This is a genomic window from Sphingomonas gilva (genome assembly GCF_003515075.1).
Taxonomy (GTDB): domain Bacteria; phylum Pseudomonadota; class Alphaproteobacteria; order Sphingomonadales; family Sphingomonadaceae; genus Sphingomonas; species Sphingomonas gilva.
The window spans coordinates 224,369-309,773 of record NZ_QWLV01000003.1; the positions used below are offsets into that span (position 1 = coordinate 224,369).

General features: G+C 69.0%; 86 protein-coding genes, 1 tRNA gene and 1 pseudogene (1 of these 88 only partly in view). 53 read left to right on the forward strand and 35 right to left on the reverse strand.

The genetic code is table 11. The annotated features are described in order from the left end of the window. The 3 genes in view from D1610_RS09685 to D1610_RS17055 are tightly spaced (at most 35 nt apart) and all read left to right on the forward strand, a layout consistent with a single transcriptional unit that may run on beyond the window. On the forward strand, positions 1 to 55 hold the end of the coding sequence (locus D1610_RS09685; RefSeq protein ID WP_425453210.1) for an SPFH domain-containing protein. It extends 866 nt beyond the left edge of the window; the window shows 55 of its 921 coding nt (coding positions 867-921); its start codon lies off the left edge, out of view; it ends in the stop codon at positions 53 to 55. 10 nt (positions 56 to 65) lie between these two features. After that, entirely contained in the window at positions 66 to 284 is a 219-nt protein-coding gene (locus D1610_RS09690) for a type II toxin-antitoxin system antitoxin (RefSeq protein WP_118863965.1), read from the forward strand. A 35-nt stretch (positions 285 to 319) separates the two neighbouring features. Beyond that, entirely contained in the window at positions 320 to 496 is a 177-nt protein-coding gene (locus tag D1610_RS17055) for a hypothetical protein (protein ID WP_182466772.1), read from the forward strand. On the opposite strand, the gene D1610_RS09695 is transcribed toward D1610_RS17055, so the two are convergent. From D1610_RS09695 to D1610_RS09715, 5 genes are read right to left on the reverse strand one after another with little or no spacing between them, the layout of a single operon-like run. Beyond that, positions 493 to 1,332 (reverse strand): S1/P1 nuclease, encoded by an 840-nt coding sequence (locus tag D1610_RS09695; protein WP_118863966.1) that lies wholly within the window; start codon positions 1,330 to 1,332, stop codon positions 493 to 495. The two genes, D1610_RS17055 and D1610_RS09695, sit on opposite strands and share 4 nt — an antisense overlap. 7 nt (positions 1,333 to 1,339) lie before the next feature. After that, positions 1,340 to 2,374: a DUF6624 domain-containing protein gene (locus tag D1610_RS09700; RefSeq protein WP_222926985.1), complete on the reverse strand. Its 1,035-nt coding sequence runs from the start codon at positions 2,372 to 2,374 to the stop codon at positions 1,340 to 1,342. Positions 2,375 to 2,415: 41 nt separating this feature from the next. Beyond that, on the reverse strand, positions 2,416 to 3,366 hold the full coding sequence (locus D1610_RS09705; protein ID WP_245942128.1) for an isoaspartyl peptidase/L-asparaginase family protein: 951 nt from the start codon (positions 3,364 to 3,366) through the stop codon (positions 2,416 to 2,418). Positions 3,367 to 3,403: 37 nt separating this feature from the next. Beyond that, a complete protein-coding gene (locus D1610_RS09710) occupies positions 3,404 to 4,579 on the reverse strand; it encodes an acyltransferase family protein (protein ID WP_118863969.1) in 1,176 nt (391 codons plus the stop codon). Positions 4,580 to 4,623: 44 nt separating this feature from the next. After that, positions 4,624 to 5,796, reverse strand: coding sequence for an acyltransferase family protein (locus D1610_RS09715; protein WP_182466773.1), 1,173 nt, complete (start codon positions 5,794 to 5,796; stop codon positions 4,624 to 4,626). An 85-nt stretch (positions 5,797 to 5,881) separates the two neighbouring features. Between D1610_RS09715 and ispG the strand changes: the two genes are divergently transcribed. Genes ispG through D1610_RS09730 form a run of 3 tightly spaced genes read left to right on the forward strand, consistent with a single transcriptional unit; the run spans position 5,882 to position 7,817 of the window. Continuing rightward, entirely contained in the window at positions 5,882 to 7,009 is a 1,128-nt protein-coding gene (ispG, locus tag D1610_RS09720; protein ID WP_118864061.1) for a flavodoxin-dependent (E)-4-hydroxy-3-methylbut-2-enyl-diphosphate synthase, read from the forward strand. Next, positions 7,006 to 7,341 carry a TfoX/Sxy family protein gene (locus D1610_RS09725; protein ID WP_118863971.1) on the forward strand — a complete coding sequence of 112 codons (336 nt, stop codon included), beginning with the start codon at positions 7,006 to 7,008 and terminating at the stop codon, positions 7,339 to 7,341. Before ispG ends, D1610_RS09725 begins: the two co-directional genes overlap by 4 nt. Further along, the gene (locus D1610_RS09730; protein WP_118863972.1) at positions 7,338 to 7,817 is read left to right on the forward strand and encodes a GNAT family N-acetyltransferase; all 480 of its coding nucleotides are present in this window, start codon (positions 7,338 to 7,340) and stop codon (positions 7,815 to 7,817) included. The genes D1610_RS09725 and D1610_RS09730 overlap by 4 nt, the downstream gene beginning before the upstream one ends. Positions 7,818 to 7,927: 110 nt before the next feature. On the opposite strand, the gene D1610_RS09735 is transcribed toward D1610_RS09730, so the two are convergent. From D1610_RS09735 to argH, 5 genes are read right to left on the reverse strand one after another with little or no spacing between them, the layout of a single operon-like run. After that, positions 7,928 to 8,881, reverse strand: coding sequence for a zinc transporter ZntB (locus D1610_RS09735; RefSeq protein ID WP_118863973.1), 954 nt, complete (start codon positions 8,879 to 8,881; stop codon positions 7,928 to 7,930). After that, positions 8,878 to 9,642, reverse strand: coding sequence for a precorrin-2 dehydrogenase/sirohydrochlorin ferrochelatase family protein (locus tag D1610_RS09740; RefSeq protein ID WP_118864062.1), 765 nt, complete (start codon positions 9,640 to 9,642; stop codon positions 8,878 to 8,880). The genes D1610_RS09735 and D1610_RS09740 overlap by 4 nt, the downstream gene beginning before the upstream one ends. After that, on the reverse strand, positions 9,642 to 10,904 hold the full coding sequence (lysA, locus tag D1610_RS09745) for a diaminopimelate decarboxylase (protein WP_118863974.1): 1,263 nt from the start codon (positions 10,902 to 10,904) through the stop codon (positions 9,642 to 9,644). Before lysA ends, D1610_RS09740 begins: the two co-directional genes overlap by 1 nt. Further along, positions 10,904 to 11,137: a hypothetical protein gene (locus tag D1610_RS09750; protein WP_118863975.1), complete on the reverse strand. Its 234-nt coding sequence runs from the start codon at positions 11,135 to 11,137 to the stop codon at positions 10,904 to 10,906. Before D1610_RS09750 ends, lysA begins: the two co-directional genes overlap by 1 nt. Continuing rightward, positions 11,134 to 12,510, reverse strand: a complete 1,377-nt coding sequence (gene argH / locus D1610_RS09755; RefSeq protein ID WP_118863976.1) for an argininosuccinate lyase — start codon at positions 12,508 to 12,510, stop codon at positions 11,134 to 11,136. Before argH ends, D1610_RS09750 begins: the two co-directional genes overlap by 4 nt. 88 nt (positions 12,511 to 12,598) lie before the next feature. Here argH and D1610_RS09760 point away from each other — a divergent pair, with 88 nt between their 5' ends. From D1610_RS09760 to D1610_RS09785, 6 genes are read left to right on the forward strand one after another with little or no spacing between them, the layout of a single operon-like run. Continuing rightward, the gene (locus D1610_RS09760) at positions 12,599 to 13,093 is read left to right on the forward strand and encodes a TlpA family protein disulfide reductase (protein ID WP_245942098.1); all 495 of its coding nucleotides are present in this window, start codon (positions 12,599 to 12,601) and stop codon (positions 13,091 to 13,093) included. A gap of 10 nt (positions 13,094 to 13,103) precedes the next feature. After that, the gene (locus D1610_RS09765) at positions 13,104 to 14,036 is read left to right on the forward strand and encodes a DUF808 domain-containing protein (protein WP_118863978.1); all 933 of its coding nucleotides are present in this window, start codon (positions 13,104 to 13,106) and stop codon (positions 14,034 to 14,036) included. A gap of 42 nt (positions 14,037 to 14,078) precedes the next feature. Next, a complete protein-coding gene (locus D1610_RS09770) occupies positions 14,079 to 14,768 on the forward strand; it encodes an endonuclease III domain-containing protein (RefSeq protein ID WP_118864063.1) in 690 nt (229 codons plus the stop codon). 32 nt (positions 14,769 to 14,800) lie between these two features. Beyond that, positions 14,801 to 15,508 carry a uracil-DNA glycosylase gene (gene ung, locus D1610_RS09775; protein WP_118863979.1) on the forward strand — a complete coding sequence of 236 codons (708 nt, stop codon included), beginning with the start codon at positions 14,801 to 14,803 and terminating at the stop codon, positions 15,506 to 15,508. A gap of 1 nt (position 15,509) precedes the next feature. Continuing rightward, positions 15,510 to 16,220, forward strand: a complete 711-nt coding sequence (locus D1610_RS09780) for an SIMPL domain-containing protein (RefSeq protein WP_245942103.1) — start codon at positions 15,510 to 15,512, stop codon at positions 16,218 to 16,220. A gap of 11 nt (positions 16,221 to 16,231) precedes the next feature. Next, positions 16,232 to 16,660, forward strand: a complete 429-nt coding sequence (locus D1610_RS09785) for a VOC family protein (RefSeq protein ID WP_118863980.1) — start codon at positions 16,232 to 16,234, stop codon at positions 16,658 to 16,660. On the opposite strand, the gene D1610_RS09790 is transcribed toward D1610_RS09785, so the two are convergent. Both D1610_RS09790 and D1610_RS09795 read right to left on the reverse strand, forming a co-directional pair. Then, complete coding sequence (locus tag D1610_RS09790) at positions 16,657 to 16,872, reverse strand: KTSC domain-containing protein (protein ID WP_245942105.1); 216 nt, start codon at positions 16,870 to 16,872, stop codon at positions 16,657 to 16,659. The genes D1610_RS09785 and D1610_RS09790 overlap by 4 nt on opposite strands. A gap of 34 nt (positions 16,873 to 16,906) precedes the next feature. Beyond that, entirely contained in the window at positions 16,907 to 17,359 is a 453-nt protein-coding gene (locus tag D1610_RS09795) for a hypothetical protein (RefSeq protein ID WP_118863981.1), read from the reverse strand. Between the two features lie 251 nt (positions 17,360 to 17,610). On the opposite strand from D1610_RS09795, the gene D1610_RS09800 reads away from it, so the two are divergent. The 3 genes from D1610_RS09800 to D1610_RS09810 all read left to right on the forward strand — a co-directional run bounded on the left by D1610_RS09800 (position 17,611) and on the right by D1610_RS09810 (position 20,689). Further along, on the forward strand, positions 17,611 to 18,144 hold the full coding sequence (locus D1610_RS09800; RefSeq protein ID WP_222926986.1) for a PepSY domain-containing protein: 534 nt from the start codon (positions 17,611 to 17,613) through the stop codon (positions 18,142 to 18,144). An 88-nt stretch (positions 18,145 to 18,232) separates the two neighbouring features. Then, on the forward strand, positions 18,233 to 19,381 hold the full coding sequence (locus D1610_RS09805; RefSeq protein ID WP_182466774.1) for a GGDEF domain-containing protein: 1,149 nt from the start codon (positions 18,233 to 18,235) through the stop codon (positions 19,379 to 19,381). A 231-nt stretch (positions 19,382 to 19,612) separates the two neighbouring features. Further along, positions 19,613 to 20,689, forward strand: a complete 1,077-nt coding sequence (locus D1610_RS09810; RefSeq protein ID WP_118863983.1) for a hypothetical protein — start codon at positions 19,613 to 19,615, stop codon at positions 20,687 to 20,689. Positions 20,690 to 20,774: 85 nt separating this feature from the next. Here D1610_RS09810 and D1610_RS09815 read toward each other — a convergent pair. Both D1610_RS09815 and folK read right to left on the reverse strand, forming a co-directional pair. Further along, positions 20,775 to 20,850 (reverse strand) — tRNA-Lys (locus D1610_RS09815). Positions 20,851 to 20,853: 3 nt separating this feature from the next. Beyond that, complete coding sequence (gene folK / locus D1610_RS09820) at positions 20,854 to 21,336, reverse strand: 2-amino-4-hydroxy-6-hydroxymethyldihydropteridine diphosphokinase (protein WP_425453211.1); 483 nt, start codon at positions 21,334 to 21,336, stop codon at positions 20,854 to 20,856. A gap of 163 nt (positions 21,337 to 21,499) precedes the next feature. Here folK and D1610_RS09825 point away from each other — a divergent pair, with 163 nt between their 5' ends. The 11 genes and pseudogenes from D1610_RS09825 to D1610_RS09875 all read left to right on the forward strand — a co-directional run bounded on the left by D1610_RS09825 (position 21,500) and on the right by D1610_RS09875 (position 27,723). Continuing rightward, complete coding sequence (locus tag D1610_RS09825; RefSeq protein ID WP_118863985.1) at positions 21,500 to 22,168, forward strand: uracil-DNA glycosylase; 669 nt, start codon at positions 21,500 to 21,502, stop codon at positions 22,166 to 22,168. A 35-nt stretch (positions 22,169 to 22,203) separates the two neighbouring features. Further along, complete coding sequence (locus D1610_RS09830) at positions 22,204 to 22,332, forward strand: aa3-type cytochrome c oxidase subunit IV (RefSeq protein WP_118863986.1); 129 nt, start codon at positions 22,204 to 22,206, stop codon at positions 22,330 to 22,332. Positions 22,333 to 22,343: 11 nt separating this feature from the next. Beyond that, positions 22,344 to 23,471 (forward strand): NAD(P) transhydrogenase subunit alpha, encoded by a 1,128-nt coding sequence (locus tag D1610_RS09835; RefSeq protein WP_118863987.1) that lies wholly within the window; start codon positions 22,344 to 22,346, stop codon positions 23,469 to 23,471. Between the two features lie 74 nt (positions 23,472 to 23,545). Further along, positions 23,546 to 23,935, forward strand: a complete 390-nt coding sequence (locus D1610_RS09840; protein WP_118863988.1) for an endonuclease domain-containing protein — start codon at positions 23,546 to 23,548, stop codon at positions 23,933 to 23,935. Positions 23,936 to 23,944: 9 nt separating this feature from the next. After that, positions 23,945 to 24,028: pseudogene (locus tag D1610_RS09845) on the forward strand (NAD(P) transhydrogenase subunit alpha); the annotation flags it as partial. 87 nt (positions 24,029 to 24,115) lie between these two features. Next, positions 24,116 to 24,364 carry a type II toxin-antitoxin system HicA family toxin gene (locus D1610_RS09850; protein WP_118863989.1) on the forward strand — a complete coding sequence of 83 codons (249 nt, stop codon included), beginning with the start codon at positions 24,116 to 24,118 and terminating at the stop codon, positions 24,362 to 24,364. Next, positions 24,361 to 24,576: a type II toxin-antitoxin system HicB family antitoxin gene (locus tag D1610_RS09855; RefSeq protein ID WP_118863990.1), complete on the forward strand. Its 216-nt coding sequence runs from the start codon at positions 24,361 to 24,363 to the stop codon at positions 24,574 to 24,576. Before D1610_RS09850 ends, D1610_RS09855 begins: the two co-directional genes overlap by 4 nt. A 21-nt stretch (positions 24,577 to 24,597) precedes the next feature. Then, positions 24,598 to 24,879, forward strand: coding sequence for an NAD(P) transhydrogenase subunit alpha part 2 (locus D1610_RS09860; RefSeq protein WP_118863991.1), 282 nt, complete (start codon positions 24,598 to 24,600; stop codon positions 24,877 to 24,879). 4 nt (positions 24,880 to 24,883) lie between these two features. Further along, on the forward strand, positions 24,884 to 26,302 hold the full coding sequence (locus D1610_RS09865) for an NAD(P)(+) transhydrogenase (Re/Si-specific) subunit beta (protein ID WP_118863992.1): 1,419 nt from the start codon (positions 24,884 to 24,886) through the stop codon (positions 26,300 to 26,302). Positions 26,303 to 26,371: 69 nt separating this feature from the next. Next, positions 26,372 to 27,244, forward strand: coding sequence for a UTP--glucose-1-phosphate uridylyltransferase GalU (gene galU / locus D1610_RS09870; protein WP_118863993.1), 873 nt, complete (start codon positions 26,372 to 26,374; stop codon positions 27,242 to 27,244). Between the two features lie 41 nt (positions 27,245 to 27,285). Then, entirely contained in the window at positions 27,286 to 27,723 is a 438-nt protein-coding gene (locus D1610_RS09875) for a GNAT family N-acetyltransferase (RefSeq protein WP_245942109.1), read from the forward strand. Between the two features lie 101 nt (positions 27,724 to 27,824). On the opposite strand, the gene D1610_RS09880 is transcribed toward D1610_RS09875, so the two are convergent. Continuing rightward, complete coding sequence (locus D1610_RS09880; RefSeq protein WP_118863994.1) at positions 27,825 to 28,763, reverse strand: L-threonylcarbamoyladenylate synthase; 939 nt, start codon at positions 28,761 to 28,763, stop codon at positions 27,825 to 27,827. A 45-nt stretch (positions 28,764 to 28,808) separates the two neighbouring features. Between D1610_RS09880 and D1610_RS09885 the strand changes: the two genes are divergently transcribed. Beyond that, complete coding sequence (locus D1610_RS09885; protein WP_118863995.1) at positions 28,809 to 30,524, forward strand: acyl-CoA dehydrogenase; 1,716 nt, start codon at positions 28,809 to 28,811, stop codon at positions 30,522 to 30,524. Between the two features lie 141 nt (positions 30,525 to 30,665). Here D1610_RS09885 and D1610_RS09890 read toward each other — a convergent pair whose 3' ends face one another. Beyond that, positions 30,666 to 31,022 (reverse strand): GntR family transcriptional regulator, encoded by a 357-nt coding sequence (locus tag D1610_RS09890; RefSeq protein WP_118863996.1) that lies wholly within the window; start codon positions 31,020 to 31,022, stop codon positions 30,666 to 30,668. Between the two features lie 34 nt (positions 31,023 to 31,056). Beyond that, the gene (locus D1610_RS09895; RefSeq protein WP_118864068.1) at positions 31,057 to 31,644 is read right to left on the reverse strand and encodes a nitroreductase family protein; all 588 of its coding nucleotides are present in this window, start codon (positions 31,642 to 31,644) and stop codon (positions 31,057 to 31,059) included. Positions 31,645 to 31,773: 129 nt separating this feature from the next. Here D1610_RS09895 and D1610_RS09900 point away from each other — a divergent pair, with 129 nt between their 5' ends. The 4 genes from D1610_RS09900 (at position 31,774) to D1610_RS09915 (ending at position 37,922) form a co-directional block, all read left to right on the forward strand. Then, a complete protein-coding gene (locus D1610_RS09900; protein ID WP_118863997.1) occupies positions 31,774 to 33,408 on the forward strand; it encodes a peptide MFS transporter in 1,635 nt (544 codons plus the stop codon). Then, the gene (locus tag D1610_RS09905; RefSeq protein WP_118863998.1) at positions 33,408 to 34,811 is read left to right on the forward strand and encodes an amidohydrolase; all 1,404 of its coding nucleotides are present in this window, start codon (positions 33,408 to 33,410) and stop codon (positions 34,809 to 34,811) included. Before D1610_RS09900 ends, D1610_RS09905 begins: the two co-directional genes overlap by 1 nt. A gap of 119 nt (positions 34,812 to 34,930) precedes the next feature. Next, a complete protein-coding gene (locus D1610_RS09910; protein WP_245942111.1) occupies positions 34,931 to 36,202 on the forward strand; it encodes an amidohydrolase family protein in 1,272 nt (423 codons plus the stop codon). 202 nt (positions 36,203 to 36,404) lie between these two features. Then, positions 36,405 to 37,922 (forward strand): M23 family metallopeptidase, encoded by a 1,518-nt coding sequence (locus D1610_RS09915; RefSeq protein WP_118863999.1) that lies wholly within the window; start codon positions 36,405 to 36,407, stop codon positions 37,920 to 37,922. Between the two features lie 176 nt (positions 37,923 to 38,098). Here the strand turns inward: D1610_RS09915 and D1610_RS09920 are convergent, their stop codons facing one another. The 5 genes from D1610_RS09920 to D1610_RS09940 form a co-directional block, all read right to left on the reverse strand. Beyond that, complete coding sequence (locus tag D1610_RS09920; RefSeq protein WP_118864070.1) at positions 38,099 to 39,754, reverse strand: ATP-binding protein; 1,656 nt, start codon at positions 39,752 to 39,754, stop codon at positions 38,099 to 38,101. Between the two features lie 79 nt (positions 39,755 to 39,833). Beyond that, entirely contained in the window at positions 39,834 to 40,592 is a 759-nt protein-coding gene (locus D1610_RS09925) for a TIGR02186 family protein (protein ID WP_118864000.1), read from the reverse strand. Further along, the gene (locus tag D1610_RS09930) at positions 40,589 to 41,503 is read right to left on the reverse strand and encodes a sulfite exporter TauE/SafE family protein (RefSeq protein WP_118864001.1); all 915 of its coding nucleotides are present in this window, start codon (positions 41,501 to 41,503) and stop codon (positions 40,589 to 40,591) included. Before D1610_RS09930 ends, D1610_RS09925 begins: the two co-directional genes overlap by 4 nt. A 44-nt stretch (positions 41,504 to 41,547) precedes the next feature. Beyond that, on the reverse strand, positions 41,548 to 42,570 hold the full coding sequence (locus D1610_RS09935) for a hypothetical protein (RefSeq protein ID WP_118864002.1): 1,023 nt from the start codon (positions 42,568 to 42,570) through the stop codon (positions 41,548 to 41,550). Beyond that, positions 42,567 to 43,955: a glycosyl transferase family protein gene (locus D1610_RS09940; RefSeq protein ID WP_245942113.1), complete on the reverse strand. Its 1,389-nt coding sequence runs from the start codon at positions 43,953 to 43,955 to the stop codon at positions 42,567 to 42,569. The genes D1610_RS09935 and D1610_RS09940 overlap by 4 nt, the downstream gene beginning before the upstream one ends. A 127-nt stretch (positions 43,956 to 44,082) precedes the next feature. Between D1610_RS09940 and D1610_RS09945 the strand changes: the two genes are divergently transcribed. Both D1610_RS09945 and D1610_RS17385 read left to right on the forward strand, forming a co-directional pair. Further along, entirely contained in the window at positions 44,083 to 49,791 is a 5,709-nt protein-coding gene (locus tag D1610_RS09945) for an alpha-2-macroglobulin family protein (RefSeq protein ID WP_182466775.1), read from the forward strand. 110 nt (positions 49,792 to 49,901) lie between these two features. Next, a complete protein-coding gene (locus D1610_RS17385; RefSeq protein WP_245942115.1) occupies positions 49,902 to 52,121 on the forward strand; it encodes a transglycosylase domain-containing protein in 2,220 nt (739 codons plus the stop codon). 224 nt (positions 52,122 to 52,345) lie between these two features. On the opposite strand, the gene D1610_RS09960 is transcribed toward D1610_RS17385, so the two are convergent. Next, positions 52,346 to 52,837, reverse strand: a complete 492-nt coding sequence (locus tag D1610_RS09960) for an RcnB family protein (protein ID WP_118864073.1) — start codon at positions 52,835 to 52,837, stop codon at positions 52,346 to 52,348. Between the two features lie 127 nt (positions 52,838 to 52,964). Then, a complete protein-coding gene (locus D1610_RS09965) occupies positions 52,965 to 53,450 on the reverse strand; it encodes an outer membrane protein assembly factor BamE (protein WP_118864004.1) in 486 nt (161 codons plus the stop codon). 138 nt (positions 53,451 to 53,588) lie between these two features. Here D1610_RS09965 and D1610_RS09970 point away from each other — a divergent pair, with 138 nt between their 5' ends. Both D1610_RS09970 and D1610_RS09975 read left to right on the forward strand, forming a co-directional pair. After that, positions 53,589 to 54,104: a ubiquinol-cytochrome C chaperone family protein gene (locus tag D1610_RS09970; RefSeq protein WP_118864005.1), complete on the forward strand. Its 516-nt coding sequence runs from the start codon at positions 53,589 to 53,591 to the stop codon at positions 54,102 to 54,104. After that, the gene (locus tag D1610_RS09975) at positions 54,101 to 54,640 is read left to right on the forward strand and encodes a YceD family protein (protein WP_118864006.1); all 540 of its coding nucleotides are present in this window, start codon (positions 54,101 to 54,103) and stop codon (positions 54,638 to 54,640) included. Before D1610_RS09970 ends, D1610_RS09975 begins: the two co-directional genes overlap by 4 nt. A 104-nt stretch (positions 54,641 to 54,744) precedes the next feature. On the opposite strand, the gene D1610_RS09980 is transcribed toward D1610_RS09975, so the two are convergent. Next, a complete protein-coding gene (locus tag D1610_RS09980; RefSeq protein WP_118864007.1) occupies positions 54,745 to 55,386 on the reverse strand; it encodes a TetR/AcrR family transcriptional regulator in 642 nt (213 codons plus the stop codon). Between the two features lie 109 nt (positions 55,387 to 55,495). On the opposite strand from D1610_RS09980, the gene D1610_RS09985 reads away from it, so the two are divergent. Further along, a complete protein-coding gene (locus tag D1610_RS09985) occupies positions 55,496 to 57,916 on the forward strand; it encodes a TonB-dependent receptor (protein WP_245942118.1) in 2,421 nt (806 codons plus the stop codon). A gap of 80 nt (positions 57,917 to 57,996) precedes the next feature. Then, the gene (locus tag D1610_RS09990; protein WP_118864009.1) at positions 57,997 to 59,259 is read left to right on the forward strand and encodes a spinster family MFS transporter; all 1,263 of its coding nucleotides are present in this window, start codon (positions 57,997 to 57,999) and stop codon (positions 59,257 to 59,259) included. Between the two features lie 116 nt (positions 59,260 to 59,375). On the opposite strand, the gene D1610_RS09995 is transcribed toward D1610_RS09990, so the two are convergent. The 7 genes from D1610_RS09995 to rpmI all read right to left on the reverse strand — a co-directional run bounded on the left by D1610_RS09995 (position 59,376) and on the right by rpmI (position 66,378). Further along, the gene (locus D1610_RS09995; protein WP_118864010.1) at positions 59,376 to 60,941 is read right to left on the reverse strand and encodes a peptide chain release factor 3; all 1,566 of its coding nucleotides are present in this window, start codon (positions 60,939 to 60,941) and stop codon (positions 59,376 to 59,378) included. Next, a complete protein-coding gene (locus tag D1610_RS10000; protein ID WP_118864011.1) occupies positions 60,938 to 61,843 on the reverse strand; it encodes an aldose 1-epimerase family protein in 906 nt (301 codons plus the stop codon). Before D1610_RS10000 ends, D1610_RS09995 begins: the two co-directional genes overlap by 4 nt. Positions 61,844 to 61,846: 3 nt before the next feature. After that, positions 61,847 to 62,260 carry a hypothetical protein gene (locus D1610_RS10005; RefSeq protein ID WP_118864012.1) on the reverse strand — a complete coding sequence of 138 codons (414 nt, stop codon included), beginning with the start codon at positions 62,258 to 62,260 and terminating at the stop codon, positions 61,847 to 61,849. Next, positions 62,253 to 64,625, reverse strand: coding sequence for a phenylalanine--tRNA ligase subunit beta (pheT, locus tag D1610_RS10010; protein ID WP_118864013.1), 2,373 nt, complete (start codon positions 64,623 to 64,625; stop codon positions 62,253 to 62,255). The genes D1610_RS10005 and pheT overlap by 8 nt, the downstream gene beginning before the upstream one ends. Further along, positions 64,622 to 65,698: a phenylalanine--tRNA ligase subunit alpha gene (gene pheS / locus D1610_RS10015; protein ID WP_118864014.1), complete on the reverse strand. Its 1,077-nt coding sequence runs from the start codon at positions 65,696 to 65,698 to the stop codon at positions 64,622 to 64,624. The genes pheT and pheS overlap by 4 nt, the downstream gene beginning before the upstream one ends. A 93-nt stretch (positions 65,699 to 65,791) precedes the next feature. Then, positions 65,792 to 66,157, reverse strand: a complete 366-nt coding sequence (gene rplT / locus D1610_RS10020; RefSeq protein ID WP_118864015.1) for a 50S ribosomal protein L20 — start codon at positions 66,155 to 66,157, stop codon at positions 65,792 to 65,794. A gap of 17 nt (positions 66,158 to 66,174) precedes the next feature. Further along, entirely contained in the window at positions 66,175 to 66,378 is a 204-nt protein-coding gene (gene rpmI, locus D1610_RS10025) for a 50S ribosomal protein L35 (protein WP_118864016.1), read from the reverse strand. 167 nt (positions 66,379 to 66,545) lie between these two features. Between rpmI and D1610_RS10030 the strand changes: the two genes are divergently transcribed. Together D1610_RS10030 and D1610_RS10035 are read left to right on the forward strand one after the other, a co-directional pair. Continuing rightward, positions 66,546 to 68,681, forward strand: a complete 2,136-nt coding sequence (locus tag D1610_RS10030; RefSeq protein WP_118864017.1) for an AsmA family protein — start codon at positions 66,546 to 66,548, stop codon at positions 68,679 to 68,681. A gap of 121 nt (positions 68,682 to 68,802) precedes the next feature. Continuing rightward, positions 68,803 to 69,219, forward strand: coding sequence for a VOC family protein (locus tag D1610_RS10035; protein WP_118864018.1), 417 nt, complete (start codon positions 68,803 to 68,805; stop codon positions 69,217 to 69,219). A gap of 244 nt (positions 69,220 to 69,463) precedes the next feature. On the opposite strand, the gene hisN is transcribed toward D1610_RS10035, so the two are convergent. Continuing rightward, a complete protein-coding gene (hisN, locus tag D1610_RS10040; protein ID WP_118864019.1) occupies positions 69,464 to 70,246 on the reverse strand; it encodes a histidinol-phosphatase in 783 nt (260 codons plus the stop codon). Between the two features lie 45 nt (positions 70,247 to 70,291). Between hisN and D1610_RS10045 the strand changes: the two genes are divergently transcribed. Next, positions 70,292 to 71,152: a helix-turn-helix domain-containing protein gene (locus tag D1610_RS10045; RefSeq protein WP_118864020.1), complete on the forward strand. Its 861-nt coding sequence runs from the start codon at positions 70,292 to 70,294 to the stop codon at positions 71,150 to 71,152. Between the two features lie 65 nt (positions 71,153 to 71,217). Continuing rightward, complete coding sequence (locus D1610_RS10050; RefSeq protein ID WP_118864021.1) at positions 71,218 to 71,634, forward strand: VOC family protein; 417 nt, start codon at positions 71,218 to 71,220, stop codon at positions 71,632 to 71,634. Between the two features lie 306 nt (positions 71,635 to 71,940). Here D1610_RS10050 and D1610_RS10055 read toward each other — a convergent pair whose 3' ends face one another. Next, positions 71,941 to 72,876 carry a ribose-phosphate pyrophosphokinase gene (locus D1610_RS10055; RefSeq protein ID WP_118864022.1) on the reverse strand — a complete coding sequence of 312 codons (936 nt, stop codon included), beginning with the start codon at positions 72,874 to 72,876 and terminating at the stop codon, positions 71,941 to 71,943. Positions 72,877 to 73,253: 377 nt separating this feature from the next. Between D1610_RS10055 and D1610_RS10060 the strand changes: the two genes are divergently transcribed. The 10 genes from D1610_RS10060 to ribH all read left to right on the forward strand — a co-directional run bounded on the left by D1610_RS10060 (position 73,254) and on the right by ribH (position 81,861). Further along, a complete protein-coding gene (locus D1610_RS10060) occupies positions 73,254 to 74,909 on the forward strand; it encodes an NAD+ synthase (protein ID WP_118864023.1) in 1,656 nt (551 codons plus the stop codon). 54 nt (positions 74,910 to 74,963) lie between these two features. Continuing rightward, on the forward strand, positions 74,964 to 75,224 hold the full coding sequence (locus D1610_RS10065; protein WP_118864024.1) for a type II toxin-antitoxin system Phd/YefM family antitoxin: 261 nt from the start codon (positions 74,964 to 74,966) through the stop codon (positions 75,222 to 75,224). A gap of 8 nt (positions 75,225 to 75,232) precedes the next feature. Beyond that, positions 75,233 to 75,646 carry a type II toxin-antitoxin system VapC family toxin gene (locus tag D1610_RS10070; RefSeq protein ID WP_182466776.1) on the forward strand — a complete coding sequence of 138 codons (414 nt, stop codon included), beginning with the start codon at positions 75,233 to 75,235 and terminating at the stop codon, positions 75,644 to 75,646. Continuing rightward, positions 75,643 to 76,968 carry a glutamate--tRNA ligase gene (gene gltX / locus D1610_RS10075; RefSeq protein WP_118864026.1) on the forward strand — a complete coding sequence of 442 codons (1,326 nt, stop codon included), beginning with the start codon at positions 75,643 to 75,645 and terminating at the stop codon, positions 76,966 to 76,968. Before D1610_RS10070 ends, gltX begins: the two co-directional genes overlap by 4 nt. A 97-nt stretch (positions 76,969 to 77,065) precedes the next feature. Next, a complete protein-coding gene (locus tag D1610_RS10080; protein ID WP_118864027.1) occupies positions 77,066 to 77,713 on the forward strand; it encodes an energy transducer TonB in 648 nt (215 codons plus the stop codon). 59 nt (positions 77,714 to 77,772) lie between these two features. Beyond that, complete coding sequence (locus D1610_RS10085) at positions 77,773 to 78,120, forward strand: hypothetical protein (RefSeq protein WP_118864028.1); 348 nt, start codon at positions 77,773 to 77,775, stop codon at positions 78,118 to 78,120. Continuing rightward, the gene (gene ribD, locus D1610_RS10090) at positions 78,108 to 79,121 is read left to right on the forward strand and encodes a bifunctional diaminohydroxyphosphoribosylaminopyrimidine deaminase/5-amino-6-(5-phosphoribosylamino)uracil reductase RibD (protein WP_425453212.1); all 1,014 of its coding nucleotides are present in this window, start codon (positions 78,108 to 78,110) and stop codon (positions 79,119 to 79,121) included. The genes D1610_RS10085 and ribD overlap by 13 nt, the downstream gene beginning before the upstream one ends. Before the next feature lie 16 nt (positions 79,122 to 79,137). After that, positions 79,138 to 79,743: a riboflavin synthase gene (locus D1610_RS10095; protein ID WP_118864030.1), complete on the forward strand. Its 606-nt coding sequence runs from the start codon at positions 79,138 to 79,140 to the stop codon at positions 79,741 to 79,743. A 222-nt stretch (positions 79,744 to 79,965) separates the two neighbouring features. Beyond that, positions 79,966 to 81,249 (forward strand): 3,4-dihydroxy-2-butanone-4-phosphate synthase, encoded by a 1,284-nt coding sequence (gene ribB / locus D1610_RS10100; RefSeq protein WP_118864031.1) that lies wholly within the window; start codon positions 79,966 to 79,968, stop codon positions 81,247 to 81,249. Between the two features lie 192 nt (positions 81,250 to 81,441). Further along, on the forward strand, positions 81,442 to 81,861 hold the full coding sequence (gene ribH, locus D1610_RS10105) for a 6,7-dimethyl-8-ribityllumazine synthase (protein WP_118864032.1): 420 nt from the start codon (positions 81,442 to 81,444) through the stop codon (positions 81,859 to 81,861). 675 nt (positions 81,862 to 82,536) lie between these two features. On the opposite strand, the gene D1610_RS10110 is transcribed toward ribH, so the two are convergent. Continuing rightward, positions 82,537 to 83,625: an alkene reductase gene (locus D1610_RS10110; RefSeq protein WP_118864074.1), complete on the reverse strand. Its 1,089-nt coding sequence runs from the start codon at positions 83,623 to 83,625 to the stop codon at positions 82,537 to 82,539. 60 nt (positions 83,626 to 83,685) lie between these two features. Here D1610_RS10110 and D1610_RS10115 point away from each other — a divergent pair, with 60 nt between their 5' ends. Both D1610_RS10115 and D1610_RS10120 read left to right on the forward strand, forming a co-directional pair. Further along, a complete protein-coding gene (locus tag D1610_RS10115; RefSeq protein ID WP_118864033.1) occupies positions 83,686 to 84,624 on the forward strand; it encodes a DMT family transporter in 939 nt (312 codons plus the stop codon). Further along, a complete protein-coding gene (locus tag D1610_RS10120; protein ID WP_118864034.1) occupies positions 84,621 to 85,283 on the forward strand; it encodes a COQ9 family protein in 663 nt (220 codons plus the stop codon). Before D1610_RS10115 ends, D1610_RS10120 begins: the two co-directional genes overlap by 4 nt. Positions 85,284 to 85,405: the final 122 nt, after the last annotated feature.

Genomic DNA, 85,405 nt, shown 5'->3' on the forward strand with positions numbered 1-85,405 from the left:
GTGCGGCGAACGCGACACCCAGCCGATCGTCAATGCGGGCTCGCTCTATCAGTAGGGCGGGCGAGATGGCGGCTCCTCCCAAGAAGGCGTTCGCGCTGCGCCTCGATCCCGCGCTGTTCGCGGCGATCGAGCGCTGCGCGGCGAGCGACCTCAGGAGCGTCAATGCCGAGCTCGAATGCCTGCTGCGCGAAGCGCTCGCGCGGCGCGGGGTGAAGCTGAAGGACCCGGTCCGCGCCCGGCGCGGCCGCCCGCCCAAGGATGGTGGAGAGGAAGGAGAAATATGAGAGCCTCTGGCAGATGCCCCAAATGCGATGGCCGCATGGCGACCGGCTTCGTCGTGGATCAGGGCTATGGCACGGCGCATGTCAGCACCTGGCAGGCGGGCGAGCCGAAGGTGAGCTATTGGTTCGGGGCCAAGCAGATCAAGGAGCAGCAGAAACCGGTCGCGACGTTCAGATGCGAGCGCTGCGGCTTTCTTGAAAGCTATGCCAATTAGCCCAGCGCCTCGTCGAGCAGACGGGCGAGGCGGAGGCCGCCCTTGACGATCTGCTGGCGCGCGGGCTCGACCTGGCCGGCGATGGCGGGCTCGTCGAAGCGGCCGTCGCGCGGGGGGCCGCACGGATCGCCGCCCAGCGCCGCGGCATAGGCGGCCCTCGCCACCTCCCAGCTGTCGCGGCTCCAGTCCTCGGTGGTGCCGGTGGCGAGCGGCGCGGCTTCCTCGGCGCCGTAGCGGCGGACGAGGCTGGGCGGGGTGGAGATGGCGCGCTCGGCCAGATAGCCGTCCCACACCGAATGCAGGTTGGTCCGCTTGCCCTGGAACAGCCCGTAATTGGTCCGCTGGCGGTTGCCGCCGAGATCGCCCTTGTCGCCGGCGTGGAGCGGCATCGCCAGGTCGCCGACGAAGTGCGTCAGGAAGGCGAGCGCCATCACCCGCTCGCGCACCGGCACGTCCCTGTCGGCGAGCAGCTTCAGGTTGCGGTCGATCTGGGCGGAGACGCAATTGCCGTCCTTGCAGGCCGATTTCAGATCGAAGGCCTCACAGATGTCGACATTCTGATAGTGCCACGAATAGGCGTAGCTGAAGCGTTCGCCCAAGGGCTTGATGCAGTCCGCCCAGACGCTCGCCTGCGGCAGCGTGCGCGCCGGGCAGCTCGGCGTCTCGAGCAGCGCCTGGCGGGCAAGCAGCCGGTCTATCGCCGCGCGGGTCGAAGGCTTGACGTTGGCGAGAGCGATCCGCGCCACCGTCTCATGGCCATATTCCCAATAGGCCGACGCCGGCGCGGCGAGGAGTGCGGCGAGGAGCGCGGCAGCGGTGGCAATGAAACGAAGCATTCGGATCTCAATTGGTCGGGCAAGGTGCGAAGCCCTCATCCATCATCTTCTGATAGTCGGCAATCGGATTGAGCCCCATTTCGGCACGCGCGGCGTCCACCTCCACGCCTGCTTCGAGCGGTTCCGGCACAAGCTCGCCGTCCTTGCACGTCATCTGCGTGCCGTAACGCTGCGTTCCCGCGATCTTGAGCATCACGCGATCATAGAGATAGGCATAATCGGACTTGCTCACCTCGCCTTTCGACACCAGCGGCTCCATCAGCCGCAGCGCCTTGAGCTGGAAGGCGGGATCGAGATCGGCATGCTGCACGAGCAGCCAGGCCGCGCCGCTCGCGCGCTGGCCGACACGGGAAATTGTCGGCCAGCCATGCTCCGCGACATATGTTTCGAGCATCGCCGTGTTCTTCGCATCCTCCTGCGTCACCGCAAGCGTGAGCCGCCGCCGGAATGCCTGCCAAACCGCCGGTTCGAGCTTCGGGCCGTCAACCGGCCACGACATCGCCTTGCGATACACCTGCTCGCGCACGGTCGCATGCATCAGCATCCGCGCATCTTCATTCGCCCATGCCGGATCGAACGGCGCCGATTCGAAGCCCAGCTTCGCGCCGTGGAAGAATATGGCGAAAGCCCGGCCGGCTTCCTGATGCGCAGTCAGATAGGCATTCCAGTCCTTGGCCATGCCCTTCGGCGGTGGGAGGTCGGCTACCGCGGCGCACAGCGGCGGCGGATAGGTGCGATCGCCAAGCGACGGCGCGCCTTGCCCCATCGCGATGATCTCGGCGCGGACACGAGCGGTGCCGGTGTCGGTGCAAGCCTTCACCCAATCCTGGATGGCGTTCCACTCGGCCCGTTCCTTATCGGTTGCACCCGGAAACAGCCCGCGCATCCAGCCGATATCGTCGGGATCAGGAAAGCCGTCTTTCAGATGCTCCGCGAGCGCCGCCGGCGGCACATCGTCCTGGGCCGCGACGGGCCGTACGGGAGCAAACGCTATGAAGACCGCCAGCAGGATGCGCCACGCTATTCGCCGATTATCCCACAATTTCCGCAAACTGAAAATTGTGGGATAATTCCGCAATCTCCTCATTCTTCATCCCCGTAAATCGCCACCTCGCGTTCGCCGTCCGCAACCCATTTGCCGCGGTACATGCCCGGCGTGTTGAAGCGCCATTCGGTCTCGCCGCCGGGGCCGGTGAGGATCACGCCGCCCGAGCCGCCGATCTCCCCCAGTTCGGCGATCACCGCCTCGGCCGCTTGCCCAAGCGTCTCGCCCTTCATCCGCACGCGCGCGCAAATCTCGTGCGCCACGCCGACGCGGATGAAATACTCGCCCGATCCGGTGGCGGAGACGGCGCAGGCGCGGCCGTCGGCATAGGTGCCCGCGCCGATGACGGGCGAATCGCCGATGCGCCCCCAGCGCTTGCCGGTGATGCCGCCGGTCGAGGTGGCGGCGGCGACATGGCCGCTCGCGTCGCGCGCGACCGCGCCGACAGTGCCGTATTTCATGTCGACGTCGAACCAGCTGGTCTTCCTCGCCTTCAATTCTTCCAGCTGGCGCTTGCGTTCGGGCGTGGCGAAATAGCTCGGCTCCACCTGCTCCAGCCCCTGTTCGATCGAGAACCGGTCCGCGCCCTCGCGGCTGAGGAACACGTGCGGGCTGTCCTCCATCACCTTGCGGGCAAGGCTGACCGGGTTCCTGGTGCGGGTGACGCCGGTGACCGCGCCGGCCTTGCGCCCCGTTCCCTCCATGATTGACGCGTCGAGCTCGTTGGTCCCCTGATAGGTGAAGACCGCGCCGCGCCCGGCGTTGAAGTTGGGATCGTCCTCCAGCACCTTGACCGCCGCCTCGACCGCGTCGAGCGCCGGACCGTCCTTGTCGAGCACCGCGCCGCCCGCCTGCAGCGCGCGGTCGAGCGCGGCGCGGATCTCCGCCTCCTGCTCGGGCTTCAGCTTGCCGCGCTCGATGACGCCGGCGCCGCCGTGGATGACGAGCGTCCAGCGGGGCGTCTGCTGGGCGGCGGCGGGTAGGGACATCAACAGGGCTCCAAGCACGATCATGAGGCGGGTCATGTCAGGCCTCCTTCGGCACCGCGCTATCGGCGCTGGCCGCGCGCGGCGCAACCCGCTTGAGCCCGATCAGCGGGCGCAGCCAGTTCACCGACCGGCCGATCAGGTAGAAGGCCCAGCAGCCGGCGACGGTCGCGGCGAGGATGATGAGGAACTCGACTCCCGGCGGCAGCGCGAAGCGCAGCAGCCACCAGCCCACCACGACGATGATCGTCTGATGGATGATGTAGAAGGGGAATACGGCTTCGGTCAGCATCGGCCGCCAGCGGTGATCATGGTTCCAGTAGCGGCCGGCGATGCCTATCGCCGCGACGATCATCGCCCAGCCCATCGTCGCGCGCGCGGCGTGGAAGGCATCGGCATAGCCGTCGGGGATCGGCGTATTGCCCGGCCATTGCCGTTCGACCGCGACGATGACGGCAAAGGCGAGCGCCGAAAGCGCCAGCGCCGGCTTCCACAGCCGCGCGGCGGCGGCGAGCGCAGCGTGCGATCGGCCGAGACCGACGCCGAACAGGAAGGCCGGCAAATAGGTGATGTGTCCCAGCCAATCGTCGAACAGCGCGTGCGTGCTCTCCGCCCCGCGCCCCAGCCACAGCGCGACGATCAGCGCCCAGGCGAGCGGGATGGCGAGCAGCCCGATCCCGCCGAACAGCCGATCAAACACGCGCTGCATCCGGTCGATTCCGGCGAGCGAGAGCAGCGCGAGGCCAAGCGTGTAGGCCCACAGATAGACGACGAACCAGAGATGCTGCCAGGTCGGCACGACGATGCCCGACATCGTCTTGAAGCCGAAATAGTCATTGAGCCAGAACCAGCCGAGATCCTGCGCATAGCCGTGCTGGGTGACGAGCTCGATCCAGGGCTGAGGCGGGATGATCAGGATCATCGCCGCGACGACGGGGATCATCAGCCGCGCGCTCCGCTCGCGCGCGAAGCGGCCCGCGCCCGGCAGCTTCTCGATCAGCACGCGGCTGGCGTACCCCGAGACGACGAACAGCAAGGCGAGCCGCCAGCTGTTGGTCGCAAGCATCGGGATCGCCGCCCAGTCGATCGGCTCGGCGGTCTTCACATGCCAGCCCCAAGGCACGAAGAACATGCCGATATGATAGAGGATGAGCAGCCCGAACGCGCCGATGCGCAGCCAGTCGAGCCCGTAATGACGTGCGGTGGTGGTCGTCATGCGCGTTCCCCCAGCCGGGAGACTAGCGCGGCGATCAAGCGGCGTCAGGCTGAAACTGCCGGCGACGCGACAGGCTTGGCGGTTGCCTTCCGCGCCGCCAGCCCGATCAGCGGGCGCAGCGGGGCGATGCGGCTGCCGACAAGGTAGAATGCGGCGCAGGTCGCGAGCGTACCGCCGAGGATCAGGGCATATTCGCCCAACCAGGCCGTACCGCCCGCGGGCCGCATCCACCAGGCGATCGCGACGATCGCCACCTGGTGGACGATATAGGCCGGGAACACCGCCTCGGCGAGCGTCGCGCGCCAGGGATGGTCGCGATTGAAGCGCGTGTTGGCGGCGTGGAACAGCAGCACGATCATGCTCCACGCCATCGCCATCCGCGCGGCGCGGTCGAGCGCGGTCCAGAAATGCGAGGGCATCTCGCTCGCGCTCCAGGTCAGGTCGGTATGAACGACGATCGCGGCGCAGACGCAAGCGGCCAGCGCCGCCTGCCGCCACAGCCGCGCGATGTCGCCCCAGGCGTGGCGGCCGCCGGCGATGAGGAAGCCGAGGACGAACAGCGGGAAGTTGGTCGCATGCGCGTTCCAGTCGGTCAGCACGCCGCCATGTTCGGGCAGCACGAAGGTGACCGCGAGCTTGGCGAGGACGAGCCCGGCGATCGGCAGCCAGAGCAGGCCGATGCCCGCGGTCAGATCGTCGAACCAGCGCTGCAGTCGCGGCAGCAGGCCGAGCGCGAGCAGCGCGCCGAGCACCATCGTGTAGAACCACAGATAGGCGACGAACCAGAGATGCTCCCAGCTGGGCATCTCGACGCCCCAATATGTCCCCCAGCGCCAGTAGTCGCGCAGCCAGAAGGCGGCGAGGCCCTGTTGGTAGCCGCCCTGCACGGCGCGGATCCACACCTCGAGCGGCAGCAGCGCGACCATCGCGAAGCCGAGCGGGACGAGCAGCCGTGCGCTTCGCGACGCAAGGAAGGCGCGGATGTCATCCGATTTGCCGAGCAGCTTCCGGCTGGCGAAGCCCGATACGGCGAACAGCAAAGCGAGCCGCCACGGCGTCATCAGCGCCATCGGCACGACCAGCGCATCGACGCCCTCGCGCGCGTTGACCAGCCAGTGCGCCGGCGCGAACACCAGCGCGGCGTGATAAGGAACGAGGAGGGCGAACGCCGCGATGCGCAGCCAGTCCAGCCCGTAGTGGCGTTGCGCGACGTTCAAGCGGGCGGTTCCCGTGCCGGACTCGCGCCTTTCGCGAATCCGCGCAGGCGCGTATAGCGCGGCCAAGTCACCAAAGAGTTGAAGCATGTCCATTCGCCCATGGCGCGACATCGTGCGCCGCAAGAGCCGCCAGATCATGGTCGGCACCGTCCCCGTCGGTGGCGACGCGCCCGTCACGGTGCAGACGATGACCAACACGCCGACCAGCGATCCGGCGGCGACGATCGACCAGATTCGCCGCTGCGAGGAGGCGGGTGTCGACATCATCCGCGTTTCCTGCCCCGACGTTGAATCGACCGCGGCGCTCGGGCAGATCGTCCGCGCCGCGCGCGTGCCGATCGTCGCCGATATCCATTTCCACTATAAGCGCGCGCTCGAGGCGGCGGACGCGGGGGCGGCCTGCCTCAGGATCAATCCGGGCAATATCGGCTCGTCCGAACGGGTGCGCGAGGTGGTCAATGCCGCCAAGGCCAATGGCTGCGCGATCCGCATCGGGGTCAATGCCGGCAGCCTCGAAAAGGACCTGCTCGAGAAATACGGCGAGCCTTGCCCGGAGGCGCTGGTCGAAAGCGCGCTCGACCATATCAAGCTGTTGCAGGACCATGACTTCCACGAATTCAAGGTCGCGGTGAAGGCGAGCGACCTGTTCCTCGCGGTCGCCGCCTATCAGCAGCTCGCCGAGGCGGTCGATTGTCCGCTGCATCTGGGCATCACCGAGGCGGGCGGCTTCGTCGGCGGCACGGTCAAGTCGGCGATCGGCATCGGCTCGCTGCTCTGGTACGGCATCGGCGACACCATCCGCGTGTCCTTGTCGGCGGAGCCGGAGGAGGAGGTGCGAGTCGGCTTCGAGATTCTGAAGGCGCTGGGCATCCGCAACCGCGGGGTGCGTGTGGTTTCCTGCCCCAGCTGCGCGCGGCAGGGCTTCGACGTGATCCGCACCGTCCAGACGCTGGAGGAGCGGCTGCAGCATATCCGCACGCCGATGAGCCTTTCGGTGCTCGGCTGCGTCGTCAACGGCCCTGGCGAGGCGCGCGAGACCGATATCGGTATCACCGGCGGCGGCCAGGGCAAGCATATGGTCTATCTGTCGGGCGTGACCGACCATCATGTCCAGGACGCGGACATGGTCGACCACATCGTCCGCCTGGTCGAGGCCAAGGCCGCCGAGATCGAGGCGCAGGCGACCGACGCGCCGGCGGAAGCCGCCGAGTGAGCCTCGACACCGGGCTGGTCGACTGGGTGGTGGAGGCGATGGCGCCGGTCGGCACGGTCACCTGGCGGCGGATGATGAGCGGCGCCACCTTCTATTGCGACGGAACGGTCTTCGCGATCGTCGCGCGCGACGCGCTCTGGTTCAAGGCCGACAGGCAGAGCGACGCCGAATGGGATGCGGCGGGCGCCGAGCGCTTCAGCATGACCGACAAGAACGGGCAGATCAAAAGCATGAACTACCGGCGCGCGCCCGACGATTGCTATGATGACGCCGATGCGCTCAGGCTGTGGGGAAGCCTCGGGCTGGAGGCGGGCACGAGGGCGCGGGCATGAGTCTCGTCATCCGCCGCGCCGAGCCGCGCGACGTGGCCGACATGCTCCGCCTGATCGTCGCACTCGCGGTTTACGAGCGCGAGCCCGATGCGGTGATGGCGACCGAGGAATCGCTCGCCGAAACGCTGTTCGGGCCGAATGCGCAGGTCTTCGCCCATGTCGCCGAGCTGGACGGGCGGGCCGAGGGGATCGCTCTCTGGTTCCAGACCTATTCGACCTGGACGGGACGGCCGAGCCTCTATCTGGAGGATCTGTTCGTGTCCGAGGCGTTGCGCGGCACCGGCGCCGGGCGGGCGCTGTTCCAGGCATTGGCGCGCGAGGCGAAGGCGCGGGATTGCGCCAGGATCGACTGGGCGGTGCTCGACTGGAACGACACCGCGAAGGCGTTCTACACCCATATCGGCGCACGCAAGGGCGAAGGCTGGGAGCCGTGGCGGATCGAAGGCGCGGCGCTTAAGGCCTTGGCGTCTGACTGAGTAGGACCCTCCCAACCCGTTCGTTTCGAGCGAAGTCGAGAAACGTTTGGCGCAACGCCGGTGGCGCGTTTCTCGACTTCGCTCGAAACGAACGGCCCTTTTTCGGCTCCCTAGTGTGACACCCAATGCTCGCGGATGAAATAGGCGGCGACGCCCAGCGCCAGCGCCAGGCATAGCGCCACCACCCCCCAGAAGGCCCAGGGTTCCTCGGCATAGGGAATGCCCTGCACGTTCATGCCGAGCAGCCCGGTGATGAACGTGAGCGGCAGGAAGATCATCGCGACGATGGCGATGATCAGCGAGCGGCTGTCGATCGTCTCGGCGCGCAGATCGGTCAGCGCCTCGTGGATCAGCGCGGCGCGTTCGCGGATGCTTTCGAGCTCCTCGGTCATCCGCGCGGCGCGGTCGGCCGCCTCGCGCAGATGGCGGCGGTCGGCCTCGTCCAGCCAATCGGCCTCGGTCTCCGCCAGCCGTTCGAGCGCAAGGCGCTGGGGCGCGACGAAGCGGCGATAGCCGATCGCCTGGCTGCGCGCTTTGGCGACGGTGCGGCGCAGCTCGACGGTCTTGTCGCCGTCGATCATCTCCTCGCAATCGTCGAGCCGATCGCCCAGCTCGCCGACCTCGGGATCGAGATCGGCGGTGATCGCGCTCGCCAGCGCCGCGATCAGGTCGCCCGGATCGCGGATGCGTCCGGCCTCGATCGCCGCGCGCACCGCAGGCAGGGCCACCAGCGGCAGCCGCGAGACCGAGATGACGCGGCCCTTCTCCGCCCACAGCCTCAGCGAAGCGAGCGGATCGGATGCGCGCATCTCCTCGCTCGACCGGCCGCGCAGATTGACCAGCGCGCCGCCATTGACGAACTCGGTGCGCGGCCGGCTCTCGGTCGCGACGAGCGCGCCCGCGACGAGCGGATCGAGACGCGCCCGCCCCTGAATCCAGGCGGTCGTCTCGTCGGTGCGGCCGTCGAGATGGATCCAGGCGAAGGCGCAGGACTGGGTGAGCGCGCCGTCCGGTGGCGCGGCATCGACGCGCTCGTCATGGACCAGATAGGCGAAGCCGCTCAAAGGCTCAGGTCCAGCGAAAGCCCCATGCCGGGATCGGCCGGCGGCTTGTCGCAGACGATGCGAACCGCGTCGGCGCGCGCGCGGTCGAGGATCGCGAGCGGCACGTTCGCGCGGTGATAGACGCGATCGGCGCGACCGAGCAGGCGCGCGGCGACGAGCGTGAGATCATCGGGATCGGGCGAGGCGAGACGGATCGTCACCAGCCGGGTTTCCGCCGATTCTTCGGCCGAGGCAAGCCAGCGCGCGACGGCGTGGACATCATGCTCCGTGAGGGGATCAAGCGCGCCGCCTTCGGCCAGCGCCCCATCGATCGCCGCCCTGCGATCGGCGGCATCGGGGAAGCGAGCGCGCAACGCGCCCTTGGCCTGGCCCAGCGCCTCGGCAAGGCGGCCGATGCCGGCGGGCAGCAGCGCCTCGATGCGCTGGCGGATCGCCTTGGCGAGCCCCGCCGACGCGCCGCCGGTCGCGACCGCGATCAGCAGCGGATCGCGGTCGACGATCGCGGGCAGCGTGAAATCGCACAGATCGGGCCGATCGACCGCATTGACCAATATCCCCCGCGCCTGCAGCCGCGCGACGGCGGCCCGCGCCTCGCCTTCATCCTCGATCGCGACGATGGCGAGCGCTGCGGGGCGATCCTCGCCCACCACATTCGCGCCGGCGCGTTCGAGCAGGCGGCGCTTGGCGTCGGCCGCCTCGCCCTCGCCCAGCAGGATCACCGGCCGCCCCGCCATCCTTACGAACAGCGGCAGCGAATGCATCAGGCGGCGAGCCATTCGGGCAGCCGCTCGGCCGCCATGATCGTTTCGGGCGAAATGCGGTCCGCGACGACGGCGAAGCGGTCGCCGTCGACCATCACCTCGGGCACCAGGGCGCGGCTGTTATAGGTCGAAGCCATCGTCGCGCCATAGGCGCCCGCGCTGCGGAAGATCGCGAGATCGCCCGAGGCGACGACGTCGATCTCGCGCGCCATCGCGAAGGTGTCGCCGGTCTCGCACACTGGTCCCGCGATGTTGGCGGTCATGCGCTCGCCCGACGGCCGCACCGCCTCGAAATGGTGATAGGCGTCGTAGAGCGCGGGACGGGTGAGGTCGTTCATCGCCGCATCGACGATGACATAGGGATGGACCACGCCCGGCTTGACCCAGATCACCCTGGTCAACAGCACCCCGGCATTGGCGGCGATGACGCGGCCGGGCTCGAACATCAGATCGACGTCCCAGCCGTTCGTCACGCGCGCCGCCATCGCGCCGAACTGCGCGGGGCTCGGCGGATTGTCGCCGGGGCGATAGGGCACGCCCAGGCCGCCGCCGAGATCGACATGGGTGATCGCGTGGCCCTGCGCGCGCAGCTCGGCGACCAGCCGGCCGATGCGGGTATAGGCGGCCTCCAGCGGGGCGAGATCGGTCAGCTGGCTGCCGATATGGATGGCGATGCCGCGCAAATTGAGGCCGGGCTCGGCGGCGAGGCGGCCGAACATCGCCACCGCCTGGTCGATCGGGATGCCGAACTTGTTCTCCGCCTTGCCGGTCGAGATCTTGGCGTGCGTTCCCGCATCGACATCGGGGTTGACGCGCAGCACCGCGTTGGCGCGCAGGCCTCGCGCGGCGGCGAGCGCGCCGAGCACGCGGCCTTCCTCCTCCAGCTCCAGGTTGAACTGGCCGATGCCCGCTTCCAACCCCTTGATCAGCTCGTCGGGGGTCTTGCCCACGCCCGAAAAGACGATGCCCGATGCGGGAACGCCGCCCGCCATCGCCCGCGCCATCTCGCCGCCCGAGACGACGTCGGCGCCGTAGCCCGCATCCGCCATCACGCGCAGCACCGCGAGATTGGGATTGGCCTTGATCGCATAAGCCAGGTGAAGCCGGGGTATGTCCCTCAGCCCTTCGCGGAACACGTCGGCGTGGCGCGCGAAGGTCGCGCGCGAATAGACATAGACCGGCGTGCCGACCTGATCGGCGATGCGCGCCAGCGGCACATCCTCGGCGAACATCTCGCCGTCACGGAGCTGGAAATGGTCCATTATTGCGGCGGCAGGTCGAAACGGTCGGCGGGGCGGTCCTGCGATTCGGTCAGCACCTCGTCGCTCCGCGCGGGGCGGGCCTGCGCGTCGGGCGCGATCAACTGGTCCGCAGTGCGCGGGGCTTCGGCGCCGAAGGGCGCGGGCGGCAGCGACTGGCCCTGCGCCGGGCGCAGCTCCTTCTGCGATCCGCACGCGGCGAGCGCGAGCGCGGCGATGAGCGCGAGATATCTCATGAATGTTGCTCCAGGGCGGCGCGTGCCGCGGCAATGGCTTCGCGCACCCGCGCGGGCGCGGTGCCGCCCAGGCTGGTGCGGCTGGCGACCGAGGCGTCGACCGACAACACGTCGAACACGCGCTGGTCGATGCGCGCGTCGATCGCGGCGAGCGTGTCGAGCGGCAGATCGGCGAGGCCGGTGCCGGCATCCTCCGCCGCCTTGACGCAGCGGCCGGTGATGTGATGCGCCTCGCGGAACGGCACGCCGCCCGCGCGCACCAGCCAGTCGGCGAGATCGGTGGCGGTGGAGAAGCCGGCCGACGCCACCTCGCGCATGCGTTGGGTGCGGAAGGTCGCGGTCTCCACCATCCCGGTCATCGCCGCGAGCGACAGCGCGAGCAAGTCGTGCGCCTCGAACACCGGCGGCTTGTCGTCCTGCATGTCCTTCGAATAGGCGAGCGGCAGGCCCTTCATCGTCACCGACAGCGCCGTCATGCAGCCCATTATCCGCCCGGCATGGCCGCGCACAAGCTCGGCGGCGTCGGGATTGCGCTTCTGCGGCATGATCGAGCTGCCGGTCGACCATTGGTCGGAGAGGGCGACGAAGCCGAAGGGCTGGCTCGCCCAGATGACGAACTCCTCGGCCAGCCGGCTGAGGTGCAGCGCGCACTGCGTGGCGGCCATCAGATAATCGAGCGCGAAGTCGCGGTCGCTGACCGCGTCGAGCGAGTTGGCGGTGGGCGCATCGAAGCCGAGCGCCTTTGCCGTCATCGCGCGGTCGATCGCGAAGCCGGTGCCGGCCAGTGCCGCCGATCCCAGCGGGCAGCGGTTCATCCGCGCCCGCGCATCGGCGAAGCGCGAGCGGTCGCGCGCGATCATCTCGACATAGGCCAACAGATGATGGCCCAGCGTGACCGGCTGCGCCGCCTGCAAATGGGTGAAGCCGGGCATGACGCTGTCGGCATGCTCTTCGGCGCGGGAGATGAGCGCGCGGGTCAGCGCGACGAGGCCGGCATCGACCTGGTCGATCGCGTCGCGCACCCACAGCCGGAAATCGGTCGCGACCTGGTCGTTGCGGCTGCGCGCGGTGTGCAGCCGCCCGGCGACGGGGCCGATCGCGTCGGCCAACCGCGCCTCGGTCAGCATGTGGATGTCCTCGAGCGCGAGATCGACCGGCACGCCGTTCGCCTCGTAATCCACCGCGACCCGATCGAGCCCGGCGGAAATCGCGTCCGCATCGGTCCGCTCGACGATGCCGCACGCGCCGAGCATCGCGACATGCGCCTTCGATCCGGCGATGTCCTGCCGCCACATCCGCTTGTCGAAGGGGATAGAGGCGTTTATCTCGCGCATCACCGACGCCGGGCCTTCGGCGAAGCGCCCGCCCCACATCGCATTGGAGCTTTCGTTGCGGCCAGGAATGATCTGCATCTCCGTGGCGCTCCTGTGCGCCGCCGCGTGCGATAGGCAATCGCCCCCCGTGGAGCAAGCGCCCGCCGACAATGCGGCGGCGGCCGCGCCTGCGCTCAACGAAGAAGGGTTGCTCGACCGCAGCCACAAGGGCGAGGCGGCGCCGGCGCTGGCGTTCAAGACGCCCGAGGGGACGGACACCACGCTCGCCGCGTTCAAGGGCAAACCGGTGCTGGTCAACCTCTGGGCGACCTGGTGCGCGCCGTGCAAGGCGGAGATGCCGACGCTCGACGCGCTTGCGCTGCGCGAAGCGGGCAAGCTCACCGTGCTGACGATCAGCCAGGACCTGCAGGGGGCGGAGGCCGTCGCGCCCTATTGGAGGGCGCAGGGGTTCAAGGCGCTCAAGCCCTATCTCGATCCCGAGATCGGCTTCAGCATGACCTATGCGGCGACGCTGCCGATGACGATCCTGTACGATGCGCAAGGCCGCGAGCTGTGGCGGATGACGGGCGGGATGGACTGGAGCGGGCCGAAGGCGGCCGCGCTGATCGCCGAAGCGAGCTAGGGGGACAGGAATGCCGGGTGGATTGGTCGCGCTGCTCGACGATGTCGCGGCGCTCACGAAACTGGCGGCGACGTCGCTCGACGATGTCGCCGCCGCCGCGAGCCGTTCGGGCGCGAAGGCGGCGGGGGTGGTGATCGACGACGCCGCGGTGACGCCGCGCTATGTCGTCGGGCTGACGCCGGATCGCGAGCTGCCGATCATCTGGAAGATCGCGAAGGGCTCGCTCAGGAACAAGCTCTTGTTCCTGCTGCCCGCGGCGCTGGCGCTGTCCGCGCTCGCGCCCTGGGCGATCACGCCGATCCTGATGCTGGGCGGCGCCTATCTGTGCTTCGAGGGGACCGAAAAGGTCATCCACGCGCTCTCCGGCAGCCGCCACGCCGAGCAAGTGGTCGAGATAACCGATCCCAAGGAGCTGGAGGATCGCCAGGTCGGCGGCGCGATCCGGACCGATTTCATCCTGTCGGGCGAGATCATGGCGATCGCGCTCGCCGAGCTGCCCGACATGGGCCTGGCGATGCGGGGCGCGGTGCTGGCGGCGGTCGGCGTCGCCATCACCGTCGGCGTCTACGGCGTCGTCGCCGGCATCGTGAAGATGGACGATATCGGCCTGCACATGGCGCAGCGGCGATCGACCAGCGCGCAAAGCTTCGGCCGCGGGCTGGTCAAGGCGATGCCGATCCTGTTGAAGGCGCTCTCGATCATCGGCACCGCGGCGATGGTCTGGGTCGGCGGCGGCATCATCGTCCACGGGATCGAGGAATTCGGCTTTGGCGCCGTGCCGCACCTGATCCATGACACCGCGCACGCGGCCGGTGCGGCCGTGCCTGCGCTGGGCGGCGTGATCGAATGGACCGTCAACGCGATCGGTGCGGGTATCGTCGGACTGATCGTCGGCGGCGCCATCGTCGGCGCGATGCACCTGATCCCGCGCAAGGGCCATTGAACACGCCTTTGACAGGTTCTTGCTTTGTTCTATGATCGAACGATGCAAGGGCAGTTCGCCTTCGTATCGAACGACATCGCACGCTGGCGGTCGCGGCTGACGCCCTTGCTGGTGGGCGTCGAGGCGCTGCCGCGGCGTACGCCGGTCGGGCAACTGGTCAAATCGCTGATCAGCGGCCGCACCCGCGATCCGGTGTCGCTGGCCGCCTATCGAAGGCTTGGCGCGCGCTTCGGATCGGCCGCAGGCATCGCGGCGGCGACGCCGATCGCCGTCGAACGGGTCATCGCCGATGTGACTTTCGCTGCGGCCAAGGCCGAATGGCTGGTGGAGGCATTGCGCTTGATCGGGCGCGAACGGCCCGATTGGCGGCTGGGTTTTCTCGGCGGATTGCCGCTAGGGGAAGCGCTCGGCTGGCTGGAGCGGCTGCCGGGTGTCGGCCGCAAGGTCGCCGCCTCGACGCTCAACGCAAGCACGCTCGCGCGGCCGGTGCTGATCGTCGACAGCCATGTGCTCAGGGTGCTGGGCCGGCTTGGGCTGGTGGCGACCCATGCAGAGGCTGAGATGGCGAGCGAGATCGTCACCGCGGCGATGCCCGGTTGGAACGCGGACGATTTCCTGCGCTTCCACATCGCCTTGAAGCGACTCGGCCAGACCGTCTGCCGCTTCGAGACGCCGGCATGCGCAGCTTGTCCCCTCGCATCCGATTGCCCGTCGAACAAGCCCCTTGGTTGACAGGCCGTCGCGGGGTTTGACATGCCCGCGCCATGGGCGACGTCAAACTGCATCCCACCTGGCTGGAGCCGCTCAGGAGCGAGTTCGAGGCGCCCTACATGCAGGCGCTCAGGGCGTTCCTGGTCGCCGAGAAGGAGGCCGGCAAGCGCATCTTTCCCAAGGGCGGCGAGTGGTTCCGCGCGCTCGACCTGACGCCGCTCGATTCGGTGCGCGTCGTCATCCTGGGGCAGGACCCCTATCACGGCATGGGCCAGGCGCATGGGCTGTGCTTTTCGGTGCAGCCGGGCGTCGCGCCGCCGCCGAGCCTGGTCAACATCTACAAGGAGCTGGCAAGCGACATAGGCATGGCGCGCCCCGATCACGGCCATCTCGAACATTGGGCGCGGCAGGGGGTGCTGCTGCTCAACAGCGTGTTGACGGTGGAAATGGGCCTCGCCGCGTCGCACCGCGATCGCGGCTGGGAGCGTTTCACCGACGCGGTGATCCGGCTGATCAACGCGCGCGCCGAGCCCGTCGTGTTCATGCTGTGGGGCAGCTATGCGCAGAAAAAGGCGGCGTTCGTCGATTCGACCGACAGGGGCGGCCGGCATCTGGTGCTCAAGGCCGCGCACCCCTCCCCGCTCTCCGCGCATAACGGCTTTTTCGGCTGCCGGCACTTCTCCAGGGCCAACGCCTTTCTGGAGGCGCAGGGAGCCGAACCGATCGACTGGGCGTTGCCCCGATGTGCGGAGATGGGCTGACATGCACAAGCTGACGATGACGGTTGCCGCAGCGCTCGCGCTCGCCGGATGCGGCCGGCCCGCGCCCGATCCGCGCGGCGTCGATCGGGATGAGACCTTGCTGCAGGTCAGCGCCGCCGGCCGCGCGGAGACCCGGCCGGACGAAGCGCGCTTCGCCGCCGGCGTATCGAGCATCGCGGCGAGCGCCGCGGCGGCGACCCAAGCCAACAACGAAGCGATGAACAAGGTCTTCGCCGCGCTGGAGGCGCTGGGCATCGGCCGCGACGACATGCAGACGCGGGCGCTCTCCGTCAGCCGGATCGACTATGGCCGCAACCGCGGACAGTTCGAGGCGAACAACATGGTCGAGGTCCGCGTCCGCAAGGTCGACGGCGTCGGCGCGGCGGTCGCGGCGGCGACGCAGGCGGGCGCCAACATCGTGTCCGGGCCCGATCTTCGCATCTCCGATACCGAGGCGGCCAGCCGATCGGCCTATGCCGCGGCATACAAGGCGGCCCGCGCCCGCGCCGAGACCTATGCCGACGCTGCGGGTCTGAAGATCGCGCGCGTTCTCGCCATCCGCGACGGCGGCGATCCAGGCCGGCCGATCCCCTATTATGGCGGCATGGCCGCGCCCGAGGCTGTCGCGCAAGCGGCCGCGCCGCCGGTCAGCGCCGGGACGACCACCAGCGAGGTGCGCGTCAGCGTCGATTTCGCGCTGAGCGCGAAATAGGGAGAGCCCTCATGCCCGACATCGTCCGCGGCGGTTTTCACCATATCGACCTGAATGTCAGCGATCTGGCGGCGGCGAAGGCGGTTTACGGCCCGTTTCTCGAGTTCCTTGGCTATACCTGCGTCAAGGACGACGCCGAGGGCTGCGAATGGGATCTGCGCCAGGACGGTCGCGGCGCCGCGCTCGGCCTCAAGCCGTGCGATCCGGCGCTCTCCGACCATGTCCACAAGCGTTACGCGCCGGGCCTGCACCACCTGGCCTGGCGAGCCGAGAGCCGCGCCGATGTCGACGCGGTCCACGCGCTGCTGGTCGAACACGGGGTCACGATCCTCGACCCGCCCGCGCATTACCCGGAATATTGGGGCGATTATTACGCGGTGTTCTTCGAGGACCCGGACGGCATGAAGCTGGAGGTGGTCCACTCCCCCGGCTGGCTCTAGCCGCCGAGGCGTTCGAAGGCGTAGCGGTCGCGGATGCGGCGGTTGAAGAAGCCGCCCTTCGACGTCGCCCGGCGCATCGCCTCGGCTACCGAAGGCGGAACATCGGCGTAGCTGTAGCGGCGGCCCGTGATGAACTCGATCTCCAGCCGACGCCGATCGGCGTCGTAATCATAACGGCGGATCGCAGTCGAAGGCATGCGGACCAAACGCACGAAGCGCGCGCCTGTTGCCGTGCGGCATGCTTGATCAATCGGTGCAGGCGATGACGAAATCGCGCGCCATCTCCGCGGGCGGCGCCGGATGCGGGCCGTTCGTCTGCGCGCCATAGTTGATCGCGGGCCGCCCGGCGAGGATGGCGGCGAGTTCGGTCGGCACCGGTCCCACGCCGGTGACCCCTCCGCGCAGCGGATCGCCCGCGGGGTCGGCGACCAGCGCGACCACCGCGCCGCCCGCGCCCAGCGACATCCGCTCCTCGCTGCCGACCGGACGGAAGCCCGGCACGTTGACGAGGAGATCGTCATCGCCCGCGGGGCAGAAGAGATGGACCAGCCGCTCGCCGTCGCGGCGGGCGAGGAACAGGCCGCTGCCCTCGCCGCTCGACACCATGTCCCAGGCGCCGGCCAGCGCTTCGATGCCGGGCGCGGCGGCATTGGCCGCCACGATTGCGACGGCCGCGTTCGCGGTATCCGGCGAAGCCATGTCGTCGGCCTCCGCGTCTCCGGTTGACGAAGGAGCGCACGCGGCGAGCAGGGCGGCAAGCAGGCAAGGCGTGAGCGGTCGCATCCTTTCTCCTCCGAAGATTCGCATGGGGAATGCTCCGCACAGCGGCGATGTTCCGCCGGGGCCTCCATATGGCGGAATCGAGCAAGTCATGCCGACGATGGACAGCGCCGGCTTGATGCCGGGCGCGCCGAGGTGCAGGCTGTGATCGAGCGAAGCGGGAGAGGGTGATGCGGGTTGCACTGATCGCGGGCGCGCTGGCGCTGGCCGGCTGCTCGGGCGGTGATGCGAACGAAACGGCGGCGGCGAACGGCGTGCTGCCGCCGGGGCCGGTGACCAACGCCAGCGCGGTCGCGGGCGAGGCCGTGCCGGCGGAGGTGCGTGCGCTCGCCGAGCAGACCGTGCCGGGGATGACCATCGCCGAGGCCGAGCGCAAGGAGCGCGAGGGACGCGTCTATTATGACGTCGAGGGGACGCGGCCCGACGGCAGCGAGGTCGAGCTCGACATGCTGGAGGAGAAGGGCGCCTTCCGCGTGGTCGAGATCCAGCGCGACATCGCCTGGAGCGAGGCGCCCGCCGCCGCCATAGCCGCGGCCAGGGCGGCGGCGGGCGCATTCGCGCCCGAGCGCGTGATCGAGAGCACCCAGACCGACGGCACGGTGATCTACGAGCTGTTCGCCCCCGGCCGCACCGACGAACCGGCGATGGAGGTGCGGATGAAGGACGGCAAGGCCGAACTGCTGGGCGAGCGCTGGGCGCATTGAGGCCGCTCGGCCAATCTGGTTAACCCAATCTTCGTAAGCGCTTGCGATATCGCGGCGGCGGGCTATGGCCGCGTGCAGTCGTGGGGGAATGACGATGCGGAAGGTGGCGCGCGCCGCATTGGCAAGGTGGTTTCCCGCCGTGCCGTCGGCGATCGCGCCCGCGCTTGCCGCCTATCAGTTCGACAGCATCCGCCGCCAGGTGCCGATCCTCCATATGATCGCCATCCTCAACCTGCTGATCGTCGATTTCGTGCTGTGGCGGCAGCACACGCCCGCCGGCTATTACGCCTGGACGTCGGCGATCATCCTGTTCTGCCTGTGGCGGATCGTGACATGGCGGCGGCGCAACCGCGCGGCGCGGCCAGGACCGGCGGAAATGGGCCGTTTCCTCGCCGGCGCGAACCGCGCGGCGATCGGCTCGGTGGCGATCGTCAGCGCCTTCGCCGCCGCGACCTATCTGGCTGGCGGGTTCGATTATCCGCTGCTGATCCCGATCTCGCTCGCCTTCGGCGTGTTCAGCATCGCCCATTGCCTGGCGCCGATGCGCCTCGCCTCGGTCGCCACGCTCGTCGCCGGCATCGCGCCGTGCGGCCTCGCCATGCTGCTCACGGGCAATTTCATGGCGCAGGTGATCGCCGTCAGCATGATGAGCGTCGCCGCGCTCAAGATCGGCTTCCTGCGCGATTATCACGGCCAGATGATCGCGCGGCTGGCGCTGCAGCAGCAGATCCACGATCTCGCCGCGCGCGATCCGCTGACCGGGCTCGCCAATCGGCGCGCGATCCACGACCGGATCGAGGCGGCGATCGCGCGGGGCGAGGATTTCGCCGTGGCGCTGATCGATCTCGACGATTTCAAGGGGCTGAACGACAGCCGCGGTCATCATGCCGGCGATGCGATGCTGCGACTGATCGCCGAGCGGCTGGCGGCGCATGCCGGGCCCGACGGCGTCGCCGGGCGGCTGGGCGGGGACGAGTTCGTCGTGCTGCTGGAGCGCGTCGCGGACGCGGCGGCGATCCGCGCGCGGATGGACGAACTGGTCGCGGCGCTCGCCGGGCCGGCGATGATCGAAGGCGAGACCGTCGCGCCCGCCGCCAGCCTGGGCTTCGCCACCTTCCCCGAGTGCGGGCGCGATCTGGATGCGCTGACCCGCGCCGCCGACGCCGCGCTCTACGCCGCCAAGCGCGAGGGCAAGGGCCGCGCGCGCGGGCGTCGCAGCGTGGCGGAAGCGGCCTGATCGAAGCGCCTTCGCAAAGAAGAGGCAAATACTGGCCAAACAACGGTAAAGTAGCGGCATGCAAGTCGGCGAATCGGCTTCTATACATGCGGATGAACGCCAGATTTACAGATCGGTATCCGGTCTTGACTATGGTCTTTTGGCAACAATTTTGTTCGCTTCGCCGTTTCATCCGCTCGATTCATCCGAAACGCGGCATCCTATTCCCTCGCGCCCGCATTGACGGGAGCCATGATTATCAAGAGTCATCTCATCCGCCCCGGCATGACCGCGATTGCCGCTGTCATCGCCATCTCTTCCACGCCGCTGCTCGCGCAGGATGCGACCGTGCAGCCGCAAACCCAGGCGACGACGCCTGCGCCGGTGACGCCGCCGCCCGTGGTGCGCACCGCGCCGAGCAGCACGGCCCCGAGCATGACCACGACCGTCACGCCGCAACCCGCGACGCCGACCATCCAGTCCGCGCCGGTCGTCCCCGCGCCCGCCGCGACGCCGACCGTCGCCCCGCCGGCGCCCGCGCCCGCGGAGCCCGAACCCGCGCCGGTCACACGCTCGGCAGAGCCCGAACGCGCCGCACCCGCGCGGACAAGCCGGCGCGAAGCGCCTGCGGCCGCCGAGCGGCCCGCGACCGTCCCGGCAGCGCCTGCTCCCGCTGAAGCACAGCCGCTAGCGCCGCCCGTCGCCGTCGAGGCTGTGCCCACCCCCACGCCGCTTGACGCGCAGGCAGCGCCGGCGCCCGTCGCCGGCCCCGCCGGCGCGAGCAACGACATGCTGCCGCTGATCGGCGCCGGGGCGCTTGCCGCGCTCGCGCTCGGCGCGGCGGGATTCGCGCTCAGCCGCCGCCGGCGTCGCCGCGACGAGGAGGCTTGGGACGCCGTGGAGTTCGAACCGGCTCCCGAGGCGGCGGCCGAACGGCCCGTGACGGAAGCGCCGCAGCCGGCGACCGAGGCCCCGACTCCGGGCCCGGCTTTCGCCCGCGATGCCGAGACGGACCCGGCGCCGATCGCCGCAGGCGCCGCGGCGCTGCCCAACGGCTTCGATCTTTCGCGCTACGGCCGTCACGTCCAGGCCGCCTATCGCGGGCCGACGCCGGAGAACCCCTTCGTCTCGCTCAAGAAGCGGCTGACGCGCGCGCATTTCTACGACATGCAGGAAGCGCGCGCGGCCGAGGCGGCAAGGGCCGCCGCTGCCGCGCCGCAACCGGCCGCCGCTCGCCCGGCGGAGCCGGTTCGCGACCGGTTCGAGGTGCGTCGCCCCGGCACGTCGCCCGCGCGGCCCGGCGGATTGCGCCCGGCATTCCAGCGCTGAGCCGGCCGGTCCGGCAAGACGCGGCGTCGCCACCCGGAGCTTCCGGGCGGCGGCGCCGCTCTTCGTTGGTCGATCGGGGAAGGGATGGTGGGTCCGCCGGGACTCGAACCCGGGACCTCTCGATTAAAAGTCGCTTGCTCTACCAACTGAGCTACGGACCCACATCATCCGGCGCGCGAGGTAGGCCTGCGCGCCCCCGCGGTCAACCGCGCGTGGAGCTGGCGCACGGTCAGCCCCGTCAGCGGATCGCGCCAGCCCGGCGCGATCTCGGCGAGCGGCTCCAGCACGAAAACGCGCTCGCGAAAGCGCGGATGCGGCACCGTAAGCGCGGAACCGGCGAAGCAGCCGCCCGACCACAGCACGATATCGAGATCGAGCACGCGCCCCCCCCAGCGCCGCCCGGCGCGGCGGCCCGCGGCGCGCTCCATCGCCTTGAGCGCCTCGAGCAGCGCATCGGGCGCGAGTTCGCTTTCGATCAGCGCCGCCGCGTTGGCGTAACGCCGCAGTGACGGGCCGAGGGGCGCGGTCTCGATGATCCGCGACGCGGCGATCACCCCGGGCAGCGCGGCGATCGCCGCCGCCGTCACGCGTCTGGGCGGCCCCGCGCGCCCGGGCCGGTTGCTGCCGATGGCGACAAGATAATGCACCTGAATACCGTTCGGGCTGAGCTTGCCGAAGCCCCGTCCTTCCCTTCCAGCCGTTGCAAGAAGAAGGACGGCCCCCTTCGGCGAAGCTCAGGACAGGCTTCGACAAGCTCAGGGCGAACGGGTCCGGGTAGATAAGATCGAAGGCAACGCCTATCCGCCCGCCATGTTCGCGCCAAGCCCGATTCCCGAAACCGAGCCGCCCCATGATTGCCCGCGCTGCCCGCGCCTCGTCGCCTTCCGCGAGCAATTGCGCGCCGAGCATCCCGATTGGTGGAACGCGCCGGTAAACGCGTTCGGCGATCCAGGCGCTTGGCTCGCCATCGTCGGCCTCGCCCCGGGCAAGCACGGCGCCAACCGCACCGGCCGCCCCTTCACCGGCGATTACGCGGGCGACCTGCTGTTCGCCACGCTCGCCAAATATGGCCTGGCGACGGGCCGCTACGAAGGTCGCCCCGACGATAGCCTGCGCCTGAACGGCGCGATCATCGTCAATTCGGTCAAGTGCCTGCCGCCGCAGAACAAGCCCACGCCCGAGGAGATCCGCACCTGCCGCCCCTTCCTCGAAGGGCAGGCGGCGGTGCTGCCGGGCGCGCGCATCTTTATCGCGCTCGGCCAGATCGCGCATCAGTCGGCGGTGAAGATACTGGGCGGGCGGCTCCCGAAATGCCGCTTCGGCCATCTCGCCGAGCACCGCATGCCGGGCGGGCGCGTGCTGATCGACAGCTATCACTGCTCCAGATACAATCAGAATACCGGCCGGCTGACGGCAGAAATGTTCGAGAGCGTCTTCGCCCGCGCAACCCTGTTGCGCGATATGGGCATTGCTGGCTAAGACGCGCCAAACTTCGTCCGAGACAGGGAAGAACGATGGCCGAGCACGGCGAGATGGACATGAAGGCGCACGTCAAGACCTATGGCGGCGTGATGAGCCTCCTCAAATGGGGAACGATCGTCAGCTTCGTGGCGGCGCTCGCCGTCATCTTCATGATCTCCTGACCGGTTCGCGCGTGAAGATCGCGGTCCTGAAGGAGCTCGCCGCGGGCGAACGCCGCGTCGCCGCCACGCCCGAAACGGTCAAGAAGTTCGCCGCGCTCGGCGCCGAGATGACGGTCGAGCGCGGCGCGGGTGTCGCGGCATCCTATGCCGACGCAGATTACGAGGCGGCCGGCGCGACGCTGGCCGATCGTGCGGGCGCGATCGCGGGCGCCGACATCCTGCTCGGCGTGCAAGGGCCACCGCCCGACAGCCTCTCCGGGGTCAAGCAGGGCGCCTGGCTCGTCGCCGGGCTCAATCCCTTCGGTGAGCGCGCGCGGGTCGACGACTACGCCAAGCTCGGCATAGAGGCGCTGGCGATGGAGTTCATGCCGCGCATCACCCGCGCGCAATCGATGGACATCCTGTCGAGCCAGGCCAATCTCGCCGGCTATAAGGCGGTGCTCGACGCGGCGGCGGAATATGGCCGCGCCTTCCCGATGATGATGACCGCGGCGGGCACGATCTCCGCCGCCAAGGTCTTCGTGATGGGCGTCGGCGTCGCCGGGCTGCAGGCGATCGCCACCGCGCGCCGGCTGGGCGCGCAGGTCTCGGCGACCGACGTGCGCTCGGCGACCAGGGAGCAGATCCAGTCGCTCGGCGCCAAGCCGATCTTCGTCGAGAATGTGAAGGGCATCGAGGGCGAGGGATCGGGCGGCTACGCCACCGAGATGTCCGACGAATACAAGACGGCGCAGGCCGAGCTGGTCTCCTCGCACATCGCCAAGCAGGACATCGTCATCACCACCGCGCTGATCCCCGGGCGTCCGGCTCCAAGGCTGATCAGCGACGCGCAGCTCGCGACGATGCGCCCCGGCAGCGTCATCGTCGACTTGGCGGTGGAGGCCGGCGGCAATGTCGAAGGCGCGGTCGCGGGCGAGGTGGTCGAGAAGCACGGCGTCAAGATCGTCGGCCACCGCAACGTGCCGAGCCGCCTCGCGACCGACGCCTCGGCGCTGTTCGCCCGCAACCTCCACACCTTCCTCTCGACCTTCTGGGACAAGGAAGCGGGCAAACCCGTCCTCCCCGAAGGCGACGAGATCGGCGACGCGATCCGCCTGACGCGCGGCGGCGAAGTGGTGAGCGAGAGGCTGAGGGGGTGAACGAGGCCGCCGCCAATCCTCCCCGCTACGGGGAGGGGGACCGCGCGAAGCGCGGTGGAGGGGGCTCTCCACCCATGCAACGCCCCGTGGTGTACGCAGCCCGTCGCCTGCGGAAGACCATGTCGCTGCCTGAAGTCCTGCTGTGGCAGCGGCTGAGATCGCGCCCTCATGGCCTCAAATTCCGCAAGCAGCATCCGATCGAACCCTATATCGTCGATTTCTTCTGCAGCGAAGCGGCGCTGGTGATCGAAGTCGACGGCATCGCCCATGATATGGGCGGCAGGCCGGATTACGACGAACGTCGCGAGGCTCTGATCAGGACGCGTGGTTTCGACGTGCTGCACATCGCTGCGAAGGACATACTCCGCGATGTGGATGCCGCGGCCGCCTCGATCGTGGCGCGCGCGGCCAACCCCCTCCACCGGCCTGCGGCCGGTCCCCCTCCCCGTTCCGGGGAGGATTGAGGAAGAAACATGGACTTCATCAGCATCCTCTCGATCTTCGTGCTGGCCTGTTTCGTCGGCTATCATGTCGTCTGGTCGTTTGCGCCCGTCCTCCCCGAAGACGATGAGATCGGCGACGCGATCCGCCTGACGAAGGGCGGCGAAGTGGTGAGCGAAAGGCTGAAGGCATGATTCGATAGCATGGCGAGAGCCGACAAGCTGCTCGATGCCATGCGAGCCAACCCGCGCGATTGGCGGATCGAAGATGTCGTGACGGTCTGCGAGGCGGCGGGCATTGCTTGCACCGCGCCGCGCAAGGGGTCACATTATAAGGTGAAGCATGAAAGCATGGGCGAAATCCTGACTATTCCGGCGCGCCGGCCGATCAAGCCGGTATATGTTCGCGCTCTGGTCAGCTTCGTCGACGCCGTTCGAGGAGTGGGCGGATGAACCCGCAAGATTACGAGGTCGACATCCGCCCGCTCTCCGATGCGGACGGCGGCGGATTCATCGCGATCGTGCCGGAGCTGCCGGGCTGCCGGTCGGACGGCGATACGCCGCAAGAAGCCCTCGATAACGCCTATGACGCCATCGCCTGCTGGATCGAGGCGGCACAGGAAATGGGCCGGCCGGTGCCGCAGCCGCGACGCGCCGCGGCCTGAACGACAGACATTGGGGGCAAAATGGACTTCATCAGCATCCTCTCCATCTTCGTGCTGGCCTGTTTCGTCGGCTATTATGTCGTCTGGTCGGTCACGCCCGCGCTGCACACGCCGCTGATGGCCGTGACCAACGCGATCTCGTCGGTGATCATCGTCGGCGCGCTGATCGCCGCCGCGGCGGCCGGATCGCCCCAAGCCAAGTGGCTGGGGCTGCTCACGGTGGTGCTGGCGAGCGTCAACATCTTCGGCGGCTTCGCGGTCACCGAGCGCATGCTCGCGATGTACAAGAAGAAGGAGCGCTGAGGCGATGCACGAGGCCGCTCCCGTCAACCCCTTTGTCGCGCTCGCCTATCTGGTCGCGGGCGTCTGCTTCATCCTCGCGCTGAGGGGCTTGTCCTCGCCCACCACCAGCCGCCGGGGCAACCGGCTCGGCATGATCGGCATGGGGATCGCCATCGTCACCACGCTGGTGACGCACGAGATCGCCAGCCTGGCCGAGATTCTCGTCGCCATCGTCATCGGCGGCGTGATCGGCTTCGTCATCGCGCGCAGGATCGCGATGACGGCGATGCCCCAGCTGGTCGCCGCCTTCCACTCGCTGGTCGGCCTGGCGGCGGTGCTGGTCGCGGCGGCCGCCTTCCTCAACCCCGGCGCCTTCGGCATCGTCGGCGCCGACGGCGAGATCCTCCCCGTCAGCCGGATCGAGATGGGCCTCGGCGTCGCGATCGGCGCGATCACCTTCTCCGGCTCGGTGATCGCCTTCCTCAAGCTCAATGGCAACATGTCGGGCAAGCCGATCCTGCTGCCCGCGCGGCACCTGATCAACCTCGGCACGCTTGCCGCGATCCTCGCCCTGATCGGCCTGTGGACCGCGGCGGCGACGCCCGATGCCTGGATGTTCTGGACGGTCACCGCGCTCGCCTTCGCGATCGGCTTCCTCCTGATCATCCCGATCGGCGGCGCGGACATGCCGGTCGTCGTCTCGATGCTCAACAGCTATTCGGGCTGGGCGGCGGCGGCGATGGGGTTCACCCTCGGCAACACCGCGATGATCGTCACCGGCGCGCTGGTCGGATCGTCGGGCGCGATCCTCTCCTACATCATGTGCCGTGCGATGAACCGCAGCTTCATCTCGGTCATCGCGGGCGGCTTCGGCGCGGCGGGCGGCGGCGATGCGGGCGCGGCGGCGACCGATCGCCCGTGGAAGCGCGGATCGGCCGAGGACGCGGCCTTCCTGATGAAGCAGGCCGATCAGGTGATCATCGTCCCCGGCTACGGCATGGCGGTGGCCCAGGCGCAGCACGCGCTTCGCGAGATGGCGGACATGCTCAAGGAGGAGGGCGTCACGGTCAAATACGCCATCCATCCCGTCGCCGGCCGCATGCCGGGACATATGAACGTGCTGCTCGCGGAGGCGAACGTCCCCTATGACGAGGTGTTCGAGCTCGAAGACATCAATTCGGAGTTCGCCCAGACCGACGTCGCCTTCATCATCGGCGCCAACGATGTGGTGAACCCGGCGGCCAAGACCGACAAGTCATCGCCGATCTACGGCATGCCGGTGTTCGACGTGAACAAGGCGAAGACCGTGCTGTTCATCAAGCGCAGCATGGGCGGCGTCGGCTATGCCGGCGTCGACAACGACGTGTTCTACCAGGACAACACGATGATGCTCCTCGCCGATGCGAAGAAGATGGTCGAGGAGATCGTCAAGAATCTGGGATGACCCGGCGCTTCCCCTCGCTCGAGCGGTCGGCTAATCGCCGCGGCGACCGATAGAGAGGTTCGCATTCCCATGACCATCAAGCCGCTTCGCAAGGCCGTGTTCCCCGTCGCCGGCCTCGGCACGCGCTTCCTGCCCGCCACCAAGGCGATGCCCAAGGAGATGCTGACCGTCGTCGACAAGCCGCTGATCCAATATGCGGTTGAGGAGGCGCAGGAAGCGGGAATCGAGCAGATCATCTTCGTCACCGGGCGCGGCAAGGCGGCGCTCGAGGATCATTTCGACATCTCCTACGAGCTCGAATCGACCATGGCGGAGCGCGGCAAGTCGCTGGAGCCGATCGAGGGCATCCGGATGACGCCGGGCAGCCCGGTCTATATCCGCCAGCAGGAGCCGCTCGGCCTGGGCCATGCCGTGTGGTGCGCGCGCGAGATCGTCGGCGACGAGCCCTTCGCGGTGCTGCTGCCCGACGAGCTGATGGTCGGCGCGCCCGGTTTCCTCAAGCAGATGGTGGGGGCCTACAACCGGCTCGGCGGCAACGTCATCGGCGCGCTCGAGGTCGCGGCGGACGAGACGCACAAATACGGCATCATCACCCCCGGCGCGCAGGACGGGCCGGTGACCGAGGTGACCGGGCTGGTCGAGAAGCCAAGCGCCGGCACCGCGCCATCGAACCTGATGATCCCCGGCCGCTACATCCTGCAGCCGGAGGTGATGCGCATCCTCGACAATCCGGTGACGGGGGCCGGCGGCGAGATCCAGCTGACCGACGCGATGGCGCAGCTGATCGGGAAGCAGCCCTTCCACGGCTATACCTTCGACGGCCGCCGCTTCGATTGCGGCGACAAGGCGGGCTATATCCAGGCCAATCTGGCGCTGGCGCTGGAGCGCGAGGATATCGGCCCCGCCGTGCGCCGCTTCGCCGAAAGGCTGATCGCATCCTGATCCGCCCCGCCTTCCCTGACGATGCCGCCGCGATCCATGCGGTGGTTACGGCGGCGTTTGGCGGAGAGGACGAGGCGCGGCTGATCGCGGCGCTCGACGCCGATGGCGACACGGTGGTCTCGCTCGTCGCGGTCGAGGCGGACGAGATCGTCGGCCATATCCTGCTTTCGGGGCTCGCCGCGCCCTTCCCCTCGCTCGCGCTGGCGCCGCTCGCGGTGCGGCCCGATCATCAGCGCCGCGCGGTGGGCAGCGCGCTCGTCCGCGCCGCCATCCAGGCCGGCCAGGTCGCGGGCGCGCGCGCCATCTTCGTGCTGGGCGATCCCGACTATTACGGCCGCTTCGGCTTCGGCGCGGCGCAGGCGCGCGGTTTCTCCAGTCCCTATGCCGGGCCGCACCTGATGGTGCTGCCGCTGGGCGGCCCGCTGCCCGTCCCCACCGGCCGGATCGACCACGCCCCGGCGTTCGCGGCGCTCGTCTAACCGTCGCCCCTGCGCAGGCAGGGGCCGCTATCGGCATACGCTACGTAGATTGTGCCACAAACCCAGCGGCCCCTGCCTGCGCAGGGGCGACGGATGGTAGATCACCGAACCGCGGCCCGCGCCAGCCGGTCGTTGATCGCCGCGCCCAGGCCATCGGAAGGGATCGGCGCGATTGCGATGGCTTGGCCGTCGCTCGCATCGGCGCGGTGCAGCGCGTCGAACAGCCGTGCAGCAGCTTCGGTCAGATCGCCTGTGACGGACAGCGTGTCATGGCCGGTCACCTGCCCGAATCCGATCAGCCATTCACCCGGCTTGGCATTGACGGCTTCCAGTCGCAGCGGTTTCCCCGGCGCATAATGGCTCGCGAGCTGGCCGGGCGCGGTCACCGCATCGCCCGCATAGGCCGAATAATCCGGCCCCAGCATCTCGGCGGTCACCGGGCCGGGCCGCAGGATCGCGTGCGACGCCGGTGCGACGATGGTCGATTCGAGGCCGGCGCTGGTCGGCCCGTCGTCGATGACCAGGCCGATCCGCCCGCCCAGGCTCGCCAGCACGTGGCTGCAGCGCGTCGGGCTGATCGCGCCGCTGGCGTTGGCCGAGGGCGCGGCGAGCGGCTTGCCGCACGCCTCCAGGAGCGCGCGCATCGCGCGGTGCGCCGGCACCCGCACCGCCACCGTCTCCAGGCCCGCCGTCGCCAGGGCCGCGACCGGGCTTCCCTCGGCGCGCGGCAGCACCATCGTCAGCGGGCCCGGCCAGAAGGCGGCGGCGAGCCGTTCGGCCTCGGCGTCGAACGCGGCGATGCCCCGCGCGGCTTCGAGGCTCGGCGCATGCACGATCAGCGGGTTGAAGCTCGGCCGCCCCTTGGCCGCATAGATGCGCGCCACGGCCGCCGCATCGGTCGCGTCGGCGGCGAGGCCGTAGACCGTCTCGGTCGGCACCGCGACCGGCTCGCCGCGCGCGATTCGCGCGCGCGCTTCGGCGATGGCGGCCTCGCCGTAGGGTAAGGCGATCGTCTCGAACGGCGGATTTGTGGGGCTCATGGCCGCGCGCTATAGCCCGCGCGCATAGCAGAGAGGAAGCCGCCGATGCCCTTCACCCCGCCCGTCGCCGAGCAGCGTTTCGTGCTGGAGCATGTCGCCGGCATCGCCGATCTCGCCGCCAGCGAGCGCTTCGCCGAGGCGACGCCCGACACGATCGACGCGATCCTCGAAGGCGTCGGCCAGTTCGCCGCGGGCGAATGGGAACCGCTCGCACGAAAGGGGGACACGGACGGGCCCAAGCTCACCGCCGACGGCGTCCGGATGCCCCAAGGCTTCGCCCAGGCGTACCGCGACTATGTCGACGGCGGCTGGGGCACGGTCGGCTCGCCGGTCGAATATGGCGGCATGGGGCTGCCCTTCGCGCTCTCCACCGCGGTGCTGGAGACGCTGGGCGTGGCCAATATGGGCTTCGCGCTCGCGCCGACGCTCACCGTCGGCGCGATCGAGGCGCTGGCGCACCACGGCACGCAGCAGCAGCAGGCGCTCTATCTGCCGCACCTCGCCACCGGCGCCTGGACGGGGACGATGAACCTGACGGAGCCGCAGGCCGGTTCCGACGTCGGCGCGCTGCGCACCATGGCCACCCCGCGCGGCGACGGCACATGGAGCGTCAAGGGCACCAAGATCTTCATCTCGTTCGGCGATCACGACATGGCCGACAACATCGTCCATCTCGTCCTCGCCCGCACCCCCGACGCGCCGGCGGGGACGCGCGGCATCTCGCTGTTCCTCGTCCCCAAATACCGGCTCGATGCCGAAGGGCGGCCGGGCGCGCCCAACGATGTCCGCGTGGTCTCGATCGAGCACAAGATGGGCCTCCACGCCTCGCCCACCTGCGTGCTCTCCTTCGGCGACAATGGCGATTGCGTCGGCGAGCTGATCGGGCCCGAGCATGGCGGCATGCGCGCGATGTTCACGATGATGAACAACGCCCGATTGAATGTCGGCCTGCAGGGGGTGCAGGTCGCCGAGGCCGCGACCCAGCGCGCGGTCGCCTATGCGCGCGAGCGTGTCCAGTCGGCGCGCGCCTCCGCCCCCGGCGCGGGGCCGGTCGCGATCGTCGAGCATCCCGACGTCCGCCGCATGCTGGTGCGGATGAAGGCGGAGACGCAGGCGATCCGCGCCCTGGTCTATTACGCCGCCGGCCAGGTCGATCGCGGCAATCTGGGCGACGATGCGGCGCGGAAGCGCGCCGACCTGCTCACCCCGCTCGCCAAGAGCCACGGCACCGATATCGGCTGCGCGGTCGCTTCATTGGGCGTGCAGGTCCATGGCGGCATGGGCTATATCGAGGAGACCGGCGCCGCCCAGCATTTCCGCGACGCGCGCATCACCCCGATCTACGAGGGCACCAACGGCATCCAGGCCGCCGATCTGGTCGGCCGCAAGCTGGGGCTGGACGGCGGCGGCGTGCTCGCCGCGCTCATTGCCGACATGCGCGCCGAGGCGGAGCACGCGGCGCTGCGCGACCTGATCGACGCGATCGAAGCCGCGGCCGCCCACCTCGCCGGAGCCGATCCCGACGATCGCCTGGCGGGAAGCTCGCCCTTCCTGACGATGTGCGCCGTCGCGGTCTGCGGCTGGCTGATGGAGCGCCAGGGAAGGGCGGCGTCCGGCACCGACGATTTCGCACGAATCAAGCGCGCCAGCGCCCGCTTCTACCTCGACCAGCTCGTCCCCGAGGCGCTCGGCCTCAAGCCGGCGGCAATGGCCAGCGCGGATGTGCTGTACGCAGTGAATGCGGAAGCGTTCGCCGCCTAAATCCTCCCCATGCGAAGCAGGGGGAGGGGGACCATGCGCAGCATGGTGGAGGGGGCAAGCCGCAGACGGAGCGCTCGTGACGATCCCCCTCCACCGCTCTTCGAGCGGTCCCTCCCCCGCTTCGCGAGGGAGGATTGAAGGCTAAACCGTCTCGCGCTCCATCAGTTCGTTCAGGTCTAGCCCCAGCAGCGCGGCGTGCTCGCGGATCTTGGGCCAATATTCGCTGACGAAGCGGTCGCGCTCGGCGATGCGCAGCTGCTCGACCGCGCCGGGCAGCACGAACATGCCGACGCCGCGGCGCACCTCCACCAGCCCGTCGTCCTGGAAGCTCTGATAGGCCTTGGCGACGGTCAGCGGGTTGGCGCCCTGCTCGGCGGCGAAGGCGCGGACCGAGGGGAGCTGGTCGCCCGCGCCATATTCGCCGCGCAGGATCGCCGCGGAAATGATCGCGCGCAGGCGGAGATAGACGGGGCTGTCGGCGGATTCGAGCGCTGTCATGCCATCCTAATACACCAAAGCGCGTCCGCGTCCACTATCCTTTTGTCGGCCCGCCCCAGCGCGATACCGCCGCGTCGAAATCGGGCCGCGGCCGTTCCTCCGGTTCGCGTCCGGGCGTACCGATATAGAGGAAGCCGGCGATCCGCTCGTGCGGCCCGCCGAACGCGTCGCGCACCTTGTCCGAATAGGCCGGCCAGCCGGTCAGCCAGCAGCCGACGAAGCCGTGCGCATGCGCCGCAGAGAGCAGGTTCATGCACGCCGCCCCGCACGACAATTGCTGCTCCCACAAGGGGATATGGCTTTCGGGCTGCGGCGAGGACAGCGCCACCACCAGCGCCGGCCCCTGCCGCGCCATATTCTCCATCGCCTCGATCTCGAGCCGCCCGGCATCGGGCTTCTCGGCCAGGTAGGCGTCGACGAACAGCGCCTCCAGCGCGTCCCTGTCCTCGATCACGACGAAGCGCCACGGGGCGAGCTTGCCGTGATCGGGCGTGCGCAGCGCCAGGGCCAGGATCGCGTCCATCTCGGCCGCCGTCGGCCCCGGCGCGATCATGTCGCGCGGCTTGCCCGAACGGCGCGTGGCGATCAGCGAAAGCGGCGAAGAAGTATCATTGAAAACCATATTTTCTCCGAAGGCGGCGGCTTCGCCGTGCAACTATGCGCTTCACACGGCGGATTTCGCCGTTAGTCTCCGCCCCCATAACGCCGGGCCAGGGAGCCGGCACCAACGATTTCGGGGAGCCGACTCATCATGGCCAGCAGCTATCCGGCGGGCAGCGTCGAGGGGAAGACCCTTCTCGGCCAGCCGCGCGGGCTTTTCGTCCTGTTCTTCGCGGAGATGTGGGAGCGCTTTTCCTATTACGGGATGCGCGCGATCCTGATCTTCTACCTGCTGCAGCACTGGCTGTTCGCCGAGGAGAAGGCGTACATCATCTACGGCGCGTACACCGCGCTGGTCTACATCACGCCCGTCATCGGCGGCTATCTGGCGGATCGCTATATCGGCCAGCGCAAGGCGGTGCAGTACGGCGCGGTGCTGCTCGTCATCGGCCACGGGCTAATGGCCTTCGAAGGCCCCGGGCCGGCCCAGATTCCCGGCGCGACCGCGGCGGACATGCAGGGATCGGTCTATTTCAACATCTTCTGGCTGGCGCTCGCCTTCATCATCATGGGCGTCGGCTTCCTGAAGGCGAACATCTCGGCGATCGTCGGCCAGCTCTACGGCCAGGGCGATCCCCGGCGCGATCCCGCCTTCACCATCTTCTACATGGGCATCAACGTCGGCGCGGCGCTGGGCTCGCTGCTCGTCGGCTTCCTCGGCCAGACCTATGGCTGGGCCTGGGGCTTCGGCGCCGCGGGCATCGGCATGCTGCTCGGCCTGATCGTCTTCGTGTGGGGGCGGCCTTGGCTGATGGGGCGCGGCGAGGCGCCCGACGCGGCGGCGCTCTCGCGCCCGGTGATGGGCGTGCCGATGGAATGGATGGTCTATCTTTCGGGCATCGTCGGCGTCGCCATCGTCTGGGTGCTGATCCAGTATCAGGACGTGGTCGGCTGGATGCTCGCCGTCTTCGGCGCGGTGGTCGTCGTCTATCTCCTGGTCACGGCGGTGTTCAAGCTCACCCCGGTCGAGCGCGACCGCATCCTCGCCGCCTTGTTCCTCATCGCGCTGCAGCCGCTGTTCTGGGCGCTGTTCGAACAGGCCGGCTCCTCGCTCAACGTCTATACCGATGAACAGGTCAACCGGAACATGCTGGGCTGGGAGGTGCCCGCCTCGATGTTCCAGTCGATCAACGCGATCTACATCGTGCTCCTGGGCCCGGTCTTCGCCGGCCTGTGGCTGTGGCTCGCCAAGCGCGGGCTGGAGCCTTCCACCCCCGCCAAGTTCGGCCTCGGCCTGGTCCAGCTCGGGCTGGGCTTCCTCGTCCTCGTTGCGGGCGCGATGGCGGCGGGGACGGGCAATCTGACGCCGGTGATCTTCATCTTCCTGATCTACCTGCTGCACACGATGGGAGAGCTGTGCCTGTCGCCGGTCGGCCTCTCCGCCATGACCAAGCTCGCGCCAGCGCGCATGGTGGGCCTGATGATGGGCACCTGGTTCCTGTCGACCGCGGGCGGCAACTTCATCGGCGGGCTGATCGCCCAGGCGACCGGCGGCCACGGCGCCGAGGTCGAAGGCGCGTCGGCGACGCCGGTGATCGACGTCTATTCGACGATCGGCTGGGTGGCGATCGCCGTCGGCGTCGGCGTCATCCTGGTGTCGCCGCTGATCAAGCGGCTGATGCACGAGGATGTGTTCGATCGCGATCCCGACCGCGCGCTCGCCGGCCAGCGCGAGATCGGCGAGCCCGCCGCCGCGGGCGTCCCGACGGACCGCGAACTGAAGTGATGCGGGCGCTGGGGGTGGTCGCCGCGGGCCTCGCGCTCGCGGCGTGCGCGACGACGAACGGCGAACGGGCGACGGCATCGTCCGCCTCGGCCGGGCGCGCGCTGCCGGACAAGAACCCGTTCCCCTCGACCTACCGGGCCTATCCCGGTCGGCCGACGGCGGTGCGCGGGGCGACGGTGTTCGACGGCGAGGGCCGGCGCTACGACGGCGGCGTGGTGGTCTTCTCCGGCGGCGAGATCGTCGCGGTCGGCGGCGCGGACACGCCGATCCCCGAGGGCGTCGAGGTGATCGACGGCGCCGGCAAGTTCGTCACCCCCGGCGTGATCGACATCCACAGCCATCTGGGCGACTATCCATCGCCCGGCGTGCCCGCACATTCGGACGGGAACGAGGCGACCTCGCCCGTCACCCCACAGGTCTGGGCGGAGCATTCGGTCTGGCCGCAGGATCCCGGTTTCGCCCGCGCGCTCGCCAATGGCGGCGTCACCACCCTCCAGATCCTGCCCGGCTCGGCCAATCTCTTCGGCGGCCGGTCGGTCACGCTCAAGAACGTGCCCGCGCGCACCATGCAGGGGATGAAGTTCCCCGGCGCCCCCTACGGCCTCAAGATGGCGTGCGGCGAGAACCCCAAGCGCGTCTACGGCGCGCGCAACACGCTCCCCGCCACGCGCATGGGCAATATCGCGCTCGACCGGCAGACCTGGGCCAAGGCACAGGCCTATCAGCGCAAATGGAGGAAATATGCCGAGGACGGCGGCGATCCGCCCGACCGCGATCTCGCCATGGAAACGCTCGCCGGCGTGCTCGACGGCGAGATACTGATCCAGAACCACTGCTACCGCGCCGACGAGATGGCCAACGTCATCGATATGGCGAAGGAGTTCGGCTACAAGGTCACCGCCTTCCACCACGCGGTCGAAAGCTACAAGATCGCCGATCTGCTGGCGAAGGAGGGCATCTGCTCGGCGATGTGGGCCGACTGGTACGGCTTCAAGATGGAAAGCTATGACGGCGTTCCGGAGAATATCCCGCTGGTCCACAATGCCGGCGCCTGCGCGATCGTCCATTCGGACGACGCCAACGGCATCCAGCGGCTGAACCAGGAGGCGGGCAAGGCGCTCGCCGACGGCCGCCGCATGGGCATCCGGATCCCCGACGAGATCGCCTGGACCTGGCTCGCGATCAACCCGGCCCGCGCCATGGGCATCGCCGATCGGACCGGCAGCCTCGCCCCCGGCAAGATGGCCGATGTCGTGCTGTGGAACGCCAACCCGTTCAGCGTCTATGCCCGGCCCGAACGCGTCTGGATCGACGGCGCGCTGATGTTCGACGCCGCCGATCCCGCCCGCCGCCCGGTCAGCGATTTCGAGCTGGGCCAGCCCGGCGAGGGGGATGTGAAGTGAGCCTCGCGACTCTAGCCCCCCTGTCCCGTTCGCTTCGAGCGAAGTCGAGAAGCGTGGGGCAAGCGCTCCGCAGCGTATCTCGACTACGCTCGATACAAACGGGGTTTGGTGTCGCCGTTTTGGCGGCCTCCACCCCGCTCGCCGCGCAGACCGTCGCCATCACCGGCGGCACCGTCGTGATCGGCGACGGCTCCGCCCCCATCCAGGGCGGCACCGTCGTGATCCGGAACGGCCGCGTGGTGGCCGCCGGATCGGGCGTGGCCGTCCCCGCGGGCGCGCAAACGGTCGACGCCACGGGCAAATGGGTCACCCCCGGCATCGTCGCCGGCTTCACCCGCCTCGGCATCATCGAGGTCGACGGCGTCGCCGCGACCAACGACGCGAGCGGCGCGCAGACGCCCTGGTCGGCGGCGATCGACATCGTCCCCGCGGTCAACCCGCGCGCGACGCCGATCGCGATCAACCGCGCCGGCGGCGTCACGCGTGCGATCGTCGCGCCCGCGGCGGAAGCGACCATATTCGCCGGGCAGGGCGCGGTGATCGATACGGGCGCGGACATGGACGCGGTCACCCGCCGCCAAGCCTTCCAGTTCGTCGAGTTCGGCGAGACCGGGCGCAGCGAGGGCGGCGGCAGCCGTCCCGCGCTGTTCCTCCAGTTCCGCGCCGCATTGGACGCGGCGCAGCGCTACGCGCGCAACCCCGCCGCCTATGACGGCGACAGCAAGGATTCGATCCTTCCGCGCGCCGACGCCGCCGCGCTCGCGCCCGTCGTCTCGGGCGAGCAGCGGCTGCTCGTCCATGTCGAGCGCGCCAGCGACATCCTCAACGTGCTCGCCCTGAAGCGCGAATTTCCCGGCCTGAAGCTGGTGCTGGTCGGCGCCAGCGAGGGCTGGACGGTCGCGCCGCAGATCGTCGCCGCGGGCGTCCCGGTGATCGCCTCGGCCTTGAACGACCTGCCGTCGAGCTTCGAGACGCTCGCCGCCACCCAGTCCAATATCGGCCGCATGCGGGCCGCCGGCGTCGAGGTGTCGATCGGCACGATCGACGACGACGATCCGCGCATGGCGATCCGCAGCCCGCAATATGCCGGCAACCTCGTCGCGCTGACCAGATTGCCCGGCGCGACCGGGCTCGACTGGAACCAGGCCTTCGCCGCGATCAGCTCGGGCCCCGCCGAGGCGATCGGGCTGGGCGGGGAGATCGGCTCGCTCCGCCCCGGCCGGCGCGGCGACGTCGTGCTGTGGTCGGGCGACCCGCTCGAACTGTCGAGCGCCGCCGAAGCCGTGTGGATCGACGGCGTCGCTCAGCCGATGGAAACCCGCCAAACCAAGCTGCGCGACCGCTACGCGACGCCCACGGAAGGCGCGCTGCCCAAGGCATACGAGCGCTAGCTCTATGCCGTCGCCCCTGCGCAGGGGCGACGCCTCCGGGCCAGTTCCCCGCAATTTACGTCTTTCACCGCCCGCACCACACGGTTCACCGCAGGGTTTGTCGCCACTCCAGTAGCTTAGTTTGACATTAACCCTTTCGGCCCACAGTGTCCGCTCCAAGGCCGGGATAGGCCGTTTTCTGCGGGTCGGGGGCTTCGGGGCCTTGTTTCAGCGCCATGAACATGGATTCGGCCAGGCTGGCGGCGCCGCCGCGCTGTCGCTCGACCAGATCTATGTCCCGCACCGTCAGCCCGACACCGCGCTCGAACGTCTCCGCCGCACCCTCGCCGATACCGACTGGACGCCCGATCTCGGCGCGCGCATCGGCAGCCGCGAATGGTGGCGCGGGCTTGTCACCCTCACCGCGCTGTGCGGCGCGACGATCGCGCTCGCGCCCGAGATCGGAGAGCCGCTCGCCGGCCCCACGCTGCCGCAGCTGACCGCGTCCGAGTTCGACGAGGCCCGAGCGCAATCCTTCGCCCCGCTCGCCTGGGGGGGCGACACCGGCCGCCGCATGGGCGCGACCGATGCGGTGGTGCCGCTCGCCGGCACGCCCGAGCGCCCCTCGATCGAGCTCACCGCGACCTTGGGCCAGGGCGACGGCTTCGCCCGCGTGCTCGAACGCGCCGGCGTCGCGAAGGGCGAGGCGCGCCAGGTGGCCGATCTCGTCTCCGCCGCGGTCGCATTGGGCGATATCGCGCCCGGCACGCGCATCGACATCACGCTCGGCCGCCGCGCGCGCCGCAGCGATCCGCGCCCGCTCGATCATCTCGCCTTCCGCGCCAGGTTCGATCTCAACCTCGCCGTCGAACGCGTCGGCGGCAGCCTCCAGCTCAAGCGCCTGCCGATCGCGGTCGATCGCACGCCGCTGCGCATCCAGGGCCGCGTCGGCGCCAGCCTGTACCGCGCCGCTCGCGCCGCCGGCGCGCCCGCCAAGGCGGTCGAGGCCTATCTGCGCGCGATGGCGCAGCATGTCCCGGTCAGCCGGATCGGCTCGGACGACCGCTTCGACATCATCGTCGAGCATGCCCGCGCCGAAACCGGCGAGGTCCAGGTCGGCCAGCTGATCTATGCCGGGCTCGATCGCGGCAGGAAGGACGTTCGCCTGCTGCGTTGGGAGCAGGACGGGCGCAGCCAGTTCTTCGAAGCGTCGGGCGTCGGCGAGACGCGCGGCCAGATGGTCCGCCCGGTCGGCAATGTCCGCGTCTCGTCCAGCTTCGGCCTGCGCCGCCATCCGGTGCTCGGCTATTCGCGGATGCACAAGGGCATGGATTTCGCCGCCGCCTATGGCACGCCGATCCGCGCCGCGACCGACGGCACCGTCAGCTTCGCCGGGCGGCACGGCGGCCACGGCAAATATGTGAAGCTGAAGCACAACGGCTCGATCGCCACCGGCTATGCGCATATGAGCCGCATCGCGGTGAAGTCGGGCCAGCGCGTGCGCCAGGGCCAGGTGATCGGCTATGTCGGCTCGACCGGCCTCTCGACCGGCCCGCACCTTCACTACGAGCTCTACAAGAACGGTGTCGCGGTGAACCCCAAATCGGTGAGCTTCACCACCACCGCCCAGCTGTCCGGCCGCGAGCTGGCCAATTTCAAGTCGAAGCTTTCGAACGTCCTCAACACCCGCGTCGCCGGCGCCGAGGCGCCCGCCGAAAAGGTCGAGATCGCGGCGCGCTGAGCCCCGCCGGCTCCGGCGAAAATCCGCTGTCCTACATCGATCGGCTATGTCATGGTCGCGGCAGCTCGTCCGCTCTTCGACATTTGCCGGCGTCGTTGTCCTGAAATAAAATTTCGCTCTGACGCAACGGAATTGCAGAACAGCCGCGACTCATGCGACGCAAGGCCTGTCGGCGGTTACCGCCCCTGACTCCTCCAGCGGCGAATCACGCGCTCGATGATCGCCTCCTCGCCGCCCTGCTGCTTCCACAGGTCGGAGAAGAGCGGGTCGCTCGAGGCGGGGCGCTTGACCTCGTCGAGCGTGTCGAGCGCGACGCGGATCGGCACCGCGACGCCCTCGCCGCAGATGATGCATTCGCGGTTCCTGAGCGCCGGGATCGAATCGAGGAAGCCGCGCGCGCCCTCGGGCATCGCCGCCTTGACATAGGCCTGGTCGCGGTCGTTGTTGAGGCGCATCGCGATGATCGTGCCGCACTGCGACAGCACGCCTTCGGCCAGGTCGGACGGGCGCTGCGTGATCAGCCCCAGCGACACGCCGTATTTGCGCCCTTCCTTCGCGATCCGCCCCAGGATGCGGCCGACCGACGAACCGTCGGCGTTGCGCTCGTTGGGCACGTAGCGGTGCGCCTCCTCGCAGACCAGCAGGATCGGCCGCTGCGGCTCGTTGCGCGACCAGATGGCATAGTCGAACACCATCCGCGCCAGCACCGCGACCACTGCGGAGGTGATCTCGGACGGCACGCCCGACACGTCGATGATCGAGATCGGCCGCCCATCGCCGGGCAGGCGGAAGATGCGCTGCAGGAATCCGGCCATCGTGTCGGCGACCAGCATGCCGGAGAACATGAAGCTGTAGCGCGGATCGGCCTTGATCTCGTCGATCTTGGTCTTCAGCCGCATATAGGGCGCGCTGTCGCCCGCCTTGTCCATCTTGCCCATTTCCTGGGTGATGATGTTGGTCAGGTCGCTCAGCAGGTAAGGCACCGGCGAATCGACCGTCAGCTTGGCGATCTCCTGCCCCACCCGGCTCTTGCCGCGCGCGGCGAGCAGGCATTTGGCGAGGATGTCCGAATCGAGTTGCTTCTCCGAGCCTTCGGAGGTGACGAACACCTCGACATGCTCCTCGAAGTTCATCAGCCAATAGGGCATCTGCAGGTTGGAGACGTCGTAGATCGCGCCGTTGGTCTTGAACGCCGCGGCATATTCGCCGTGCGGATCGATCATGACGATGTGGCCTTCGGGGGCGAGATCGCAGATCTTGTGCAGGATCAGCGCGGCGGCGGTCGATTTGCCGGTGCCGGTCGAACCCAGCAGCGCGAAATGCTTGCCCAGCATCGCATCGATGTAGAGCGCGCCGCGAACGTCGCGCGTCGGATAGACCGTGCCGACCTCGACATGCGCGCGGTCGTCGGTCGCGTACATCTGCCGCATGTCGGCGTTGCTGACCGGATGGACCACGCAGCCCGGCGCCGGGTAGCGCGTCACGCCGCGGCGGAAATTGTACATCTTGCCGGTCAGGCGCTCCTCGTCGCCTTCGCCCAGGAAGTCGATATAGGCGGTGATGCCTTCGGCGCCGTCCTCCAGCCGCAGCGAACGGATATTGGCGATCAGCCAGACCGATCCGACGCGCATCTTGATCTGGCTGCCGACCTGGCCGCCCATCGCCATCGTCGGGTCGGCGTGATCGGCGAGCGCGTCGAGCGCGGCGGGATCGAGCAGCACGCGGGAGGACGAACCCGCGACCTCCACCACCATGCCGATGCCGCGCGCGGTCGCGCCCTGCGGCGCGCCTTCTTCGGGCGCGTCCCGCGTTTCGATCCGCGCATGGTGCATATCCATCAAACCGCCCCAGAAACCATGGTCCCCAAGCGGGCGATGCTTAGTCCTTGATGGTAAAGATTGCGTTCGCCGCTCAGAAGCGGCGGAACAGCGCCCCCGCCGCCCAGCCGAGCGCGAGGCTGAGCGCCACCGCCGCCAGCCCGTAGGTGACCGACCACTGGTCCGCCGCCGCCGCGACGAAGCGCTCGAAGCCCGATTTGCGGATCTCGATGTCGCGCACCGCCGCCGCCAGCACGCGCCCGTCGCGGATCAGGAAGGTCTCCGCGGTGAAGCGGCCCACCGGCACGCGCGCCGGGATGTCGATGTTGGCGCGGTAGAGCACGTCGTCGGTGATCTCGACCGATCCCGGCTCCTCGACGAACAGGCCGGTGCGCTTGCGCAGATCGACCAGCCCCGCGGCGAAGCGCTGCTGCTGTTCGGGGCTGCCCGACGTGATCGGCGACAGCTGCAGGCTGTCGAGCCCCAGCTCGTAGATCGCGCGGGTGCGCTCGTCGACCAGCTCCCCGATCGGGCGCGAGGAGGCGATGGCGTAGAAGGAGGGGGCGGAGCGGAAGCGCGCGCTTTCGGCGTTCACCCAGATGCCGGCGACCTTCTGCTTCTCGCGCATCAGCACCGATTGGACCGGGCCCTTGACCACCACGACGATGTCCGCGCGGTCGTCGGGCACGCGGCCGCCGGGATAGAGGATCGCGCCGAACAGCAGCAGCTCGGCCCCGGTGAAGCTGTAGATGATCTCGATGTCGCGCTGCGACACGTCGGGGACCAGCACCGGCTTCGCCTGCCCCATCGCCAGCGGGGCGCACAGCAGCAGCAGGATCGCGCGCAGCCTCATTCGGCGATCACCGTGTAGATCTCGTCGGGCCGCCAGCCCAGGCCCAGCGCCAGCCGAAACGCCACCACCAGCACCACCGCGGCGAGCGCCAGGCGGAGATATTCGGGCTTCACCCGCCGCGCCAGTCGCGCGCCGAGCTGCGCGCCGATGACCGATCCGATCAGCAGCAGCGCGGCGAGCACGATGTCGACCGCCTTGGTGGTGGTCGCGTGCACCATCGTCGCCGCCATGGTCACGAACAGGATCTGGAACAGCGAGGTGCCGACCACCACCTGCGTACCCATGCCGAGCAGATAGAGCATCGCCGGCACCATGATGAAGCCGCCGCCCACGCCGAGCAGCATCGTCAATATGCCGGTCAGCACCCCCAGGATCAGCGGCGCGAGCGGCGAGATGTAGAGGCCGGAGCGGTAGAAGCGCCAGCGCAGCGGCAGAGCGGCGACCAGCGGATGGTGCCGGCGCTTCTTCGCCGCGACCGGCGTGCCGCGCCGCACTGCGCCCACCGCCTGCAGCGCTTCCTTGAGCATCAGCCCGCCGACCCCGCCGAGCATCAGCACGTAGAGCACCAGGATCACCGTATCGATCTGGCCCGACGCCTGGAGCAGGCTGAATATGCCCGCGCCGATCAGCGATCCCAGCACGCCTCCCGCGACCATCACTCCGCCCATGTGGAAATCGACGCCCTTGCGCTGCAGATGGGCGAACACGCCCGACACGCTCGCCCCGGTCACCTGCGTCGAGGCCGATGCTGCGGCGACGGTCGGCGGAATCCCGTAGAATATCAAAAGCGGCGTGGTCAGGAAGCCGCCGCCGACGCCGAACATCCCCGACAGCAGCCCGACCAGCCCGCCCAGCCCGATGATGACGAGCGCGTTGACCGACAGATTGGCGATGGGAAGATAGATATCCATGGGGCGCGTGAGGGCTTAGCGCGGGCGACGCCCGTGCGGAAGCGTCAGAAGTCGGTGCCCAGGGTGAGCGCCGGCCCCGAATCCGGTCGCGCATTGCCGGCGACGCGCTGGCGCCATTCGATGCCCAGCCGCACGCGCCGCCGCGCAATGGGAAGTCGCAGCTCGGCGCGTGGACCCACATCCAGCCGCGACAGCCCCGGCTGCGCCGCGCCCCAGACGCCCGCGCCCAGTGCGAGATCGACCTCGCGCCAGGCCGCGACCGGCCGCATCACGCTCGCAGCGCCGTCGGCGAAGCCGATGCGCCGGTGAAGACCGATAATCCCCGCCTGGCCATAGGCGTCCAGGCGAAAACCCGCCGCCAGCGGCACATCGCCGACGCCGCCGACCAGCGACAGCGCCGTCCCCTCGGCCGCGCCGTCCTCGAGCGCGAAACGCTGCTCGAGCGCGGCTCGTACCGGAATGCGCGCGAAGGGTTGCACCTCGACGCCCAGTGCCGCTTCGGCGCCGCGCGTGCGCAACGGCCGGGACATGCGCCAGAAAAGCGCCGCCGGGGCAGAGCGGATCGGGCGCCAGGACGCGCGCAACCCGGCTTGCGATCCGCCTAGCGTCCCGCCCGGCGCGAGCGCCGTGCTGCCCTCTCCCCGCGCGACCAGCCAGGCGCTGACCGTCCAGCGCGAACCCGTCGGCCCCGGCACGCGACCGATCGGGCTTTGCTGCGTCGGGGTTTCCGCTCGCCCTGGGTCGGGTAAGTCGGCGAACAACGATGCGATCGGGCTCCCGGCGGAGGTGTCGACAGAGGCTGCCAATGCGCGGGCATCGTGAGGGGCGGCTTCGGGAATGCGGATCGTCACCCGATGCGATCGCGGGGGCAATGCTATCGAAACCCGCGCCGCCTCCGGCTGGGCGAGCGCGATCACCGCCCTTGCCGTGACCGGCGGGGCCCCGGGCGATCGTATCGCCCCGGCCGTGACCTCCGAAGCATAGGGCCAGAGCAACAGCACGCGGAAGGTTACCCAGCCGCCGAGCAGCATCGCCATGAAGCGCAAGGGACGGCCGGCAAGGATCATTCGGCGGGCAATGTCCCGGGATAGACATGGCTGGTCTTGTCCCACACCAGCTCATCACCGCGCAGCATGCGGACGTAGCGCGCCATCGCGTCGCGCGCCGCGCACATCGCGATCACATTGGCGATCAGCGCCCGCGGGATCGAGCGGACGCCTTCGGCCCAGCCGTAGAATCGCGCGACGATGCCCGCACGGAGCGTCAGCCGCCAGGCCATCAGCGCGCCGTTCGCGGCCAGCAGCCACCACGGGACCGACAGGGCCACGGTCTCGCCCCCGATCCAGCCGAGCAACTCGGCGACCGCCCACAATAGCGCGCCGCCATAGGCCGCCAGCAGCGCGAGCACTGCGATGGGCGCGCGCCGGTCGCGCAGCCGCATCCAATTCTCTATGAGTGGACGGCGACGCCAGCCGGACCAACCGACGCGGTCCCAGCCGGCCAGCGCGATGCCCGTCATCCAGCGCGCCTTCTGCCGCACGGCCTCATCGAGGCTGGCGGGGAAATGCGCGCGCACGGCAACGGGCATGCCGCCGGGCGTCACCGGCACATGCGCCAGCATCGCACGCGCGCCATGCCGCGAAAGGGCGAGGCCGAGCTCGTAGTCTTCGGTCAGGCTTTCCGCATCGAACGGCGCGCCGCCGCGCGCCGCGGCCAGCCGACCGAGCAGCGCCCGATCGATAGCGAAACCGGTGCCGGCAAGCGGCAGCGCCGCGCCCAGCGCCTCGCGCACGACCATCATCTTGCTGTGCGCCTCTGCGAACTCGTCGACATAATGGCCCGAGATCCAGCGCGACCGGTCATCGACCAGCGGCAGCACCGGCAGCTGAACCACCTCGGCGCGCTCCAGCAGATGCGCGAAGACGCGCAATTCCCCCGACGATACGACGTCCTCGGCATCGTGCAGCACCACCGCGTCGAATCGCATCCCCGTCGCCGCTTCGTGCCGCTGGAGCGCGCGCCACATGGCGTTGAGGTTGTCCGCCTTGGTCGTCGGGCCCTGACGGGGATTCAGCGCAAGGACGATGCGCGCATCCTTGTCCGCGACATCGGCGACCGCATCGCAGGTCGCGACGTCGTTCGGATAGCATCCGACGAAGACGACCAGCCGGCCGCAGGTCAGCCGCGAAAGCGTGGTGCTCAGCATCTGCGCGATTACCGCGCCCTCATCCCACGCTGGAACGAACATCGCGAAATGGAGGTCGGCGGGAGGAAAGTCGGAAAGCGCCTTGCGCGCATGGCGGCGATAGACCGTGGCGCGGCGCGTGAGATGGCGGACGATCCAGAACACGTCCACCGCGAGATCGTCGATCCCGCCGATCAGAAACAGGACGGCGGCGAACAGCAAAGCTTCGCTCGCGGCCGCCTCGGCCAGCCAGATTGCCCCCTCCACGGCTCGCCCCCTGTCCCGAGTCGCAAATTGTGTAATTTGCGTAACGAGTTGGGAGCCAAGAGTCGAACTTTGCTGGACTTTATTCGTGGCGGGCATAGCGTGAGCGCAGGAATCGGGGGGATTGTTCATGCGCCGCCTAGCCGCAATCGCGCTTATCCTGGCCGGCCTCGCGCCGCTCGTCGCCTCCGCCGATTCGCGCCCGCAGGTGACGATGGCGACGCCCGGCATCGCCGATGGCGCGATCGAGCGGTTCACCGCACGCTTCTCCGAGGCGATGGCGCCGCTGGGCGATCCGCGCGCGCAGGGGCCGTTCGACGTGCAATGCGCGGTGACGGGCGAGGGGCGCTGGGCCGACCAGCAGACCTATGTCCATGAATTCGCCGATCCGCTGCCCGGCGGCACGACCTGCACCTTCACCCTGCGCGAAGGCCTGCGCAGCCAGCGCGGCGTGGACGTGACGGGGCAGCAGCGCTTCACCGTCGATTCGGGCGGGCCGACTGCGCGCGCGGTGATGCCGGCGCGCTATGACGGAGAGATCGAGGAGGACCAGGTGTTCCTGGTCGCCGCCAATCTCTCCCCCGATCGCGCGTCGGTCGCGGCGAACGCCTATTGCGCGGTCGACGGCATCGGCGAGAAGATCGCGGTCGATGTGCTCGGCGCCGAGGTGCCGGGCAGGCTGCTCGCCGCGCTTGGCCCCGACCGCTGGCAGGTGCAGAATTTCCTGTCCGAAGCCGGGCTGCCAACGGCGCTGCCTGAAAACGAAACGCAGCGCGCCCGCGCGCTAGCCAGCGTCACCGCGCTCAAATGCCGCCGCCCGCTGCCACCGGGGCGCGACGTCGCGCTGGTCTGGTCTGGCCAGATCACCGGCGGCGGGCGTACCGCCGGCGCCGATCAGCGCTTCGACTTCAAGGTGCGCCAGCCCTTCACCGCGCGCTTCGAATGCGGCCGGGTCAACCCGCAGGCGGGCTGCAACCCGGTGCAGGACGCCTGGGTGCGCTTCACCGCCCCAATCCCGACCGCTGAGGCCGAGGCGATCCGCCTCACCGTCGGCGAACGCCAGATCGCCCCGACGCTGACCGACGAGGACAAGCGCAAGGCGACGCAAAGCGAGGTCAAGTTCGCAGCACCTCTCCCCGCCAATGTCGGCGCGCTCTTGAGCCTGCCCGCCGGCATCAAGGACGAAAGCGGCCGCGCGCTCGCCAATGCCGAACGCTTTCCGCTCGCGGTCAAGATCGACGAGGCGCCGCCGCTAGTGAAGTTCGCCGCGCCTTTCGGCATCCTCGAGGCGAGCGAGGGCGGCGTGCTGCCGGTCACCGTCCGCAACGTCGAGCCCGCGCTCCAGGGCCGCAACCTCGCGCTCGGCGGTGAAACGCTGCGCGTCGAGGGGGCGGACGGCGAGATCGCCAAATGGATGCGCGATATCGAGAAGGCCAATCGCAGCGACTATCGCACCGAAAAGCGCGGCGGCGAGGACGTCACGGTCAACTATACCGGCGCGACCCCGCTGCTGGGCGCGGCGCGCGGCGAAGCGATCAAGCTCGGCCTGCCGGGCAAGGGCAAGGATTTCGAAGTCGTCGGTATCCCGCTGGCAAAGTCCGGCTTCTACGTCGTCGAACTCGCCAGCCCGCGGCTCGGCCAGGCGCTGCTCGGACGCAAGGCGACGCGCTACGTCACCGCCGGCGCCCTCGTCACCAACCTCTCGGTCCATTTCAAATGGGGCCGCGACGTGTCGATGGCGTGGGTCACCTCGCTCGATGGCGCGCAGCCGGTCGCGGGCGCGGAGATACGCATCACCGACAGCTGCACCGGCCGCACGCTGGCGCGCGGGCAGAGCGACAGCCGCGGCCGCGCGACGGTGCGCGGCCTGCCCCAGCCCGAAACCTATGGGACGTGCGAGGGCGAGAACCCCAACGCCCCGCTGATGGTCAGCGCGCGCAAGGGCGGCGATTTCAGCTTCACCATGACCGGCTGGGGCGAGGGCATCCGCCCCTACGACTTCGACCTGCCCTATGGCTGGGACGAGCGGCCCGAGATCTTCCACACCGTGTTCGACCGCGCGCTCGTCCGTCAGGGCGAGACGGTCAACATGAAGCATCTCTACCGCCGCCCGGTGGCGACAGGCTTCAGCAGCGAGGGCTTGAGCGGCACGCTCCGGCTCGCGCATCGCGGATCGGGGACGCAGTTCGAGCTGCCGCTCAAGATCGGTGCGGACGGCATCGGCGAGACGACATGGACCGCCCCCGCGGGCGCGCCGCAGGGCGATTACGATCTGTCGATCGAGGCGGGCGAGCGGACGATCTGGCCGAACCAGTCGTTCCGGATCGACGAATATCGCCTGCCGACGATGCGCGCGAGCGTCACCGGCCCCAAGGACGCCCAGGTCCGCCCCAAGTCGGTGCCGGTCGATCTCTATGTCGGCTATCTCGCCGGCGGCGCGGCGTCCAACCTGCCCGTCTCGGTCCGCACCGCCTGGTTCGAGGCGACCGCGCGGCCGGAGAATTATGAGCGCTTCACCTTCGGCGGCAAAGCGGTCGAGGAAGGCGTCAAGCCGCTCGACGGCGACGGCGAGGAAGCGCTCGTCCCGCTGCCGCCTACCCAGACCCTGCCGCTCAGCCTCAACGCGCAAGGGACGGCGCGGCAGGCGATCTCGGTGCCGCAGGCGATCGACACCCGCACCGACATGCTGGTCGAGATGGATTATGAGGACGCCAATGGCGAGGTGCTGACCGCGTCGCGGCGGATCACACTCTACCCGGCGGCCGTCCAGCTCGGCATCCGCACCGACGGCTGGATGATGCGCGACGACGATCTGCGTCTGCAGCTGGTCGCGCTCGACACCGCCGGGATGCCGGTCAGGGGCCAGCGCATCGAGGTCGCGCTCTACAGCCGCGAGATCCTCACCGCGCGCCGCCGGTTGATCGGCGGCTTCTACGCCTATGACAATCGCATGCGCACGACGCGGATCGACGCAGACTGCTCGGCGACGACCGACGCGCAGGGGCTCGCCTCCTGCACGCTCGATCCCGGGGTCTCGGGCGAGGTCTATGCCGTCGCCACCACCCGCGACGCCGATGGCAACGTGGCCCGCGCGGCCACCTCGGTGTGGCTCGCGGGCGAGGACGAATGGTGGTTCGGCGGCGACAATGGCGACAGGATGGACCTGATCCCCGAGCAACCGGCCTACAAGGCGGGCGAGACCGCGCGTTTCCAGGTGCGCATGCCCTTCCGCCAGGCGACCGCGCTGGTGACGATCGAGCGCGAGGGGGTGCTGGGCAGCTTCGTCACCACGCTCGACGGCAGCGATCCGGTGATCGAGGTGCCGATGCCCGCATCCTACGCGCCCGACGTCTATGTATCGGTGCTCGCGGTGCGCGGCCGGGTCGAGCAGGGCTGGTGGGACTGGTTCAAGGAGCTGTTCGGCGCGCGCGAGCATGCGCCAAGGCCGACCGCGCTGGTCGATCTCGCCAAGCCCGCCTACCGGCTCGGCATCGCCAAGGTGAAGGTCGGCTGGGAGGGCCACAAGCTCGGCGTCGAGGTACGCGCCAACAAGGAGAAATTCTCCGCGCGCGACACCGCGACGGTCGATGTCGCGGTCAAGCGGCCAGACGGCGCCGCGGCGCGATCGGCCGAGATCGCCTTCGCCGCGGTCGATGAGGCGCTGCTCCAGCTCGCGCCCAATGACAGCTGGGACGTGCTCGCCGCGATGATGGGCGAGCGGCCGCTTTCGGTCCTCACCGCCACCGCGCAGACCCAAGTGGTCGGCAAGCGCCATTATGGCCGCAAGGCGGTCGAGGCGGGCGGCGGCGGTGGCGACGCCTCCGCGCTCAACCGCGAGAATTTCCAGCCGGTGCTGCTGTGGCGCGGCCGCGTGCCGCTCGACGCCAACGGCCATGCGCGGCTGCAAGTGCCGCTCAGCGACTCGCTCAGCTCGTTCAAGCTGGTCGCCATCGCCACCGACGGCGCCGGGCTGTTCGGCACCGGCGAGGCGACCGTGCGCACCGCGCAGGACCTGTCGCTCTATGCCGGCATCCCGCCCTTGGTGCGCACCGGTGACTGGTTCGCCGCGGGCTTCACGCTGCGCAACGGATCGGACCGGCCGATGACCGTCACCGCCGAGGTCGCGGTCATCCCGCGCGTGGCGCAGGGACGGCCGCTGACCGTCACCATCCCGGCAGGCGGCGCCGCGCCGATCGCCTGGAACCTGACCGCGCCGGCAGGCCTCGACCGGCTGCAATGGCAGGTCAGCGCGAGGAGCGCCGACGGCCGCGCCGCCGACCGTATCACCGTCAGCCAGGAAGTCGCGCCGGCGGTGCCGATCGAGACCTGGGCGGCGGTGCTGACCCGTATCGGCGATACGACCAGCATCCCGATCGCTCCGCCCGCGGGCGCGCTGCCCGGCGGCTTCGTCACGGTCAGCCTCGCCGATACCCTCGCACCCTCGCTCGACGGCGTGCGCGCTTATATGGGCGATTATCCCTATCAGTGCTTCGAACAGCGCACGAGCCGCGCGGTGGCGCTGGGCGACACCGCCGCCTGGAACGCGCTGGCGGGCGAGATCCCCGCCTATCAGGACGGCGACGGCCTGCTGCGCTATTTCCCCAGCGAAAGCCTGCAAGGTTCCGACACGCTCACCGCCTATGTGATGTCGATCACCGCCGAGGCCGGACTGGCCATGCCCCCCGCCTCGCGCACGCGCATGATCGAGGCGCTGACCGCGGTGGTCGAGGGGCGCATCCGCCGTGAGCGCTATGGCGGCGACGATCGGCTGGTGAAGCTCGCCGCGCTTGCCGCGCTCGCCCGCAACGGCGCGGCTTCCCCCGCGATGCTCGGCCAGATCGGCCTGCCGGTGGGCGAGATGCCGACCGGCGCGCTGGCCGATTGGCTGACCGTGCTCGACCGCACCCCCGGCATCGCCAACGCCGCGGCGCAAAAGGCCGAGGCCGAGCGCATCCTGCGCACGCGGATCACCTATGAAGGCACCCGGCTCGACCTGTCGGACGGGGCCGATGCGCCGTGGTGGATGATGACCTCCGATGACGAGATGGCGATCCGCGCCACGCTCGCCGCATTGGGCCGCCCCGGCTGGCAGGACGAGGCGCCGCGGATGATGGCGGGCGTCGGCCTTCGCCAGCGCCGCGGCCATTGGGACACCACCCCGGCCAACGCCTGGGGCGCGGTCGCCGCGCGCAAGTTCGGCCAGCTCTATCCGGCAACAGCGATCGCCGGCACCACCACCGCGCGGATCGGTGGACGGAGCGTCAGCCGCGCCTGGCCGCTGGCGGTCGACCAGCGCTTCCTCCGCCTACCGCTCCCGGCAAGCTCCGCGCCCCTCGCGCTCAACCAGTCGGGCGGGGCGGGGCCATGGGCGACCGTCTCGGTCCGCGCCGCCGTCCCGCTCACGCGGCCGCTGTCCGCCGGCTATCGGATGAGCCGCAAGGTCGATGTCGTCCAGGCGCGTCAGCCGGGCCGCCTCGGCCGCGGCGACGTGGTGCGCGTGACGATCACCGTCGAGGCGGGGACCGACCGCAATTGGGTGGTGATCAGCGATCCGATCCCGCCCGGCGCGACCGTGTTGGGCAATCTCGGCGGCCAGTCCGAGATCCTGCAAGCGGGCGGCGAAAGCGAGGGCATGCAGCCGAGCTATACCGAGCGCGGCCGCGACGCCTGGCGCGCCTATTTCGAATGGCTGCCGCGCGGCCGCGCCACCGTCAGCTACACGATGCGGCTGAACGGCGCGGGCGATTTCGGCCTGCCGCCCAGCCGGGTGGAGGCGATGTACTCGCCCGAAATCCGCGCGGCGCTGCCGAACCGGCGATTGAGGGTGGCGCAGCGGTGAGCGGACGAGACCGTCGCCCCTGCGAAGGCAGGGGCCTCTGGCGGCAAGCGCGACTTCGATGGCGAGCGTTGCGCAAGCGGCCAAAGGCCCCTGCCTTCGCAGGGGCGACGGTGATAACCGCAGCGTTGTTGTTCACCGCCCATCTCCTCACTGCCCCGCCGTCCTTGCCCTCTTACGCCGAGGCGCGCGCCGCCTGGGCGCCCTCCGAAGCCTGGTTGCAGGACCGCGATGGGCGGTTGATCGACTCGGAGCGCGTCGATTTCGCCGCGCGCCGGCTCGCCTGGGTGCCGCTGGACGACGTCGCGCCGGTGGTGCGCCAGACCATCGTCGTCGCGGAGGATAAGCGATTCCTTGGGCATGGCGGCATCGACTGGCTGGCGCTGGCGGGCGTCGCGCGCGACCGATTGCAGGGCGAGCGCGTGCGCGGCGCGAGCACCATCTCGATGCAGCTCGCCGCCTATCTGGCTCCCGATCTCGCCGCGCCCGGCGCGCGCGGCTGGCGCGAGAAGCTGCGCCAGATGCGCGCGGCTAAGGCGCTCGAGGCGCGCTGGACCAAGCCGCAGATCCTTGAGGCCTATCTCAACCTCGCCGGCTTCCGCGGCGAGGCGCAGGGCATCGGCGCCGCCGCGCTGACATTGTTCGGCAAACGCCCCGATGCGCTAAGCCGCCAGGAGGCGCTGCTCCTCGCCGCGCTGCTGCCCGAGCCCCAGGCTCCCGCAGACCGCATTGCGGCGAGGGCTTGCCGCATTGCTTCTCCCCTCCCTGGCCAGGGAGGGGCTGGGGGTGGGTCGACCGCCCCAAGCGCAGTCTCCAGCGGCGGGGAACCCACCCAGCGCGACGGCAGCTCTGTCCCCCGGACAGAGCCAAGAGCCGTCGCGCTCCCCTCCCTTTCAGGGAGGGGAGAATGTGCCAACCTGCGCTCCGCCGCCGCCACGATGCTCGGTCCTGCGCGCCGCCTTGCGCTCGATCCCGGTCTCGCCCCGCACCTTGCCCGCCAGCTGCTGACCAGCCCCGGCCTCACCATCCGCTCGACCCTCGACCGCCGCGCGCAGACCATCGCCGCGCGCGCGCTGCGCCGCCGCCTGAAGGGCCTGGGCGCGGCCCGCGCGCGCGACGGCGCGGTGATCGTGATGGACAATCGAAGCGGCGAGGTGATCGCCTATGTCGGCGGCGTCGGGGGCGCTTCGACCGCCGCGCAGGTCGACGGCGCCGCCGCCTATCGCCAGGCCGGATCGACGCTCAAGCCCTTTCTCTACGCCGCGGCGCTCGAGCGCGGCTATCTCACCCCCGCCTCGATCCTCGACGATTCGCCGGTGCAGCTCGACACCGCGTCGGGGCTTTACGTTCCGCAGAATTACGATCGCGGGTTCAAGGGGCCGGTGTCGGTCCGCGCCGCGCTCGCCGGATCATTGAACGTGCCCGCGGTGCGCGCGCTGCTGCTCGTCGGGGTCGAGCCGTTCCGCGACCGGTTGTGGGACGCGGGCTATCGCGGCCTGGTCGAGGACGGGCAATATTACGGCTTCAGCCTGGCGCTCGGCTCGGCCGAGGTGACGCTGCTCGAACAGGCCAACGCCTACCGCATGCTCGCCAATGGCGGGCGCTGGTCGCCTGCGCGGCTGACCCTCGATGATCCGAACGGCGAAGGGAGGCGGCTGACCTCGCCCCAGGCGGCGTGGCTGGTGGCGGACATCATGGCCGATCCCAATGCGCGCGTCGGCACCTTCGGCGCCGATTCGGCGCTGCGGCTGCCCTTCTGGGCGGCGGTCAAGACCGGCACGTCGAAGGCGATGCGCGACAATTGGTGCGTCGGCTTCTCGGACCGGTTCACCGTCGCGGTGTGGGTCGGCAATCTGGAGGGCGATCCGATGCGCGCGGTGTCGGGCACCAGCGGCGCGGCGCCGGTCTGGCGCGACGTGATGCTTGCCCTCCACGCCGGCGCGCCGGGCAAGCCGCCCGCGATGCCCCGCGGGATCGAGGCGCGCCGCGTGACCTTTGCCGATGCGCGCGAAGCCCCGCGCCGCGAATTCTTCCTCAGCGGCACCGGCCAGGCGCAGCTTGCCGCGGTTCCGGCCACGGCGCGGCGCCCGCGCATCACCCATCCGGTCGCGGGCAGCGTCTATGCGCTCGACCCCGACATCCCGGTAGACCGCCAGCGGCTGGCGATCGACGTGGCGGGCGCGGTCGAGGGGCATGTGCTGCGGCTCGACGGCCGCCTGCTGGGTCCCGCCGACGCCGCGCCGCTGGTGCTCGCGAGCCCGGGAATCCACCGGCTGGCGCTGCTCGATCCGGGCGGGCGGACGGTCGATCAGATTCGTTTCACGATGCGCTGAACGAAAGCCGTTCCGGCGCGTTTGCGCAGATGGTCCTACCCCCTTCGGGACTGATGCCGGGCGCGCGTATCCGCGAGCGACATCGGCCGCGCCGTGGCGAGCGGCGCGGCCAATGGGGGAGTTTCGAAGAACCGCCTCCGGGCGGACATGGAAAACGGCCCGGGAGCAGGGAGTCTCCCGGGCCGCTCCTTCAGACCGGGCGGTCGCACGCCCGCTGAAAGCCGTTACCAGTAGAAGTTGCGGATCACGTCGACGACGCGGCCGGTGCGGATGTTGATCAGCAGGATATCGTCATAGTGACGCACCCAGCGCAGGTTCCGGCCGGGCCGCGGCAGGTGGTAGCGCCACGGATCGTTGATGTAGTAGCGCGGGCTGTAATAGTGCCGCGCGATCGAGATCCCCGGGCGGAACGCCCGGTAGCGATAGGGCGAGCGCCATTGGCCGCGGCGGAAGATCGCCCGGTTGTTGCTGCGCCAGCCGCGCCAGTCGTCGCGTCGCCAGTCGCGGCGGTCCTGCCGCAGCTCGCGGCGGGCCTGACGGACGTCGCGGCGTTCGCTGCGCACGTCACGGCGGTCGCCATATCGACGCGCCTGCCGCAGATCGCGGCGTTCCTCACGGAGTTCCTGCCGGTCGCGGCGGATTTCGCGGGTCTGGGCCTGCGCGGCGACGGGCAACACGGTGGCGGCCATCGCCGCCAGGATCACAAATTTACGCATGATCGTCTCCATTCTGCCTGCCGGCGTGCGGGCACGTCGGCATGGGAGGACGATCTAGGCGATTCGCACTGAACGGGCCGCGAACGCGGTTGTCAGCCTATTGAAATAATGCCCAAGGGGCCTGGGGTCAGGGCTGCCCGCCGGTGTTGGTCGGGGCGCTGGTGCCGCCCAGGCCCGATCCGACCTGGCCGATCCCGCCGAAGATTTCCTCGAAGAAGCTGCGCTCGCGGCCCAGCGTCGGCGTCTTCTCGTCGCTCGGGTTGATCGATGCGACCTGCTCCATCCCGGTGCGGTCGACCGCGACGACGTTGCCCGCCGCATCGAAGCGCACGCGGACGTTGGAAGCGGCCGTCGCCCGCGGGGTGCGGAACGCCCGCTGTCCGGTGTTGCGCGACACGTAATACCAGTTGTCGCCGCCGTCGAACTGGCTCTGGAAGGTCGGTTTGCCGAGCGTCCGCAGCACCGATTCGCGGTTGTCGATGCCGGGCTGGATGCCGGCGAGCAGATCGCGGTCGACGACATAGCCGTTGAAGCCGCGCATCGGCGCGCAGGCGCCGGTGGCGGCGAGGACCGGCGCGACGGCCAGGATCGTCAGAAGGGCACGGGGCGACATGGAACGTAGATCTCCAGCGATACGCGGGCACAATTTGCGCGGGGATGGAGCATTGCATCGCCCGCACCGGGCAGCAATATGCGCTCAACCCCCGCACGGCAAGCCGTGCGCGCTTTCGCCAAGGACTGCTGACCGCCCATGTCGCTCATTTCCCGGCTGTTCGCCCGCCCTCCGGAGGATGAAGGGACGGCCCGGCTCTACGCCGCGGTGGTCGATCGCGCGCGCGCGCCGCACTGGTATGTGGAAGGATCGGTGCCCGACACCGTCGACGGCCGGTTCGACATGGTCGCAGCGGTGCTCTCGCTGGTGCTGCTCCGGCTGGAGGACGATCCCGAGGCGGCCGCCCCCTCGGCGCGGCTGACCGAGCGCTTCGTCACCGACATGGACGGCCAGCTGCGCGAGATCGGCATCGGCGACATCGTCGTCGGCAAGCATATCGGCCGGATGATGAGCGCGCTTGGCGGCCGGCTGGGCGCCTATCGCGAGGGGCTGGCGGGCGGTGATCTCGACGGCGCGATCATCCGCAACATCTATCGCGGCGAAGCGCCCGATCCCGCCGCCCTGGCGCATGTGAGGGATCATCTCACCGCCTTCGCCGGCGCGCTCGCCGCCGCGCCCGCCGAAACGATCCTCCGCGGAGAGCTCCCGGCATGAACGCCGCGCCCGAATTCTCCCGCCCGCGCCGGCTCGACACGCTCGGCGGCCAGCCGGTCGCGCTGGCGATCGAAGCGGACGAGGCGGAGCGCGCCGCGCTCGCCGAGCGCTTCGGGCTTCTCTCGGTCGAGGCCCTGTCGGCCGATCTCACGCTGGTGCGCGACGGCGAGATCGTCACCGTCACCGGGCGCGTGGCCGCGCGCGTCGATCAGGCCTGCATCGCCACCGGCGATCCGGTGCCCGCCAGCATCAACGAGCCGCTGCTCATCCGCTTCCTGCCCGATTCGCTGCTGGCCGCGTCGGGCGTCGAGGAGATCGAGCTCGCCGCGCCCGATTGCGAGGTGATCGGCTATGCGGGCGGCGCCATCGATCTGGGCGAGGCCGTCGCGGAGACGATGGCGCTCGCGCTCGACCCCTTCCCGCGCAGCGCCGATGCGGAGAGGACGCTCAAGGACGCCGGTGTGCTTTCCGAGGATGAGGCCAGGCCGGCGAGCCCCTTCGCCGCGCTCAAGGACAGGCTGGAGGGGAAGGACTAAATCGCGTCGCCCCTGAAGGCAGGGGGCGGCTGGGTTTTGAGGGCCAGCAGGTAATCGAACATGCTGCCTGCGGTTCCTGCCTTTCGCAGGGGCCATGCCATCGCCTATGGCCGCAATCCCCGCGCCAGCAGGTCGTTGGCGATCGCCGCGACCTCGCGCGGGTTGGATTCGCGGTCCCACAGCCCGAAACGCAGGCCGAGGAACACGTTCATCCCGCCGATCGCCCAGGCGTGGATCTCGCCGACATCGGCGCGGATCTCGCCGCGCGCCGCGCCCGCCTTCAGCCGCTGGTGGATGCGCTCGACGGTGGTCGTGTAATGATGGCGGTAGCTCTCATAGTCGACGAACTCGGATTCATCGATAATCCGGTAGATCTCCTTGTGCTCGCGGACGAACTCGAGGAACGATTCGAGGCCGATCCGCTCCGCCGCGATGCCGTCGGGCGCGGCCTGCACCAGTGGGGTGACATGATCGCGCAGCTGCGTCGACATGTCGCGGACGAGCGCGCGGAACACCGCGTCCTTCGAATCGAAATAGGTGTAGAAGCTGCCCAGCGCGACGCCCGCGCGGGTCGTGATCCCGCTGATCGAGCTTTCGTGGAACCCCTTTTCGCCGAACTCCACCGCCGCCGCGTCGAGGATCGCGCGCAGCGTCTTGCGCCCGCGCGCGGTGCGGGGGGACTTGCCCTCGCTCGCGCCGTCCTCGTCGCTCGCATTTGTGGCGGATCGGTCACGCGCCACGGCCATTTTCGTCTCCCCCAAATCCCAAGTTGAATCCTGGTTCAACTTTCAGTATTGCAACCGGGCATCCGGTGCAACCCGCCAAGAGGTTGTGGCACCCAAGGGGAGGAACACAATGGCTTCACGCACGTCCGTTTCCGCACGCGTCCTGATTCGCGCCGGCGTCGCCGCGATGGCGCTCACCGCCGCGCCCGGTCTCGCGCAGGAGGCCGTATCCGCGGAAGGAGAACCGGTCGCGCAGGAGCAGGCCGCCGGGGACGGCGACATCGTCGTCACCGCCCGCCGCCGCGAGGAGAATCTGCTCGACGTGCCGATCGCGGTCACCGCCTATTCGGGCGAGGCGCTGGAGAATGCGGGCGCGATCGACATCACCGATATTTCGGACACCACGCCCAATGTCACGCTCGAGAATTCGCGCGCGACCAATTCGACGCTCAGCGCCTTCATCCGCGGCGTCGGCCAGCAGGATCCGGTCGGCGGGTTCGAGGCGGGCGTCGGCATCTATCTCGACGATGTCTATCTCAACCGGCCGCAGGCCGCCGTGCTCGACATCTACGACGTCGAGCGGATCGAGATCCTGCGCGGGCCGCAGGGCACGCTCTACGGCCGCAACACCATCGGCGGCGCGGTCAAGTACGTCACCCGCCGTCTGCCAGACGAGTTCGAGCTCAAGCTGCGCGCGACCTATGGCAGCTACGACCAGGCCGACGGCGTCGTCAGCCTGAGCGCGCCGATCGGCGACATGTTCAGGGTCGGCGTGTCGGGCGCGCGCCTCAGCCGCGGCGGCTTCGGCGACAACGTCAATCTCGGCATCGAGAACTACAACAAGGACGTATGGGCCGGCCGCGGCTCGCTCGAGTTCGAAACGCCCGACGAGCGGCTCTTCATCCGCATCGCTGGCGACTACACCAAGGACGAATCGAACCCGCGCAACGGCCACCGGCTGATCCCCGGCTTCTTCTCGGGCGCGCCGGTGCTCGACGATGTCTACGACACCCGCGCCGGGTTGACCGTCCCCGCGCAGGATATCGAGGCCTACGGCCTGATGATGAACATCACCGCCGAGCTGTCGGACAATTTCACGCTGCGCAGCATCAGCGCCTGGCGCGAGGACAAGAGCTTCGTGCCGATCGATTTCGACGCGCTGCCGACGATCGACGTCGACGTGCCCGGCCTCTATTTCAACGATCAGGTCAGCCAGGAATTCCAGCTGCTCTATGAAAGCGACCGGCTGCAGGGCCTGCTCGGCTTCTACTATCTCGAAGCCAACGCGCTGACCCAGTTCGACGTGCTGCTCGCGACGACGGGGCCGCTGATCGGCCTGCCCGAAAGCGAGGGCTTCGGCCAGTTCACCTCGGGCGACGTCAACACCGACACCTGGTCGGTGTTCGGCGACTTCACCTTCGACGTGACCGATTGGCTGAGCGTGTCGGCCGGCGGCCGCTACACGCGCGACAACCGCCGGTCGGTGATCTTCAAGGCCAACCGCACCGGCTTCGCCTCCCCGCCCTTCGGCGGCGACGCGATCGATCTGGGCGCGCCGATCACCGATTTCCGGGGAGAGGCCAGCTTCGACAAGTTCACCCCGCGCGCTTCGGTCTCGATCAAGCCGACCGAAGACCTGATGGTCTATGCGTCCTATTCTAAGGGCTTCAAGGGCGGCGGCTTCGATCCGCGCGGCAGCGCCAACGTCACCCCCAATACCGATGGCGTAGCCGGCCCGCCGACCTATGCCGAAATCTACGATTTCTTCCTGTTCGAACCCGAAGAGGTCGACAGCTATGAAGTCGGCGTCAAGGGATCGCTGTTCGACCGCGCCTTCACCTATGCGCTGACCGGCTTCTATGCCGATTACACCAATGTCCAGATCCCGGGTTCGGTCGGCATCGACGCCAATAACGACGGCGTGTTCGAAGGCTTTGCCGGCGTCACCACCAATGCCGGCAAGGCGCGCTTCAAGGGCGTCGAAGCCGAGCTGTTCGCACGGCTGGCGCGTGGTTTCGCCGGCGCCGGATCGCAGGTGACGCTGGCCGGCACGCTCGGCTATATCGATGCCGAATACCTCGAATATAGCGTCATCATCGGCCCGCCGGGAGAGGGCGTCCCAACCAATGTCGCGCCGTTCCGCGGCATCCAGAACACGCCTGAGTTCACCGCTTCCGGAACCCTCGGCGCCACGCTCCCGCTCGGCGACGGCGATCTGACGCCCAACGTCACCGTGTCGCACCGTTCGAGCACGCAGCAGTTCGAGATCGCCAATCCCTATCTCGATCAGCCGGCCTATACGCTGGTCGATGCGGGGATCACCTATCGCTGGGCGGAAGACCGTTTCTCGATCGGCCTTTACGGCAAGAACCTGACCGACGAGCGCTACATCACCTCGGGCTATCCGTTCATCGCGACCAACCCGACCACCGGCGTTCCCGTGCTCACCCCCGCCGGCGATCCGATCCCGGCGCTGGGCCGCGAAGGCGTCCTCACCGCCTTTTACGGCAATCCCCGTCAGGTGTTCGTCACCCTCGGCGCAAAATTCTAAGGGGGCGGCGCGCCCGCCGCGGTTGACGCGGCGGGCGCGCTCGTGTCCCTCTTGCGCATGAGAAAAATGGGGGGAGCCCGATGACCGGCGACACGACCAAACGCTTCAGCCCCGGCGTCGTGCTGGCGATGCTGCTCCTCGTCTACACCTTCAACTTCCTCGACCGGCAGATCCTCGGGATCCTCGCCCAGCCGATCAAGGAGGATTTGGGCCTCAGCGATACCGAGCTGGGGCTGTTGGGCGGCCTCGCCTTCGCCATGCTCTATTCGACGCTCGCAGTCCCCTTCGCGCTCGTCGCCGATCGCACCAGCCGCAGCTGGGTGATCACCATCGCGCTCACCGTCTGGAGCGGCTTCACCGCCCTGTGCGGGCTCGCCACCGGCTTCTGGCAGCTGTTCCTGTTCCGCCTGGGCGTAGGCGTGGGCGAGGCCGGCGGCGTCGCCCCCTCCTATGCGCTGATCGCCGATTATTTCCCGGCTGCCAAGCGCGCCCGCGCGCTCGCAATCTATTCGATGGGCATCCCGATCGGCCTTGCGCTCGGCGCGCTGCTCGGCGGATACATCGCGCAGAATGTCGATTGGCGGATGGCGTTCATCACCGTCGGCCTGGCCGGCGTCGTCATCGCGCCCTTCTTCAAATATGTCGTGCGCGATCTGCCGCGCGCGCCCGCGACCGACGCCGCACCGCAGGCGCCGGTCAGCCAGGTGTTCGGCATCTTGGCGAAAAAGCCGAGCTTCTGGCTGCTGGCCTTCGGTGCGGGGATGAGCTCGCTGTGCGGCTACGGCCTCGCCTTCTGGGTGCCCTCGGTGCTGATCCGCAGCTTCGGCTTCGATCTCGTCGGGGTCGGCCAGTTCGCCGGATCGCTGCTGCTGATCGGCGGCACGGCGGGCGTCTTCCTCGGCGGCTGGCTCGCGGACCGGATGGGCGGACGCGACCGCGGCAACTACGCCAAGCTGCCGGCCTATGCCTGGCTGCTGACCGCACCTTTGTTCGCCGCCGGTCTGCTCTCCACCTCGCCGACGCTCGCCTGGCTGCTGCTGCTCGCTCCGCACGGGCTCAACATCCTGTGGCTGGGGCCGATCACCACCGCCGTCCAGCACCTCGTGCCGCCGCACATGCGCGCGACCGCCTCGGCGAGCTTCCTCCTCATCAACAACCTGATCGGCCTCGGCCTCGGAACGGTGGTGATGGGCGCGTTGTCCGACGCGATGACCGCAGCCTATGGCGACGAGGCGCTGCGCTACGCGACGGTGCTCTGCCTCGGCTTCTACCTCATCGCCGCCGCGCTCGCGCTGCTCGCGGTCAGGCCGCTGCGGCGCGACTGGATCGAGGGTTCGACCTAACCAAACCCGCCGTCGCCCCTGCGAAGGCAGGGGCCGCAGTCGGCAAATGCTGTAGTGGGATGTGCCACAAACGCGGCGGCCCCTGCCTGCGCAGGGGCGACGGACATGGTTAGCCTTCAGCGCTCCCGCGTCGCGCTGAACCGGATGTCGGGATTGCGCTCGGTGACGTAACCCACGTCCCACAGGCTCTTGGCCATCCACACCGGGTTGCCGTCACGGTCCTTGGCGAGCGCGCCGCGGTTGATGCTGGCGAACGCCGCCATCGCCTCGGCCGTGCCCGAAATCCACCGCGCGGTCTCGAACGGGGCGGCCTCCAGCGCGGCGTCCACCTTGTATTCGACCTCGAGCCGGGAAAGCAGCACCTCCAGCTGCAGCTGGCCGACCACGCCGATGATCCAGTTCGAACCGATCTCGGGGTAGAACACCTGCGTCACCCCCTCCTCGGCCATGTCATCGAGCGCCTTCCTCAGCTGCTTGGTCTTGGTCGGGTCCTTCAGCACGACGCGGCGCAGGATCTCGGGCGCGAAATTGGGCAGGCCGGTGAAGCGCACGCCGGGCTTCTCGGCCAGCGTATCGCCGACCCTCAATGTGCCGTGGTTGGGGATGCCGATGATGTCGCCCGGCTCGGCGGTATCCGCCAGCTCGCGTTCGCGCGCGAAGAACAGGATGGGCGAATGCACCGCGATCGGCTTGCCGCTGCCCGACGGCGTCAGCTTCATGCCGCGCCTGAACGTGCCCGAGCACAGCCGCATGAACGCGATGCGGTCGCGGTGGTTGGGGTCCATGTTGGCCTGAACCTTGAAGATGAAGCCGGTGACGTCGTCCGCCATCGGCTCGACCGGCGCGGGCTCGGCCGGCTGCGGGCGCGGCCCCGGCGCATGGGTGCCGAGCGCCTCGATCAGCTCGCGCACGCCGAACCCCTTCAGCGCCGATCCGAAATAGACCGGCGTCATGTCGCCCGCGCGATAGGCCTCCAGGTCGAACGCGGCATAACCGCCCTGCGCCAGCTCGGCCTCCTCGCGCAGCAACGCCGCGCCTTGGGGCGAAAGCGCCGTATCCAGCACCGCGTCGTCCAGCCCGGTGGTCTCGACCACATCGCCCTCGAATGCGCGACTGTCGCCGGTCGGGCGCATCAGCCTGCCGGTCTCGAAGGCGTAGATGCCCTCGAACTGCCCGCCCATACCGACCGGCCAGCTCATCGGCACCACGTCCAGCGCCAGCGCATCGGCCACCTCGTCGAGCAGCGCGAACGGATCGCGCCCCTCGCGGTCGACCTTGTTGACGAAGGTGATGATGGGGACGTTCCTCAACCGGCAGACCTCGAACAGCTTGCGCGTCTGCGGCTCGATCCCCTTGGCCGCGTCGATCACCATCACCGCGGAGTCCACCGCGGTCAGCGTGCGATAGGTGTCCTCGCTGAAATCCTCGTGCCCCGGCGTGTCGAGCAGGTTGAACACCAGCCCGCCGCGCTCGAAGGTCATCACAGAGCTGGTGACCGAAATCCCGCGCTGCTGCTCGATCTTCATCCAGTCCGATCGCGCGCGCCGGTTCGCCCCGCGCGCCTTGACCTCGCCGGCGAGATGGATCGCGCCGCCTTCCAGCAGCAGCTTTTCGGTCAGCGTCGTCTTGCCCGCATCGGGATGCGAGATGATCGCGAAGGTGCGGCGATTGGATTGGGTCATGCGGGAATCAGGGTCACATTCATGCGGAATTGGCGGGTGTCGCCGGGCTGTAGCTGCATCACGCCGGGCTTGTCGCGGAAATCGCCGGTGAAGCCCGCCGGATCGGCATGGCCGGCCCAGGGCTCGACGCAGATGTAGCGCGCGCCCGGCTTGGTCCAGATGCCCAGTGAGGGGGTGTCGGGAAAGGCGATGTCGAGCCGCGGCCCGTCGCTCGCGCCATAGCTCAGCCGCCGACTGCGAATGGCGTCCCACACCAGGGCGTCATCGGTGAACAGATCGTCGGCCAGACGAAGCACGCGACCCTCCACCGGGTTTTCGCGCGGCGCATCGCCGATCAGCCCGTCGGGTGTGATCGACCTGAGCGCATCGGGCTCGTCCTCCTCGAAGACGATCCGGTGATCCGCCCGGCCGCGCCCATAGGGCAGCGGCCAGGCGAAGGCGGGGTGATAGCCGAAGCTGAAGGGCAGCGCCCGGTCGCCGGTGTTGGCGACCGTCGCGGCCATCCCGAGCGTCGCGCCCTCGACCGCGAACGCCATGTCGAGCCGGAAGGCGAAGGGATAGCTCGCCGCACTCACCGCATCGTCGGTCAGGCGGAAGCGCGCCGCGCTTCCCCCCGCCTCCACCAGATCGAACATGGAGGTCCGCGCGAACCCATGCTTGGCCATCGCCAACTCGACGCCGTCCAGCCGATAGCGACCTTCGACCAGCCCGCCCACCACCGGGAACAGCAGCGGCGCGCGCCCGGTCCAGAACGCCGGATCGGCATCGGTCATCAACTCGCGCCCCTCCGCGTCGCGCAGGGAAGACAGCTCAGCACCAAGCGGGTTGATCGCCGCCGTCAACGCGCCCGACGAAATCTCGGTCCAATCGCTCCTCGCTGACTCCTGTAAGGACGACGGCATATTTCAGTCGTCTTCTTTGAAACTGCGCGGTTCGGCGAGATGCCAAACCGTGCCGTCATAGCGGTCTTCGAGCGTATCGAACTGGACGAGCGTCCCGGCCGGGCAGCCGAGCTCGGGCAGATGCGCCCGTAATACGGTCCGCGCGCCATCGATATCGGTCGCTTCGATATCGAGCACGGTGAACAGCACCTCGCGCTCGCCATTTTCGTCCTCGGCGTCGAACAGCGTGCCGCCGCCATCGGCACAGCCGACCCCAGCCAGCCGCAACTCGGCATCGAGCATCGCGCCATAACGATAGTGACGCTCGAACGGGTCGATATCCTCGAACAGCAGCACCGCCATATAGGTGCCGCCGACCGGCTCCTCCATCATCGGCGCGGTATCGGCGAGAATGCGTTCGATGGCGGGATCAACCACGCAGCGTCGCGTCCAGCTTACTGGCGGCTGCGACCACCTTGTCGGCGATGGCCTTCAGCTCGGCCTCGGTGAAGCTCTTGTCGCCCGGCTGCAGGACGATCTCGACCGCCATCGATTTCTCGCCGTCGCGCTCGAACAGGTCGAACAGCCGCGCCTCGACGATCGCGGCCTTGTCCGCGCCCTTGGCCGCGCGAACCAGCGCGTCGGCGGTGAGATCGGCGGGGACGAGGAAGGCGAAGTCGCGCCGCACCGCCTGCAATGCGGGCGGGGTGTAGTGGGCGCGCATGAAGCCCGATGCCCGTTTCGCCGGGATCGCGTCGAGATAGAGTTCGCCCGCGACGACGGTTTCACCGTCGAGGTCGAACGCCTTGAGGGTCGCCGGGTGCACCGCGCCGAACGTCGCGAGGACGGTTTTCGGCCCCAGCCGCAATGTGCCTGACTGGCCGGGGTGCCAAGTTGCTCCCGCCTCGCCCATCACCTGGAGATTCTCGACCGGCGCACCCGCCTCGGCGAGCAGCGCCAGCGCTTCCGCCTTGGCGTCGAACGCGTCGAACGCCTTGGCTTTGCCGCCGGCCCAGCCGCGTGGAACCTTGTCGCCCGCCAGCACGAAGCTGAGGGTCGCGCGCTCGTCATCGGCCAGATAGCGCCGCCCGACTTCGAACAGCCGCACGCTCTGGCTCCCGCGCGCGATGTTGCGCCGCGCGGCCGAGAGCAGCCCCGGCAGCAGCGAGGGCCGCATCACCTTCATGTCCTCGCTGATCGGGTTGGCCAGTGTCCACGCCCCGCCGCCGAACGCCGCGGCTTCGGCCTCGGAGATGAAGCTCCACGTCACCGCCTCTGAAAGCCCGCGCGCGGCGGCGGCGCGGCGCACCTTGCGCTCCAGCTTCTGCGCCGGGGTGGCGGTGGGGACCGCGACGCCCTCGGCGCGCGGCAGCGGTGTCGAAGGCACCTTGTCGATGCCCTCGATGCGGATGACTTCCTCGACCAGATCGGCCGGCCCGTCGATATCGCGGCGCCAGCTGGGCGGCGTCACCGTCCAGTCGGCGGAGACCGAAAAGCCCAGGCTTTCGAGGATGGCGCGCTGGCGATCCGCCGGCACGTCCAGCCCGCCCAGCGCGGCGGCGCGCGCGGGGTCGTAGGCGATCTTCGGCATCGCCACCGGCGGCTCGCCCGAACGCGTCACGCCGCTCGCCGTCCCGCCGCAATGCTCGACCACCAGCCAGGTCGCGATGGCGAGGCCCTCGTCCAGGAACGCGGGATCGACCCCGCGCTCGAACCGCTGGCGCGCGTCGCTGGTCAGGTTGAGCGCCTGCCCGGTGCGGGCGATATGCCCGGGATCGAAATAGGCGCATTCGATGACGACGTCGGTCGTCGCCTCGCTCACGCCCGAATCCTCGCCGCCCATGATGCCGCCGATATCGTGCACCTGCGCGTCGTCGGCGATCACCGTCATGCCCTCGTCGAGCGTATAGGTCTTGCCATTGAGCGCCAGCACCTGCTCGCCCGCCTTCGCCTTGCGCGCCACCAGCCCGCCCTTGAGCTTGGCCTTGTCATAGACGTGCAGCGGCCGGCCGAGGTCGAGCATCACGAAATTGGTGATGTCGACCAGCGCCGAGATCGGCTTCTGCCCGATCGCCGTCAGGCTGCGCTTCATCCACGGCGGCGCGGTGCCGTTGGCGACGCCGCGCACCTCCTGGCCGAAGAATGCCGGGCAGCCTTCGGGGTCGTGGGTAGCGACATTCGGGCCGGAGCCGACCTGCGGCACCGGATCGGCCGGCATGCGATAGACCTCGGCGAGTGGCCTGAGCGTCCCCAGCCCCGCCGCCGCGAGATCGCGCGCGATGCCGCGCACGCCCATGCAATCCTGCCGGTTGGGGGTGACGGCGACGTCGATCACCGGATCGTCGAGGCCCGCATAGGCCGGATAGCTCGTGCCCACCGGCGCGTCCTCGGGCAGCTCGATGATGCCGTCATGCTCGTCGCCAAGCTCCAGCTCGCGCACCGAGCACATCATGCCGTTCGACTGCACGCCGCGGATCTCGGCGACCTTCAGCGTGATCCCGCTGCCGGGCACATAGGCGCCGGGCGCGCCGAACACGCCGAGCATCCCCGCGCGCGCATTGGGTGCGCCGCAGACGACCTGCATCGGGCCCTGTCCGGCGTCGACCGACAGCACCTGCAATTTGTCCGCCTGCGGATGCCGTTCGGCGGTCAGCACCTTGGCGACGGTGAAGGCAGCCAGCTTCTCGCCCGGATTCTCGACGCCCTCGACCTCCAGCCCGATCCGCGTCAGCGCGAGGACGATCTCGTCGAGCGACGCCTGCGTGTCGAGATGCTCCTTGAGCCAGCCAAGCGTGAATTTCATGCCCCCACTCCTCCGGAAAGCGTGGGCACGTCGAGCGCCGAGAAGCCGTAATGCCTCAGCCAGCGCAGATCGCCGTCGAAAAAGGCGCGCAGATCGTCCATGCCGTATTTGAGCATCGCCAGCCGGTCGATACCGCAGCCGAAGGCGAAGCCCTGCCACTCGGCCGGGTCGAGCCCGCACGCGGCGATCACCTTCGGGTGGACCATGCCGCTCCCCAGCACCTCCATCCAGCCTTCGCTGCCGCCGATCACGCGCTTGCCCTTGACCATGGAGTAGCCGACATCGACCTCGGCCGAAGGCTCGGTGAAGGGGAAGTAGCTCGGCCGCAGCCGCAGCACGACGTCGTCGCGCTCGAAATACGCCTTGAGGAAGGTCTCCAGCGTCCATTTGAGATGCGCGAGGGTGATGCCCTTGTCGATCACCAGCCCCTCGACCTGATGGAACATCGGCGTGTGCGTGGCGTCCGAATCCGAGCGATAGGTGCGGCCGGGCGCGATAATGCGGATCGGCGGCTTCTGGCTCATCATCGTGCGAATCTGCACCGGCGACGTATGCGTCCTGAGCACCATCGGCCGCTCATGCTCGTCCGCGAGGTAGAAGGTATCGTGCATCGCCCGCGCCGGATGCGTCTCCGGAATGTTGAGCGCCGTGAAATTATGCCAGTCGTCCTCGATCTCAGGGCCGGTGGCGACCGCGAAGCCCATATCGGCGAAAATCTCGGCCAGTTCGTCCATCACCTGGCTCACCGGATGCACCGATCCGCGCGGCGCCACATCGACCGGCAGCGTCATGTCCAGCTGCTCATCGGCCAGCCGCGCGTCGAGCGCCGCCGCCTCCAGTCCCGCCTTGCGGTCAGCGATCGCCACGGTCACCGCCTCACGTAGCGCATGGATGCGCGGACCCTCGACCTGCCGCTCCTCGGGGCTCATACCGCCCAGCGTCTTGAGCAACCCGGTCACCGCCCCCGATTTGCCCAGCGCATGCACCCGCACCGCCTCCAGGGCGTCGAGCCCAGCGGCGGCGTCGATCGCGGCGAGCAGATCGGTCTTCAACTGGTCGAGATCGGTGGTCATGCGGTTTTCCGTGAGCTTTGCGGTTGCCCGATAACGAAAAGGGCGCCGGTGGCAAACCCACCGACGCCCCGTATTCCGGTCGCGCCAGGTCGCTCAGGCGGCCTGGGGCAGGGCCGCCTTCGCCTGGGCGACGATGGCGCTAAACGCCGCTTCCTCGTGCATCGCGATATCGGCCAGCACCTTCCGGTCCAGCTCGATCCCGGCGAGCTTCAGCCCGTGCATGAACTGCGAATAGGTCAGCCCCTCGGCGCGGACGCCGGCGTTGATGCGCTGGATCCAGAGACCCCGGAAGCTGCGCTTCTTAACCTTGCGGTCGCGATAGGCGTACTGCCCGGCCTTCTCCACCGCCTGGCGGGCGATGCGGATGGTGTTCTTGCGGCGGCCGTAATAGCCCTTGGCCTGATCCAGGATCCGCTTGTGCTTGGAGCGTGTGGTGACGCCCCGCTTGACGCGTGCCATTTGTCAGTCTCCCTCGCTCAACGCAGCCCGTAAGGCGCCCAGGCCTTCACGGTCGCGGTATCGGCGTCGGACAGGACCGAGGTGCCGCGGTTCTGGCGGATATACTTCCCGTTGTGGGAAATCAGGCGGTGGCGCTTGCCGGCCACGCCGTGCTTGAGCTTGCCCGTCGCGGTCATCTTGAACCGCTTCTTGACCCCGCTCTTGGTCTTCAGCTTGGGCATTTTCGTCTCCTTCAAGAACGTCCAAAGGACGATTGCGGACGGCCACGGCAGCCCATACCGGCCGGGCGGTCCCTTCCACACGGAATTGCGGAAAGGCGCGCGCTTAGCGGCTCGCCCGCGAAAATGCAACGGGGGAACCAGCACCCGACCTCTTCGGTTCTAGCCCGATGGCCGACGCAGGCGTAACGACCGTCGAAGCTGAGACCGCGGCATCCCCCAGACGCCCGCACCGCTCCGATTCGCCCATCGCCGCCATGGTCGCGGTGCTCGCGACGATCATCGGCCTCGTCCTGCTCGCCTGGACGGTGCTCTACGTCACCAAGGGGCGGTTCCTGAAAGGCACGTTCGAGCGCATCGCCACCAGCCAATCGGGCCGCGAGGTGGAGGTCGACGGCGATTTCCAGCTCTATTTCAACCCAATCAACATCAAATTCCTCGCCGAAGGGATTACCGTCGCGAACCCCGAATGGGCAAGCGGCGACAATTTCTTCGACGCCCGCCTGATCGACACCAACATAGCGACGATCCCGCTGATCTTCGGCAACCGGCGGGTCAACTGGCTCAACTTGGTCGACGGCAATGTCGATCTCGAATGGGATGCCGCGGGCAGGCGCAATACCTGGACCTTCGGCGATCCGAACGCCAAGGGCGAGCCGCTCGAGCTGCCGGTGATCCGCCGGGCGACGCTCTACCGCAGCGATCTTCGCTACCGCGATCCCAGGATGCAGCTTGCCGCCGACATCGCCTTCCGCACCGTCGAGGCGCGCGACACGCGCTTCGCGAGCGAAATCGGCTTCTCCGGCACCGGCTCGGCGCGCGGCAATCCCTTCACGCTGGAAGGCGCGCTGCAAAGCCCCAATGCGACGCTCGCGGGCGGCGAGAACCGCCTCCGCCTCCATGCCGAAGGCGCCAATACGGTGATGGACGTCACCGGCACGCTCCCCGGCGCGACCGAGCTCGAAGGCTCGCGGCTGCGCATGGACGTGCGCGGGGCCAACATCGCCGATCTGTTCAACCTGATCGGCGTCGCCATACCCGAAACGCGCCGCTACCGCGTCACCTCGGCGCTCACCAAGGCGGGCGACGAATGGCGCTTCACCGGGCTGAAGGGAACATTCGGCGACAGCGACGTGGCGGGCAAGCTGACCGTCGCGATGATCGAGCCGCGCCTGAAGCTGACCGCTGAGATCGCCACGCGGCGGCTCGACATCATCGATGCCGCGCCGTTCATCGGCTACAACCCGGACGAAGCGGCCAGGGGCGCGTCGGCGGTGATCGAGCGGGTGAACGGCACCCCGCGGCTGCTGCCTGATGCGACGCTCAGGATCGAATCGCTCAGGAACTTCGACGCCGATCTGCACTGGACGGTGCGGCAGGTGCGCGCGCGGAGCCTGCCGATCTCCAACATCGATCTGACGCTCGGGCTCGACGATCGCCTGCTCAAGCTCTCGCCCTTCACCTTCTCGATGGCGCGCGGCACCGTCTCGTCGGACATAGTCATCAACGCGCGGCCCGCGACCGTCGTCACCGATTACGACATCCGCCTGTCGCCGACGCCGATGGGCGTGCTGCTCGCCGGCTGGGGGGTCGAGGAATCGGGCACCTCGGGCACGCTTTCGGCGCGCGTCAAGCTGCGCGGCGAAGGCGATTCGCTGCGCAAGAGCCTCGCCACCTCGGACGGGCGCATCGCCGTGATCCTGCCCAGGGGCACCTTCTGGACGCGCAACGTCCAGCTCGCCGAGCTCGATGTCGGCACCTTCATCCAGAAGATGTTCGAAGGGCGGCTGAAGGAGCCGGTGCAGATCAATTGCGGGCTGATCGGGTTTACCGTCAGGAACGGGATCGCCGCCGCCGATCCGATCCTGATCGACACGCAGAAGAACGTCATGCTCGGGCGCGGCGGGTTCAGCTTCAGGAACGAATCGATCGATCTCGCCTTCCGCGCCGATTCGAAGAAGTTCAGCCTGTTCGCCGGCCAGTCTCCGGTCGGGGTGAACGGCTATTTCGCCGAACCCGGCTTCGACGTGATCAGTCCCGAGCTGGTCGGCCGCGCCGGCGCGGGGCTGGGCCTCGCCACGGTCGTCACCCCGCTCGCCGCGGTGGTCGCCTTCATCGATGTGGGAGACGCCAAGTCCGCCGCCTGCGGGCCCGTTCTCGCCGGCGCCACCGCCAGGGCGCAGCGCACTGACAAGGGCGAGCCGCGCGACGATGTCGGCCGCGGCACCACCGCCAAGTCCGAGGACGGCAGCCGCAGCAAGGGCGAGCGCCAGGAACAGCGCAAGAAGTTTCTGGGCATATTCTAACCTGATCCTCCCTCGCTCCGCAGGAGCGGGGGAGGGGGACCAGCCGCAGGCTGGTGGAGGGGGCCTCCCCATCCCCGATCGGGTAGACTAATCTCCCCGCAACCGAATCAAGGAGAGCGACATGGCCGACGAAAACCAGGGCCCGATGAACGGCGTCACCGCCCACCTGACCATCGGCGAGGGCAAGGCCATCGACGCGATCGCCTTCTACGAAAAGGCGTTCGGCGCCACCCGGGCGATGGAACCGCACATGGCCGACGACGGCAAACGCGTGATGCACGCCCATCTCCAGATCAACGGCGGGTCGGTGATGCTCAACGACGACTTCCCCGAATATACCGGCGGCGCGCTCGGCACGCCGGCGGGGGTCACGCTGCATCTCCAGGTGGACGACGCGGACGCATGGTTTAACCGCGCAGTGGAGGCCGGCGCGCAGGTGCGCATGCCGCTCGACGACCAGTTCTGGGGCGACCGCTACGGCCAGGTCGACGATCCATTCGGGCATAGGTGGTCCATTGGGAGCGCCGTCCGCGCCTAGCGCGAGTTTAAGTGCGGACAGGTCGGCGCTCTCCGGCCGGCGGGCAAAGAGGCCGGCCGACGGCGCGGCTTTGCCGCAGCGCACTGCTGAATCGTAATTTCCGCTGTCCTACATGGAAGCGATCGGGCTAATCTAGCGGCGGCTCTTTCTTCCTGTTGCTCCATCCAATGCACCGGCTGGAAACTTAATTTCCAACCCACGCAACGGAATGTCCGAACTGCCGCGACTCATGCGACGCACGGCCTCACCCGCCCCGGCAGCCCAGCGCTTCGACGATCTCCTCGATTCGCGCCGGATCGCCCGCCGCTATCACCTCGCCCTTGCTCGCCTGGGTCAGCGGCTCGCCCGACCAGTCGCACATCCGCCCGCCCGCGCCCTCGACCACGGGCACCAGGGCGGCGAAATCGTGCAGCTTCAGCCCCGCCTCGACCACCAGGTCGACATGGCCGGAGGCGAGCGTCGCATAGGAATAGCAGTCGCCCCCCAGCACCGTATGGCCGCACACCGCCTCCAGATGCTCGAACGCGTGGAGCTGCCCGTCGTCGAACAGCGCGGGCGATGTCGTCGCCAGCACGCTCGCCTTCAGGTCGCCGCACGACCGCGTCGCGCAGGGCTTGCCGTTGAACAGCGTCGGCCGCCCGATCACCCCCAGCCAGCGCTCGGAGAGGATCGGCTGGTCGATCACCCCCAGCACCGGCCAGCCGCCGTCCATCAGCGCGATCAGCGTGCCGAAGATCGGCCGCCCGGCGATGAAGCTCCTGGTCCCGTCGATCGGGTCGAGCACCCAGGTCCGCCCGCTGGTGCCCTCGCGCGCGCCCTCCTCCTCGCCGATCACCCCGTCCATCGGCCGCTCGGCGATCAGCAGCCGGCGCATCGCCGCCTCCGCCTCGCGGTCGGCCCTGGTCACCGGCGACGAATCGCCCTTCGCCTCCAGCCCGTGCGGCACCCGCCACCACGGCAGGATCGCCGCGCGGGCGGCGTCGGCCAGCACATGCGCCAGCTGGATATCGGCTTCGGTCACGCTCATCGCCCCCGCCTAGCGCGCGTCGGGTGCAAACGATAGACTGCGCGGATGCAGCGCGCGGCAACCTGGCGCATCCATGACGATGGCGTCGACAGCTGGGCGATGGCCAGCGCCGCCCCCGCCGCGCATCTGGCGGGCGCGGTCGATCGCTACACCGATTATTGGGAGCGCACCGGCAGCTTCACGGCGCGGCGCGAGCTCGCCTCGACCAGCGGCGTGCTGCTGATCAATCTCGGCGAGCCGCTGGAGATCGTCGCCGCCGACGGCCGCGCCATCCGGCTCGGGCGCGGCGAGGGCTTTGCGGGCGGGCTGGCCGATGCGACCTCGATCTCGCGCTCGACCGGCGCGCAATCGGGCGTCCATCTCCATGCTCCGCTGGAGACGCTCGGCCGCATCCTCGGCCTGCCCCCGGCGGAGATCGTCAACCGCGTGGTCCGGCTCGACGAGGCGATCGGGCGTGAAGGCGAGCGGCTGGGGCACGATCTCGCCGAGGCGCGCGATGCCGACGAGCGTTTCGACCGGCTCGACGCCTTCGTCACCCGCCGCCTGGCCGCGTCGCCCACGGCCGACCGCCGCGTGATCGCCGCCGGCGCGGCGCTGCGCAAACGCCCCGAAACACCCATCGCGGCGCTGGCCGAGCGGCTCAACGCCGATCGCCGCGCCTTCGCCCGCGATTTCCGCAACATGCTGGGCATTCCGCCGCGCCATTATGCCCGCCTAGCCCGCTTCGAGGCCTTCGCCGCCGCGATCGAGGCCGATCCCTCCGCCAGCCTCGCCGATCTCGCGGCCGACGCGGGCTATTACGACCAGCCGCACCTCAACCGCGAGGTCCGCGCCTTCGCCGCGATGACCCCGGCGGAGCTGCAGCGTCGCATCGTGCCGGCGGGCGGCGGGGTCCGCCACGAATAGCTGCGCAAGCGTCCAAGACCAGGCGCATGTTCCGCGGTTAACAGGCTCGGCGAAGGAGAAAGACCATGCCCAAGGCCACCATCATCCCCTGCCTGCGCTATGCCGACGCGCCCGCCGCGATCGATTTCCTGTGCGACGCCTTCGGCTTCGAACGCCGCGCCGTCTATGCCGACGACAGCGACCCGTCGCTCATCCACCACGCCCAGCTCGTCTTCGGCGAGGCGATGATCATGCTCGCGACCGCGCAGGAGAGCGACTGGACCCGCGCGTCGGGCATGAAAACCGTCGCCCAGGCCGGCGCCAACACCCAGGCGCCCTACATCGTCTTCAGCGATGTCGATGGCCATTGCGCCCGCGCCCGCGCGGCCGGCGCGGAGATCATCATGGAACCCGAGGATCAGGACTATGGCGGCCGCGTCTACGGCGCGCGCGATCCCGAAGGCAATGTGTGGAGCTTCGGCAGCTATGATCCCTGGGCCTGAGCCGCGAGCATTTTAGGGCTTTCCTACATATAACCAAATCGGTTATCATGTGCGCATGCGGCAAACCTGTCACAATTGCATCTGCGCCTCTTGGTCCACGCATCGTCCTGCGCGGCCCGTTCCTTTGCGCCAGGCCGCGCCGATTGCCCTATCGGCGCAAGAGGTGCAGCGCGTTCACGCTTTTGAGGGGCAAATTCCTCAAATCCGTCAACTTGCCGGCGCTGGCGCGAGCGCCGAACACGCGTCCGAGCGTCAAATCCCTCAACTCTCTCAAACGCGTCAACTTGGGGGAAGGCGCCGCCCACCTTAATCGAACAGCGAACTCACCGAGCTTTCGTCGGCGATTCGCCGCACCGCTTCGGCGAGCAGCGGGGCGATGGTCAGCGTGCGGACCTTGTCCGATTCGGCGACCGCGGGCGTCGCCCCGATCGAATCGGTGATCACCAGCTCGTGCAGCACCGATCCCTCGACCCGCGCCACCGCGCCGCCCGACAGCACGCCGTGCGTCACATAGGCGACGACGCCTTCCGCGCCCGCTTCCTTCAGCGCCGCGGCGGCGTTGCACAGCGTCCCCGCCGAATCGACGATGTCGTCGACCAGCACGCAGAAGCGCCCCTCGACATCGCCGATGATGTTCATCACCTCCGATTCGCCCGCGCGCTCGCGGCGCTTGTCGACGATCGCCAGCGGGGCGTTGTCGAGCCGCTTGGACAGCGCCCGCGCGCGCACCACGCCGCCCACATCGGGCGAGACGACCATCAGGTTCTTGTCCCCGAAGCGCGTCATGATGTCCGCCGACATCACCGGCGCGGCGTAGAGATTGTCGGTCGGGATATCGAAGAAGCCCTGGATCTGCCCGGCGTGGAGATCGACCGACAGCACCCGGTCCGCGCCCGCGACGGTGATCAGGTTGGCGACCAGCTTGGCCGAGATCGGCGTGCGCGGGCCCGGCTTGCGGTCCTGGCGGGCATAGCCGAAATAGGGGACGACCGCGGTGATCCGCCGCGCCGACGCGCGCTTCAGCGCGTCGATGCAGATCAGCAGCTCCATCAGATTGTCGTTGGCTGGATAGGCGGTCGATTGCAGCACGAACACGTCCTCGCCGCGGACATTCTCGTGGATCTCGACGAACACCTCCTCATCGGCGAAGCGGCGCACGCTCGCCTCGGTGATCGGGATTTCGAGATAGGCGGCGATGTCCTTGGCCAGCGCCAGGTTCGAATTGCCCGTCATCAGCTTCATCGGCGGCGTTCCCGGCGTCTGTTTCAATTGCGTGGCACCCTTAGGGTCCGTATTCGACACGGGCAACGGTCGTGATCGCCTGGAGAGGCCCGCTGGCAAGGAGCGCAGCGCAGACGCGGGCTGGTGGCCCGCGCAAGCAAGCGACGTGGCCAGCGGGCCTCTCCAGGCGACCGCGAAGCGGCGGGCGGCTTTTGGCGCACGGCGGCGTCGCGCATCGGTCACGATGGATAACCATCGCTCCCTCCTTGCTCCTGGCCGTGCGCCAAAATCCGCTCCGTCACGGCCATTGCCCGTGTCGAATACGGACCCCGAAGGGCGGCGGCGCGTTGCGGGAAGGGGGCATTGCCGCCCCTTGGCACCATGATTAGAGCGCGGACATGACCGACACTCTCACCATCGCCCTGGCGCAGGTCTCTCAGAAGATGGGCGATCTCGACGCCAACGCTGCGGCGATGCTCGACTGGCGGGCCAAGGCGGGCGGGGCCGACCTGGTCGTCTTCCCCGAGCTGCAGCTGATCGGCTATCCGCCCGAGGACCTGGTGCTGAAGCCCGTGCTCGCCGAGCGGTCGGAGGCGGCGCTGGCGAAGCTCGCCGGGGCGACCGGGGACGGCGGCCCGGCGATGCTGGTCGGCGCGGTGATCCGCCGTGAGGGGCTGCTCTACAACGCCGTGGCGCTGCTCGACGGCGGCGAGATCGCGGCGATCCGGTGCAAGCACGAGCTGCCCAATTACGGCACCTTCGACGAGAAGCGGGTCTTCGCACCCGGCCCGCTGCCCGAGCCGATCGAGTTTCGCGGGGTAAGGCTGGGCGTGCCGATCTGCGAGGATATCTGGTTCCCGATGGTCGCCGCCCACCTAGACAAGCTGGGCGCCGAGCTGCTGATCGTGCCCAATGGCAGCCCCTATGAGATCGACAAGGACGATGTCCGCTCGACCCGCGTCGCCAGGGCGCGCGTCGCGGAGACGGGCCTGCCGCTGATCTATCTCAACCGCGTCGGCGGACAGGACGAGCTGGTGTTCGACGGCGCGTCGTTCGTGCTCGCAGGCGACGGGACGCTGGTCCGTCAGCTGCCCGATTGGGAGGAGGTGCTGGTCACCACGCGCTGGTCGCGCGGCGATGCCGGCTGGACCTGCGAGCCCGGGCCGATCGCCGCGCTCGAGCCGCATCCTTCCGACGTCTACCATGCGATGATGGTGGCGCTGCGCGACTATGTCGACGGCAACCGCTTCCCCGGCGTGGTGCTGGGGCTTTCGGGCGGGATCGATTCGGCGATCTGCGCCGCGATCGCCGCCGATGCGCTGGGGCCCGACCGGGTATGGTGCGTGATGCTGCCCAGCCGCTTCACCAGCCAGGAGAGCCTGGAGGACGCCGCCGAATGCGCCCGCATGATCGGCTGCAAGCTCGACACGATCCCCATCGTCCCAGCGGTCGAGGCGTTCGACGCGATGCTGTCGGGCACCTTCGCCGACACCGAGGTCGACATCACCGAGGAGAATATCCAGTCGCGCATCCGCGGCGTCACGCTGATGGCGCTCTCCAACAAGTTCGGCCACATGCTGCTGACCACCGGCAACAAGAGCGAGATGTCGGTCGGCTATGCGACCATCTATGGCGACATGGCGGGCGGCTATAATCCATTGAAGGACGCCTACAAGACGACGGTGTTCGCCATCTCGCGCTGGCGCAACGAACGCCGCCCGCGCTTCGGGCTGGGGCCGGACGGTCCGGTGATGCCCGAACGCATCGTCACCAAGCCGCCCTCGGCCGAGCTTCGCCCCGACCAGAAGGATTCGGACAGCCTGCCGCCTTATGACGTGCTCGATCCGATCCTGCACGGCCTGGTCGAGGAGGAGCTGTCGGTGGGCGATGTCGCCGCGCGCGGTTTCGATCACGACACCGTCGCGCGGATCGAGCGGCTGCTCTACGTCGCCGAGTACAAGCGCCGCCAGGCCCCGCCGGGCGTCAAGCTCGGCACGCGCAATTTCGGGCGCGACCGCCGCTATCCGATCACCAACGCCTTCCGCACGGCATGATGGACAATCTGGCCTGAACGGCCCATATTCTGGCCAGAAAAAGGATAGCTCGCCATGCGCCACGTTCCCATCGCCGCCTTCAAGGACCGCGCTTCCGAATATGTCGCCGCAGCCGAGGCGGGCGAGGAGATCGTCATCACCCGCCACGGCAAGCCTGCCGCGAAGCTGAGCGCTGTAGCGGGCGATATCGAACGCGAAACGCGCGCACGCGAGGCGCTGGCAAGGATCCGTGAAATAGGAGCCAGGATGCGCGCCGAGGGCCGTACAGCGACGATTGAAGAATTGATCGAGTGGAAGAACGAGGGGCGTCGGTGACAAAATATGTGGCCGATGCGTCGGTCGTCGGTCCGCTGCTGTTCAAGGACGAAGCGGATGCGCTGTTCCCCGGCTTGCTCGACAGCTTCGTCGCTGGGGAATGCCTGGTCCCCGGCCATTGGCGACTCGAAATCGCGAATCAGATGCTGGTCGGGATGCGCCGGAAGCGGGCGACGCCTCAAGAAGCCGACACGCTGACGGCAATGTTCGGTCAGTTGCCGATCGCGGTCGATGCGGAGACCAGTGAGCGGGCGCTTGGCGCCACCTACCGGCTGGCCGTCTCGCACAACTTGACGATTTACGACGCCGCCTATCTCGAGCTCGCGCTCCGCCGCCGGCTTCCGCTGCTCAGCTTCGACCGCGACCTGTTGAAAGCGGCGGCTGCCGAGAATGTTCCGCTTTTCGACACGGGCGCGCCATGACCTCCGTCACCCGCTTCGCCCCTTCGCCGACGGGAGCGCTCCACATCGGCAATATCCGCACCGCGCTGATCAACTGGCTGTGGGCGCGCAAGAGCGGCGGGCGCTTCCTGCTCAGGATGGACGATACCGATTCGGCGCGTTCGACCGAGGATTTCGCCCAGGGCATTCGCGGCGACCTCGCCTGGCTGGGGCTCATCCCCGATAGCGAGGTACGCCAGTCGGACCGGTTCGATCTGTACGAGGGGCGCTTCGCCGCGCTGCGCGACGCCGGCCATGTCTATCCCTGCTACGAGACGCCCGAGGAGCTCGATCTGCGCCGCAAGATCCTGCTCGGGCGCGGGCTGCCGCCGGTTTACGAGCGGACGGCGCTCAAGCTGAGCGACGCCGACCGCGCCACGCTGGAAGCCGAGGGACGACGGCCGCATTGGCGCTTCAGGCTCGATCACGACCAGCCGATCGCGTGGGACGATCTGATCCGCGGGGCCCAGCATTTCGACGCGCACGCGCTGTCCGATCCGGTGATCCGCCGCGCCGACGGCAGCTGGCTCTATATGCTGCCGAGCGCGATCGACGACGTCGAAATGGGCGTCACCCATGTCGTGCGCGGCGAAGACCATGTCTCGAACACCGCCGCGCAGGTGCAGATGTTCGCCGCTCTGGGCGCGTCGCCGCCCGCCTTCGCCCATGCCGCGCTGCTGACCGGGGCGGAGGGCAAGCTCTCCAAGCGGCTGGGCTCGCTGGGGGTCGATCATTTCCGCGAGGCCGGGATCGAGCCGATCGCGGTCAAGGCGCTGCTCGCGCGTCTCGGAACGAGCGATCCGGTCGAGCCAGTGGTGGACACCGCGCCGCTGGTCGCAACCTTCGACTTCTCCCGCTTCGGCCGCGCGCCGGCGCGTTTCGACGAGAGCGAGCTGGCCCAGCTCAACACCCGCATCGTCCACCAGCTGCCCTTCGGCGCGGTGGCCGATCGCCTTCCCCAGGGCATGGACGCCGAGGCCTGGGACGCGGTGCGGCCCAACCTGATCACCGTCGCCGATGCGGCGGTCTGGTGGAGGGTGGTCGAGGGGCCGGTCGCCGTCACGCCCGACCCCGGAGATCGCGATTATCTGGCCCTCGCCCATCGGCTGGTCGGCGAGATCGACTGGTCCGCCGATCCGTGGCACGCGCTGACCGGCGCGCTCAAGATCGCGACGGGGCGCAAGGGCAAGTCCTTGTTCCTCCCCCTGCGCCGCGCGCTGACGGGAATGGACCATGGCCCCGACATGGCGGCTTTGCTGCCGCTGATCGGGCGGGAGCGAGCGCTGGAGCGGCTGCTGCCATGACGCAGAACGGGCTTGCATATGCAATGTTATAATGTAGCATTGGAGCCAGGCTGACACCCGGCCTGTCGGGCGGATCGGCCACTCAAGGAGAGCGATCATGGCCTATGCCAATGTCCAACCCAGGAAGCTCAACCCCGCCAGCCTGGCTGCCGCCATCGCGATCAACGCCGCCGTCTTCGCCGCGCTGCTGACCGCCGCGCCCGCGGTCGAGAAGGTGATTCCCAAGGCGATCGAGATCTTCACTCCGGTCGAACCGGAGCCGCCCGAGCCAGTGCCGGCCGAGCCCAGGCCGCAGCCAAGGACGGACACGGCCAAGCCGCCGGTCGTCGATCGGATCGTCGAGACGCCGACAACGCCCAGAACGCCGATAATCGAGCTCACCCGCGATCCCGTCATCACGCTCGATCCGCCGGTCGCAGGCACGATCGATACCGGTCCCATCGCCCCGCCCGCGCCGGTGATGACCGAGGCCGTGATCGATCCGCGCTACCTTCGCGACTTCCAGCCCAGCTATCCGCCCGCCAAGATCCGGCTGGAGGAGGAAGGGCGGGTGACCGTGCGCGTGCTGGTCGGCGCCGAGGGACGCGTGCTGCAGGTGCGGCCGGTCGGCAATCCCGATGCCGATTTCTTCGCCGCCACCAGGAAGCAGGCGCTCGCCAAGTGGCGCTTCAAGCCGGCGACGCGGGACGGCGCGCCGATCGAGGCGTGGCGGGAGATTTCGGTGATCTTCCAGCTCGACGGCTGACGCCCGGGAGGCCCTGGGGCTGGCGGCAGCGGGCGCCAGCCCCTAGGTTATCAGGCGTCATGTCCTATTTCTCCCGCTTCTCGCCGTTGCGCGCCTATCGCGACCTCAGGCTGTTCCTTTCCTATCGCAGCAAGCACGAGCTGTGGTTCGGCATCGCCGCGATCGTCATCACCGGCACGATCCTGGCGGGCTTCGTCGTCGATTCGCGGATGCCGCGGCCGTACAAGCGCGAGATCATCTATTTCGACAACTGGCCGGCCAACCGCACCGATGCGGAGATCATCGCCAAGCAGAAGGTCGACCAGGCGGCGCGCGAGAAGCAGAAGGCGGAGAACGACAGGATCCTCGCCGAGCGTCGCGCCAAGTTCAAGAAGGTCGACGACGCGCTGGAAAGCTGGGGGCTTTGAACGACGCGCGGTGGATGGCCGCCGCGCTGGCGCTCGCCGAGCGCGGCCGCGGCCTCACCGCGCCCAATCCCAATGTCGGCTGCGTCATCGTCAGCGACGGCCGCGTCGTCGGGCGCGGCTGGACGCAGGCGGGCGGCCGTCCGCACGCCGAGGCGATGGCGCTGGGTGAGGCCGGCGAAGCCGCGCGCGAGGCGACCGCCTATGTGACGCTGGAACCGTGCGCGCACGAAGGCGGGCGCGGCCCAGCCTGCGCTCCGGCGCTGGCCGAGGCGGGCCTGGCGCGGGTGGTGATCGGGATCGGCGACCCCGACCCGCGCACCGACGGCGAGGGAATCGCGCATCTCGAACGCGCCGGCGTCGCCGTGACCCGGAACGTGCTTGCGGCGCAGGCGCGCCGATCGATGGCGGGCTTCCTGACGCGGCGGGCGCTCGGCCGTCCGCACGTCACGCTCAAGCTCGCCGCCTCGCTCGACGGGAGGATCGCGCTGGCATCGGGCGAGAGCCGCTGGATCACGGGGCCGGAGGCGCGCGCGCATGCGCATCTGGAGCGAGCGCGGCACGAAGCGATCCTGGTCGGGCGCGGCACGCTGGCAGCGGACTCGCCTTCGCTCGACGTGCGGCTGCCGGGGCTGGAGGCGCGCAGTCCGCGTCGGGTCGTGCTGACGAGCGCGGGTGCTCCGGACGGCTGGATGGCGATCGCCGCACCGGACGATGTCGCCGCGCTGGAAAGCGTCGATCACCTGCTGGTCGAAGGCGGAGCGAAAACCGCCGCCGGCTTCCTCGCCGCCGATCTGGTCGACCGGCTGCTGCTCTACCGTGCGCCGATCCTGATCGGCGAGGGGATCGCGGCGCTGGGCGATATCGGACTGGCGTCGCTCGACGCCGCGCATGGCCGCTGGCGACTGGCCGATGCGCGCGCGCTTGGCAGCAACCGGCTGGACGTCTACGAGCGCGCCCGAGCCTCATCAGGAAAAGTGGATACCACTTTTCCGCCCGGATGAGGCGGGAGACCAAGGCATGTTCACCGGAATCATCACCGATATCGGCACGATCGAGGCTCTCGAACAACGCGGCGACCTGCGCGTGCGCATCGCCACGGCCTATGACACCGCCACCATAGCCCTGGGCGCGTCGATCGCCTGTTCGGGCGTGTGCCTGACCGTGGTCGATCTCGGGCCGGGCTGGTTCGCGGTCGATGTCTCGGCCGAGACCGTCTCGCGCACCGCGCAGGGGCAGTGGAACGAGGGTCGCCGGCTCAACCTCGAACGCGCCTTGAAGGTGGGCGACGAGCTGGGCGGGCATATCGTCACCGGCCATGTCGACGGCGTCGGCGAGGTGGTGTCGGTGACGCCGGAAGGCGATTCGCATCGCGTGACCGTCGCGGCGCCGCGCGACATCGCGCCGCATCTCGCGGCCAAGGGATCGATCGCGGTCGACGGGGTGTCGCTGACGGTCAATGCGGTCGAGGACACGCCGGAGGGCACGCGCTTCGGGCTCAACATCATTCCGCATACCGCGGCGATGACCACGCTTGCCGGCCTCGGGCCGGGCATGGCGGTCAACCTCGAGATCGACGTGCTGTCGCGCTATCTGGCGCGAATGCGGGATTTCGCTGCGGCGTAGCGGATAGAAGAAGAAGGGTGGATTCACGCGAAGGCGCCAAGGCGCAAAGAAGAAAATAGAAGGATTTGAAGCCGCTGCGCAGCATATTCCTCCTCCGCTTTCTTTGCGCCTTCGCGCCTTCGCGTGAACCATCCTTTTTGTGACAGCCGCAACGCCGCGTTGTATCACACCATAATGTGATTCATCCTTGATGATCTGCTGGAAATGTGACACACCGGCGGCATGAGCACCCCCCTGATCGACAGCCTGCGCGATCTGATCGCCGAAGGCTCCATCACCAAGGCCGGGCTTGCCCGCGCGGTCGGCCTCCACGCCAACTCGCTGCGCCGGCTCGACGAACCCGACTGGAACCCCACCGCCGAGACCCTGCTGAAGCTGGAACGCTTCCTGGTGCGCGGCGGCGGCAAGGGGGTGATGGCGTCGGCCGAGGAGATCATCGACGAGGCGCGCAACGGGCGGATGTACATCCTGGTCGACGACGAGGACCGCGAGAATGAGGGCGACCTGATCATCCCCGCGCAGATGGCGACGCCCGACGCGATCAACTTCATGGCGCGCCACGGCCGCGGCCTGATCTGCCTGGCGATGACCAAGGCGCGGGTCGACGCGCTGGGGCTCGACCTGATGAGCCGTTCGAACGGCACGCGCCACGAGACCGCCTTCACCGTCTCGATCGAGGCGCGCGAGGGCGTCACCACCGGCATCTCCGCCGCCGACCGCGCGCGCACCATCTCGGTCGCGATCGACAACGCCAACGGCGCCGACGCGATCGTCACCCCCGGCCATGTCTTCCCGCTGGTGGCCCGCGAGGGCGGCGTGCTGGTTCGCGCGGGGCACACCGAGGCGGCGGTCGATGTCAGCCGTCTGGCGGGCCTCAACCCTTCGGGCGTGATCTGCGAGATCATGAAGGACGACGGCACCATGGCGCGGCTCGACGACCTGATCGAGTTCGCCCATCTGCACAACATGAAGATCGGCACGATCCGCGACCTGATCGCCTATCGCCGCCGCCACGACCATCTGGTCGAGAAGCGCGCCGAGGCCCGGTTCGAAAGCCAATGGGGCGGCGAATGGCGCGTGATCACCTATTGGAACAAGGCCGCCTGCACCGAGCAGGTCGCGCTGACCAAGGGACATATCGATCCCGACAGGCCGACCCTGGTCAGGATGCACGCGCTGTCGCCCTTTTCCGACATCTTCGGCGAGGCGGGCGAGCGCTCCTCGATGCTCAAGCGATCGATGGAGATCATCGGTGAGGAGGGCGCAGGCGTGATCGTCGTCATCAACAAGCCGCGCGCCGACCAGTTCACCCGCGCGGTGCAGCTGAAGGCGGGCGAGAAGCGCTCGACCGACATGGAGGAGCTGCGCGACTACGGCGTCGGCGCGATGATCCTGACCGAGCTCGGCGTGGAGGAGATGGTGCTGCTGACCAACACCCATCACAGCCTGGTGGGACTGGATGGCTATGGGCTGTCGATCGTGGGAGAGCGGCCGGTAGTGGCGTGAGGCGGACTGAATTCCCGATCCGTCACCCCGGACTTGTTCCGGGGTCCATCGGGCGGCAAGGGTAAGAGCCGGAGGCGTGAGCGCTGCTCTTGCGGCGCGATGGACCCCGGAACAAGTCCGGGGTGACGGGGTGGGGGTGAGTGACGCACACCGGCGTCGGGATGGCGCGTGAGAGCTACCGAAGGAATGACAATGGCCAAGATCCTGATCGTCGAGGCGCGCTATTACGAGCATCTGAACGACCTGCTGCTGCTCGGCGCGCGCGCCGCGATCGAGGCGGCGGGGCAGGCGCATGAGACGGTGACCGTGCCGGGGGCGCTGGAGATCCCCGCCGCGATCATGCTGGCGTCCGAGAGCGACCGCTATGACGGCTTCGTCGCGCTGGGCGTCGTCATCCGCGGCGAGACCTATCATTTCGAGATCGTCGCGGGGGAAAGCGCGCGCGGGATCATGGCGCTGACGATGGACGGGCTCGCCATCGGCAACGGCATCCTCACGGTCGAGAACGAGGCGCAGGCGCTGGAGCGCGCGCACCCGACCCACAAGGACAAGGGCGGCGAGGCGGCCAAGGCCGCGCTCGCGCTGATGGAGCTGCGAGCGCGATTCGCCTGACCCTTCCGGGCGCTGTTCGGTCATGCATCATATAGGGAGCCGCGCGCGGTCGAGAGATGGGATGGGCCCCTGCCTTCGCAGGGGCGACGGGGACAGGTGCAAGCCGCCCAAAGGTAACGGGCAGTTGAGGAATTTGAGCCTCGAAGCCGTTTCCCACCGGGCCGGTCCCTCGCGCGATCGCAAGTTGACGCATTTGACAGGCTGATGCCCGCGCGCGCCAGGCCGCCGTTCCACCGATCGCCAAGTTGACACATTTGAGCAATTTGGCCCTCGAAGCCATATTCGCGTCGGCCGGGCTTCTTCGCAAACGCCAAGTTGACGCTTTTGAGATGGCGAAGCCCGCGTGCGTTCGCGCCCGCCCGCAAGTGGACGTTCGGCCAGCCGCTCGCCAAGTTGACACATTCGAGGAATTCGACGCTCAAGCGCATGTTCGCCTCGCACCGCCTCCGATCCGAACGCGCGTCATGGCGGGGATGCTGCGGGTCATCGGCAGAAGAGAATCGGTTCACGGACATGCCGCAAGTTTAACCGATCTGGTTCTATGTAGGAAAGCGAAAAATTTGCGGGGTGTCGCTTATCCCGGTCATCTTCGTCGTCCCTGCGCAGGGGCCGGCAAAGTAGTATTTTGCCAAGCGCCCCCGCGCAGGGAGGACACAAAAAAGCGAACCGCTCGGTTCATTCAGCGGCGAGGCGCTCCAGCGTCGGATAGTCGACATAGCCCTCCGGCCCCTGGCTGTACCAGGTCTTCATGTCGTCCGGGTTGAGCGGCGCGCCGGTGCGGAAGCGTTCGGGCAGGTCCGGGTTGGCGAGGAAGGTGCGGCCGAAGGCGATCGCGTCCGCCGCGCCCGCATCGAGCGCCGCCTGCGCCTCCGCGGCGCGGTAATCGCTGTTGAGCACCAGCGGGCCGGCGAACGCCTTGCGGATCGCGGGCGACTGCTTGGGCTGCAGCGAGCGGCCATAGGTGCCGTCCGGCCCGGGCTCGCGCAGCTCCAGAAAGGCGATGCCGATCCGGTCGAGCGCCTTCGCCGCGGGAACGAACACGCTTTCGGGGTCGCTGTCCTTGACGCCTTGCGAATTGCCGTTGGGCGACAGGCGCACGCCGACGCGGTCTGCGCCCCAGACCTCGGCCAGCCGCTCGGTCGTCTCGACCAGCAGGCGGATGCGGTTTTCCGGGCTGCCGCCATAGTCGTCGTCGCGGAAATTGGCGTTGTCGCGGAGGAACTGGTCGATCAGATAGCCGTTCGCGGCATGGAGCTGGACGCCGTCGAACCCGGCCTTCTTCGCATTTTCGGCCGCCCGCGCGTAATCGTCGAGCAGGCGCGGGAATTCGTCGCGGCGCAAGGGGCGCGCCTCCTCATAATCCTGCTTGCCCTCATAGGTGTGCGCCTGGCCCGGCGCGGCGGTCGCCGAGGAGGACACCGGCTGCCCGCCGCCGAGCGACGAATGGACGATGCGCCCCATGTGCCAGAGCTGCGCGACGATGCGGCCGCCGGCGCGGTGGACCGCCTCGGTGACCGGCTTCCACGCTTCGGTCTGCTCGTTCGTCCACAGCCCTGGCGCATAGGGCCAGCCGAGCCCTTCTCGGCTGATGCCGGTCGCCTCGCTGATGATCAGCCCGGCGCCGGCGCGCTGGGCATAATATTCGGCCATCAGCGGCGTCGGCACATGATCGCGGGTCGAGCGGCCGCGCGTCAGCGGCGCCATCAGGATGCGGTTGGGGCTGCGAATCGCGCCCAGCTGGATGGGGTCGAACAGGTTCGGCATCGGCGGCTCCGTCATTCGTGCGAGACAGGCGAAGAGATAGGGCGCTAAGGCCAGCCGCATATGACCGACGCGCCAAGAATAAGTTTGCCGTCGAGAAGCAGACCCCCCGCCGCCGCATTCGTCGCGGTGCTGGCGGGCAACGTCGCGCTCGCCTTCGGGCCGTGGTTCGTGCGGATGGCCGATGTCGGCCCGGTCGCTTCGGCCTTCTGGCGGCTGACGCTCGCCGCGCCGCTGCTGGCGATCGCGATGGTGGCGATGAAGCAGACGCCCCGGAAGCTGCCGGGCGTGCTGTGGCTGACCCTGCTCTTGTCCGGCCTGTTCTTCGCCGGCGATCTGGCGAGCTGGCATCTGGGCATCCTCAAGACCAAGCTCGCCAACGCGACGCTGTTCGGCAACGCCACCAGCCTGATGTTCCCGATCTACGGCTTCCTGCTGGCGCGGGCCTGGCCCAATCGCTGGCAGGTGGCGGCGCTGCTGCTCGCCGCGGTGGGCGCGGGGCTGATGTTCGGGCAGAGCTACGAGCTATCGCCCGAGAACCTTGTCGGCGACCTGCTGTGCGCGCTCGCCGGCCTCCTCTACACGCTCTATTTCATCGCGATGATGCGCGCGCGCGACACCATGCCGCCGCTCCCCGCGCTGACATTGTCGACGCTCGCCGGCATCCTGCCGCTCGCTATCGCGGTGCCGCTGTTCGGCGAGACCTTCCTGCCCCAGGACTGGGGCCCGCTGATCGCGCTGGCGCTGGCCAGCCAGGTGCTGGGGCAGGGATTGATGATCTACGCGCTCGGCCATCTCGAGCCGATCGTCGTCGGCATCGCGCTGTTGAGCCAGCCGCTGGTCGCCGGGGCGATCGGCTGGCTGGCCTATGGCGAGACGCTGGGGCCGATCGACTTCGCCGGGGCGGCGATGGTGGCGGCGGCGCTGGTGCTGGTCCGCCGCGGGCCGCGCGCGCCGGCGCAGCTTGCGCCGCCCGGCGCTGCCTCTAGATTGGGCGAATGACCGATCTGCCTGCCGATCCGACGCTGGACGAGGTGCGCGCGCACCTCGCCCCCGAGCTTGCCGCCAACGCCGCGTTCGACGGGTGGAACGCGCAGGCGCTCGATGCGACCGCGGGGGCGAAGGGGGTCGATCCCGACATCGCCCGGCTGGCCTTTCCCGGCGGCGCGGTCGACATGATCGACGCCTGGTTCGAGAGCGTCGACCGGCGCATGGCCGAGGCGCTGCCGCCCGAACGGCTCGCGGCGATGAAGATCCGCGAGAAGATCGCAGCGCTGGTCGAGGCGCGGCTCGCCATCCTCGCCCCCGAGCGCGAGGCGCTCAGGCGCGCGCTCGCGATCCTCGCCATGCCGCAGAATATCGTGCGCGCGGCGAGGCTCGGCTGGCGCGCGGCGGACCTGATGTGGCGCATGGCCGGCGACACCGCGACCGATTACAACCATTATACCAAGCGCACGATCCTGGGCGGGGTCTACGGCGCGACGGTCACCGTGTTCCTCGACGACGAGAGCGAGGGCTGGGCCGACACCCGCGCCTTCCTCGCGCGGCGGATCGAGGGGATCATGCGGTTTGAGAAGACCAAGGCGCAGCTGCTGGCGCGGGGCCAGCACCGGCCGTCGCTGAGCCGGTTCGTCGGGCGGTTGCGCTACCCGGCGGTCTAGGGTCCAAACTCAATTAGAACAGGGTCGTGACGGAGCGGATTTTGGCGCCAGGCTAGGAGCAAGGAGGGAGCGATGCCATAGCATCGTGACCGACGCGCAACGCCGCATGGCACCAAAAGCCG

What these genes read in the sequence shown, in the direction of transcription:
- D1610_RS09690 (WP_118863965.1), top strand. Translation starts at nt 66, where the DNA reads ATGGCGGCTCCTCCCAAGAAGGCGTTCGCGCTGCGCCTCGATCCCGCG.
- D1610_RS17055 (WP_182466772.1), top strand. Translation starts at nt 320, where the DNA reads ATGGCGACCGGCTTCGTCGTGGATCAGGGCTATGGCACGGCGCATGTC.
- D1610_RS09695 (WP_118863966.1), bottom strand. Translation starts at nt 1,332, where the DNA reads ATGCTTCGTTTCATTGCCACCGCTGCCGCGCTCCTCGCCGCACTCCTC.
- D1610_RS09705 (WP_245942128.1), bottom strand. Translation starts at nt 3,366, where the DNA reads ATGTCCCTACCCGCCGCCGCCCAGCAGACGCCCCGCTGGACGCTCGTC.
- D1610_RS09710 (WP_118863969.1), bottom strand. Translation starts at nt 4,579, where the DNA reads ATGACGACCACCACCGCACGTCATTACGGGCTCGACTGGCTGCGCATC.
- ispG (WP_118864061.1), top strand. Translation starts at nt 5,882, where the DNA reads ATGTCCATTCGCCCATGGCGCGACATCGTGCGCCGCAAGAGCCGCCAG.
- D1610_RS09730 (WP_118863972.1), top strand. Translation starts at nt 7,338, where the DNA reads ATGAGTCTCGTCATCCGCCGCGCCGAGCCGCGCGACGTGGCCGACATG.
- D1610_RS09740 (WP_118864062.1), bottom strand. Translation starts at nt 9,642, where the DNA reads ATGCATTCGCTGCCGCTGTTCGTAAGGATGGCGGGGCGGCCGGTGATC.
- lysA (WP_118863974.1), bottom strand. Translation starts at nt 10,904, where the DNA reads ATGGACCATTTCCAGCTCCGTGACGGCGAGATGTTCGCCGAGGATGTG.
- D1610_RS09750 (WP_118863975.1), bottom strand. Translation starts at nt 11,137, where the DNA reads ATGAGATATCTCGCGCTCATCGCCGCGCTCGCGCTCGCCGCGTGCGGA.
- argH (WP_118863976.1), bottom strand. Translation starts at nt 12,510, where the DNA reads ATGTGGGGCGGGCGCTTCGCCGAAGGCCCGGCGTCGGTGATGCGCGAG.
- D1610_RS09765 (WP_118863978.1), top strand. Translation starts at nt 13,104, where the DNA reads ATGCCGGGTGGATTGGTCGCGCTGCTCGACGATGTCGCGGCGCTCACG.
- D1610_RS09770 (WP_118864063.1), top strand. Translation starts at nt 14,079, where the DNA reads ATGCAAGGGCAGTTCGCCTTCGTATCGAACGACATCGCACGCTGGCGG.
- ung (WP_118863979.1), top strand. Translation starts at nt 14,801, where the DNA reads ATGGGCGACGTCAAACTGCATCCCACCTGGCTGGAGCCGCTCAGGAGC.
- D1610_RS09780 (WP_245942103.1), top strand. Translation starts at nt 15,510, where the DNA reads ATGCACAAGCTGACGATGACGGTTGCCGCAGCGCTCGCGCTCGCCGGA.
- D1610_RS09785 (WP_118863980.1), top strand. Translation starts at nt 16,232, where the DNA reads ATGCCCGACATCGTCCGCGGCGGTTTTCACCATATCGACCTGAATGTC.
- D1610_RS09795 (WP_118863981.1), bottom strand. Translation starts at nt 17,359, where the DNA reads ATGGCTTCGCCGGATACCGCGAACGCGGCCGTCGCAATCGTGGCGGCC.
- D1610_RS09800 (WP_222926986.1), top strand. Translation starts at nt 17,611, where the DNA reads ATGCGGGTTGCACTGATCGCGGGCGCGCTGGCGCTGGCCGGCTGCTCG.
- D1610_RS09805 (WP_182466774.1), top strand. Translation starts at nt 18,233, where the DNA reads ATGACGATGCGGAAGGTGGCGCGCGCCGCATTGGCAAGGTGGTTTCCC.
- D1610_RS09810 (WP_118863983.1), top strand. Translation starts at nt 19,613, where the DNA reads ATGATTATCAAGAGTCATCTCATCCGCCCCGGCATGACCGCGATTGCC.
- D1610_RS09825 (WP_118863985.1), top strand. Translation starts at nt 21,500, where the DNA reads ATGTTCGCGCCAAGCCCGATTCCCGAAACCGAGCCGCCCCATGATTGC.
- D1610_RS09830 (WP_118863986.1), top strand. Translation starts at nt 22,204, where the DNA reads ATGGCCGAGCACGGCGAGATGGACATGAAGGCGCACGTCAAGACCTAT.
- D1610_RS09840 (WP_118863988.1), top strand. Translation starts at nt 23,546, where the DNA reads ATGCAACGCCCCGTGGTGTACGCAGCCCGTCGCCTGCGGAAGACCATG.
- D1610_RS09850 (WP_118863989.1), top strand. Translation starts at nt 24,116, where the DNA reads ATGGCGAGAGCCGACAAGCTGCTCGATGCCATGCGAGCCAACCCGCGC.
- D1610_RS09855 (WP_118863990.1), top strand. Translation starts at nt 24,361, where the DNA reads ATGAACCCGCAAGATTACGAGGTCGACATCCGCCCGCTCTCCGATGCG.
- D1610_RS09860 (WP_118863991.1), top strand. Translation starts at nt 24,598, where the DNA reads ATGGACTTCATCAGCATCCTCTCCATCTTCGTGCTGGCCTGTTTCGTC.
- D1610_RS09865 (WP_118863992.1), top strand. Translation starts at nt 24,884, where the DNA reads ATGCACGAGGCCGCTCCCGTCAACCCCTTTGTCGCGCTCGCCTATCTG.
- galU (WP_118863993.1), top strand. Translation starts at nt 26,372, where the DNA reads ATGACCATCAAGCCGCTTCGCAAGGCCGTGTTCCCCGTCGCCGGCCTC.
- D1610_RS09880 (WP_118863994.1), bottom strand. Translation starts at nt 28,763, where the DNA reads ATGAGCCCCACAAATCCGCCGTTCGAGACGATCGCCTTACCCTACGGC.
- D1610_RS09885 (WP_118863995.1), top strand. Translation starts at nt 28,809, where the DNA reads ATGCCCTTCACCCCGCCCGTCGCCGAGCAGCGTTTCGTGCTGGAGCAT.
- D1610_RS09890 (WP_118863996.1), bottom strand. Translation starts at nt 31,022, where the DNA reads ATGACAGCGCTCGAATCCGCCGACAGCCCCGTCTATCTCCGCCTGCGC.
- D1610_RS09895 (WP_118864068.1), bottom strand. Translation starts at nt 31,644, where the DNA reads ATGGTTTTCAATGATACTTCTTCGCCGCTTTCGCTGATCGCCACGCGC.
- D1610_RS09900 (WP_118863997.1), top strand. Translation starts at nt 31,774, where the DNA reads ATGGCCAGCAGCTATCCGGCGGGCAGCGTCGAGGGGAAGACCCTTCTC.
- D1610_RS09905 (WP_118863998.1), top strand. Translation starts at nt 33,408, where the DNA reads ATGCGGGCGCTGGGGGTGGTCGCCGCGGGCCTCGCGCTCGCGGCGTGC.
- D1610_RS09920 (WP_118864070.1), bottom strand. Translation starts at nt 39,754, where the DNA reads ATGCACCATGCGCGGATCGAAACGCGGGACGCGCCCGAAGAAGGCGCG.
- D1610_RS09925 (WP_118864000.1), bottom strand. Translation starts at nt 40,592, where the DNA reads ATGAGGCTGCGCGCGATCCTGCTGCTGCTGTGCGCCCCGCTGGCGATG.
- D1610_RS09930 (WP_118864001.1), bottom strand. Translation starts at nt 41,503, where the DNA reads ATGGATATCTATCTTCCCATCGCCAATCTGTCGGTCAACGCGCTCGTC.
- D1610_RS09935 (WP_118864002.1), bottom strand. Translation starts at nt 42,570, where the DNA reads ATGATCCTTGCCGGCCGTCCCTTGCGCTTCATGGCGATGCTGCTCGGC.
- D1610_RS09945 (WP_182466775.1), top strand. Translation starts at nt 44,083, where the DNA reads ATGCGCCGCCTAGCCGCAATCGCGCTTATCCTGGCCGGCCTCGCGCCG.
- D1610_RS09960 (WP_118864073.1), bottom strand. Translation starts at nt 52,837, where the DNA reads ATGCGTAAATTTGTGATCCTGGCGGCGATGGCCGCCACCGTGTTGCCC.
- D1610_RS09965 (WP_118864004.1), bottom strand. Translation starts at nt 53,450, where the DNA reads ATGTCGCCCCGTGCCCTTCTGACGATCCTGGCCGTCGCGCCGGTCCTC.
- D1610_RS09970 (WP_118864005.1), top strand. Translation starts at nt 53,589, where the DNA reads ATGTCGCTCATTTCCCGGCTGTTCGCCCGCCCTCCGGAGGATGAAGGG.
- D1610_RS09975 (WP_118864006.1), top strand. Translation starts at nt 54,101, where the DNA reads ATGAACGCCGCGCCCGAATTCTCCCGCCCGCGCCGGCTCGACACGCTC.
- D1610_RS09980 (WP_118864007.1), bottom strand. Translation starts at nt 55,386, where the DNA reads ATGGCCGTGGCGCGTGACCGATCCGCCACAAATGCGAGCGACGAGGAC.
- D1610_RS09985 (WP_245942118.1), top strand. Translation starts at nt 55,496, where the DNA reads ATGGCTTCACGCACGTCCGTTTCCGCACGCGTCCTGATTCGCGCCGGC.
- D1610_RS09990 (WP_118864009.1), top strand. Translation starts at nt 57,997, where the DNA reads ATGACCGGCGACACGACCAAACGCTTCAGCCCCGGCGTCGTGCTGGCG.
- D1610_RS09995 (WP_118864010.1), bottom strand. Translation starts at nt 60,941, where the DNA reads ATGACCCAATCCAATCGCCGCACCTTCGCGATCATCTCGCATCCCGAT.
- D1610_RS10000 (WP_118864011.1), bottom strand. Translation starts at nt 61,843, where the DNA reads ATGCCGTCGTCCTTACAGGAGTCAGCGAGGAGCGATTGGACCGAGATT.
- pheT (WP_118864013.1), bottom strand. Translation starts at nt 64,625, where the DNA reads ATGAAATTCACGCTTGGCTGGCTCAAGGAGCATCTCGACACGCAGGCG.
- pheS (WP_118864014.1), bottom strand. Translation starts at nt 65,698, where the DNA reads ATGACCACCGATCTCGACCAGTTGAAGACCGATCTGCTCGCCGCGATC.
- rplT (WP_118864015.1), bottom strand. Translation starts at nt 66,157, where the DNA reads ATGGCACGCGTCAAGCGGGGCGTCACCACACGCTCCAAGCACAAGCGG.
- rpmI (WP_118864016.1), bottom strand. Translation starts at nt 66,378, where the DNA reads ATGCCCAAGCTGAAGACCAAGAGCGGGGTCAAGAAGCGGTTCAAGATG.
- D1610_RS10030 (WP_118864017.1), top strand. Translation starts at nt 66,546, where the DNA reads ATGGCCGACGCAGGCGTAACGACCGTCGAAGCTGAGACCGCGGCATCC.
- D1610_RS10035 (WP_118864018.1), top strand. Translation starts at nt 68,803, where the DNA reads ATGGCCGACGAAAACCAGGGCCCGATGAACGGCGTCACCGCCCACCTG.
- hisN (WP_118864019.1), bottom strand. Translation starts at nt 70,246, where the DNA reads ATGAGCGTGACCGAAGCCGATATCCAGCTGGCGCATGTGCTGGCCGAC.
- D1610_RS10045 (WP_118864020.1), top strand. Translation starts at nt 70,292, where the DNA reads ATGCAGCGCGCGGCAACCTGGCGCATCCATGACGATGGCGTCGACAGC.
- D1610_RS10050 (WP_118864021.1), top strand. Translation starts at nt 71,218, where the DNA reads ATGCCCAAGGCCACCATCATCCCCTGCCTGCGCTATGCCGACGCGCCC.
- D1610_RS10055 (WP_118864022.1), bottom strand. Translation starts at nt 72,876, where the DNA reads ATGAAGCTGATGACGGGCAATTCGAACCTGGCGCTGGCCAAGGACATC.
- D1610_RS10060 (WP_118864023.1), top strand. Translation starts at nt 73,254, where the DNA reads ATGACCGACACTCTCACCATCGCCCTGGCGCAGGTCTCTCAGAAGATG.
- D1610_RS10065 (WP_118864024.1), top strand. Translation starts at nt 74,964, where the DNA reads ATGCGCCACGTTCCCATCGCCGCCTTCAAGGACCGCGCTTCCGAATAT.
- gltX (WP_118864026.1), top strand. Translation starts at nt 75,643, where the DNA reads ATGACCTCCGTCACCCGCTTCGCCCCTTCGCCGACGGGAGCGCTCCAC.
- D1610_RS10080 (WP_118864027.1), top strand. Translation starts at nt 77,066, where the DNA reads ATGGCCTATGCCAATGTCCAACCCAGGAAGCTCAACCCCGCCAGCCTG.
- D1610_RS10085 (WP_118864028.1), top strand. Translation starts at nt 77,773, where the DNA reads ATGTCCTATTTCTCCCGCTTCTCGCCGTTGCGCGCCTATCGCGACCTC.
- D1610_RS10095 (WP_118864030.1), top strand. Translation starts at nt 79,138, where the DNA reads ATGTTCACCGGAATCATCACCGATATCGGCACGATCGAGGCTCTCGAA.
- ribB (WP_118864031.1), top strand. Translation starts at nt 79,966, where the DNA reads ATGAGCACCCCCCTGATCGACAGCCTGCGCGATCTGATCGCCGAAGGC.
- ribH (WP_118864032.1), top strand. Translation starts at nt 81,442, where the DNA reads ATGGCCAAGATCCTGATCGTCGAGGCGCGCTATTACGAGCATCTGAAC.
- D1610_RS10110 (WP_118864074.1), bottom strand. Translation starts at nt 83,625, where the DNA reads ATGCCGAACCTGTTCGACCCCATCCAGCTGGGCGCGATTCGCAGCCCC.
- D1610_RS10115 (WP_118864033.1), top strand. Translation starts at nt 83,686, where the DNA reads ATGACCGACGCGCCAAGAATAAGTTTGCCGTCGAGAAGCAGACCCCCC.
- D1610_RS10120 (WP_118864034.1), top strand. Translation starts at nt 84,621, where the DNA reads ATGACCGATCTGCCTGCCGATCCGACGCTGGACGAGGTGCGCGCGCAC.